Origin of the sequence: Paenibacillus pabuli NBRC 13638 (assembly GCF_001514495.1) — a bacterium.
Taxonomy (GTDB): Bacteria; Bacillota; Bacilli; order Paenibacillales; family Paenibacillaceae; genus Paenibacillus; species Paenibacillus pabuli.
In genome coordinates, this window is sequence record NZ_BCNM01000005.1 from 230,687 (window position 1) to 322,515 (window position 91,829).

At 46.8% G+C, this 91,829-nt stretch carries 89 protein-coding genes, 1 tRNA gene, 1 other RNA gene and 4 pseudogenes (1 of these 95 cut by a window edge); 34 read left to right on the forward strand and 61 right to left on the reverse strand.

The window, feature by feature from the left end; genetic code table 11:
* Window positions 1-236: the end of a thiol peroxidase gene (gene tpx, locus PPA03S_RS09445; RefSeq protein WP_062322122.1), read on the forward strand. The gene continues 283 nt to the left of window position 1, outside the view; 236 of the gene's 519 nt are visible here — the last part of the coding sequence; its start codon lies off the left edge, out of view; the stop codon is at window positions 234-236.
* Window positions 237-309: 73 nt separating this feature from the next.
* Here tpx and PPA03S_RS09450 read toward each other — a convergent pair whose 3' ends face one another.
* The 4 genes from PPA03S_RS09450 to cshA all read right to left on the reverse strand — a co-directional run bounded on the left by PPA03S_RS09450 (window position 310) and on the right by cshA (window position 3,739).
* Window positions 310-702, reverse strand: coding sequence for a DUF1499 domain-containing protein (locus PPA03S_RS09450; protein WP_024629239.1), 393 nt, complete (start codon window positions 700-702; stop codon window positions 310-312).
* A gap of 186 nt (window positions 703-888) precedes the next feature.
* A non-coding RNA gene (gene ssrS / locus PPA03S_RS09455) (6S RNA) lies at window positions 889-1,080 on the reverse strand.
* Window positions 1,081-1,131: 51 nt separating this feature from the next.
* Window positions 1,132-1,968, reverse strand: a complete 837-nt coding sequence (locus tag PPA03S_RS09460; protein WP_062322124.1) for a YesL family protein — start codon at window positions 1,966-1,968, stop codon at window positions 1,132-1,134.
* A 184-nt stretch (window positions 1,969-2,152) separates the two neighbouring features.
* A complete protein-coding gene (gene cshA, locus PPA03S_RS09465) occupies window positions 2,153-3,739 on the reverse strand; it encodes a degradosome RNA helicase CshA (RefSeq protein ID WP_062322126.1) in 1,587 nt (528 codons plus the stop codon).
* Between the two features lie 312 nt (window positions 3,740-4,051).
* On the opposite strand from cshA, the gene PPA03S_RS09470 reads away from it, so the two are divergent.
* The 4 genes from PPA03S_RS09470 to PPA03S_RS09485 all read left to right on the forward strand — a co-directional run bounded on the left by PPA03S_RS09470 (window position 4,052) and on the right by PPA03S_RS09485 (window position 8,164).
* Complete coding sequence (locus PPA03S_RS09470; RefSeq protein WP_411835393.1) at window positions 4,052-4,864, forward strand: YitT family protein; 813 nt, start codon at window positions 4,052-4,054, stop codon at window positions 4,862-4,864.
* Between the two features lie 175 nt (window positions 4,865-5,039).
* Window positions 5,040-5,228, forward strand: coding sequence for a hypothetical protein (locus tag PPA03S_RS09475; protein WP_029880762.1), 189 nt, complete (start codon window positions 5,040-5,042; stop codon window positions 5,226-5,228).
* 162 nt (window positions 5,229-5,390) lie between these two features.
* Window positions 5,391-6,572, forward strand: a complete 1,182-nt coding sequence (locus PPA03S_RS09480; protein ID WP_062322129.1) for a putative glycoside hydrolase — start codon at window positions 5,391-5,393, stop codon at window positions 6,570-6,572.
* 227 nt (window positions 6,573-6,799) lie between these two features.
* Entirely contained in the window at window positions 6,800-8,164 is a 1,365-nt protein-coding gene (locus PPA03S_RS09485) for an MATE family efflux transporter (RefSeq protein ID WP_062322301.1), read from the forward strand.
* A 62-nt stretch (window positions 8,165-8,226) separates the two neighbouring features.
* On the opposite strand, the gene pfkA is transcribed toward PPA03S_RS09485, so the two are convergent.
* Window positions 8,227-9,198 carry a 6-phosphofructokinase gene (gene pfkA, locus PPA03S_RS09490; RefSeq protein WP_062322131.1) on the reverse strand — a complete coding sequence of 324 codons (972 nt, stop codon included), beginning with the start codon at window positions 9,196-9,198 and terminating at the stop codon, window positions 8,227-8,229.
* A gap of 54 nt (window positions 9,199-9,252) precedes the next feature.
* Window positions 9,253-10,332, reverse strand: a complete 1,080-nt coding sequence (locus tag PPA03S_RS09495) for a tetraprenyl-beta-curcumene synthase family protein (RefSeq protein ID WP_174532119.1) — start codon at window positions 10,330-10,332, stop codon at window positions 9,253-9,255.
* 179 nt (window positions 10,333-10,511) lie between these two features.
* Here PPA03S_RS09495 and PPA03S_RS09500 point away from each other — a divergent pair, with 179 nt between their 5' ends.
* Both PPA03S_RS09500 and PPA03S_RS09505 read left to right on the forward strand, forming a co-directional pair.
* A complete protein-coding gene (locus tag PPA03S_RS09500) occupies window positions 10,512-11,852 on the forward strand; it encodes a polysaccharide biosynthesis protein (RefSeq protein ID WP_062322133.1) in 1,341 nt (446 codons plus the stop codon).
* 33 nt (window positions 11,853-11,885) lie between these two features.
* Window positions 11,886-13,055 (forward strand): MFS transporter, encoded by a 1,170-nt coding sequence (locus PPA03S_RS09505; protein ID WP_062322135.1) that lies wholly within the window; start codon window positions 11,886-11,888, stop codon window positions 13,053-13,055.
* A 137-nt stretch (window positions 13,056-13,192) separates the two neighbouring features.
* Here the strand turns inward: PPA03S_RS09505 and PPA03S_RS09510 are convergent, their stop codons facing one another.
* Complete coding sequence (locus PPA03S_RS09510; RefSeq protein WP_017689394.1) at window positions 13,193-13,390, reverse strand: cold shock domain-containing protein; 198 nt, start codon at window positions 13,388-13,390, stop codon at window positions 13,193-13,195.
* Window positions 13,391-13,554: 164 nt separating this feature from the next.
* Between PPA03S_RS09510 and PPA03S_RS09515 the strand changes: the two genes are divergently transcribed.
* The 5 genes from PPA03S_RS09515 to PPA03S_RS09535 all read left to right on the forward strand — a co-directional run bounded on the left by PPA03S_RS09515 (window position 13,555) and on the right by PPA03S_RS09535 (window position 17,646).
* A complete protein-coding gene (locus PPA03S_RS09515; RefSeq protein ID WP_017689395.1) occupies window positions 13,555-13,788 on the forward strand; it encodes a hypothetical protein in 234 nt (77 codons plus the stop codon).
* A 3-nt stretch (window positions 13,789-13,791) separates the two neighbouring features.
* Window positions 13,792-13,977 carry a hypothetical protein gene (locus PPA03S_RS09520; RefSeq protein ID WP_062322137.1) on the forward strand — a complete coding sequence of 62 codons (186 nt, stop codon included), beginning with the start codon at window positions 13,792-13,794 and terminating at the stop codon, window positions 13,975-13,977.
* A gap of 200 nt (window positions 13,978-14,177) precedes the next feature.
* Window positions 14,178-15,968: an oligoendopeptidase F gene (gene pepF, locus PPA03S_RS09525; protein WP_062322139.1), complete on the forward strand. Its 1,791-nt coding sequence runs from the start codon at window positions 14,178-14,180 to the stop codon at window positions 15,966-15,968.
* Window positions 15,969-16,104: 136 nt separating this feature from the next.
* A complete protein-coding gene (locus PPA03S_RS09530; protein WP_062322140.1) occupies window positions 16,105-16,488 on the forward strand; it encodes a LapA family protein in 384 nt (127 codons plus the stop codon).
* 117 nt (window positions 16,489-16,605) lie between these two features.
* Window positions 16,606-17,646 carry a M42 family metallopeptidase gene (locus PPA03S_RS09535; protein WP_062322142.1) on the forward strand — a complete coding sequence of 347 codons (1,041 nt, stop codon included), beginning with the start codon at window positions 16,606-16,608 and terminating at the stop codon, window positions 17,644-17,646.
* Window positions 17,647-17,721: 75 nt separating this feature from the next.
* On the opposite strand, the gene PPA03S_RS09540 is transcribed toward PPA03S_RS09535, so the two are convergent.
* From PPA03S_RS09540 to PPA03S_RS09580, 9 genes are all read right to left on the reverse strand, one after another.
* Window positions 17,722-18,660 carry a hypothetical protein gene (locus PPA03S_RS09540; RefSeq protein ID WP_062322144.1) on the reverse strand — a complete coding sequence of 313 codons (939 nt, stop codon included), beginning with the start codon at window positions 18,658-18,660 and terminating at the stop codon, window positions 17,722-17,724.
* Window positions 18,661-18,823: 163 nt separating this feature from the next.
* Entirely contained in the window at window positions 18,824-20,761 is a 1,938-nt protein-coding gene (locus tag PPA03S_RS09545) for an ABC-F family ATP-binding cassette domain-containing protein (RefSeq protein WP_062322146.1), read from the reverse strand.
* 62 nt (window positions 20,762-20,823) lie between these two features.
* Window positions 20,824-21,402, reverse strand: coding sequence for a TetR/AcrR family transcriptional regulator (locus PPA03S_RS09550; protein ID WP_062322148.1), 579 nt, complete (start codon window positions 21,400-21,402; stop codon window positions 20,824-20,826).
* 13 nt (window positions 21,403-21,415) lie between these two features.
* Window positions 21,416-22,225 carry a DUF92 domain-containing protein gene (locus tag PPA03S_RS09555; RefSeq protein ID WP_062322150.1) on the reverse strand — a complete coding sequence of 270 codons (810 nt, stop codon included), beginning with the start codon at window positions 22,223-22,225 and terminating at the stop codon, window positions 21,416-21,418.
* Between the two features lie 237 nt (window positions 22,226-22,462).
* Window positions 22,463-23,200: an ABC transporter permease gene (locus PPA03S_RS09560; RefSeq protein WP_411835394.1), complete on the reverse strand. Its 738-nt coding sequence runs from the start codon at window positions 23,198-23,200 to the stop codon at window positions 22,463-22,465.
* Between the two features lie 53 nt (window positions 23,201-23,253).
* Window positions 23,254-24,030: an ABC transporter ATP-binding protein gene (locus tag PPA03S_RS09565; protein ID WP_062322154.1), complete on the reverse strand. Its 777-nt coding sequence runs from the start codon at window positions 24,028-24,030 to the stop codon at window positions 23,254-23,256.
* A gap of 27 nt (window positions 24,031-24,057) precedes the next feature.
* Complete coding sequence (locus tag PPA03S_RS09570) at window positions 24,058-25,038, reverse strand: ABC transporter substrate-binding protein (protein ID WP_167666006.1); 981 nt, start codon at window positions 25,036-25,038, stop codon at window positions 24,058-24,060.
* A gap of 86 nt (window positions 25,039-25,124) precedes the next feature.
* On the reverse strand, window positions 25,125-26,573 hold the full coding sequence (locus PPA03S_RS09575) for an aryl-sulfate sulfotransferase (protein ID WP_062322157.1): 1,449 nt from the start codon (window positions 26,571-26,573) through the stop codon (window positions 25,125-25,127).
* A gap of 52 nt (window positions 26,574-26,625) precedes the next feature.
* Window positions 26,626-27,183: a MarR family winged helix-turn-helix transcriptional regulator gene (locus PPA03S_RS09580; protein WP_062322159.1), complete on the reverse strand. Its 558-nt coding sequence runs from the start codon at window positions 27,181-27,183 to the stop codon at window positions 26,626-26,628.
* A gap of 320 nt (window positions 27,184-27,503) precedes the next feature.
* Here PPA03S_RS09580 and PPA03S_RS09585 point away from each other — a divergent pair, with 320 nt between their 5' ends.
* Window positions 27,504-27,911, forward strand: coding sequence for a hypothetical protein (locus tag PPA03S_RS09585; RefSeq protein WP_062322162.1), 408 nt, complete (start codon window positions 27,504-27,506; stop codon window positions 27,909-27,911).
* Window positions 27,912-28,022: 111 nt separating this feature from the next.
* On the opposite strand, the gene PPA03S_RS09590 is transcribed toward PPA03S_RS09585, so the two are convergent.
* The 6 genes from PPA03S_RS09590 to hemE all read right to left on the reverse strand — a co-directional run bounded on the left by PPA03S_RS09590 (window position 28,023) and on the right by hemE (window position 34,564).
* Complete coding sequence (locus PPA03S_RS09590) at window positions 28,023-28,655, reverse strand: fumarylacetoacetate hydrolase family protein (RefSeq protein WP_062322163.1); 633 nt, start codon at window positions 28,653-28,655, stop codon at window positions 28,023-28,025.
* 102 nt (window positions 28,656-28,757) lie between these two features.
* Window positions 28,758-29,510 (reverse strand): glycerophosphodiester phosphodiesterase, encoded by a 753-nt coding sequence (locus PPA03S_RS09595; protein ID WP_062322165.1) that lies wholly within the window; start codon window positions 29,508-29,510, stop codon window positions 28,758-28,760.
* Between the two features lie 25 nt (window positions 29,511-29,535).
* Window positions 29,536-30,948, reverse strand: a complete 1,413-nt coding sequence (locus PPA03S_RS09600; RefSeq protein WP_062322168.1) for a CapA family protein — start codon at window positions 30,946-30,948, stop codon at window positions 29,536-29,538.
* A 184-nt stretch (window positions 30,949-31,132) separates the two neighbouring features.
* Window positions 31,133-32,557 (reverse strand): protoporphyrinogen oxidase, encoded by a 1,425-nt coding sequence (gene hemY, locus PPA03S_RS09605; RefSeq protein ID WP_062322170.1) that lies wholly within the window; start codon window positions 32,555-32,557, stop codon window positions 31,133-31,135.
* Window positions 32,557-33,507, reverse strand: coding sequence for a ferrochelatase (gene hemH, locus PPA03S_RS09610; protein WP_062322172.1), 951 nt, complete (start codon window positions 33,505-33,507; stop codon window positions 32,557-32,559). Before hemH ends, hemY begins: the two co-directional genes overlap by 1 nt.
* The gene (gene hemE, locus PPA03S_RS09615; protein WP_062322174.1) at window positions 33,500-34,564 is read right to left on the reverse strand and encodes a uroporphyrinogen decarboxylase; all 1,065 of its coding nucleotides are present in this window, start codon (window positions 34,562-34,564) and stop codon (window positions 33,500-33,502) included. Before hemE ends, hemH begins: the two co-directional genes overlap by 8 nt.
* A gap of 204 nt (window positions 34,565-34,768) precedes the next feature.
* On the opposite strand from hemE, the gene PPA03S_RS09620 reads away from it, so the two are divergent.
* Window positions 34,769-35,980, forward strand: coding sequence for an MFS transporter (locus tag PPA03S_RS09620; protein ID WP_062322176.1), 1,212 nt, complete (start codon window positions 34,769-34,771; stop codon window positions 35,978-35,980).
* Between the two features lie 114 nt (window positions 35,981-36,094).
* On the opposite strand, the gene PPA03S_RS09625 is transcribed toward PPA03S_RS09620, so the two are convergent.
* Window positions 36,095-37,291 (reverse strand): cytochrome P450, encoded by a 1,197-nt coding sequence (locus tag PPA03S_RS09625; RefSeq protein ID WP_062322178.1) that lies wholly within the window; start codon window positions 37,289-37,291, stop codon window positions 36,095-36,097.
* A 508-nt stretch (window positions 37,292-37,799) separates the two neighbouring features.
* Here PPA03S_RS09625 and PPA03S_RS09630 point away from each other — a divergent pair.
* Window positions 37,800-39,011, forward strand: a complete 1,212-nt coding sequence (locus tag PPA03S_RS09630) for an asparaginase (RefSeq protein ID WP_062322180.1) — start codon at window positions 37,800-37,802, stop codon at window positions 39,009-39,011.
* A 234-nt stretch (window positions 39,012-39,245) separates the two neighbouring features.
* Here the strand turns inward: PPA03S_RS09630 and PPA03S_RS09635 are convergent, their stop codons facing one another.
* Window positions 39,246-39,878, reverse strand: coding sequence for an O-methyltransferase (locus PPA03S_RS09635; protein ID WP_062322182.1), 633 nt, complete (start codon window positions 39,876-39,878; stop codon window positions 39,246-39,248).
* A 242-nt stretch (window positions 39,879-40,120) separates the two neighbouring features.
* Between PPA03S_RS09635 and PPA03S_RS09640 the strand changes: the two genes are divergently transcribed.
* The 4 genes from PPA03S_RS09640 (at window position 40,121) to PPA03S_RS09655 (ending at window position 44,889) form a co-directional block, all read left to right on the forward strand.
* Window positions 40,121-41,272 (forward strand): THUMP domain-containing class I SAM-dependent RNA methyltransferase, encoded by a 1,152-nt coding sequence (locus PPA03S_RS09640; RefSeq protein ID WP_062322184.1) that lies wholly within the window; start codon window positions 40,121-40,123, stop codon window positions 41,270-41,272.
* 214 nt (window positions 41,273-41,486) lie between these two features.
* Complete coding sequence (locus PPA03S_RS09645; RefSeq protein ID WP_062322186.1) at window positions 41,487-43,484, forward strand: LTA synthase family protein; 1,998 nt, start codon at window positions 41,487-41,489, stop codon at window positions 43,482-43,484.
* A gap of 86 nt (window positions 43,485-43,570) precedes the next feature.
* Entirely contained in the window at window positions 43,571-43,996 is a 426-nt protein-coding gene (locus PPA03S_RS09650; protein WP_062322305.1) for a cytidine deaminase, read from the forward strand.
* 158 nt (window positions 43,997-44,154) lie between these two features.
* A complete protein-coding gene (locus tag PPA03S_RS09655; RefSeq protein ID WP_062322188.1) occupies window positions 44,155-44,889 on the forward strand; it encodes a DsbA family oxidoreductase in 735 nt (244 codons plus the stop codon).
* A 99-nt stretch (window positions 44,890-44,988) separates the two neighbouring features.
* Here PPA03S_RS09655 and PPA03S_RS09660 read toward each other — a convergent pair whose 3' ends face one another.
* Both PPA03S_RS09660 and PPA03S_RS09665 read right to left on the reverse strand, forming a co-directional pair.
* Complete coding sequence (locus PPA03S_RS09660) at window positions 44,989-45,819, reverse strand: aldo/keto reductase (protein ID WP_062322189.1); 831 nt, start codon at window positions 45,817-45,819, stop codon at window positions 44,989-44,991.
* A gap of 173 nt (window positions 45,820-45,992) precedes the next feature.
* On the reverse strand, window positions 45,993-46,274 hold the full coding sequence (locus tag PPA03S_RS09665; protein ID WP_062322192.1) for a hypothetical protein: 282 nt from the start codon (window positions 46,272-46,274) through the stop codon (window positions 45,993-45,995).
* 202 nt (window positions 46,275-46,476) lie between these two features.
* Here PPA03S_RS09665 and PPA03S_RS09670 point away from each other — a divergent pair, with 202 nt between their 5' ends.
* Window positions 46,477-46,875 carry a hypothetical protein gene (locus PPA03S_RS09670; protein WP_062322193.1) on the forward strand — a complete coding sequence of 133 codons (399 nt, stop codon included), beginning with the start codon at window positions 46,477-46,479 and terminating at the stop codon, window positions 46,873-46,875.
* Between the two features lie 93 nt (window positions 46,876-46,968).
* Here PPA03S_RS09670 and PPA03S_RS09675 read toward each other — a convergent pair whose 3' ends face one another.
* The 10 genes and pseudogenes from PPA03S_RS09675 to PPA03S_RS09720 all read right to left on the reverse strand — a co-directional run.
* Window positions 46,969-47,190, reverse strand: coding sequence for a YuzB family protein (locus PPA03S_RS09675; RefSeq protein WP_024629198.1), 222 nt, complete (start codon window positions 47,188-47,190; stop codon window positions 46,969-46,971).
* A 21-nt stretch (window positions 47,191-47,211) separates the two neighbouring features.
* Window positions 47,212-47,514: a hypothetical protein gene (locus PPA03S_RS09680; protein ID WP_062322195.1), complete on the reverse strand. Its 303-nt coding sequence runs from the start codon at window positions 47,512-47,514 to the stop codon at window positions 47,212-47,214.
* Between the two features lie 142 nt (window positions 47,515-47,656).
* Window positions 47,657-47,914, reverse strand: a complete 258-nt coding sequence (locus tag PPA03S_RS09685) for a hypothetical protein (RefSeq protein WP_062322197.1) — start codon at window positions 47,912-47,914, stop codon at window positions 47,657-47,659.
* A 226-nt stretch (window positions 47,915-48,140) separates the two neighbouring features.
* Window positions 48,141-49,355, reverse strand: a complete 1,215-nt coding sequence (locus PPA03S_RS09690) for a M14 family metallopeptidase (protein ID WP_411835392.1) — start codon at window positions 49,353-49,355, stop codon at window positions 48,141-48,143.
* A 193-nt stretch (window positions 49,356-49,548) separates the two neighbouring features.
* Window positions 49,549-50,358, reverse strand: a complete 810-nt coding sequence (racE, locus tag PPA03S_RS09695; RefSeq protein WP_062322309.1) for a glutamate racemase — start codon at window positions 50,356-50,358, stop codon at window positions 49,549-49,551.
* A 222-nt stretch (window positions 50,359-50,580) separates the two neighbouring features.
* Window positions 50,581-50,967 (reverse strand): YtxH domain-containing protein, encoded by a 387-nt coding sequence (locus PPA03S_RS09700; protein ID WP_062322199.1) that lies wholly within the window; start codon window positions 50,965-50,967, stop codon window positions 50,581-50,583.
* A 184-nt stretch (window positions 50,968-51,151) separates the two neighbouring features.
* Window positions 51,152-52,066, reverse strand: a complete 915-nt coding sequence (locus PPA03S_RS09705) for a DUF4261 domain-containing protein (RefSeq protein WP_062322201.1) — start codon at window positions 52,064-52,066, stop codon at window positions 51,152-51,154.
* An 11-nt stretch (window positions 52,067-52,077) separates the two neighbouring features.
* Window positions 52,078-52,539, reverse strand: a complete 462-nt coding sequence (locus tag PPA03S_RS09710; protein ID WP_062322311.1) for a DUF86 domain-containing protein — start codon at window positions 52,537-52,539, stop codon at window positions 52,078-52,080.
* A 173-nt stretch (window positions 52,540-52,712) separates the two neighbouring features.
* Complete coding sequence (locus PPA03S_RS09715; RefSeq protein WP_062322203.1) at window positions 52,713-53,000, reverse strand: Dabb family protein; 288 nt, start codon at window positions 52,998-53,000, stop codon at window positions 52,713-52,715.
* Between the two features lie 284 nt (window positions 53,001-53,284).
* Window positions 53,285-53,623, reverse strand: a pseudogene (locus PPA03S_RS09720) (phage holin family protein); the annotation flags it as partial.
* A gap of 492 nt (window positions 53,624-54,115) precedes the next feature.
* Between PPA03S_RS09720 and PPA03S_RS09725 the strand changes: the two are divergent.
* Entirely contained in the window at window positions 54,116-54,712 is a 597-nt protein-coding gene (locus PPA03S_RS09725) for a helix-turn-helix domain-containing protein (RefSeq protein WP_056695369.1), read from the forward strand.
* A 371-nt stretch (window positions 54,713-55,083) separates the two neighbouring features.
* On the opposite strand, the gene PPA03S_RS09730 is transcribed toward PPA03S_RS09725, so the two are convergent.
* Entirely contained in the window at window positions 55,084-56,238 is a 1,155-nt protein-coding gene (locus PPA03S_RS09730) for a sn-glycerol-1-phosphate dehydrogenase (RefSeq protein ID WP_062322205.1), read from the reverse strand.
* Between the two features lie 158 nt (window positions 56,239-56,396).
* Here PPA03S_RS09730 and PPA03S_RS09735 point away from each other — a divergent pair, with 158 nt between their 5' ends.
* Window positions 56,397-56,603 (forward strand): hypothetical protein, encoded by a 207-nt coding sequence (locus PPA03S_RS09735; protein ID WP_062322207.1) that lies wholly within the window; start codon window positions 56,397-56,399, stop codon window positions 56,601-56,603.
* A 113-nt stretch (window positions 56,604-56,716) separates the two neighbouring features.
* On the opposite strand, the gene PPA03S_RS09740 is transcribed toward PPA03S_RS09735, so the two are convergent.
* A complete protein-coding gene (locus PPA03S_RS09740; RefSeq protein WP_062322209.1) occupies window positions 56,717-57,256 on the reverse strand; it encodes a PadR family transcriptional regulator in 540 nt (179 codons plus the stop codon).
* Window positions 57,253-58,095 carry a sialate O-acetylesterase gene (locus tag PPA03S_RS09745; RefSeq protein ID WP_062322211.1) on the reverse strand — a complete coding sequence of 281 codons (843 nt, stop codon included), beginning with the start codon at window positions 58,093-58,095 and terminating at the stop codon, window positions 57,253-57,255. The genes PPA03S_RS09740 and PPA03S_RS09745 overlap by 4 nt, the downstream gene beginning before the upstream one ends.
* A gap of 493 nt (window positions 58,096-58,588) precedes the next feature.
* On the opposite strand from PPA03S_RS09745, the gene PPA03S_RS09750 reads away from it, so the two are divergent.
* Window positions 58,589-59,416, forward strand: a complete 828-nt coding sequence (locus PPA03S_RS09750; RefSeq protein ID WP_062322313.1) for a DJ-1/PfpI family protein — start codon at window positions 58,589-58,591, stop codon at window positions 59,414-59,416.
* A gap of 200 nt (window positions 59,417-59,616) precedes the next feature.
* Here the strand turns inward: PPA03S_RS09750 and PPA03S_RS09755 are convergent.
* Window positions 59,617-59,700: transfer RNA gene (locus tag PPA03S_RS09755), tRNA-Leu, on the reverse strand.
* 232 nt (window positions 59,701-59,932) lie between these two features.
* Between PPA03S_RS09755 and PPA03S_RS09760 the strand changes: the two genes are divergently transcribed.
* The 4 genes from PPA03S_RS09760 (at window position 59,933) to PPA03S_RS09775 (ending at window position 63,171) form a co-directional block, all read left to right on the forward strand.
* On the forward strand, window positions 59,933-61,117 hold the full coding sequence (locus tag PPA03S_RS09760; protein WP_062322213.1) for an adenosylhomocysteinase: 1,185 nt from the start codon (window positions 59,933-59,935) through the stop codon (window positions 61,115-61,117).
* 37 nt (window positions 61,118-61,154) lie between these two features.
* The gene (locus PPA03S_RS09765; RefSeq protein WP_062322215.1) at window positions 61,155-62,147 is read left to right on the forward strand and encodes a Gfo/Idh/MocA family protein; all 993 of its coding nucleotides are present in this window, start codon (window positions 61,155-61,157) and stop codon (window positions 62,145-62,147) included.
* A 65-nt stretch (window positions 62,148-62,212) separates the two neighbouring features.
* The gene (locus tag PPA03S_RS09770; RefSeq protein ID WP_062322217.1) at window positions 62,213-62,608 is read left to right on the forward strand and encodes a DoxX family protein; all 396 of its coding nucleotides are present in this window, start codon (window positions 62,213-62,215) and stop codon (window positions 62,606-62,608) included.
* 203 nt (window positions 62,609-62,811) lie between these two features.
* On the forward strand, window positions 62,812-63,171 hold the full coding sequence (locus PPA03S_RS09775; protein WP_062322219.1) for a winged helix-turn-helix transcriptional regulator: 360 nt from the start codon (window positions 62,812-62,814) through the stop codon (window positions 63,169-63,171).
* 78 nt (window positions 63,172-63,249) lie between these two features.
* Here the strand turns inward: PPA03S_RS09775 and PPA03S_RS09780 are convergent, their stop codons facing one another.
* The 5 genes from PPA03S_RS09780 to PPA03S_RS09800 form a co-directional block, all read right to left on the reverse strand.
* Entirely contained in the window at window positions 63,250-64,866 is a 1,617-nt protein-coding gene (locus PPA03S_RS09780) for a sensor domain-containing diguanylate cyclase (protein ID WP_062322315.1), read from the reverse strand.
* Between the two features lie 190 nt (window positions 64,867-65,056).
* Entirely contained in the window at window positions 65,057-65,800 is a 744-nt protein-coding gene (locus PPA03S_RS09785; protein ID WP_062322221.1) for a spermidine synthase, read from the reverse strand.
* Window positions 65,801-65,818: 18 nt separating this feature from the next.
* Window positions 65,819-66,721: a LysR family transcriptional regulator gene (locus tag PPA03S_RS09790; RefSeq protein ID WP_062322223.1), complete on the reverse strand. Its 903-nt coding sequence runs from the start codon at window positions 66,719-66,721 to the stop codon at window positions 65,819-65,821.
* Window positions 66,722-66,871: 150 nt separating this feature from the next.
* Entirely contained in the window at window positions 66,872-67,609 is a 738-nt protein-coding gene (locus tag PPA03S_RS09795; protein ID WP_062322225.1) for an SDR family oxidoreductase, read from the reverse strand.
* 24 nt (window positions 67,610-67,633) lie between these two features.
* Window positions 67,634-67,909, reverse strand: coding sequence for an Atu4866 domain-containing protein (locus tag PPA03S_RS09800; RefSeq protein ID WP_174532122.1), 276 nt, complete (start codon window positions 67,907-67,909; stop codon window positions 67,634-67,636).
* A gap of 166 nt (window positions 67,910-68,075) precedes the next feature.
* Between PPA03S_RS09800 and PPA03S_RS09805 the strand changes: the two genes are divergently transcribed.
* The gene (locus PPA03S_RS09805) at window positions 68,076-69,008 is read left to right on the forward strand and encodes an AraC family transcriptional regulator (RefSeq protein WP_062322227.1); all 933 of its coding nucleotides are present in this window, start codon (window positions 68,076-68,078) and stop codon (window positions 69,006-69,008) included.
* A 66-nt stretch (window positions 69,009-69,074) separates the two neighbouring features.
* Here PPA03S_RS09805 and PPA03S_RS09810 read toward each other — a convergent pair whose 3' ends face one another.
* A complete protein-coding gene (locus PPA03S_RS09810; protein ID WP_245683560.1) occupies window positions 69,075-69,509 on the reverse strand; it encodes a MerR family transcriptional regulator in 435 nt (144 codons plus the stop codon).
* A 174-nt stretch (window positions 69,510-69,683) separates the two neighbouring features.
* Between PPA03S_RS09810 and PPA03S_RS09815 the strand changes: the two genes are divergently transcribed.
* The 3 genes and pseudogenes from PPA03S_RS09815 to PPA03S_RS09825 form a co-directional block, all read left to right on the forward strand.
* Window positions 69,684-70,553: an SDR family NAD(P)-dependent oxidoreductase gene (locus PPA03S_RS09815; protein ID WP_062322230.1), complete on the forward strand. Its 870-nt coding sequence runs from the start codon at window positions 69,684-69,686 to the stop codon at window positions 70,551-70,553.
* A 110-nt stretch (window positions 70,554-70,663) separates the two neighbouring features.
* Window positions 70,664-71,827 (forward strand): oxalate decarboxylase family bicupin, encoded by a 1,164-nt coding sequence (locus PPA03S_RS09820; protein ID WP_062322232.1) that lies wholly within the window; start codon window positions 70,664-70,666, stop codon window positions 71,825-71,827.
* Window positions 71,828-71,841: 14 nt separating this feature from the next.
* Window positions 71,842-72,629 (forward strand): annotated as a pseudogene (locus tag PPA03S_RS09825) (MDR/zinc-dependent alcohol dehydrogenase-like family protein); the annotation flags it as partial.
* 60 nt (window positions 72,630-72,689) lie between these two features.
* On the opposite strand, the gene PPA03S_RS09830 reads toward PPA03S_RS09825, so the two are convergent.
* The 13 genes from PPA03S_RS09830 to PPA03S_RS09890 form a co-directional block, all read right to left on the reverse strand.
* Window positions 72,690-73,472 (reverse strand): class I SAM-dependent methyltransferase, encoded by a 783-nt coding sequence (locus tag PPA03S_RS09830; protein WP_062322234.1) that lies wholly within the window; start codon window positions 73,470-73,472, stop codon window positions 72,690-72,692.
* 237 nt (window positions 73,473-73,709) lie between these two features.
* On the reverse strand, window positions 73,710-75,704 hold the full coding sequence (locus PPA03S_RS09835; protein ID WP_062322236.1) for a PTS fructose transporter subunit IIABC: 1,995 nt from the start codon (window positions 75,702-75,704) through the stop codon (window positions 73,710-73,712).
* A 136-nt stretch (window positions 75,705-75,840) separates the two neighbouring features.
* Window positions 75,841-76,752, reverse strand: coding sequence for a 1-phosphofructokinase (gene pfkB / locus PPA03S_RS09840; RefSeq protein ID WP_062322239.1), 912 nt, complete (start codon window positions 76,750-76,752; stop codon window positions 75,841-75,843).
* 2 nt (window positions 76,753-76,754) lie between these two features.
* A complete protein-coding gene (locus PPA03S_RS09845) occupies window positions 76,755-77,501 on the reverse strand; it encodes a DeoR/GlpR family DNA-binding transcription regulator (protein ID WP_062322240.1) in 747 nt (248 codons plus the stop codon).
* Window positions 77,502-77,887: 386 nt separating this feature from the next.
* Window positions 77,888-78,373 (reverse strand): hypothetical protein, encoded by a 486-nt coding sequence (locus tag PPA03S_RS09850; RefSeq protein ID WP_062322242.1) that lies wholly within the window; start codon window positions 78,371-78,373, stop codon window positions 77,888-77,890.
* A 177-nt stretch (window positions 78,374-78,550) separates the two neighbouring features.
* A complete protein-coding gene (locus PPA03S_RS09855) occupies window positions 78,551-79,978 on the reverse strand; it encodes a flavin-containing monooxygenase (RefSeq protein WP_062322244.1) in 1,428 nt (475 codons plus the stop codon).
* Between the two features lie 459 nt (window positions 79,979-80,437).
* Window positions 80,438-80,674: a DUF896 domain-containing protein gene (locus tag PPA03S_RS09860; protein ID WP_062322246.1), complete on the reverse strand. Its 237-nt coding sequence runs from the start codon at window positions 80,672-80,674 to the stop codon at window positions 80,438-80,440.
* 95 nt (window positions 80,675-80,769) lie between these two features.
* Window positions 80,770-83,607 carry a beta strand repeat-containing protein gene (locus PPA03S_RS33855; protein ID WP_281189038.1) on the reverse strand — a complete coding sequence of 946 codons (2,838 nt, stop codon included), beginning with the start codon at window positions 83,605-83,607 and terminating at the stop codon, window positions 80,770-80,772.
* A gap of 182 nt (window positions 83,608-83,789) precedes the next feature.
* The gene (locus tag PPA03S_RS09870; protein WP_062322248.1) at window positions 83,790-84,743 is read right to left on the reverse strand and encodes an SDR family NAD(P)-dependent oxidoreductase; all 954 of its coding nucleotides are present in this window, start codon (window positions 84,741-84,743) and stop codon (window positions 83,790-83,792) included.
* A gap of 120 nt (window positions 84,744-84,863) precedes the next feature.
* Complete coding sequence (locus PPA03S_RS09875) at window positions 84,864-85,385, reverse strand: TetR/AcrR family transcriptional regulator (protein ID WP_062322250.1); 522 nt, start codon at window positions 85,383-85,385, stop codon at window positions 84,864-84,866.
* Between the two features lie 235 nt (window positions 85,386-85,620).
* Entirely contained in the window at window positions 85,621-86,400 is a 780-nt protein-coding gene (locus PPA03S_RS09880; protein WP_157284045.1) for a hypothetical protein, read from the reverse strand.
* A 33-nt stretch (window positions 86,401-86,433) separates the two neighbouring features.
* Entirely contained in the window at window positions 86,434-87,414 is a 981-nt protein-coding gene (locus PPA03S_RS09885; RefSeq protein WP_062322254.1) for an ABC transporter substrate-binding protein, read from the reverse strand.
* 108 nt (window positions 87,415-87,522) lie between these two features.
* Window positions 87,523-89,130 (reverse strand): AraC family transcriptional regulator, encoded by a 1,608-nt coding sequence (locus PPA03S_RS09890; RefSeq protein WP_062322256.1) that lies wholly within the window; start codon window positions 89,128-89,130, stop codon window positions 87,523-87,525.
* Between the two features lie 534 nt (window positions 89,131-89,664).
* Here PPA03S_RS09890 and PPA03S_RS09895 point away from each other — a divergent pair.
* The 3 genes from PPA03S_RS09895 to PPA03S_RS09905 all read left to right on the forward strand — a co-directional run bounded on the left by PPA03S_RS09895 (window position 89,665) and on the right by PPA03S_RS09905 (window position 91,146).
* On the forward strand, window positions 89,665-90,084 hold the full coding sequence (locus PPA03S_RS09895) for a MarR family winged helix-turn-helix transcriptional regulator (RefSeq protein ID WP_062322258.1): 420 nt from the start codon (window positions 89,665-89,667) through the stop codon (window positions 90,082-90,084).
* A gap of 27 nt (window positions 90,085-90,111) precedes the next feature.
* Complete coding sequence (locus PPA03S_RS09900) at window positions 90,112-90,762, forward strand: nitroreductase family protein (RefSeq protein WP_062322260.1); 651 nt, start codon at window positions 90,112-90,114, stop codon at window positions 90,760-90,762.
* Between the two features lie 87 nt (window positions 90,763-90,849).
* A complete protein-coding gene (locus PPA03S_RS09905) occupies window positions 90,850-91,146 on the forward strand; it encodes a putative quinol monooxygenase (protein ID WP_062322262.1) in 297 nt (98 codons plus the stop codon).
* A gap of 144 nt (window positions 91,147-91,290) precedes the next feature.
* On the opposite strand, the pseudogene PPA03S_RS34350 reads toward PPA03S_RS09905, so the two are convergent.
* A pseudogene (locus PPA03S_RS34350) lies at window positions 91,291-91,335 on the reverse strand (hypothetical protein); the annotation flags it as partial.
* A 22-nt stretch (window positions 91,336-91,357) separates the two neighbouring features.
* Window positions 91,358-91,741, reverse strand: a pseudogene (locus tag PPA03S_RS09910) (FAD-binding oxidoreductase); the annotation flags it as partial.
* Between the last annotated feature and the right edge of the window lie 88 nt (window positions 91,742-91,829).

Genomic DNA, 91,829 nt, shown 5'->3' on the forward strand with positions numbered 1-91,829 from the left:
CACAAGCACGTTGGTGCGGAGCAGCTGGAGTTGATCGCGTGGTGACCCTTTCCGATTACAAAACACGTTCATTCGGTGAAGACTATGGTGTTCTGATTAAAGAATTCCAATTGGACATGCGATCCATCTTTGTGCTTGATACCGAAGACCGAATTACATATGTGGAATATCTGCCTGAAATGACAGACTCCCCTAACTTCGAGCAAGCTATTGCTGCTGTCAAAGCTTTGCTGTAGAAGGTAACCTACGTTCAGAACAAAAGCGAGGAAGGCTCACCTTCTCTCGCTTTTTGTTATTCAGCCATCTATTTCAATCATTGGACTTATACTTACTCAGCTTCTTATCCAGTACGGAGAACAAATTCATGATGGTTCGATAATTGGAACCCAGGTCTCCGAGTGAACCACGTGAAGCCGAATACATATCGACCGCACTACGCACAGGACTAACCGATATAATAGAAACCGTAATATCCATCGTCCGTCCAAAGGTAGTCCGCTTCTCCAGTATAACTTCTCCCACAGAAGGCACTTCATGCAACACTTTATAACCCGGAATTTTTTTGAGTGTCGAAGACACTTCTTCCCAGGCTCTGTCTTTGGATAAGTTATAATACCGCGTTTTTAATTTGGGATCCTTGGCTCGATCGCTGGTTCCCTCCATGCTGCGGATGATACCGACGAGCGTTCTCTTTAAGGTCAAGACCCTTCCTCCTTTTGAATGTAACCGTTCCATTTATGTAATCTAGTGTAACATTGTTCTTGTAGTAACAAAAGGGTATGCAGCACTTTTAACAAAAATACAGGCAAACTCGACACCAAATCCAACAAAAAAGCACCCCGACATTCCTGGATAAGAGGAAAGAGTCAGGGTGCTGTACATGATAAATAGGAACCCGCCTATGCCGTCCGGCTACATTGTCTTATGAACCTGCTTAGCAGGTGGGTGGCCGCAAAAATGTTTTTTGAAGTCCCCATGTCATATAGACAGGGCGTTTCAGCAACATTCTGTATTGATCTCCCGAAGACATCATCATTGGTTCAAAACAACGAATAACCGAAACGTACATCGCAGGATGTACAATTATTATATCCCTAACTGTGTAAAAAGTAAATGGTGCCAGCTCATGTTTTATTTGTGAAGATTATCGTGTTTTTCGTCAGAAGATCTCGGTTCAGCTGATTCAACCGTTTCAATCGTCTCGACAGAGCCATCCGCCTGTTCAGCAGCTTTTGCAGCTTCCTCTTCTTCCTTCTTCAGTTGCATCTTCTCCATCTGCTCCTGCATCTTGTTAAACGTTGCATAGAAGTTGAAGAAAGCAAACCAGGCTATGATACTAATAATGAAGAAAACGAACAAGACCGGATAACGAAAACCAATGTAGAACAAAAGCCCGCTTCCCAGCAATGTGGAAAACACACGGAATGGTCTGATCAGCGTCAACAGAACCGCATTTTTGATAATCATTCCGATGGACATATGATAATGCACAACCATTGAGAAAAAATTAAAGAGTGAAACAAACAGCAGCAGCAGCAGAACCAGCATAATAATTCCAACCAGCTGCATATTACGGAATTGTGTCATATAGACGGTATAATCCAGATACATGATGGCGAACAGCAGGGTGTAGAAAATGCCCCCAATTAAACTTTGTTTGTAATTCTCTTTGTACCCTACAAAAAAAGTACGGAAGATTGGTACGTCCGTATCCCCCATATTCCATTTACGCACAACCGTAAATAAGGCCGATGTGGCCGGGAATAGTGTAAGCGGTGCCACAATGGCTATAGCCCAGTTCATTTGCAGTGATTCATTGGCGAGGTTCTGCTGCATCACGAGCAGCTTCATAATCAAGAAAAACAAGAACGGAGACGAACAAATAGCCCACAACAAATTGGTTGCGGCCAGTCTCGTAATCCACTCTGTAAGCCGGTAGATCCCACCCATAGCTCCTTTAAATTCCAAACATTTCTCCTCCTCCGCAGCCTTGCGTCTAACCTGAAGTCTAATAATATTAATATACCTTATTATAGATAGGAAAAGCCAGCCCTTCCCGAAAAGAGATCAAACTCGATCCTTCCATGCGCTAATTGCATATAAAAAAATGGAGCGGTCACCCGCCCCATTTTTCCCAATTCAACCTTGTATATTATTCGAAAGAAGAATCTTTGGCAGGACGACGTCCTTCATTGTTACTTGGACGCGGTTTGCGGTCACGGTTGTAACCACCTTCTCTGCTTCCACTTCCACTGCCGCTGCTGTTACGATCACGGTTGTAGCCGCCACGTCCGCCGCCACTGCTGTTGCGATCACGGTTATAACCACCGCCGCCGCTACCGCTGCTGCGGTTTCCGCTGTAACCCGATGGTTTACGTCCGCCAGAGCGAACATCCGGTTTACGACGCTTCGCACGAATCGGATCTTCAGGAGTCAGATCAACTTGAGCATCTTTTTTGTCACCTGTCAGGAGCTTCAGCGCAGCCGACAAGAGTTGAACAGAATCATATTGTTCAAGCATCTGAATCGCGATACCTTTGTATTCATTCAGTTCGCCAGATTGTACGATTTCGAGCAGACGCTCAGCTGTCAAACGTTGTTTGCCTTCAACTGCTTCTGCCATTGTTGGCAGTGGTTTACGTGGAATACGGTGACGCGTTACACGCTCGATAAAGTGCAGGTGGTCGATCTCACGCGGTGTAACGAAAGACCATGCAGCACCCTCTTTACCCGCACGACCTGTACGACCGATACGGTGAACATAGCTCTCCGGATCTTGTGGAAGGTCAAAGTTCACAACATGAGTTACGCCGGATACGTCGAGACCACGTGCAGCTACGTCTGTAGCAACGAGCACATCAATACTGCCATCACGGAACTTACGCATTACAGTGTCACGTTGGTTTTGGGACAAGTCACCATGAAGTCCGTCAGCGGAGTATCCACGTTTTTGCAGCGCTTCAGCCAACTCGTCAACACGACGTTTGGTACGTCCGAATACAATCGCCAGTTCAGGGGATTCCATATCCAGCAAACGGCTGAGTGCTTCGAATTTTTGACGCTCAGGCACTTCGATATAAGCTTGGTCAATCAAAGGTGCACTAACTTGTTTAGGGATTACGGATACGTGCTCAGGGTTGTTCAAGAATTGTTGAGCCAATTTTTGAATGTTAGGAGGCATTGTTGCTGAGAACAGCATCGTTTGACGCTCGTCCGGAACTTGTTTCAGGATAGACTGAATATCCTCCATGAAACCCATGTCGAGCATTTCATCTGCTTCATCCAATACAACAGTTTGTACATCATCAAGTTTGATTGTTTTACGGTTGATATGGTCCAGGAGACGTCCTGGTGTACCAATGATGATCTGTGGTTTTCTTTTCAGGGCACGGATTTGGCGAACGATATCTTGTCCTCCGTAAATTGGCAGGGAGCGCAAACCTTTGAAGCGGGTAAGTTTTTCGATTTCTTCGGCAACTTGGATCGCTAGTTCACGCGTAGGTGCCATAATGAGGGCGCGGATTTTTTCATCGCTTTTGGAGATTTTGCTGATCAATGGAATACCAAATGCAGCAGTTTTACCAGTACCTGTTTGAGCTTGACCGATCAAGTCTCTGCCTTCAAGAGCAAGAGGGATTGATTTGGATTGAATCGGAGTTGCCTCTTCAAAACCAAGTTCGGTGATGGCTTGCAGCACCAGTGGTTCAAGATTGAAGTCTGTGAAATTTAAATTTGTCAAAATTATTCATACTCCTTCTATATGGTGGACATGGTGGACAATCCACTTTGTTGTCTGTATTCTTAAGTAGCGTTAATATTTATAGGTTATCCCATCAGGTCGAATTATTTTCATAAACCGTCATAATTCGTGAATGGGTCCCCAACATAAGACTAAAACTACATACATGCGTTTGAAACATTTCAAATTTTATCGTTCCATTTGGAAAAAGTTTCCTACTCAAGAATATCCACAAATCATTATATCACAAAACAAATCAAGATTACCAGCAATCTGGTTTTAAATATAAATGAGGTGATTAAATTGCCCAAAATGATTTGGCACTTTTTAGTGATCGTATTGGGTGCTGCAGCTATTGCCTGCGGCTTCAACTGGTTTTTGGTTCCCCATCAGCTTCTTAGCGGCGGGGTATCTGGTATTTCCATGCTTTTGGGTTACTTCACCAAATTGAATCTTAGTATAATGTATTTTGTTCTTAACATTCCCCTGCTGATTGCAGGTTGGTTTATTCTTGGACGTCGCTTCATTATATTAAGTATCGTTTCGGTAGCAGCCACCTCCTGGTTGATCGCGCTTCTGCCGGTTTTTGTTGTGGCAACCGATCCTCTTTTGAGCTGTGTATTTGGCGGCGTACTTGTGGGGCTTGGCACTGGAGTTTCTTTCAGAGTCGGGGGCTCGACGGGTGGACTCGACATTGTCGGTTCCATTTTCACCCGTAATCGCGACTTTCCGATCGGTACGGTGATGGCTGGCATGAACGGTGCGATTATTATGCTGGCAGGTTATCTGAATAACAACTGGAACATAGCGCTTGCTTCCATGGTCTCGATCTACATCACCGGCAAAGTACTGGATCTGATCCACATCAGCCATGTCAAAGTAACACTGTACATTATTACAAATGAAACGGAAGCGATGTTGAAAAAATTGCTTAGTCGTCCTCGCGGGGTCACCAAAATCAAAACCCAAGGGGCATACACCGACATCGAAAAGGACATGTTAATGACAGTGACTACTCGCTACGAACTCGTTGAAATCAAACGAATTATTAAGGAAACCGATCCGAACGCCTTTGTTAACATTGTGGAAACGGTTGGTGTTATGGGTTCTTTCCGGAGAAGTTGAGGCAGATGTACGGTTAACAATTCAAAACATTGTGGTATAATAACGGTGTACGGCTCCTAAATATGTTGTATAGCAGGATGTGCCCTTCAATTTCACAGAACCATGTGCTTTTCCGATTCGCGCCGAATGACTTACCATTTTGGAATTCGAGTAGGAAAGGGTGATTATTGTGGATATGGAAACGGTAAAACTGTTTGAAATCGTCAACAGATGGTGCCCGGAAATGCTCCCTTTCTTAAAACCGAATGAGCTCGACTCACTGATCGTTCTCCGGGATGGGCTGGGCATCCTGGAACAGGGAGACGCAATGGAAATCATTCAGTACAGTATTTGTGAGCATCAAAATGAGATTTACATTCAATAATTTTTTTCAGATTGGTCACGCCGCTTCTTGGGAGGTTATCCTCATCAGGAAGCGGTTTTCATTTTTTCCATGTGTGTTTCATTACTTGATTAATATGGTTAAAAGCCCAGAGGCTTTATTGTATAATTCAAACATGGAATGCACATAAGGGAGTGAAAATGAATGAACATGTTATGGGCTTTACTGGCTATGGCCTGGGGAAGCTTTGGTGCTGTACCCGTCACAGCCGATCAGGGGACTCAACCCTTTCAATCAATAACAAACAGTTTCAGCACCGCCATCATTCAATCTCAAAAAGATCAGGTCGTTATCGATGCAGATAACCCGCCTGCCAAAATCGACCCACAACCCGACGCACCTGTTGTCAAAGGCATTTATGTAACGGCCTACAGCGCGGGTGGTGCCCGCATGACACAATTGCTTGATCTATTGGATGATACCGAACTCAATTCCATGGTCGTTGATATTAAGGACGATCTCGGATACATAACCTATCCCACTGAAAACAAAACACTGCAGCATATGGGCAAATCCCAACCCTTTATTCGCGATATTGATGCGTTGATGAAGCGTCTGCAAAAACATGAGGTTTACCCCATCGCCCGTGTTGTCGTCTTCAAGGATACGATTCTGGCCAAGAAAAATCCGGAGCTCTCTTTCCGCAATAAGGACGGTTCCATATGGGCCAACGGCAAGGGAGACAGCTTCGTTAATCCATACAGCAAGGAAGTCTGGGATTACAATATCGAGATTGCCAAGGAAGCTGCAAAGCTGGGATTTAAGGAAATTCAGTTCGACTATGTTCGTTTTCCGGAAGGATTTGAAACACGAGCAGACGCGCTGAAGTACACCAGATCTGACAAGTCCCGGGTGGATATCGTAGCTGAATTCGTACAGTATGCACGCAAGGAACTTGCTCCGCTTGGTGTTCGGGTCTCCGTGGATATTTTCGGTTATGCAGCCTCTGTGCCCGCAGCAGAAGGCATTGGACAGGATTTTGTTAAAATATCCGAAAACGTGGATGTCATCTCGCCAATGGTTTATCCAAGTCATTACTCGACCGGATGGTATGGTGTGAAAGACCCAGATAAAGACCCGTACACCACCATTAAAGGCTCGATGGAAGACACGCACAAGAAACTGGACCCAACCAAGGAACTTAAACCCGTTATTCGCCCGTGGATTCAGGACTTTACCGCCAGTTGGCTGGGCAGCGGACATTATATCAAATACGGCAAAAAACAGGTGGAGGACCAAATTCGTGCAATGAAAGACATGGATGTGGATGAGTATTTGCTCTGGAATGCCTCCAACCGATATACACCAGATGTAAACTATAAATAATGCACTCTTCTTCTTATTTCATCCCACGACCTCGTTCCGTCTGAGACGGAGCGAGGTTTTTAATATGGCCTACTGTCTTCATTGCCTCCATTTAACCATCCGATTAACCATCCGAACTGTATGATCCTTCCCTATTCAAATCGGGCAAAATCCACTACAATAAAAAGCTGTCCGTATATGACAGTTTAGTGATAACTCTTATAGATAGCGAGGCACCGCCAGTGAACATGACCACCACAAGCTTTTCTCAGAAAGTAAAACAATTCCTGATTATATTTCTGCCCATCTTCACCACACAAATCGCGCTTTCTGCTATGTCTTTTTTCGATACCAATATGTCAGGCAAATTCTCCCCTGCTGATCTCGCAGGTGTTGCCATCGGCACAAGTCTGTGGATGCCGGTGCAGACGGGTCTTAGTGGTATTCTGATCGGAATCACCCCTGTCGTCTCCCATCTGCTTGGTTCGAAGCGCAACGACAAGATTGGGACCAGCGTTATACAGGCGTTATACCTCGGTGTTGCGGTAGGTATCGTCGTCCTAGCAGCAGGAGCTCTGCTGCTTAAACCCATTCTGAACGGAATGCCTCTGGAACCACGGGTTGGCCAAGTCGCTTTTTACTTCCTTTGTGCACTGGCTTTTGGGGTTATCCCCCTGTTCGGCTACACGGTGCTTCGCAGCTTTATGGATGCATTGGGACAGACGCGGATTACCATGATGATCACGTTGGTCTCGCTGCCAGTAAACATCTTCCTGAACTATTTGCTCATCTTCGGACGCTGGGGCTTCCCCCAACTCGGAGGTGTCGGAGCAGGTGTCGCTACAGTAAGTACATATTGGCTTATTTTTCTCATCAGCCTCTTTTTCGTACACCGGATTGAACCCTTTGCCAAGTATGGCATCTTTCGGCAAATGCCCAAAATTTCATTGACCAAATGGAAAGAGCTGCTCAAGATCGGCGTCCCCATTGGTTTCGCTACTTTTTTTGAAACCTCCATCTTTGCAGCCGTCACCTTATTAATGAGCCGGTTTGACACCACTACGATTGCAGCCCACCAGGCGGCCCTGAATTTCGCCTCTACGCTGTATATGCTGCCTGTGAGTATATGTATGGCCCTCACGATCCTTGTGGGCTATGAGGCCGGTGCAGGTCGTGTGAGAGATGCCAGGCAGTACAGTCTCCTGGGCATCGGAAGTGCCATCGGGCTGTCTCTGTTAACCGCTGTGGTATTACTGGTATTCGGGGAACAAATTGCGGGGGTATATTCCAATGATCGCGAGGTTATTGCATTGACCCAGCATTTCCTGATTTACGCCATCTTCTTCCAAATCTCTGATGCAATTGCTACCCCGACACAGGGTGCACTTCGGGGTTATAAGGACGTGAATCCAGCCCTGATCATCACGTTTGTGTCATATTGGATCATCGGGTTGCCGGTTGGTTATATCACGGCCACGTATACTTCACTTGGAGCCTTCGGGTACTGGGTCGGCTTGATCACCGGTCTGGCTGTTGGAGCAACGGCTCTTCTCTGGAGACTGTTCCTTGTACAGCAGAAAGCCTCGGTACATCCGGCTGAACATAAACGATGAAAATAACAAAGAGCACAGCCCTTGGCAAGAAGGGACTGTGCTCTTTTGGTTACGATTTTATACTATTGGGATAAACGTTGTGCAAGCTCATACGTTTCCATATCAAAATCTTTTTTCGTGTTAACCACTTTATCGATATCAGTCAGGGTCAATTCACCCTTGATAATACCACAACCTTTGTCCGTCTCACCCGCAATCAGACTTCGAACGGCGAAGTCTCCCAGACGGCTGGCGAGGTTACGGTCAAACGGAGTTGGTGTTCCACCCCGCTGAATGTGACCAAGTACAGTTACTCGCGGCTCATACGTAGGGCAACGCTCCATCAGTTCTTTTGCTACATCCTCGCCTTTGCCCACGCCTTCAGCAACGATGATGATACTGTGACGTTTACCATGTGCAAAGTTGGCTTTCATGCGGTCTGCCACTTCGTCCATGTCAAACGGAACTTCCGGTACAAGAATCGTCTCCGCGCCCGATGCAAGCCCTGCATGCAATGCGATATCCCCGCAGTGACGGCCCATAACTTCAACAATGGAAGAACGTTCGTGTGAAGACATGGTATCACGCAATTTGTTAACCGCATCTACCACTACGCTTACTGCCGTATCGAAACCGATGGTGTGATCGGTGAAAGAAACGTCATTATCAATCGTTCCTGGAAGGCCCATCGTGTTGATGCCCAGTTTGCTCAGTTTGTTGGCGCCGTTGTAAGAACCGTCCCCACCAATAACAACCAGACCATCAATGCCGCGTGCACGCAGAATGTCTGCACCTTTTTGCTGACCTTCAGCGGTATAGAACTCTTTGCAACGTGCAGACTGCAGAACGGTTCCCCCGCGTTGGATAATATCCCCTACACTTCGTAGATCCATCGGGAAAATATCGTTATTCAAAAGACCCTGGTAGCCACGTTGAATACCGTATACTTCGAGACCGTGGAAAAGTCCGCTGCGAACAACCGCACGAACAGCCGCGTTCATCCCCTGCGAATCACCACCGCTCGTTAAAACTGCGATTTTCTTTACTGCTGTCATGATGTTTCTTCCTCCTCTAGTTTCACTTCAGGCTCCCACCACAATACACCTGACTTACATATGCTTTCGAATCCAGCGGCTGAAGATAAAGAAAAATACTCTTGTCATTGGACTATTTTTCATCAGACGCTTGGAAACGATGCGAACTTCCTGCTGTTCGCTGACTTTGGGATCAGACAGGTAAATGGCAAGCAATCCTTCAATAATCATCCGGTGGAACGAACTTCCCGGAATCTTCTGCACATCACTGCGGGCCATCTCCACAATAAAAGCAATTCGGTCCAGCATGGTCTCTACATTCTCATAATAATTGCAGAAGTTGAGATCTCCCCCGATCCGATCCTCATCCTGATCAATTAAGTAATCGAGCATAATGTGCAATGCACATACATGTGGAAAATAGGCTGTATGGATTGAAGCCGCCTCTTCTTCCGTCAGATGCCCGTCACTTGCAGCCAGAAACAGCATGAATACGCCCAGCGTAGAGCCCGTAGCGGCAGCAAATTCGTTCCAGCGGAACTGAGGTGTACGATGACGATGCTCCGACCACCATTCGAGCAATGCCGTCTCCCTCAGTTCCGGCTTGATGTGCTTATATACCTGCAGGTCCGTGTATAGGCCTGCCAGATCCTGAATTTGAGGCTTGGCGGATGCATAGCCAGGCAGCTGACGAGTCAGTTCCTGACATGTAGTCACCAGATTCCGCAGGTATCCACCGTCATCTTGCTCCTCACGGAGCGCATAATAATTGACAGGCGTTGCCTCGGGATCTACCGCATCAAGCATAGATTGATGGAGAAGCCGAAAATCATTCGGGTCCATCGATGTACTTCGATCACACAGATTGTCCAAATAATCACTAATAGTCTGATATGAAACGATCAGCGGAATCAGAATGTGCCTGTTCGGCAAATCAGGTAAAGCATATACGGTTCCACCTTCACAGTGAAATTGCTTGTCCCGGAGACTGGCAAGTGCCTGATTGCGTAATTCCTCATTCGGAATTTTCTCGGCCTGGGCACGCCATCCATTCAGTTCCTTTCGCGTTTCCGGAATGGTGTACTTGTACACCCCTCTCATCAATGCCAGCGGTCCTCGCGGATATTGATGACGATTTCGATTTGATTGGCTCAAAATAAATGTGCCTCCACTTGGTTGAATACGTATTAGAGCGATTTTTAACCAATCTCATTATAATATGATCCCCCTAATTGTACAAATGATCTACCTCATAATCCGCACAAAAAATCGCATCCCCAGCTGCGGCTTTATGATATACTAGGCATATTTCATCCATCAAAGGAGTCGTTGACATGTCGTCAAGTGAATCACTTTCGTGGAGACGGTTATTTTCTTTTTTTGTGCCACTTGGCATTTCCGCCTCTCTCGTCACCATTTCTCACGTTATCATTAACAGCACGCTCGCCCGTTCCGCTCATCCGGAGACGGTAATTGCCAGTTACGCGATCGCTGGCAGCCTGCTGACTCTCACGGAACGCCCCTCCACCCTCTTGCGCCAGACCTGTTCGGCGCTGGTCCGGGATCGTCTTTCCTTTCAAGCCCTCACCTTTGTGACCAAAATATTTCTGGCCTGTGTGCTTCTGATCGGTTTTCTCATCGTTTACTCTCCAGTTGGTACAGGTGTTTTCAAATATTTGTTTGGTGTAAGTCCCGATCTGTTATCCAAAGTGATCGACGTTTACGAGATTCTGATGTACGTCAGTATTTTTTCGGTCATTCGCAACATTTACCAAGGTATCATTATAACGAATAATCGGACAAAATGGCTGACCATCGGCATGATATTCCGCCTTGCCGGCATGTACGGCCTATCCCTGTATTTCATATATACAGACCGTATTGACAGCGGACGTGTAGGCGCTATCATCTTTGCTGTCGGCATGATGATTGAGGCATTGGTCAGTTTTCTCGAAGGAAACAGTATCAAGCGCAAGATGCCAGCCAAGCTTCAGGATCACCCTGTTGAACATAAGGGAGACGTGTTTCGCTTTTATAAACCCCTGCTATTATCCAGTTTTGTCGCTTTGTTTATCGGGCCCGTCATTAATATCGTTCTTGGCAAAACAACGGGGATTGCTTTGGCCATTTCGTCATTCGCCGTGGCAAGCAGCCTGATGCAGCTGATGCTAAGCTTTTTTACATACATCCACCAGATCGTGCTGAATTTCTATCTGATTGATGCCAAACTCGTTAAGAAGTTTGCACTGGTAACGGGGTTCATCCCCTTTGCTATGACCGTATCGATTGCCTACACGCCACTCGGTCCGTGGGTTCTGGAAAATGTAATGAGCGTTCAGGGCAATCTGCTGCAGCAAAGCTTGTGGACACTGCGTGCTTTTGTACTGTTTCCGCTAATTTCACCTTTTCTCGACTTCAGCAACGGCCTGATTCTGCTGCGCGGACAGACCAAAACGATGTTTCGTTCCCAGACGGCCAATGCGATCTGTACCGTTATCGTGTTGCTTATACTGGTCAGCATTTTCCCGGCGTGGAATGGGATGATCGGAGCAGTGGCTCAGTCCCTCGGCCTGCTCGCCGAGCTTGTCATTGTCTGGCTTGTCATCCGGCGTACACAGAAGGAGCCTACGATGTCTGTACACTCATCCGGAAAATCAACTTCCCTCAAAGGATAAAATTAAACATTATCAAGAATGGAGCCTGTCATCATGAAATCAAGACACACCGCCCGGCCGGATCAAACTTGGCTGCGGGCACTCATGTTCACCATCTTCGGTTCCACCGTACTGGTGGTATCGTATTTCCAGCTTTATTTCAGTCATCTGGGATTCAGCCGGGCCGAGATCGGTTATCTGTACGGAATTGGTCCTCTCATTTCCGTATTTTCTAATATGTTCTGGAGCATGGCCAGCGACCGATTCAAAACTGTACGCAAAGTCATGATTATCCTGCTTGCCGGGCAGCTGATAACCGGGGTGATGCTCGCCAATGCCACAACGTTTGGTCAGGTGTTTGTACTGGTGACCCTGTTTTACTTTTTCTACTATCCGGTGTACCCACTATCCGATACGATGGCGATTACTACAGCGAACAAGTACGGCCGCAACTTTACTTCGATTCGGGTCTTCGGCTCCATCGGATACGCTTTCTTTGCATTAAGCATCGGCTATTTTCTTGGCTCTTTTGGTCCGGGATGGACCATGTGGGTCTGCATTGGTTTAGCTGCAACGACACTCCTGATCGGCTTTCAGTTAAAGGAGCAACCATCAAACAGCAGTAGTAAAATGGATCTTTCGGGGCTATGGGCGATTCTGAAGCGCAGGGATGTGCTCACCTTTTTTGGCTGCGTCTTTTTGCTTGCATTGGGGCATCGGATGAACGAGGCCTTTCTTACCCTAACGCTTAAGGAGCTGGGGGCCAGTGAAGGACTAATCGGTTGGTCACTTCTTATCTCTTCCGTAAGTGAAATTCCGGTATTTCTGCTGCTCAGCAAATACGGCAATCGCTACAAGGAACTCCCCTTACTCACTATGGCTGCCCTTATGTATACGATTCGATTATCGCTGATGTCCATCTCGGATACGCCTGCTGCCGTGGTTGCCATTCAGACGATGCACAGCGTGACATTCGGCATTTTCTACGTCACGGCAGTACGCTATATTACCCGCTTAGTTCCAGATGACTATCGCGCTACCGGAATGGCCTTATTCACCATTGTATGGTCCAGCGTTTCAGGTTTGCTCGGCGGAACGCTGGGGGGATTGTTGCTGGAACACGCAGGAAGACAAACGTTCTATCTCACTGCGATGGCCTTCTGTCTGGCTGCCCTTGTCGGATTTTCCATGAAGCTATGGCCTGGCGTGATGAATCGAAATTAATCGATTGACAAAATGAACAAACCTAGAACTGAAGCAATCAAAAAAAGCACAGCCTCCCATGTGGGGACTGTGCTTGGGTTCTTATATTCAGCTAGAAGCCAATCATTTATAAGAAATCCGTTTGACCGGAAATATTCTTACAATTTGTTTACGTTAGCTGCTTGAGGACCACGGTTTCCATCAGTGATTTCGAATTCTACCGCTTGACCTTCTTCCAATGTTTTAAAGCCGTCGCCTTGGATTGCGGAGAAATGTACGAATACGTCCTCGCCGCCTTCAACTGAAATAAAGCCATAGCCTTTTTCTGCGTTAAACCATTTAACTGTACCTTTCAAATGAACAACCTCCTAAAAATATCGCCATCTATGGCGAATATCCATATTATACTGTATGAATTTCTACTTTGCAATTTAATCTTTTCATTAAAAGCCGAAAAAATTTGCTTTGAATCGTAGGGTACGGTATCATTTTACCAAAACCGTTAGTTTGGAGACTACCTATGATAAAAAAACATGAAATATACAAAACAGACAAGTGGAATATGATGACCGTTGAAGTACAAGGCAAATATCTTGTGCTTCGTGAAATTTCCGAAGAATGGGGCGAGGAATGCCACACCTTCCTCAGCCGACCTGCATTGATGCACTGGGCTGAACGCCGCTTCCCAAAAGCTGATTTCGAGAACCGTGAGGACGAATGGCGTCAACTGATGGCTGCCTTCAAAGGGGTTTAATCGATGCAGCTTGATTCAAGCAATGTCGTCATCTTCATCATTCTCGCCTTCTGCTTGGGAATTGCATTAATTTTGGGACGCAACTCCATCCCTGATCGTCTGAGACGGGGCATGGCTCTGACCGCCACCCTGCTGATTTGTTTTGCTTTTTTCCTGATTGTTTACTTCCTGTACAACATGGGAGCCTAGTGTCACCAAATATTTCAGTGCGTCTCCGGTCATACTATACGGGATTATTCGTATAGTGAGGAGGAAGGCCTTTGAAATACCGCAAATCAATGTTCATTTTGCTGGTACTTAGTCTGATTCCTTCGTCTCTCTCCGCACAAGCAAGTGGGACGAAGGCAGCTTCATCTATATATTCATCCAATCATCAAAGGAGGATTCCCATGAGTCAATTATTGAAACGTTCCGAGGTACCAACTGAACAAACCTGGAAATTGGAAGATTTGTTTGCTGATCAGAAAGCATGGGATCAGGAATATGAAGAAGTATCGTCTTTGACCAAGAAAGCCTCCGAATTTCAAGGTAAATTGAATAAACCTGAGGCACTTAAGAGCTGCTTCGAACTCGAAGATGAGATCAGCCTCAAAACCGAACGCCTCTTTGTGTACGCAAGGATGCATCAAGATGAAGACACAGCGAACCCTACATATCAAAACCTGTCCCAAAAAGCACAAAAGTTAAGTGTGCGGGTCGGTGAAGCCCTTTCCTATGTCACACCTGAGATTCTGTCCCTTCCCGATGACCAGTTGGATGCTCTTATTTCTAACGAGAAACTCTCTGCCTACAAATTCACCCTGGAAGAGATGAAGCGGGAAAAGGCCCATGTATTGAGCCAGGCGGAAGAAGCGCTGCTTGCACAGGTGGGCAATCTGTCCCAGGCTCCACAGACCATCTTTAGCATGTTGAACAATGCTGATCTCAAGTTCCCTAAAATTAAGGATGAAGCGGGTAACGAAGTGGAGCTAACCCACGGCAGCTATATTCAATTTCTTGAAAACCCGAATCGTGAAGTCCGTGAACGTGCCTTCAAAGCAGTATACGAAACATATGCCAAACAGAAGAATACGATTGCTGCTTCCCTGAACGCCAATGTAACCAAAAACATGTTCTATGCCAATGTTCGGAAATACCCTTCCGTCATGGAAATGTCCCTCTACGGTGATAACATTCCGAAGGATGTCTATACCAATCTTGTCGACACCATTCACGAGAGCCTTCCGCTGTTACATCGCTATATGGACCTGCGCAAAAAGTTGCTAGGTGTAGACCAATTGCATATGTATGACCTTTTCGCCCCTCTGGTGGATGAATATAAAATGGATATCACCTACGAAGAAGCGAAACAAATGGTTAAAGATGGCTTGAAGCCGCTTGGCAAGGATTACGCAGATGCACTGCAAGCAGGTTATGATGACCGCTGGATTGATGTATACGAAAACGAAAATAAACGTTCAGGCGCATACAGCTGGGGTGCCTATGGCACACATCCTTACGTCTTGCTAAATCACAAAGACAACCTGAACAGCATGTTTACACTGGCTCATGAAATGGGCCACGCCCTGCATTCCCACTATTCGGACACTACGCTTCCATATCGTGATGCACAATATACCATTTTCCTGGCAGAAGTGGCATCCACAACGAACGAAGCTTTGCTGATGGATTATCTGCTCAACAAATCCACAGATCCGAAGGAAAAACTGTACCTGCTCACCTATTATGCAGATCAGTTCCGTACAACCGTATTCCGTCAAACCATGTTTGCAGAATTCGAAAAAATCATTCATGAGCGCGCTGAACAAGGCGAGGCCCTGACACCACAGCTGCTTTCCGAAATTTATTATGACCTTAATGTCAAATACCATGGGGACAGCATGGTTGTAGACAAAGATATCGAGATGGAATGGGCACGTATCCCCCACTTCTATAACAGCTTTTACGTGTACAAATATGCGACCGGCTTCTCGGCAGCGACCAGTTTCTCCAAACAGATTCTGGAAGAAGGGCAGCCTGCTGTGGACCGTTATCTTGGATTCCTCAAGAGCGGTGGCAGTGACTACTCCATCAACATCCTGAAAAAAGCAGGAGTGGATATGTCGACGCCAGAGCCAATTCGCGAAGCAATGAGCGTATTCAAGGAACTGATCGAACAAATGGAACAATTAACCAAATAAGGTTGCTTTTCCGTCCATGTGACCTGAATCCCTTGCCCCAATGGGCAAGGGATTTTATAATCAAGCAAGATGCAAGCCCTTTGAATTAGGGTAATTGCATACATCGTCGTGAATTGTTCTACAAGGAGGCACCACCATGAAAATGCAATGGGCACTCATTGCGGGTCTCGTTTTTGCACTGCTTACTGGAATCTTTGCTGTTATTAATGTAGATTCCGTGCAAGTTAACCTGCTATTCAACACGGTTCAAATCCCATTAATCCTACTGATTCTGGGCTGTACCCTAATCGGTGGAATCATTGTAGGGTCTTATGGAATCTTCCGCCAATATCGACTGCAACGCGAGAACAAGCAACTGAAACTGCGTGTATCCGAGTTGGAAAGCTCCACAACAAGCAGCGCTTCGCTGGACTCTTTTAAAACGATGGATTCGTTCGGAAACACCGAATCGGATAGCATTTCTGCAGAGTCGGACTCCATTCAAAGTCAACGCAAAGGTAACCCGAAGGGTACGTTGTAAGCAATTAGAGGCAGCCTGCTGGTTATCAGGAATGGAGTTTGTGCATTCCGCCAGACAGGCTTATTCTTTTATAAACATCTTTCTACACACTCATATTAACGAGGAGGAAACTTCGACATGAATATTAACATTGATGAATCTTATGTCTTGTCTTTTCTAAAAAAATTATTGGATACGCCAAGCCCAAGTGGGTACACTCACCATATTATCGAGATGATCCACAAGGAAGCTGAATCATTGAATATCGATTGTGAATTGAACAACAAAGGAGGAGCCGTACTCACTTTGCCCGGACAGGACTCTTCCAGAACCATCGGACTCAGTGCACATGTGGATACGCTGGGAGCCATGGTGCGTTCCATAACGTCATACGGTACATTAAAGCTGACTTCCGTTGGTGGATTTACGATGAACAGTATTGAGAATGAGTATTGCAGCATCCACACACGCGATGGAAAGACCTATACAGGCACCATCCTCTCTCTACACCCTTCTGTACACGTCTATCCAGATGCACGCACGTTTGAGCGTAGTGAGAACCATATGGAGGTCCGCATTGATGAAGTGGTTACTTCCAAGGAAGATGTTTTGAAACTGGGGATCTCTCCCGGGGACTTTATTTCCTTCGATGCGCGTGCGGTCATTACGCCCAGCGGATATATCAAATCGCGTCACCTTGATGATAAAGCCAGTGTAGCAGCCCTGTTCGGTATTCTGGAATCTGCACATCGAGAAGGCTGGAAACCACTACATAACGTTTCGCTGCTCATCTCGAACTATGAAGAAGTAGGGCACGGCGCCTCTTATATTCCTGCAGAAATCAGCGAAATGATCGCTGTAGACATGGGCGCTATGGGTGATGACCTCAGCTGTAAAGAAACGGATGTCTCCATCTGTGCCAAAGACTCCTCAGGTCCGTATGACTATAATATGACGAGTCGCCTGATTGAATTGGCGCAAAAAGCTAATTTGGATTATGTGGTTGATATTTATCCCCAATACGGTTCCGATGGCAGCGCAGCATTACGTGGAGGAAATAACATTCGCGCAGCGTTGATTGGTCCGGGCGTTCATGCTTCCCATTCTATGGAGCGTACGCATAAAGATGCAGTCTTGAATACAGCCAGACTGCTTGCTGCATATATTACGACCAAGTAATTTTGTATGCGCAAAAAGAAGGACACAATCAGCACCGTTAAGGGACGCTCGTTGTGTCCTTCTTATTTGAACATATTAATCCGCTCGTTCAACATATTCTCGATACCTGCGTTCCAAAAGTTCCAATTGTGCTTGGTGTTCACGCATTCCATTTTTCAATACCTGCAGCGTCTTTCGAACCATACTCAGTCCATCTTTCACCTGCATTTCAGCTTTGCGAATTTTGTCCTGAACCATCCAGTCCACAAAGAGATTGTCGAAGAAGTAGTCCGCAAATGACAGCAGTCCTCCAAGATGTAATTCCGTGTGTATCGCCATCTTCACATCCTCCAGCTCCTTCTGAAATCGGCGCAGGCGTTTTCCCGCATCTATAATAGCGACCTGGGCATCATCCATTCGACTGCGCTTCATATGGGTGGAGATCATCCCGCCGCCCATCATATCATATATCCCCCAATTCCCCGCAGAAGACAACGCCTTTTCAGCACGTTCAAGTGCAAGGAGAAGATATTCGCCTTCCCTGTCTGCTTCATTCAGCTCCTGAAGCTCACCTGAGAGATGCTCCCGATCCTCAGCCATTTGCTGTAATTCTGCATCTTTCTCCAGCAGATCATTTTCCTTTTTGCCCCATAATACCTGATAATCACTCTGCCAAAACTCATATTGTCGTTGTCCTTCCACTTCTTGTTGCACCTGCAAGCGTTGCTCCTGGATATCCTTTAACATCTGGCAAGCCGTATCATATTCTGCCTTACTCTCCATCAACTCCAGTTCTTCTTTTTCCAGACGCTCCTCCTTCTTGCCAATCAAATGATAAAAGAACGCGGATAAGCTCATACTGTTCAGTCGTTCCACATCGTTTTGTTCCTTTTGGAGATGCTCCAGACGCTGCTGTACTTTCGCTTTCCATTCAACTTCCTCCTGATTCAGCTTTTCCAGCCGATCATTCCATTTCTCGTATATTCTCCCCTTTTCCTTGAGGATCGCCAACTGTTCATTCAATTCTCTATACATCAATGCGGGATTCTCCCCTTTCCATGGAATTCTGTGTAATCCTTTACTTCATACAACGTAATGAATATGGCTAACGTTTCATATAAAGTCACAAAAAAAACGCCCTACTCCCAAAAAGCGACTACAAGTCACTTTTTGAAGAGAGGACGATTCATTAGGCAAGTTATGACTTGCTTTTCTCAATCTGTTCAGCGAGCTCATTCAACACGGTCCAGCGTTCCATCAGTTCGTCCAGATGGCGCTCCGCTTCAGCCTGCTCTGCCATTAACTCCTGCAGACGGGCAGAATCGCTGAATGATTCTTCCATCTCTTTGTTAATTCGGGCGAGATTCGCTTCGGCTTTCTCAATATTCTCATCGATCTGATCATATTCACGCTGTTCCTTGAAGCTGAACTTCAGCTTCGGTTTGGCTGCAGACGCAGCAGGCTTGCTCTCCTCCGCTGCCGGCTTCGCCTTGGCCGCCGCCGTACCCGCATCACTCTCCGCAGAAGATCCCGGTGCATTCTTCAGCATCCATTCCGCGTACTCGCTGTAGTCGCCAACATGCACACGTACAACACCGTTACCTTCAAAAGACAGCACTTTATCCACGGTCCGATCAAGGAAGTAACGGTCATGGGATACGACAAACACCACCCCTGGAAAATCATCCAGATAGTCTTCGAGCACAGCGAGTGTCTGAATGTCCAAGTCATTCGTCGGCTCATCCAGCAGAAGGACATTGGGGGCTGCCATCAATACGCGCAGCAGGTACAGACGACGCTTTTCTCCACCAGACAGACGGGAGATTGGCGTCCACTGTGATGCAGGGGTGAACAGGAAACGTTCCAGCATCTGTGCTGCCGTAATGAGAGAACCATCAGCTGTTTTCACATTCTCGGCCACTTCCTTGATGTACTCAATGACCCGCAGAGATTCATTCATCTCCTGGTGTTCCTGTGTGAAGTAACCCAGGTTAACCGTAGGACCTACAACTACCTCCCCTGAATCCGGTTCAAGCTTCCCGGAGATCATCTGCAGCAAGGTCGATTTACCACTGCCGTTTGGACCCACGATGCCTACGCGGTCACCAGGTACCGCAATGTAACTCAGATCTTCAATCAGTTTACGACCATCAGCCGATTTGGACAGATGTTCGATCTCCAGTATTTTTTTGCCCAAACGAGTGGAACCCACGGATACCTCCAATGAACCTGAGCGATTGGGTCCCTGTTGGTCCTTCAACTGTTCGAAGCGATCAATTCTGGCTTTTTGCTTCGTCGTCCGCGCTTTTGCACCGCGACGAATCCATGCAAGCTCTGTACGCAGCAGGTTTTGCCGCTTTTGTTCCGATGCGGATTCACGTTCCTCCCGTTCAGCCTTCAATTCTAGAAAGCGGGTATAGTTAGCCTCATATCGGAATAAACGGCCATGATCCAGCTCCAGCATTACATTGGCTACACGATCCAGGAAATAACGATCATGCGTAATCATGAGCAGGGCACCGCGCCGTTTTTGCAAATATTGTTCCAGCCAAACCACGGAATCATTATCGATATGGTTCGTAGGTTCATCCAGAATGAGCAGCTCGCAAGGGTGAATGAGCGCAGAGGCAAGCGCTACCCGTTTACGTTGTCCGCCAGACAACGTGCCCATCAAGGCATCGAATTGACGGATGCCCAATTTGGACAGAATGCTTTTCGCTTCACTCTCCATCTGCCAAACCTGAAGCTGCTCCATCTGCTGATTCAAACGCAACAATCGCTCCTCCAGAGCAGGATCGGAAGGGTTGAGCTCTAACAGCTCCATCGTTTCCGTATATTCACGCACCGTTTTCATCTCCGGGCTGTCGCCCTCGAATACTTGCTGCAGTACGGTATTATCCGGGTTAAACTGCGGATTCTGTGCCAGGAACTGTATGCGTACATCATTCCCAATCGAGATCTGTCCTTCATCCGCTGGCTCCATGCCTGCAATAACGCGCAAAAATGTGGACTTCCCGGTACCGTTCACACCAACGACACCAATCTTGTCCTGGTCGCCCATGCCGAATGAGGCATCTTTAAACAATATTTTCTCACCATAACTTTTCGCAACTTGCTCTACCGTCATTATGTTCATTGCTCGTTACCTACTTCTCTGTAAAATGAAATTCAATTTCAAGCTTCACTTGCTACCTCAGGTTATACTTGCAAAAAAGAACGGCATCCGTCTAAAAACAAAGCTGCTGCAAAAGCAATTCGTTTGTTCAGATCTTCCTCATTAAACTCCGGATTTAGCATGATATCCATCTTCAGCCGGTCGAGAATTCCGATGTAAGCTTCCGCCAGAAGCACAGGCTCAGGTACACTTGCGCTTTGCAGAACCTCACAGACCATACTCATATATTCATTCATAAATGCTTTCATGAATTTCATCAGATCTGGATCATTATTCGGGGCCATAAAAAACAGCTTGGTATGATTGCGACGCTCATAATAATACGTCAGATGAGTCTTGGCGATCGCGGCAAGCTTGTCTCCTGTATTTTCATGTGATTTCAGAGCATAGTCAAGCCTGCTGATAAAACTGTTGCAGTCTCGCATGGATACCGCGACAAATAATTGTTCCTTGCTTTTAAAATATAAATAAATGGTGCCTTTTGCGATGCCCGCTTCATCAGCAATATCGGACATTTTCGTTTCATAGAATCCTTTTGAACCGAAAATACCGTAAGCGGCATCCAAAATAGCCTCCGATTTGTCTCCGTGCACAGTGCTCAAATGCACTCCCTCCCTACAACGCCAAAATGATACCCAGACCGATTGCCAAACATCCACCGATAACCGAACTGAGAACGTTCACCAAGTCATTACTCATCCAAGTCCAGCCACGTGAACGGACCGTTGGATGTCCACAATGTTCGCTTACTTCAACCTCGCGCCCGCACACCGTACAACGATACATATACTGAACCGTCGCACCCAGATACGAATCGGCAAAAGCTCCGGCCAATCCCCCGACAAGACCGAGACATGCCCAGCTGACCAGCCCCATCCCCTCTATCCCTGAAACCCAAGAAAAGAAGGATGCCCCTACACCAATTAAAGCTCCGCCAATAGCGGCAGCCAGTGTTCCAAGCAGCGAGACCCCTCCAGAAGTACCGGGGGTCAGGACCTTCCACGTTACAACAGAGCGCGGCGGCTTGCGGCTGAGACTCCCCCATTCGGTAGCCCAAGTATCCGATGTAACGGTAGCCATGACACCAATAAATGCATACAGCCAGGCCGGGTGTGGTAAGACCCAGTTGCCAAGACACAGAAACATGCCGATTCCACCGTTAGCCATAACTTGCCCAGCATCCCGATTGCCTGTCTTGGCATACGATTTCTCAAGCTCTTGTTTGCGATCCTTGCGAAATTTGGAGAAGAGCGTTGAGGTAATAAAAAACAACAGCAGTGTTCCAAACCAAAACAGGTTGCCCGCTCCGTAATATATCGTTCCCATTATGATCGCTGCCAGACAGCCAGACAGGGTTAGCGACTTTTTCGCATAGGCAGCACCCGCCACAATAAAAGCGCATACGGCGCCAATTATCCAGTCCATAAGTTCTCCTCCATGGGGCAGTATATATGGCCCACATGACGTTTTATTGTATTTTTGAAATTTAATTATACCACGGTTTGATCCCAATGCCGAAACTCCTGCATTCAGCAAACAAAAAACCTGATTCGGCAACGTGAAAAGCTGCCAAATCAGGTTTATATTGAATCTTCAAGTTAGGATCCATCAGCATGCATCATACCATGTGACCCCAGGTATTTATTACGGTTACTTTCCAGTTCAGACCCGTTTTGCACTGCTAATTACAGCGTAACGATGGAGTACTCTGCGACCAAACCAGTTAAACAGCCGATCCGTGAGAAATCCCATAAATCCCAGAGAAATCAGGCCGACGAAAATCCAATCCGTCCGAAAGAATAACCGGGAATTCCAGATCAGATAACCTACCCCTTCATTCGAAGCAATCATCTCTGCACCGATGATAGCCATATAGGACGTACCCATTGCCAATCGCACACCAGTGAAGATGTAAGGGGTCGTTGCCGGAACAATTACATGCAGCAAAATCTGCCATTCGTTTGCCCCCATACTGCGCGCTGAACGGATCTTGTCTTCTTCAATGGAGAGCACACCTGTCAGGGTGTTCAGCACAACAATGAAGAATGTGGCATACATGATGAGCGCAATCTTCGACTGTTCTCCGATGCCGAACCAGACCAGAAATAAAGTAATAAACGCAATCGGCGGGATAAAACGGATAAAATTAAGGAAAGGTTCTACGAACAACCGGATCATATGCACCTTGCCGACGATGAGTCCTACCGGAATGGCGATCACGCTTCCGAGTACCCATCCCGCTAGAACACGAGTGAAGCTGATTCCGATATATTGCATCAGCGTACCGTCAGCAATCAATTCTCGAGCTCCCTGGACCGTATCCCAAGGACCCGGGATTACATCAGGTCCATAGAGAATGGCGCCGAGCTGCCAGATCAGAACAACCGTTACCCACAGCATCGGGATGGACAACCATTTTTTCTCCAACCATCGCATCTTGCAATTCACCTCAGTTATTCTTCAAAATGGCTTTGAATTTGATTGTAAAGGCTGTTGAACTCTGATGAAGCAATATTCCTTGGGTAAGGAAGCGTGTTATGGTACAGATCCGTTATATTGGACGATGGCCCTACCGACATGATGCCGATCCGCTCACCCAGTAACAATGCTTCCTGAATATCATGCGTGACAAAAATAATGGTCTTGTGGGTTTCCTGCCAAATGTTCACCAGTTCTTTTTGCATCGTCCGCCTTGTCATCGCATCCAGCGCTCCGAAAGGTTCATCCATGAGCAAAATGGCTGAATCATTCGCGAGTACGCGGGCCAATTGAACCCGCTGCTTCATGCCGCCCGACAGTTCCTTCGGAAATTTGGCCTCATGGCCACCCAGTCCAACAAGCTGGATATACCGGTCCGAAATCGTACGTCGCTGAGACTTCGGCATTTTGGACATTCGAAGCCCAAATTCAACATTCTCCCTGACGCTAAGCCACGGGAAGAGGGAAGAATCCGCCTGCTGGAACACCATTGCCCGATCCTTGCCGGGCCTGTCGATCTCCTTGTTATCCACCTTGAGCTGTCCGCCCGACTTGGAAATAAAGCCTGCAATCATGTTCAAAAGTGTGGACTTGCCGCAGCCGCTGGGACCAAGGAGGATAAAAAATTCTCCGCCCTTGATGACCAGATCGACATCCTTGATAATATAGTGCACATCCCCACGGGATTGGGCATTGTACGATTTGCGAAGCTGTTCTATACGAATGGTATGCTGATCTGCAGGTAAGGACATAAGGATACCTCCAATCCATTGGGTAAGTTATTGCGTATAAGTCACTTTATCCGAAAGCACCTGCTTGAGCGGTCCCAAATTAAGTTTGTTATCCAGATCAAAATCCTGTTCAATGATTCCGTTCTCTACCATATATTTCTTCTGCCCTGCCAAGCTGTCATAGGCTGCCTGTGTGAATCCAACTTCCCAAGGATTGATGGGCAAATCCTTCAAGGTAGCCTCCTTTGGCTGCTTGGTTTCCTTATACATTAAGTCCGCAACCTCTTCGGGATGCGCCTGAGCGTACGCCGAAGCCTCATCCAGTCCTGCCAGGAACGCACTCACCGTTTCCGGGTTTGCCTGAATGAATTCATTGCTTGCCACAAGCCCCATACCAAGGCGTACAGGCGTCTGGGACATATCGGTAAGCTGATGCACCCCTTCAAGCGTATCGAATTTATCAGTCAAAGCAGACCCGATCACCCATGTGGCGTCCAATTCTCCCTGTTTCAATGCGATATAGGACTCATCAAAAGCTCCCTGCCCTACCTGGGTCACATCACTCAGCACCAGTCCCTGATCTTTCAGATATTCATCCCACAGATAAGGAATAAATGTACCTCGGATGAAGCTCACTTTCTTGCCTTTCAAATCCGCTCCGCTCTGAATGTCATCCTTGGCATACAGCTTCCAGGCAGCCGCTGCTTCATCGGTAGCCTGACCTGCGGAAGCAATGATGGAATATTCCCCTTTGGCCAATGCGTTCAATACAGGAAAATCTGCGCCATAGGCAATGTCCACCTGCTTGATAAATAACGCATTTACTCCTTCAGCCGGTGAGCCGAACGTAATACTCTCTGCATCAATGCCACGGCTTGCAAAGAATCCTTTGGCGATCGCGATCCTGAACGTTGGATTGGTACTTGTATCTGCGATTCGAATTTTTACGTTTTCGGCATCTTTGCCTGTGGCACCTTTGGCTTCGGATACCGTTCCGTCTGAAGAACAACCGGATAAAATCAATATCATGGACAAGAGCGTTAATAATGCACCAGTTAGGATGGCCGGTTTTCTCACAATATGCACCCCATTCGTCTATTCATTGTTTGTTGCTCTTAGCTGCCCTGCTTGCCTTCATCTGACGTGGCTACACAGGCAGCACCTTCAACAAACGGCAATGTTACCTCGACGTTCACTACGGATACAGAGCCTTTGGGAGCTGCTCCCGGCACCCTGTAGATCGAAACATCAATGGCTTCAATCGCAACTTCCTGCGGCTTCTCCAGCTGTGGCACCCAGTGATAAGGCACGCGATACGAACGATAGACCATATTGGTATTCCGTCGGTCCTTATAAGGGGAAACATATTCCCAAACCAGCTCATGCTCGGATGTAACTTCGAACAATCGGCCGTTGGAGCCCTCGGTAATCAGCGTGTTTCCGTTAGGCAAGCGCTGGGCCGAACTGATGTATGGGCTGTAAAACTTATAGGAATCCGTAGGGACCGAAAAGCCTGCTTCCGCCGATGTATACTGCCATACTATTTCCAAGGTCACCGGGTTAATCTCAAGCACACGGGAATGATCGCGCACCGCATGCTTCAAGCCGTAGGGAGAAGCCGGATTTGGAAGACCGTAACCTGCCCAGCCTCCATTGTCGAATACCAACAGATTCCCTTCTCCGGGCAAACCCTGAGGAATAATATGTGCATGATGCTGGCCTATGATCGTTCCAATATGCTTCGCCTCAGGCAAAGAATAATCCGGCCCCAGTTTCCATACAATTTTACCGCTCTGTCTATCCGTAATTGCGATAATATTCGCTTCTCTGGCATCCCAGATCACATTATCGGGATGGAACCGCTCGTCTCCATTTTCATAGAAATGGTTTGGACCAACATAAGAAGCTGAATTAATATGTAACCAATCGCCTACCCCACCACCGAGATGTCCAAATGAGCGTGTGTTCGGATCACGGAACAGAACATTACGGGCTGACTCATCAAATCCCAGTTCCTCGAAGTGCTCGTTCGGCAGCCATTCCCATAATACATTTCCTTCCCAATCGACTTCTATAATCGCATCGTCAAGCAATGGCTTATCCGAAATGGACGGGTTGCTCACATTTTTGTGAGCAAGAATCAGCGTCTTCCCGCCCTGTGTCTTAGGTGCAAGCCCGGGAGCGTAATACCCGACCGGATTACCCTCCCGCTGGAAATCATGGTGTTGGCGGGCGTACCATAGCGGTTCATATCCCGGATCTTCGATGTGTTCGTAGCTGTTGTACTTCCATACAATATGGCCTTCCCAATCCACCTGAACCAAATCCACATTATCCTGGATACCGAACTTCGGATCTCTTCGGCCCGTGCTGCCCAATACAAACCCGCCAGGGAAGACTTTGGCCGGGAAGCCCAGCAGCCCTTTCCACAGGTGAACCTCTTTACCATTCATGTCGATCAGCACGACACCTTCTTCGCCTGCCTGATAGACGGTATAACCGCTCCAAGCTTTATCTGGATTATATAGGGTTGCTCCGGTAGGATATATCGTTGAATGTCCCATGAATCATCTCTCCTTAAAGTGGTTTGGCTTCACTATTCGATCTAGCGTTACGTTAATAACTGAGGTAATTGCTCTTTCCGGTATTCTCCTGCTGCTTCTGTTCAGGGGCACTTTTTGGGGATGGATCGTGTTCCTGCCTGCGGTTGTTCTCTGCCAATTCCAGCAGGGTATCCGAGAATCCCTCCAGATTCGCTATTATCTGCTCATAAAATTGGCTTTGCTGCTCCAACTCCTCCTTCGTAAAACCCTCAAACAGAAGCGTGATACATCGAGCACCGATATTACTGTTCCGAGCATACATCTCCCGCCCACTGGCAGTAATGTCCAGCAAAACCGTCCGGCGATCATCTTCCTTGCGTCTGCGAATCGTAAGCCCCTTTTTCTCCAGCTTGTCGGTTAAGGCTGTGATGGCACCTGAAGTGAAATCCAGTTGTTCAGCCAAATCCCCCAATCGCTGTTCTCCCTCACGAATGATTTTGTGCAGAATGAGCATACCGGGCAGGCTTATGCCTTCCACGGATATGCGATCTCGTTCTTTCACAAATCGTCTGACCATTTTGCGAAATAACCAATCTGTCTTCTCCAGCGCTTCCCAATCTCTATCGCTCATTCCTTCCTCCTTATCTGCTGAAATGTCATAACCATACGAAAAAAGGCCCCCGAGGACATTCCATAGTGGAGTAGTCCCGGGAGCCTTTGGTGGTCCAATCAGCTCGGTTCAGTTCAATTATTTCACTGTTCATTTAATGAGTGTTAAATTAATTGAGTTCATCATATAACCTACTAACCCAACCTGTCAAGTGTGTATTACAATATTAATTTACCTCCCCATGTCCATGAGGTTTGGAATAACTTATCCGTTTTTAAGTTTCACTTCAGCTTTCCCGGTTACACTATTCTCAGAATGACACATGAAATGAGGGTATACCAATGAACATGAAACGCGTAATAATTGTAGGAACAGTGATAGTGACCATGTCCTTCGCCGGAACGGCCTGGGGTAAATCGGCCATCTCCCCCATACCGCTAGCCAAATGGTCCATCGTTAATATAGATACCAAGGACGGAAGTGGGGACGAGTTATTAAGCGCTCTTAATCAAGCGTCAGAAGATGACTTGGTTCAGGATCTTTACGTTGGCAAATCACTAAGAACGATTGCGGAAGAGAATGGTGGGGATTTCAACGAGGTCGTGGCTCTACAGGTAAGGCAGCTTAGGGAGCAATTGGATCAGCGTCTGGTAAATGGAAATATTAGCCTCGAGCAGCACGCGGCACAGATGAATGAACTGGAATCGTTGGTAACGGAAAGTGCCAATACAGCCTACAACTTGGTGTAAGATCCGCAATCCCGCATGTCCTCCGGCCGAAATGACGGCATAGCAAAAAGGAGCGTATATCCGCCCCCTCGCCTAATTCATATTCACTGAAAGCAGTTGGAACTATGTTGCTTATTGTGCAGCCCCAATCGTGCATTTACTTAAGGATTCGCCGCCCCAGGCCAGTTCAAGCACATCTCCTGCTACGGTTGGTCCAACGCCTTCTGGTGTCCCTGTAAAGATGACATCTCCAGGCCCCAGGCCGTAATGATGACCTACATAATTTACAATGTCCTGGAGGCTGAAGATCATGTTACGAATGTTCCCCCGTTGGACTTCGACACCATTCTTGGTGAGTGTAAAGTCTTTCTCAAGAAGTGCCTGAGCCCCCGGAAATGTCTGGAATGCCGTAACCGGAGCCGAGTTCCTGAACCCTTTGGCTGCTGTCCACGGATGGCCCTTTTTCTTGATGACCGTCTGTACATCACGTAATGTAAAATCAATGCCAAACGCATACGCATCAACCAATTCATCCACAGCCATACCCGGCTCATAACTTCGGCCGATTAGCACGACCAGTTCAGCCTCATAATGCACTTCGCCCTTTGTCGCAGGCAATTGAAGCCTTTCACCGTTCAAGGGCACAACGGCATGAGAAGGCTTCATAAAGATCATCGGTTCATCTGGAACGGCATTGCCCAACTCTTCTGCATGAAGTTTATAATTTCGTCCTACACAGTATACATTGCGAATGTTTGTCAGCATCGATGTACGACCACCTTTATCGAATTCATTAGCGTATATGGAGCATGTTCATCTTTTTATTATATGGGTGCATATCATATTATCGCTATTCAAAAAATGGAGTTACGGCCGGAAAAATCGGCTGCTCGTCTCCTGAAAAGCCTGTTCCCATTCATCAGGCTTATTCGTACATAACATCAGCTCCGGGTCCATGGCCGCAAGCCGTTTCATGATGGTCTTGTCATCCACTGTCCAGGCCATGACCTGAATGCCTTCATCACGCATCTCGCGCATCAGCGATTTGTCCACATTGGTGTACCCGATGGAGAGAAAACTGCATTTCATTTGTCGCAGCACTGCTGCAAGATCACCTGGCCGTGCATCAATGATCAAGCCTGTTTTGAATTCTGGAGCGAGCTTCTTGACTTCAACCAGAGCCGCAGGTTCAAACGAAGTGATCACCACATCATGCTGCATATGTCTCTTCCTTACCTCATGAATAACTGCTGCCGGAAGACCAGGGTACATGTCTCCTTGCGTTTTCAGTTCGATATTCAAACGAACTTTTCCACAGCAACGATCCAACACTTCACTAAGAGCGGGAACTCGTTCGCCCTGATATGCCTTTCCTTTCCATGATCCCGCATCCAGCTGCTGTATTGCTGACCAGTCCGTCTCCCGAACAAGTCCTTTTCCATTGGTAGTCCGGTCAAAAGTAAAATCATGAATAACCACCGGGACACCATCACGCGACAGCTGTACATCCAGCTCCATCCATTGTACTTCGGGTTGTTCCATGGCAAGCAGAAATGCAGCCATCGTATTTTCTGGTGCAATGGACGAAAATCCACGGTGTGCTACACAAAGGTTGTTCATTCTATCTCCTCCTCAAAAATATATTTTAACTTGGCGAAGCAACCCCGTTCGTATCAAAACGAATACCTGGGGAGAGCTGCGTCATCTGCTCCAGCAGCAGTTTGTTGGCTTCATCCAGCATCGGAATCGCTTGACCCAGTCCGGCCTCATATGGAATAACCTTCATGCTGCATTTGGCATCCGCGCTACAGTTGGCCTGAAATACCGCTGTCTTCCACGTTTCCTCTGTCGTTGATTTTGAGAAAATAAAGTTGCCTGTGCTATATGCAATCCACTTGCCCTTGTAATACTCCACACCTTGCAGAACATGGGGATGCCCGCCAACGACCAAATCGGCCCCGGCATCTACAAATTCATGAGCCAGTCGGGTCTGGTCAGTATTCGGCGTGCTTACCCGCTCCTCTCCCCAGTGTGCAACAACAATGACCAGGTCAGCCTTTTGACGGGCTTCTTGAATGGCCTTGACTGCACCTGTGGAATCGTAAGCTTCCGCAACACCTGCCCGATTTCCATCCGCTTTCCAGCTCGCTTTGGGCACTACCCGACTGAAGCCTAGCAATGCAATCTTCATGCCTTTGCGCTCCAGATAAGCAGCTGAATAAGCCTCATTCTCGTTCATTCCCGCACCCGTATGCGCAATCCCGTATTCCTTGAGATACGCCAGTGTATCGACCAGACCTTCAACGCCTTGATCCAGGATATGATTGTTGGCCAGATTTACCGCATCAAAACCCGCTGAAGCCATTGATGCAAGCGCTTTGGGCGAAGATTTGTACACATAGGTTTTATCAACTGCATCCGTCCCGCCAAGGGTTACAGGCGTTTCTAGGTTGCCGATCGTGAGATCATCGTTCTTGAACAGGCTTCCAAGCTTTGCAAAAGGATAGTCATACCCGTTTTTATCCAACAGTTCGGCAACTTTGCCCGAAAATTGGATATCTCCAACAAAGTTAATGGTTACATCCTTCGCAGAATCCGATGGTTTCGCTGCCCTTGCTTCGGCACTCTCATTCTCTTTGGTGCTGGACGGAGTCGCATTCCCCGCCGGTTTTTTCGTTCCTGAATCCGCTTTCCCGGTAGTCTCAGAACCTCCGGCATCCGGTGTACTCACATCCGACTTATCATCGGAATTTCCGGTTGCCTGTTCGTCAGAACCGCTCGAATCTTCATCGGAAGTATGGTCTGGCTCCGAATTATTCGGATCAGGTGAATGAAGCGGATCTCCGCCTTTGGCATCGTCCTCCTTCACAGGCTCCTGATTCACAGCCGTTTCTTTGACCACCGGGTCTGTCTGCTGTTCCTGCATACCCACTGCATAGTAGATACCGACGAGTCCAATGGCTGCAATCAATACCAGATTAATGATCCAGATCCGGCGTTTGCGAATGCGTTTTTCCTTTTTTTTCTGCACACTTCGTTTTGACCTTGGGGGATACATAGGCAACTCCTCTTCTTCACAGCAATCCTCATCATATTATATCAGGCATATTCTGGATTTCCATGATTCCTTTGAACTGCAAGTATTGAAGAGTATAATTCACTTCCGTTTTTACGCTTTATGGTAGAAAAAAAGCCGTCTTTCCTGTAGAAAAACTCTACGATCGAGACAGCCATGTACTTCATTATTGTGCAATAATCCGCTGTGTCGCTTGAACCGACATCTCCTTCGCCTGTCTAATACAGTCAGGCAACCCAACACCTTCATATCCAGCACCTGCGATGTATACCCCGGGCAATTTGCTGCCCAGTTCCTTCCGGAGTGCTGCAATGTGCTGCAGATGACCTACCGGATACTGCGGCATCGATTTGCGAAGCCGGGTGATTTCCGAGAAGATCGGAACCGCTTCTACACCCATCGTTTCACGCAAGTCTTTGAGCACCAGATCCGTCAGTGCATCATCCGGGAGCTCCACATTTTGTTCGTCTCCCGAACGGCCGACATAGCAACGAAGCAGCACCTTGTCATCCGGGCTGGTGTGCAGCCACTTGGTTGATGTCCATGTACATGCTGTAATATTGCGGCCTTCCTTGCGCGGAACGAGGAAACCTGATCCGTCAAAAACATGTTCGATATCTTTTTTCTCAAAAGCAAGTACCACATTTGCTACCGATACGTAATTGATTGCATCTAGAGCTGCTGTATCCACATGGGGTTGCAGCAGTTCGGAGGCAACATACGTAGGCACGGTAATGACAACATCATCCGCTTCAAGCTGCTCTCCGTCATTCAGTTGAATGCTGTATCTGGCCTGATCCCCAGACAGAACCTCCAGCGATTGTACGGAAGTATTCAGACGCTGATCTACATCCTGCAATTCATGTACAAGGGCGTGAACAAGGCTCTGCAAGCCTTGGCGGAAGTTTAGAAAAGCACTTCTCTTCGTCCCTGTATGAGTCTCTGCCGGTTTGCGGCCTGTCATCATTCCCCGAATCAAACTGCCGTAATCCCGCTCCACTTCCCCGAATTGCGGGAAGGTGGCCTGAAGACTCAATCGCCGCATATCACCTGCATAGATACCTGCAAGCAACGGCTCAGTCAGGTTTTCCAGCACTTCCGCTCCAAGGCGGCGCTCAATCATATAGCCGAGCGACTCATCCTCTGTAGTACGACGGGGAGGGATGACAAAATCCATTAATGCCCGCAGCTTGCCTGCCGGAGATACAAGACCGCTTCTCAGAAATGGTCTCAACTCTGTCGGAATACCGAGAACGAGTCCTGCCGGCATGGGGTGTAACTTGCCACGCTGCATGATGTACGTTTTTTTGGATTCGGGATTCTGACTGACCAGTTCATGGTCTATTTCCAGCTCTTTAGCCAAGTCAATCATCGCCGTTTTGCGGGCAAGGAAAGAATCGGGTCCTTTCTCAATGACGAACCCATCGCGGTGCAGCGTCTCAATCATGCCACCCATGGAAGAACTCTTCTCGACCAAGGTTATTACAGGCTCAATCCCTGCTTCCCGGTAGTGCTTTCGAATATAAAATGCCGCGCTCAGGCCGGTCAGACCTCCGCCAACGACAACAACACGACGTTTAGGGTCTTCCATTACACATCCGATCCTTGCTGCCATTGGCCAATTATGACATCACTTAACGTTTCCATGTAAAGCGGATCGCTATTGAGGGAATCAATACGCATGAGACGCATGTCGATCTCTTTGGCAATCGCTTTGGCTTCAATATCAAGATCATAGAGCACTTCCAGATGATCCGATACGAATCCAATCGGTGCTACAAGCACATCTTCAACCTGTTCACGAGCAAGATCCTGAAGGGTGTCCAGAATATCAGGGCCAAGCCATGGCTCTGCTGTCCGACCTGCACTTTGCCAAGTGAACTGCCAGTTGGTAATCCCTAAACGGGAAGCAATAACTTCCGAAGTCTCCAGCAGCTGCTGCGGATATGGATCACCGATATCCACAATTCGTGCAGGCAAACTATGTGCACTGAACAGTACGCGTACATCCCCGCGTTTGGCTCCAGCTTCCTCGAACTCATCCAATTTGGCACGAACACGGGTGGATAGAGCCTGGATCAATTTCGGGTGCAGATGGTAACTTTCAACGAAAGACATCTGGATACCCAGTTCTTCCGCTTTCTCGCGAGCACGTTTGATGTAGCTGCCCACACTCATCGTGGAGAAATGCGGTGCAAGCACGATACCTATTGCGGTCTGAATCCCATCCTTCGCCATTTGTTCCACGCCATCCTCAATAAACGGATACGCATGCTTTAACCCCTGGTAACAACGGAATTCAACCTCATTGGAACGTTCATCCCTGTTTAACGTCTCCTGAAGGGCCTTAACCTGATTATCCGTGTTTTCTCGAAGAGGGAATACGCCCCCTACAATCGCCTCATATCGGTCAGTCAGTTCTTTCAATTGTTCCGGCTCAGGCGGACGCCCTCTCCGGATATGTGTGTAATACGCTTCAATACTTTCCATATTCTCAGGTGTGCCATACGACATCACCAGTACACCTACCGTATTAGTCATTAGTAACCGTCACCCCTGTCTTCAATGCTTCAGCAGAATATTCATGAATATACGCCGTAAGCTCTCTTAACTTATCCAGTGATGCTTCAGGAAATAGCCCATGCCCCAGATTGAAAATATAACCTGGCTCCTTGATGCCTTCATCAATAATTACTTTGGCTTGCTGCTTGATCAGATCCATCGGTGCAGTCAGCACATAAGGGTCCAAATTGCCTTGCACAGCAAACTTTCCACCCAGTCTTTTACGTCCCTCGGAAATCGATACTCTCCAATCCAGCCCAATCACATCGGCTTGCAGATCATGCAAGGTTGGCAGCAATTCACCAGAAGCTACACCCGGAAAATAAATTTTCGGTACATTCAAATCCGATAATTCGGTAAAGATACGAGTAATCGTCGGCAACACATACGTTCTAAAGTCGTTTGGCGAAAGCGCCCCTACCCAGCTGTCGAACAGTTGAAATGCCTTGCCACCGTTCGCAATGTGTGCACGGACATATGTAATCACCATATCGCCCAGTTTTTGCATCAATTTATGCCACACTTCCGGTTCACTGTACATCATCGTTTTGGTCCGTATGTACCCTTTGGATGGTCGGCCTTCAATCAAATAACTGGCAATCGTAAAAGGAGCACCAGCAAACGTGATCAGCGGAACATCCAGCTCCTTGTCCAGAATTCGGATCGTCTCCAGAATATGAGACAGATCTCCTTCAACATCAATGGGACGCAAACGTTCCACATCTGCCGCTGTGCGGATTGGATTGTCTATCACCGGTCCAATATTTTTAACAATATCAAAATCTATACCGAGAGAAGCAACCGGATTCATAATATCGGAATACAAAATAGCCGCATCCACACCGAGTTTACGAACCGGCATGAGTGTAACTTCAGCTGCTAGCTCAGGTTGACGGCAAATTTCGAGCAAAGAATATTTTTCCTTAACCTTGCGATATTCGGGATCATAACGCCCAGCCTGACGCATGTACCACACAGGAACACGGTCCACCTGCTGTTTGAAGCTGGCTTGAATCAGACGATCATTATAGCTCATGTAAGAAGCCTCCAATAGTTTTTGGACTCATAATTAACATTATGCCCTTTTTGAAGAGCGGTAACAACCACGTGTCGATCTGTTCCGATGACAATACTATGACATTCCTTACATCCCCTCATCCATATGCAAATTATGTTATAATGAAAGAATCGATTTTTTTTCAAACGTTGCAGAAACGATCGGAAAGGAAGTGAAAGCACTTTGAAAACGTGGAAAGTTAACCTCATTGTGCTTTGGTTTGGACAATTTCTGGTCAATTCGGGCATGACCATGATAACTCCATTTTTGTCCCTTTATCTTGCCAAGGATCTGGGCGTGGTTGGTGAGCATGAGATTGGCATTTGGGCGGGATTTATATTTGCTGCCAACTTCCTCACCTCATTTTTATTCCAGCCCTTATGGGGCAAATTGTCCGACAAATACGGTCGAAAAATTATGTTGCTGCGTTCCGGATTCGGGATGGCGATCGTTATCGCCCTGATGGGTTTTGCACAGAACCCGTGGCAGCTTCTATTATTACGACTGCTCAACGGTACCATCTCCGGTTTCAATCCGGCAGCCGTTGCGCTGATCTCAGGAACAACACCAAAGGATCGAATGGGTTTCGCCATGGGGATCAGCCAGTCGGGCCAGGTGGCCGGTACGATTCTGGGTCCGCTAATCGGCGGTTTGCTTGCTGACGCAGTAGGCTTCCGACCGATCTTCTATATTACTGGCGGACTGATCTTTGCAGCTTCGATGCTGGCCATGTTCCTCGTGAGAGAGAAGTTTGACCGCAAGGAAGCGGCCAAACTGCCGGAACAATCCGTATTGTCCGGTCTCAAGGAGCTGAACAAGTCACCGCAATTGCCTGCATTGTTTGCTGTAACATTCCTGCTGCAATTTGCCATGATCAGCCCGATGTCTCTCTTGCCGCTTTATGTACAAAAATTACATGGTTCAGACGTCAATGTGGCCTTCTGGGCAGGATTGGTTGGTGCAGTCACGGGACTATCCAATATGGCCATGTCCCCAGTTCTAGGGAAGCTCAGTGACAGGATAGGTTCACACAAGGTACTTACGTTCTCGCTTATAGGAACAGGGCTCATGCTTATCCCTCAAGCATTCGTGCAGACGGTATGGCAGCTCATTATCGTCCGCTTCATGATGGGTGTGTTCATGGGTGGCCTGCTTCCGAGTGTCAACGCGCTCATTCGCTCCTATACGCCAGATAGCATGATTAGCCGGGCATTCAGTTTTAATACGAGCACACTCGCGCTCGGCAACATGCTTGGAGCCGTCATCGGCGGCTTTATGGCAGGGTTCATCGGCATTGAAGGGTTGTTCATTGTCTCTGGTGGACTGCTGCTGCTTAACATGGTGTGGGTGAGGCTCAAACTGTACAAAAAGCCCCCTCTGCTCAGAGAATCCTGACGTTTCGATTCAAATAACATTTGTTCTTATGAAAAAGCCGCTCTCAACGCCAATTAGGCATGAAAGCGGCTTTTGGCATTTATTTTCTCCAACCTCAACATGAATTTTATTGAGTCAGTGGCTTGTGAATTGAATCGGGTACTCTTTGACACCAAATACAAAGGCACTCTGAATGGGCTGCAAAATAGTTTCCGGCACAAGCTGAATGTCTTTCATTTGCCGTAGCATCGTCTGAAGCACAACCCTTGCCTCGAGCCTTGCAAGCGGCGCACCTAGACAAAAGTGAATTCCAAATCCAAAACCCATATGTCTGTTCGGCTTGCGGTCAGGCACAAACGTCTCTGCCTGATCGAATTGAGCGCTATCCCGGTTGGCCGATCCTACCCAGGAAATCACCTGTTCTCCCGCCTGAATCGTTTGTCCGTTCAATTCCACATTTTCTTTGGCAACCCGCCCTATAGCCACAATGGGTGGATAATAACGCAGCGTTTCCTCTACCGCAGTGGGGATAAGTTCAGGATGTTCTCGCAGCTGATGCTGAAGTTCAGGCTGCTCTGACAGAATACGCACGGCATTGGTAATCAGGTTGGTTGTGGTTTCATTCCCGGCAGCAAGTAACAAGATGCAAAATCCGACCACTTCCTCTGCGGTCAGCTTCTCCCCTTCAATCTCCGCAGCAAGCAGCAAAGAGATCAGATCATCCTCAGGTTGCTGGCGTCTTTCTTCCATAATGGCCGTGAAATAGCTCGCCAGCTCCTGCTGGTTCCGTTTCTTTTCTTCCATCAATTCCTGGAAAGCTTCATCACTGTCATTCCGCGCACCCTTTACGAGTGCATCTGACCAGTCTTTGAATTTCTGGCGATCGGTGGCAGGGACTCCAATCAATTCGGCAATTACGATAACCGGAAGTGGAGTAGCCAGATCATCGATAAGCCGCATACGACCTTCTGATAAATGCGGTATCAATAACTCATCAACGATTTCCTGAATACGCGGAGCCAATGCTTCAATTGCTTTTGGTGTAAAAGCCTGATTGACCAGATCCCGCAGTTGCTTGTGCTTCGGCGGGTCTGTAGTAAGCATGCTGGCGTTTGCGCGATCACGTTCAGAAGAGAACAATTTGGGGTTCTTTAACACATATTGCACATCTTCATAACGGAAAACATCCCAGCATTCCCGATGGTTGTCATAGCGGACTGGAGTATTATCACGAAGTTCAGCGTACACCTGGAAGGGCAATAATCGCTGCTCCACCGCCTCCAGCTCCCGAATCGGAATGTAATTGGCATACTTTCTGGGTGCTCGGTTCATCGTTTCTCCTCCAATCAGTAATATATATTTATTTACATATTGAAATCACCCTATATTATAGACTTAATGTGATGTGCATACAAATATTTGGCAATAATTGAGCCTCTTTTCCTAGAACGTATTACAAAAATCGTCAAGGCTTGCTAACTTACACCCCTGATATCCGTTGTGGATAAGATCACTTCCGCTATTGAAGATCCTGCAACACTTTTCCCAAAAATATTTCTATACTCTATCAGGACAAAAGACTCATATGTTATAAAATATGACGCAAAAAGTCCATTTTATATCATTTCACATTGTACATTCTCTCTTTTGCCTCTTTATATTTATCCATAAAACCTTATAAACACACGTTATACTCTACATTTCTATTAATGTAACCGATTACCCTAGCTATATCTACAATTGTCATATTAATTAACATGTAATACAATCAATTTGAATTCATATACATATCATCCTCAAAAAACATCACACGAAACTAACCTGAAGGAGAGTGCTATTCATGAAAAAAACTTCAAATCTTCGTCCTTGGGCTGTATGGAGCACAGCCGCGTTGACGGCTCTGACCATCTCCCTGTCCCCAATCGGAACCTTTGCGGCTCAGGCGGCTACGGTAGAAGTGAACGGTACAACCAGTGCAGTTCAGACCGCATCATCCACTCCGGCTCGTAATACGACCATCCCTGCTCTATCGGATTCATACAAACAATCGGCTCTGCCTAATGTTCTGGTCATTGGAACGGGTGGTACGATTGCAGGTCAATCCGAGGATGCTACCAGCTTCCAGAACTATAAGGCCGGTACGCTCCCCATTGGAGAAATGGTTGATGCCTTACCGGACAAACAGAAGATTGCAGATGTTAGCACACTCCAATTCGGAAATTCAGGTTCAGGCTCCTATACCATGGCTGATCTCTATGACTTATCTCAGACGGTAGACAAGGCTCTGGCTCAGTATGACAGCGTAGTGGTTACCACCGGTACAGATACCATGGAGGAGATCGCCTACTTCCTCGACATGACCGTACAAAGTGATAAACCCGTTGTCATTACAGGGTCCATGCGCCCTTGGACGGTTATTGGCTCGGATGCCCAAGCCAATCTGTACAATGCCATTAAACTCGCAGGCAGCGGTCGTACCACATCATTCGGTACAGTGCTGATGTTGAATGATACCATTCAACTGGCACGCGGCGTGACCAAAACGAATGATTATCGAACGGACACGTTCGAAACACCAATGCTCGGTGCAGTCGGATATATCGATGAAGAGAACATTCGAATTTACCGCGCCCCTGCACGTGCCTTGAAGCCTGAAGGTACAGCGAAACCGGCATTTGATCTGAGCAAAATCACAAAAGCAGATCTCGCTAAAGTGGAAATAGCGATCTCCTATCAGGAAGCTGGCGGTGAAGCCATTGAAGGGTTTGTGAGAGGCGGTGCCAAAGGAATCGTTACCTCAGGTACCGGAGCAGGCGGGATCTCCAGAGCGATGGGACAAGCACGAACCAAAGCTGCCGAAGATGGCGTCATCTTCGTAACGACCACTCGGACTGGTTCAGGCAGTGTCTACGGTGGAGGAAAGGGAGTTATCGCGGGCGACAACCTCAGCCCTCAGCAAGCACGCATTTTGTTGATGCTCGGACTGTCTTTCAGTGATGATTTTGATACAATCAAAAAATGGTTTGAGACTTACGGAACGCCGGAAGTTTAAGAAGGCTTCATCCCTGAATATATTGCAAAAAACAAGAGACGACCTCCCTCGTATCCAGGGTCTGGTCGTCTCTTGTTTTTGTCTGACGCCCCTCATTTCCTGCGTGCAAGATCCAGGAGGCAACATGGGCATCGTTTCATTTATATACCGTTCATTTCATTGGATCGATCACAGAGACAGACACCCTTTTTTAATATCGGTTCATCCGGGTTTTTGCCTTGTGAGCTGATATTTTTATTTCACCCAGGCCAGAGCCAGACCATCATAGTCCGGCAGCATCGTTGTAACGAGCCTTGGGTCACTCGCCATCTGCTCGTTGAAACGTCGAACCGCGAGGACTGCCGGCCCCTGCTTGTCCGGATTCAGCGTACGTCCACGCAGGAAACAGTTATCTCCCACGATGACCGCCCCCGGCCGCGCGAGCTTAATGGCATAATCGAGATAAACGGGGTAATTTTCCTTGTCTGCATCGATGAAGAAGAAATCGAAGGTCCTTCCTTCCTCGGCCAATTGTTCCAGACTGTCCGCTGCGGGGCCAATTCGATATTCGACCTTATCCCCGAAGCCCCCTTCCTCCAGATGACCACGAGCCATCACTGCGTATTCCTCTTTCAATTCCAGCGAAGTCAAGGTTCCCCCTTCACTCAAACCGCGAGCAAGACAGATACCGCTGTATCCGCCCAGCACGCCGATTTCGAGTATCGCCTCCGCTTTGGATGTCTTTGCCAGAAAAGTAAGCAAGCGGCCATAGGCCGCTGCAACCGAAACTTCCGGCATGCCGTTCGATCGGATGGCTTCCTTTACCTTTAACAAGAGATCATCCTCTTGAAATAATTGATTTACATATTCATCAGGGGTCAGATTCACCGCTAAAATCCTCCTTGGACACTTGGACTGCTTTCCATATGGATGCCAATGTTCTATAATAAATGTTTGTTGTCAAACACAGGCGGTTTTGACTGCTGCATCACCTCTAAAGATGAATGCATAAGCTCACCGCATTTCTCATTGTAAGTTTTTTCACGGAAAGCGGCAAGGCCGCACCGTCACTATACAGCTGAGAGAAGGACATTCCTTCTCCCGCTTGAAATGGAGTTGAAATGAATCACATGGCTCAATTGCAACTGATTGCAACCTCGGCGATGGGACTCGAGGCTGTTGTCGCCCGGGAACTGAAGCAACTGGGGTATGAGGATGTTACGATCGACAATGGCCGGGTTTTCTTCACTGGAGATTATATTGATATTTGCCGGTGTAATCTGTGGCTGAGAAGTTCCGATCGCGTATTGGTCAAAATGGGTGAATTCCCGGCGACAACTTTCGATGAATTGTTTGAAGGCACCAAAGCATTACCTTGGGAGGAATGGATTCCAGCCGATGGCGAATTCCCGGTTGAAGGTCGCTCCCAGAAATCCCAGCTAAGCAGCGTGCCCGCATCACAGGGAATCGTGAAAAAAGCGATCGTAGAGAAACTGAAACTGACTCACCACACCGAGTGGTTCCCGGAAGACGGGGCTCGTTATGTCATTGAAGTTATTCTGCTGAACGACCGGGCTCTGCTTACGTTGGATACCACTGGACCGGGTCTGCACAAACGAGGTTATCGTAAACTGGTAACAGAAGCTCCCCTCAAAGAAACGCTAGCTGCGGCGCTGATTCAGCTCAGTCGCTGGAATGTATCCCGCCCCTTCTATGATCCATGTTGTGGATCAGGTACAATGCTCATTGAAGCCGCCATGATCGGCTGGAACATTGCACCAGGACTGCGTCGTTCCTTCAACTCCGAGAACTGGGATATCATCCCAGAAGAGCTTTGGGAGAAAGCCCGCGAGGAAGCATTCGATGCGGTTCGCGACGATATTCCATTGCAAATTGCAGGCAGTGACATTGATCCGGAAGCCATTGAGGTAGCACAGGCAGCAATCAAGAGTGCCGGCTTCGCCAAAGATATCGAAGTAAGTGTACTGCCTGCTCATCGTGCAAGACCACAAGGTGAATATGGTGTTATCATTACCAATCCGCCGTACGGCGAACGCTTGAGCGAAGAGAAAGAAGTCCAGAAGCTGATCCGTTCATTAGGACGCAGTTACCTTGAAATGCCGACATGGTCCTTTTTTGCCATCACTTCGACCAAGTCCTTCGAAGATGCTTTCGGCCGCAAGGCTGACAAGCGTCGCAAGCTGTTCAATGGACGCATTGAGACCCAATACTATCAGTATCTGGGCCCACTGCCTCCACGGAATCAACCACAACAACAATAATAATAACCTTGTAATACTAGAGCGCTCCAGCCTTCCATGGCCGTGGCGCTTTTTTGTATATGTTCCGGTAGACATATGATTAATCTGGATGATGCTTCTTGCGTATGAAGTTTTTCTCCCTTGGGCATAGTTGAAAAGCCATGACACCGCGCTATAATGGATGGAGCCCTATTTTACATTCCGTTAACAAAACCAATCACCTGGGGGGAAACATATGCTTGTCAATAAGCCAACACGCAGCTTTACGCCGCGCGGGCTTCTGAATCATCCATTTACGTTATATCTAATTTTCCTTGTACTCATGCTCCTTAAATTAATGTGGCTCCATCACAATCTGCATGCCTACAACATCACCATGGGGTTTCTGGACAAAGTGATCGCCATCGGCTCGCTGCTGCTTCTGTCCTTCTGGACCTGGTGGCTGCCTCGTCGAGGGATGATCATATCGCTCGTCATGCTCAATCTGCTGCTCACTGCACTGATTTATGCCGATATGGTTTATTATCGCTACTTTCAGGATTTTCTGACGATTCCAGTGCTAATGCAAGCCAGACAGGTCGACGCATTGGGAGAAAGTATCGCTACGCTCATCTATGCCAGTGATCTGTGGTTCTTTGTCGATTGGCTGGTGATTATCCCATATGCCGTGATCCTGCTGTTTAGCAGACGCAACCGTCGTAGAGATTACAGCGCCTATTCGAACGGGTTGAACTCTTACTCATCAAACTCCCGCAAAACTACCATGCGTCGTCGACTCACCGCAGGCAGCATTGCTCTGGTGCTGGGTCTGGGGCTCGCGGTAGGTCCAATTTATTTTTATAGTAAAACCTGGGCAAAAGGGTTGTTTGATAACAACTGGTGGAACGTGTCCATGTACAATGTTACCGGACTTCTTGCTTTTCATGGCTATGATCTGTACAACTATGCCAAAGACCAGCTGGGCTCCGGACCAGAGGTTGATCCTGCCGATCTGGAGCAGGCTAAAGCTTATTTTGCGAGCAGACAGCAGGCTGGTCCACTGACGGATGCAATGTTTGGCAAATATAAAGACAGCAATGTGATCATTGTCCAAGGTGAGGCCTTCATGAATTTCATGATTGGTCAGAGTATTGGCGGTCAGGAAATTACACCTCATTTTAACGAGCTGATGAAGGAAAGCCAGTACTACAGTCACTTTTATCACCAGACAGGTCAGGGGCGAACATCGGATGCCGACTTTGGGGCCAATATATCATTACATCCACTGTCGGTTGGATCCGCGTTTGTCCGTTACGCAGACCACAGCTACGATTCCCTGCCTTCTATCTTGAAGGATCAGGGCTACAGTACGAATGTATTTCATGCTTATGAGAGCGGATTTTGGAATCGCTATACGATGTATCAGAATATGAAGTATGACAAGTTTTACAGTAAAAATGATTTTGAACAGGATGACCCGCTTGGCTGGTCCTTGTCCGACGAGTCCTTTTTCCGGCAATCGGTTGAGAAAATGAGCAGCGAGGTTACGGAGCCGTTCTATTCATTCCTCATCACGCTTAGCAGCCATCATCCGTACGCGTTACCCCAAGATAAACAGCAGCTGGATGTCGGGGAATTCAAAGGAACGATGTTTGGAAACTACCTGCAATCCGTTCATTACGTGGATTCTGCGCTCGGCAGCATGGTAGAAGATTTGAAAAATCGGGGATTATGGGACAAAACGATCTTCATGTTCTACGGAGACCACGATAATTCCATTAAGGAACAGCCCCAATACGAGAAATTTCTTGGACGCTCGCTGAACGATCTGGATATGGAGCAAATCATGAATGAGGTGCCCTTGTTGGTACATCTACCCGATGGAGCCAAAGCGGGAACGATTGATGAACCTGCCGGCCAGCTGGATGTTACACCTTCGGTGCTGCATCTGCTGGGCATCTCTGATCAATCCTATTACCATATGGGCAACGATGTATATGACGGTTCCTCCCGCATAGTCGTATTGCGCAGTGGTGCATTCACGGATGGCTCCCTGTTCTATATCCCTTCGGACGATTACCTGTATGAAAGCGGCTCCTGTTATGATCTTTCTACACGTGCCAAAACGGATATTAATGCTTGCCGATCAGGTCATAAGGAAGCAACAAACCGATTGCATGTGTCGGATACGGTCAATACGTTTGACCTGATTTCACGTTTTCGCGAGGAGCACGCGTCTGAACCTGTTTCCTGACAGATAGTGAACGGTACGAACAGAGCTGTATATTATTTTTCAAAAGATAACCAAACCATACAATGAAATGGAGCTAATGAATGACCATGGCATCACTTACTGATCCATTCAATATCGAACAAAAGCTGTTCGAAGAAGCAGCTAACTTTGTCAAACATCGCTACCCCCAAGGCTGGGGCGGCGCAGCTGCCGTTTATACCGAAGCGGGTTCACTGTTAATCAGTGTAGCACCAGAGGTGATTAATGACGCCACGAACCTATGTATGGAGACAGGAGCTTATCTGGAAGCTCATAAGTTAAACGAACGGGTTACGCACTCGATCTGTGTAGCCCGAGATGATGAGAACTCGGAATTCAAGGTTCTTACCCCTTGTGGTGTATGCCAGGAGCGATTGTTTTTCTGGGGAGAAGACGTGAAGGCTGCCGTATACGATCCTGACGGGGCTTTAATTTACAAGAGATTGGACGAAATTCAACCTTACCATTGGACCAAGGCATACCGGGATAAGTAAGAAGCTCAACCTACAAGTGTTGAGGCTGCAATCCATTGCATGCTTCAACACTTCTTTTTTTGGAAGCTGGCAATGATCACAGCCTTGCGCATAATAGAAAGTCGCTATATAATTGTAACTGCAATGGTTTCATTTATAGATGATGGAGGTTTAATTAAATGAATATTGAAATATGGTCCGACTTTATGTGTCCTTTCTGTTATATTGGCAAACGTCGTCTGGAAAATGTATTGGCACAATTTCCACACCGCGATGAAGTGAATTTGCAGTTCAAAAGTTTTGAACTCGATCCAAATGCCGAACTGAACAGCGGCAAAACCAACGCGGAATATCTGGCTGCCAAATACAATATGAGTGTAGAACAGGCACGCGGCATGAATGCCCAAATGAATGCCAATGCTCGTACAGCCGGACTGGAATACAACATTGATGTAATGATCCCTACCAACTCCTTCTCTGCTCACCGATTGACCCATTGGGCTGAAACACAGGGCAAAATGCTTGAGCTGAGCGAACGACTATTTCAAGCGATCTTCATTGAAGGCAAACATGTCGGCAATACCGATGTACTGATCGAGCTGGCTGAAGAAGTGGGTCTGGATCGTAATGCAGCAGCAGAAGTGTTGTCGAGCAATCAATTCGCAGAACAGGTTCGAGCGGATCAAGCGGAAGGCGAACAGTTAGGCATCCGGGGTGTACCGTTCTTCGTATTTGATCGCAAGTTCGCTGTATCTGGCGCTCAACCGGATGAGGTATTCCTTGACGCGATCCAGAAAGCTTGGGACGAGCGCTCTCCGTTCACCATGGTTGAGTCCCGCTCAGCTAACACAGATACCAGCGGTGTATGCACCGAAGACGGCTGCGAAGTGCCACAACCGGATTCATCCAAATAAAAAAAAAGCAGCAGGATTAAGGGGCTTCCCTTGATCCTGCTGCTTTTTTTTTACTTTTCCCTTTTAAATCCATCCACATTTTGGAATTGAGCTGCACGCTCAATCCCAAAACAGCTGATCCGGATGTGGCCCCGTCCGTTTATCCGAATCCAGCGCATCAATCAATTTCAGCTCATCGGGAGTCAATTCAAAATCAAAAATGTCTGCATTCTCCCGAATCCGCTCTGGTGTAACCGACTTCGGAATCGTCACAATCTGGTTCTGGATATCCCAGCGCAGAATAACCTGTGCCGGAGTTTTCCCGTATTTCTGAGCCAGACTTTTCAAAGTCGATTCCTTGTTCAGCTTACCTCTCATAATGGGGCTCCAAGCCTCCAGCTGAATGCCCTGCTCCCCGCAGAAATCCTGCAACTCCTGTTGAATCAGCCCCGGATGCAGTTCTACCTGATTGACCGCAGGAACCGTCCCACCTTCATCTATGATATCGCGCAGATGGTGCACTTCGAAATTACTTACACCAATGGCGCGTACGCTCCCTTCACTGTATAGACGTTCAAATGCTCTCCACGTCTCTTTATACTGGTCTCTGCCAGGCCAGTGAATTAAGTATAGATCAATCACGTTCAGTCCAAGTGCCTTCTGACTGGCCTCAAATGCTCTCAAGGTCGAATCAAAGCCTTGATCCTCGTTCCACAGCTTGGTTGTCACAAACAGCTCATTACGGGCAATACCACTGCTCGCAATGGCTTGTCCCACTTCCTCTTCATTTCCGTAAATAGAAGCGGTATCGATGCTCCGATACCCAACTTCCAATGCAGTCTCTACCGCTTGCTGTACTTCTTTGCCCTTTGCTCGATAGGTTCCAAATCCCAGCCATGGCATCGTCACGCCGTTGTTCAGAATCGTACAATCCGTAATATGTTTTGTCATTCTGTACCTCCTGTGTGAAATTTGCCCGCTCTTGGTCTATTAACCTTCTCACAGAATTTCAAGCGGTACATGACATTACATACGGCGAACCCGCTTCGAGGGACCTATTCAAAAAAAGACAAGAATAACCCGCACAGCAAAGCTGCTCTGCGGGTTCGATGTGACAGGAACAACTATTGATCCCCTTGCCCATTCTGACTCTGGATTGAGTTCAATCTTCTCTTCTCCTCAATGAACATCTCTTCTGCCAGCTCAACACCCTGACCTCCAAGCGAACGTTCAGCTTGAAGCATGGCCTGTTCGGTATGCGCCAAACGACGTTCTGCCTGTTCAATCGTCTGTTCTGTTGGATGTGACATTGCCTGAGAAACGGCAAAATGAAGTTTGTTCACTGCATTCTGCGCCTGGGATACGGTTGTATCGGCTTGCAAACTGGAATCATAACGCTTCGGCATGAGTATTCCTCCTTGGGATCATGTTCCTGCTACCCCCTTAGGATGGTTGACAGCAGCCATCCTTATTCTTCTTTTCCCGAAACAATGACGGATTGCTCCGATGTCCCCCTGTAAGGTGATGATGAATAGGAATGATGTGTATAACCTTTACCGGTCTAACTGCGTTTATTTGATAAGTACCTTTTCACAAGGAGATGTGTGTATGAAGAACTATTTGATTCTTTCCATTCTGTTACCTTTATTGCTATTTAGCAGCGGCTGTACACCTTCGACGTATGAAATAACGGGATATACAGGCTCAGCAATTAATGACGAGATTCCAGTTCCCATGAATGCAAAGCAACTGAGTATAACAACATATTCAGACAATCCAAACATGAAAACAGGCATTAAATATGAATTGAAACATCTCGGAGGAGAACAGGGGTTATATGTACCATCAGATTATTTTGAGAAGTTATCTGCGGCAGGGTGGGTTGAGTTAGAAGAAGAGCGAATGGGGCATGTTCATTTTTTGAAAAAAAGCGATACGGTCATTGCCATCGAGATTCGTGAGGATACCTTTGAGATTGTTGAAATGATGCCGGACTTCACCTTTTAATCTTTTGTCATTCCTAATCACAACTAAAAAAAGAGAGGCCGAGGCCTCTCTTTTCCCACCACGGACAAGTTTGCCCACTGCAAATTCATACCATTACTTCACGAATTTAGCTACTTTTGCAAGCACTTCTTCTTCTGACGGAGCACTGATATACCGGCCGTTGATGAAGACAAAAGCACGCTTCGCACAAGGACCGCAATAGGATTTGCAACCAATCTTGATCTCCGTATCCGGAGCCATTTTCTCCAACTTGGCCACAATCGATTTTAGTCTGATATGATTACATTTTTCGCATACACGGATATCGTTAGCCATGAGTTCCCCTTCTTCGCTCCCTTAGTGGTCGCCGTTGTTGCCTTTGGATGGGTTCGTAATAACGAATCCTTCTTCAGGGAAGTATAGATAATCAATTTTAACGCCATCCAGCAAAGGCTGGTCATTTTCCAGTATAACGTCAATCTCTTTATCCGTAGATACAACCGTATCATTTTCTTTAGGTGTATCGATATCGAGTCCGTAGTGGGCATGATCTCCGTGCGCATGCGTAATCACAACGCGCAGTAATTTGCCTTCGTTCTCAGGCTTGTCCAATTCAAGTTTCAATACTTTCGCGGCATTACGTGTAATTTTGCAGTTCATTCCATTCATCTCCTATATCGTAATTGCTGGTTCCAACAATTTCAGCATTTCTAAACTCCAGCATCTATTGTAAAGAAAGTTACTGCGCTTCGCAATAACATTGATGCAAAATCAATGTTATTACCACCCATGTTGTATCAGTTCAAGACGACGCACCCGCTGTAAGTACCGGATATTTGCGCTCTGCACGACTCACAAACCAGTTCATCAAGAGCAGCGTCACACCAATATCATCTATAGGCATAAACGGCATGACGTCAGGCAGTACCCAGTAAAGCAGCGCCGGGATGATAAACAGCAGCTTCTCGCCCAAAGGAATTTGCGGAGCCCGTAACAGTCGGGGCAGCCGCTTGAATACTTGTGTCCATCGTTTGAACGACAGCAGTCTTCTCCACTTCATATGAACCCCTCCGTATTATTATTGCATCATAATGGATCGATACACATTATTTATACCCATCATTACCCGATTCAGATTGATCAGGAACCTATGCTGCAAGTATTGATAAAAAAACGAACGCCAGTAACAGCGCCCGTTCCTGTTATACGAGTGGACCCGCAGTAAGTTTCATCTCTACTCATCCAGATCATGTCAAACACAGCTCAGCAATATTCTGAGACCCTTGTTATTGTTCTCCTTCTGATAACAGCTCAGCCAGCAACATACCGACCTCCACACAGATGTCATCGAATTGATCAACGGGAAGTGGATTAACACCTAACCCTACTTCTACGGTGAAGCCCGGCTTTCGAAAATTCTGTATAAACCAATCCTTGTATCCGGCATCGCTGCCTCCAAGCTTGACTGCCTTATACCCTGATGCCCTTGCCAACCGTCGTGACAGTGGTGCACTCTCCTTGGGCTCCAAATCTCGGTAGTTCCAATAGATCTCCTGTCCCTGACTATGTAGTGAAACGACAGCGTCAAAGTTATGCTGTTCTGTCCACTGTGCCAGAGCCAACGCCTCCGGTTCCGATAATGGGGATGTCCCTGCGTAATCTCTTGGCCCCGGTGATGTTATCCCTCTTCTTGCCGCTTCTTCCTCCCAATGCGCCGGAAACTGATCGTTCAGGTCTACTCCCCGTATATTGGCCTTCCAATGGGTAAAATGAGAGCGCCCGCTATTCCATTCCAGCAACTCCTCTGCATGGGGATGCTCGTTAACCACACCCTCCTGGACCAGCTCAACTCCATCCGGGTTCACCATAGGTACTGCCCACAGCGTTGTTTCTTTCATCCAACGTTCTGTATCCAATCGATGCCAGGGCGTATGTGTGCTGTATGCTATCGCATACTCTTCAATGAACCGCATCAGCACCGCTGTCGTAAGCCATTCATTGGCATGGACAGAAGCGTTGACATGAATATGTCTGGGACCTTGACCCATACGTAAATAAGGCAATGTCTTCCCCATGACACTGGTGCCAATCGAACCTGTAGCAATAAAAGAATAATTCTTTTCCAGCAGTCCAATATCACGGCACATTTCACGGTAACCATACTCCCCATGCATTTTCACAATAGTTTTTCCATCAGAGTCCGGAATATGAATACATCGCCCGCACCAATCCGATACGTTCGCAATTTCAGGGTTGGCTTCGCGCAATTCTTTTTCATTCAACCCAAAACGCTTTGCAATCCTGGCTGCCTTCTCCCCGGGCTGCACGGCATACCTGCGCCCCGTTCCCGGTGTAATACGCAGCATCTGTCCTGTCAGCAAATAGGGCTGGGACGCGGCTTCCGGGTTGAGAGCAGCCAGTAATTCCGTGGTCATATGGTGTGCCGCCGCAATACGCGACAAGGTATCTCCCTGATGAACAATAATCCATTGCAGTTCCATGTTGTTCTCCTTCCCCTGTAGGAAACGATGTAATCTCCTGTCCTTTTCTTACATGCGTGCTTACTGTATATCATATGTATGCGGATCTGATTGTCCAACATGTGACATGAGTCGCGTGAATCGCTAACATTAAAAAATCCCGGAACGTTAAGGTTCCGGGATAACCAATAATAAATTAAATGAAAGAACGAAACTACGATAATTGCGTAACCTGCCATACAACTGGCGTTTTGGAGATTTGCTCTCCAAGCCACTGGCGGGTAATATTCTGGAACATGCGTGGGTCTCCTGTACAAAAAAACTGATGAACCGGCGTTTCATCCCCGCTGGCCAGCTTTCGTTTATCATACAAAATCGTACTGATTTCCCTTGCCGTTTCATCTGCCGAACTAATCAGCTTCACTTCCTGTCCCATAACCTCCTGAATGGTATCCATGAGAAAAGGATAGTGCGTACACCCCAGAATGAGACAATCAATCGGCTGCTGTTTGATCTGGTCCAACGATTGTTCCACCGTATTTGTCGTTTGCTCGGAGCGGAATTCGCCTTGCTCCACCAACGGCACTAGTGCCGGACAAGCCTGACTGACTACATCAATGTAAGGAGACAATTGTTTGAGTGCAGACGTATACGCACCACTTCCAATCGTTCCCACGGTGCCAATGACACCGATTCGTCCTGTACGTGTGGCTGTGATGGCTGCTCGTGCTCCTGGATGAATAACACCGATGACAGGCACATTCACCTTGGCTCGAATATAGTCGAGCGCTGCCGCTGTAGCCGTATTACAGGCGATAACAATAACCTTAGGATCGAACTGGATCAAAAAATCAACGATTTGTTCCGTAAATTGTTTAACTTGTTCGGACGAACGGGGTCCGTACGGTGTCCGGGCAGTATCTCCAAAATAGATGATCTTTTCCCGCGGGAGTTGACGCATTACTTCCTTGGCGACGGTTAATCCCCCAACACCGGAGTCTAATATAGCGATTGCTTGCTGCACGAACACACCGCTTCCTTCTTCATTGAATTGGTTCTGATAACGATTGGTTTCCAGAGCTTTCTTCCTACCGTATGAACTTTCCGGCAAAAAGGTACCTACATCTTACCCGATTTCATGACAGGGTTCAAACAAAACTGCCTTGCAAGCAGTTTCACACGACTACGCACAACAAAGCAGGCTCCCCTCCAGATGGAGGAAAGCCTGCTCGCTTCAAGCTTTGCTTTAGATGTTATCTTTGGAATCATCCACAGGAAGCTTTGCGATAACTTCAATACCCGTCTCATTCGATGCATCTGAATTAATGGAAGAATCGGTATCACTAATGACCGCAGATACACGTACTTCTTTCCCTTCAGCGCAATTACGCCAGGATTGAATATCCTGGATAACGACATCTGCCGTCTCTTTTACTTTGGATACGATCTGTGAGCTTTGTTCGCCCACCTTGCTGGCCAGCTCCTGACCCTTCTCACTCACCTGGCGTGCACCTTCCGAAATGTCCTGACGCAGTTCACGTCCGGATTTTGGCGCCAGCAGCAGAGCTGTCACCGAACCTACAACTGAACCGATTAATGCTCCCCACAACAAACTTTTGTTTGAATCCTTCACGTCACATCTCTCCCTTTACCTTAAATGAAGTACCGAATAACCAAGCAACACCCTGTTGCTCGTCATCCGGGCAAATGCCTACTCTGTTGATGCAGTATAAGCAGCAAGGGCTTGACCTGACACTCCGGGCAGCAAAAAAATTCTAGGCTCCTTATCCGCAACTTCTGACGACAGCACAATAACCCTAGGTCTGCCGGGCCTGCTCAAGAGGAGCAGCGGTATGTTCATCTCCCGGGTCCAGATCAATCACATATCGTCCTGGTGCAATCAAGGCAGCCTGATGCTCACAACGCCAGCGACGTCCGCCGGAAGATCCCAACGTCTGTCCATCTTGCAAGACATCTCCCTGGTCAAATATGTAATAGGCAGCACCCAATAATGTCTGGGCTACCGTATCTGGATCAAGCCCAATGAAGTGACACTGCACATCAGGCACACCAAGCGCTGACAAACCGACCGTATCCATAACCAGCTGACGTTGTTCCTCAGTACCGCCCGCCTGATACATACGCACATTCATTGCAGCATAGAGATGTTCCTCTCGCTCCTGTGACTGTACATAAGCTTCAGGTTCTACCAATTTGTCACTGCCGTACCAGTATAACGCCTCACAGGGCAGCACTTCCATGACCGCCTGAATTGTTTTTTGGAATAACTCAAGCCGCTGTTTGCGAGGCATGGCAGCTGTGAACATATCGTGAAGCCGGATGGAATATCGGATCTTATCCATAGCTTGTCCTGCTTCAGGCCAATGCCAGGCTTGCTGCAAAGCCCCTCCAAAACGGGCACGATCAGCAATTTCAGTTACAGGCAGCATGCAAGTCTGTGCAGGAATATCCCCTTCCTGAAAAGAAACCTTGTGGTTCAAATGGTAAAAAACCAACATTTCAGCAGTGTGATCTGCGTTTCCTTGTTTCACGTCAAGCCGAACTTGTCCGGTATTACGTATTAAAGCCTCCTGCAAACGTGCACGGTCTACTTCGGGGCGTTCCTGAAATAACAGTTCAATCATATATACCGGATGAAATCCGGAAGGTGTTTCATTCGTTTCATTCGTTTCATTATTTCCTTCTTGATCTTCTTTCCGTTCGTTCGTCATGCTGCTTCCCCTCATTCCTTGCTCTGTCCCTCGGCCTGTGCAGTTTGGAAAGGCCCGAGTTCTTTTTCCACATAGGTACTAACCTGTTTGGAAAAATGTTCAAGCACGTCAGGCAAGTCACTGCTCAGCGGGTGCAGTTCAGCACGCTCCCAGTTGTAATAGTCCTGTACCAGCGGCTTGCGCAACAATACGAGGCGACTAAGCACCTCATAGGTTGCATCATCAAAAACCTTCTCTTCATGGTTAATCTGAATAATGTCGTCATAACTGCTCGCATCACGCATGATAAAGCCGTCAATGAGATAACTTCCCACATCGGTAACAATCTCGATTGCCAGATGAAGACAACGCTCCTGAACCATACCCAGCATGAGACTGCCATCCCAAGCTTTCGACACGCTGCGAAGGCCCTCGACCACATCCGGAATGGCAGACAGCCGACGGGCAATTTGTTCCCTGTTTACATAATACAATGTGTTCACGTCCCGTTCACTGAATTATCGGTTCCGCTTTCCTCTTCGCTTAAGCCAAATTAACATCACAGGACAAGCGATCAGAAACACGATAAAAATATATAAAAATTCCATAACGTCTCTTAAATCGCTCATGCAGAGTCCCCTTTAACCGAAATAGTATGAGTAACAGATTAGATTTCGTAGTCCACCGCAACCGATTGTTCTCTAACTTCGTTCATATATTGAATAACTTCCTGATGTAGTGGATGAACCTGGTATGCCTGGAGATCCTCCAGAGATGCAAATTCCGCCGTAAGTGAAATGTCGAAAGATCTCTCCGAACGAAGCACGTCCACACCTACTTCAAGCGAAATAAGAACCTCAATTTTCCCTTGCAGATTGCGAAGAACGTTGGCTGCCGCTTCAATATTTTCAGGCGAACGATCTTTCATTTTAAACAGAACAATATGTTTAATCATCAGACAAGCACCTCATTTAGTATAATTAATTGGTAGGAGTGAATTTTCTTGTATCCAAAATATATCATAACGTCCTCTATTACGAAAGGATACCTGGAAACGTTCTCTTCAACGATAATTTAATCCGTGCTCCTTTTATTCGCCCCGGGTTTCTCCTGAAGCTTGCCATTCCCCTGTCCAATGGGGTCCGACCGCTCTCCCTTATCTGCACCGGCCGCTTGTTCTTGCATCTCCTTATTCTTCACATCCGGCTGTGGTTGGGGCCATTCCCGATCAGATAAATCTTCCTGTTTTTTAAGCACTTCTATAGCCTGTCTGAGCTTGTTTGGCAACGGAAGCCCAATGCGGGCATAATTTTCGGTGATGGATATAAGCTCATTGACGAGATAGAAATAGATGGCTCCCCCTTTAATAATGTCAGTCCCCATCAGCATGTCAATTCGGTGGGCAAGCAGAATAACCGTCAGCATCAGACCTTTGCGCGCAAGCCCCCAAAATCCGATATTGCTATTCAATCCGTCCCCCGATCTTACTGCGGCCGCGAAACCTGTAATATAATCCACAGCCATTGCAACTGCCAGCAGGCTAAGCAACTGATCCCATCCACCAAAAGCAAATGTCATGATTGCCCCTGAAATGGCAGCAAAGGTACTTACCGATGGATTCACATTACTCACCTCTTCCTCTCATTTGTCTCCATACAAGATATGCAATAGTAAGAGATTTTGACAGGACGTATATCGAATTGAACTCGTGGATTTCTAATTTCAGATTTGTGCACATTGTAATATTATTCCATTAGCAAAAATCAATTTTTTATGGGTAAAACAGGGAAATAAACCGCATGATATCAACAAAAATCACAGAAAAGTACTATAGACCTACTACTAGGCCATTAGACTTAATTTATGTTTGTTCATTATCTATTTGATCCCTTAAATTTAGTGAAACATTGTAATCTAGGAATATACTAGGATGTGAATTGCGTCTAGTCTAGTTCATAATTCCTCCTTTGCAGCGGATTCGCGCACCAGCTTGTTTTAATCAGGTACACCCGGCACTTGAAAGTACCCCCGTACTTATTGTAGTATTTGGTTAAAAAAATCGGAGGAAATATGCCTAATCAACCAGAACAACATTCCATCCAGGCGTGGTCTCTGATCAACCGTAAATATTTGGGGAAAGGCGTCCGTGTCAAACGATTCCGAAAACCGACACGCTGTCAAATCCGTAACCGTGTTCTTCTTGCCGTGCTGATGGCCAATGATATCAAGTTGTCCCAGCTCGCTGAAGACCTATCCATCTCTTCACGCAGTGTCAGTGCGTGGGTGTATGAAGGACGGATACCCGGCAGTACCAATTTGGACAAGGCATGTCAACTGCTTGGCTACCCGCGCCACATTCTTTTCAATGAAGAAGTGGTTCGTCAAAGCCCCGTCATTTGTCAGCCCGAGCCTTCCCGTTTCATGAAGCGTACGGTGACCCGTTCTCCGGTTAGCAACCGTATTCTGACAGGCTTGTGTATGGTCCATGATTTGTCGGTGACAGATGTCAGCCACTGGATCGGGGTTCACCCCGGCACTTTCCGCAAATGGCTGCATCAGGGAACGCTGCCTTCCGCTGCGTTTCAGGAACAAGCGGAGCAATTTTTCCGCATCCCGAAAACTATTTTGTTCGCAGATGTCATCTTGAAAGATCGCCACAATAACTAACCAAATAAGCGAACAACCAAAAGGCTCTGTCCATTCCCTAGGGAAAGACAGAGCCTTTCTAACATGCATCATCTTTATGAGATATTTGTACGAACAAGTTGTTTAAATACTCTGCCAGCAAACGATAAAAAACCTCTTCCCCAAAAGGAAAAGGCTGAAAAAATCCTCTATTTTAGCTTTGCCCCGATCCACGGAGTGCCTTATAAAATAAGGGACTAGACTAGGCATCACCATATGCTACTTAAACCCTAGCATCATAAACCCAGCTCTCTGAACAAAACTAAACGTGTCTTATACATTATACATATCCAACCATAATTTGTACGTACAACCAAAGGCGAACTGTGGAATTGGTCCTTATCATTTCAACTTTATTTTAAACCCACCCGAAGGACCTCATTGATGTATTTCAATCCTGTATACCGATCGCGAAGCAAATGGGCTGTGGTCCAAGCATGCTCAACCATCTCTGCTGTTAAACCTAGTTGTTCTGTTGTTGTAGGGCCTCCTACGTGACCCAGCCATGCGGTAAGCTGAGACGCATCTGGCAGATGATTGTAAATGCGGAAAGCGGGCTCGTCGGATGTTTGTGCGAGATCTTTGTATTTTATGGTAAGCAGGGAACATGCCACGCCCACTTTGGCACCATGCAGAACGGGTCGGTGACCCGCTTCCATCAGATCCATCTCCCATCGATGGGATAGATGATGTTCACCGCCGGATGCAGGACGAGAATGATCTATGATGAGCATGGAAATGCCTGAAGCGATCAGCGCATCCATCAATTCAGTCACCCCGTCAGCCCGTCCTTCGGCGATCTCCTGCACATGATCAACACAGTTCCTTAACGCTTCTTCCGTCATGCGATAAGCAACGGGGCAGAACGGTTCACCGCCAAGATCCCTGGAAACCATCCAGTCTGCAAGTGAAGTATATTTACCAAGCATGTCTCCAAATCCGGCAGCATTCATCTCTTGTGGTGCTTGCTCCAATATATTAATATCGGCAAAAATGGCTTCAGGGGGTACCGCCTGGATCGTCTGCTTGACGCCGCTTACAATAAGAGGTGCACCTGCGGAGGTAAATCCGTCGACCGAAGCCGCTGTTGGTACAGACAGAAACGGCTTGTTCATTTTGGAGCAAACGAATCGCACCAGATCATGAATGGTTCCTGAACCCACAGCAATAAGGGTTTGGCTTTCCTGTTTCACACCAAGCAGGACTTGCACAATCGCCGCCTCGTCAGCAATAACGTCCCCCTCTTTGTTCCCTGGCATGGAGATCTCATCCACATGAACACCCGCTTCCCGAATGTTCTTTACCACTTCGTAACCCGCTGCCGGGCCTGTATATTTGTCGTATACAATCGTCGCATGTCTGTACCCTTGCTCCGCCAAATAGCCAGGTAACTTCTGAATAGCCCCACGTTCCAAATAAACCAGCATTTGCACCAAACGGTGTTCATGCCCACAAGTACACTTCTGCGCCTCTTCGTTCCATACGGCAATTCGCTCGTTCATATTCATTCGCCTCAACCTCCCTTACGAAATGTTATGCATAATAATACGGATAAAACCACAAAATGAAAAAAGGAAGTAAACTGTGAGTATTTTCCTGATCACACTTTACCTCCTGTTTCAAACATTTGCAAACCCTAAACTCATATTCCCAAGCAGGTGAACCTATGAAATTAGCCAAAGAAACAGGGATTTCTCTCGGATTTCTCGCAGGAACGACGCTGGGAAGCGGCATCGCTTTTTTATTCCGTTTTCAGGCATATGAAGTCATGGCCAGTGTTGGGATTTTTGGTATTGTCGGATCGATTGCGGGCCTATGTGTGCAGCAATTCATATTCAATAAACCAAACAAAAAAGCTCGCGAATTGCCTTGAGAGCAATTTCGCGAGCTTTTTTCTCTTCGTTGGACTAAGAGGACCCGAACAACCACGGAGGTTAGTGCACACTCCTCAAAAGCTTGAGATGACACCCTATTAGCTGATTTTTATTATGCATTATGTCCTTCTATCTCTGCTCTCAATTGTTCAAACCACGCTAAGTTGACCAAGTGATGGGAACGGGAATTTTCGTTCATGCGGCGGTAGTAATTGATTGTCCCGGGAAGTTCTTGTGTGTCAGACAGGTACTCATCAAGAAGGGCGATCCGGGTTTTCGTCTGGTCTATCTGCGATTGAATCAGTTCCTGCAATTTCTTTTTGTCGTATTCATCGGCAAAGAGCAGCGCCCCATAACATTGCAGGTTCACATATTCCGATTTGGTGCCGTATTTGACCATTAATTCTTCGAATTCTGCCATTCCCGATTCGGTGATTTTAAAGTTCCGAATTTCGCGCCCACCGGTTGAAGGCTTCTGCTGAATCTGTTCTATCCAACCCTTTTCTTCGAGCTGCTGCAGATTGTAATAAAACGAGCCTTTAGTGAAGTTTACAATGTATTTGTAATGGCGCTTTTCCATTAAGGAAAGAAGTTCATAGCCGTGAGCGCCGGGATTTTGGATGAGCAGGCCAAGGATGAGCAAAGGAATCAAGGCTGCATCACCTTCGCCATCTGCGACTCGAATTCTGCGTACGTGATTTTACCTGAAGCCAAATCCATGCTATGAAGGTAAATCTGTTCTGTTTTCGAATAGTCACGCTCCACTTTCAGCGATTGCTCCTCTCCATGGATCGGTTCCATGACATGACACCTTTTCGAAAAAGCCTCGAAATAGCGGTAGCCGAATTTACGTTGCGAAACCGCGTCTAAATGAATGCCATCTGGATTCGCCGTCAAATCTGCCGCTGTGACAAAATAACAATTTTGCTGTTCGTTAGCGAAGTGCTGCAATTGTTCATTGACCTGTCGATACTCTGTCGCTTGCTGTCCAAAACCGGTCTTCCCCAAGAAATCACCAAGTCCACCAATGATCAATGGCACCTCATCAAGATGCAATTCATTCCTTAGAGTCTCGATAATAAGCGTCAATTTGTCGTAATAGGTTTCATGTAGCGAACGATAACTGTCGCTTTCACCTTGGTGCCAAAGGATTCCGCTGATTTGACTGGACCGCAGGGCGTAGCGGGCTTCGGATAACGCATGCTGAAACAGGATGCCTTCCGGATGCCAGTCATTCAAAGAACTACCTCCTTCCGCACAAGGAATCAAACCAATTTCTTCCTCAGGATTGGCTTTCGACCAGGCATCGGCAAAGGATGCCGCCAAGCTCACACCGGAAACCGGACGGTCGTAATTAATTGGCTCTGTCATCATCTGCCACTGCCCATTGCGCAGCATTTTTATTTTTTCATTATAGATAGGATCGACGTCCTGCAATAATCCACGGCCCGCCATATTAGACTGACCTAACATTAAAAATGACTTTATCATTCTATCTTCATTCCTTTACATCACTATTATAGTCTAATTAGACTAAAAATATTATATAGTCTGATTAGACTATGGTCAACTGCATTACACAATAGAGCACCAATTTCATCTAACAACATTTTAAAAAACGTACTATAGCAAACAAATAAACTCTCCCCCCAGAATTGACAGGGGAGCGACAACGAACGGCCCTCCCCTATTTTGTGATGAATTATTTATTGTTTTGTGACTTTTTTACAACGTCGTTTGAGATACTCGTTTGTTATGATTCTTCTTGCGGACAGCGCGGCAAATAAGTTCAGTGAGGGCTCGTTCTACGCAAAAATGGATAAAGGAGGATGACACAGGCTTGGAACACAGCAGTTTCTTGTTTTTCATGGCTAGCGTCATGGCGGCGGGGCTGCTAAAAAAGAACTCCAAAAAAAATCGCTTAAAGCAAAGGGATTCAATTCCGTTTTTTGCCTTAAGCTATACGAGAGGAACAGGGATAAAGATGAAAAAAATATTGGGATTGCTCATGCCTTTTGCACTGGTTCTTTGTCTAGTTGCTCCTGCAGCAAGTGCGAAAATAAAAGAAAATAATGATACATTCAAAGACAAAAGTACGCATGTTCAAATCGTATTATTCGATGGTTTCGATTTAATGGACGCTTTAGCGCCATACGAAGTATTCGCTGCTGCCGGAATGTACTCCAAAGGAGCAATTACTGTAGAATTGGTATCCGCAGAAGGCAAACGTTCTGTACCGAGTGGTCTGAACGGACCTGCACTCGAAGCGCAAACCGTATTAGACCCGAAGCGCCCGGGAATTATTTTGGTCCCTGGCGCTTCGGGCAAGCCCGCTGGAGATTCGGAAGATGCCATTCCGAATATATTAAGGCAAGCCATGAAGACAGGCTTACCGGATATGTTAAAACAAGCTTTTAACAATAAGGAAATTACTGTGGCTACCGTATGTGGAGGTACATTACTGCCTGCAATGAAAGGTTTATTAAAAGATAGACATGCGGTTACCAATCATATGGGCATGTCTGCGTTAGGAGCTCTCGGTGCAATTCCGATTGAGGCAAGAGTCGTTGAAGATAGTCCTCGTTTCGTGAGCGGGGGAGGCGTGACTTCGGGACTTGACGTGGCCTTGTATTTGGTCGACCGTGAATTAGGACCCCAAGTCGCGAATTCCGTAGAAAAGTTGTTTGAGTATGAGAAAAGAGGCACAGTGTGGAAAGCTGAAGGCATTGTGCCCGTCGACTTTAATACGAATGAATCAGCTTCTGAAGAAAAACACCCATCTGCTATTTCAATAAGCACTGTCGAAAAGTGAAAGAACAATCCCAAATAAGCAACAGCAACGGCTTGGATGCGAAAGACCTAGCCAGGCCGCTGTTGCTTTTAATGCTCATTCAAACAAGTGTCATCGCCATCTCCTTGGAATTATGCTGTAAAGCACCTTGCACATCTCAAAATAAAAGAAGCTCCTGAACCGTCACAAGGACAAATTCAAGAGCTGCTTTATAAAAGTGATGCGGTCGAGAGGACTCGAACCTCCACGGGGGTTAGCCCACACGGACCTGAACCGTGCGCGTCTGCCAATTCCGCCACGACCGCATGATATGTATCTTCTCATCATGGATGAAAAGCGTTCCGGTCAAGCATTTGCTTGTTTTACCGTAATTAAGAGTATACATGCTCTATAATATGATTGCAACTATTTTTTTGTAACTTTCAGCTAATAGGACATATGTCCTTTTTTAACGCATTTAAACTCCTTATGGTAGATAAGAAGCTGATCAAGCGTCCTTTTGGATACGCTCTACCTTGCACAGAAAGGGAGTTTTGTATGAATCTCAACTCAACACATGAGAGTATTGAAGAAGGAAAACGCAGCATTCACTGGACGGAGTTGCACATGCCCCTGCTTGGCGAATTAAAATCCCAGTTTGCCAAAGACCTGCCTTTTGCTGGTATAACCATTGGTATCTGTATTCATGTTGAGCCCAAAACTGCCGTTCTATGTCGAACACTTCAGGCAGGAGGAGCCAAGGTTGTGTTGACTGGCAGCCCTGGCACAACCAAAGATGCTGTCGCTGCAGCACTGCAAGAAGAAGGCATCATCGTTTATGGCCAGCGTGCAGACAAGCGCACTCAGCACATGCAAAATATTCATAGCATACTCCGGCATCACCCCCATCTGCTCATGGATAACGGGGCTGATCTGGCGCGCACCCTCATCCAACATTATGATATTAACTCTCTGATTGGGAGTACGGAGGAAACGACGACCGGAGCCAATCTGCTGCGTGAAGAAACAGGCGAGAATATCCCTTTTCCGATCATTGTTATTAATGACAGTCCACTCAAACGAATAATGGAAAATGAACACGGGGTCGGACAGACAATAATTGAAGGCTTCATGCGGACAACTAACCTGATTTTGCCTACCCGACGTTTCGTTATCGTTGGTTATGGAACCTGCGGTCGAGGCATTGCCAAATATTTGCGTAATCTGGGCAGCCAGGTCGTTGTTGTTGATACTGATCCGATCGCGGGCCTGGAAGCAGCTCTGGATGGATTCAGAGTGGCACGATTGGAGGATACATTCGCATTTGCTCAAGTCTACATTACCGTCACCGGCCGTCCCAATGCCATTACAAAGGAACATTTTAGCCAGATGAATGATGGAACGATTCTCGCCAATGCCGGACATTTCTCATGGGAAATGGATCTGGAACACCTCCGTCAGGATGCGAAGCATACGGAACAACTGACAGCAGACATTGAACAGTTTACACTAGCCAACGGACGTCGACTTATGCTACTTACGCAGGGTGAGATGCTGAACCTGGCTGGGGGCAGCGGCAACCCCGCCGAAACGATGGATCTGGGCTTGTCCCTGCAAGCGGCTTCCCTGCTCTATCTGGTGCAGCAACGTCAACATCTTGTACACGGCCCTCAGCCGGTTCCTCAAACTGTTAACAACGCCATTGCCGGACAAATGCTGAAGCATTTGAGCTACACGATTTAATTTTCTGGAAAATCTTGAAATAAAGGGAGAGATTCTCTTGAGTAAAGTCAAGCTATGTTTTATCGGTGCTGGATTCCATGCATCTACGAATATATATCCGTCTGTTGTTGAAGCCGGAGCAGAAATTCAGGCCATCACTACTCGCAGCATTGAGCGGTCCGAAGCAGCCCTTACGCGTTTTGGCAGCAAAGGAAAAGCGTATGACAACGCACAACGGATGTTGCAGAATGAAGACTGTGATGGCATCGTTGTTGTAGCACAACCACATGACCAGACGGCCCTTGTCCTTGAATGTATTCAGGCTGGCAAAAATGTATATGTGGATAAACCTCTCGGATGGAATGCTGCTGAAGCTGCTGTTATAGCCGAAGCTGCCGAGAAGGCAGGTGTGGTCGTCATGGTTGGATTCATGAAACGTTATGCTCCAGTCTACGTGAAGCTCAAGGAACTGATTGATAGCGGATCAATGGGTAAAGCACGTTCTTTCCAAATGAAATTCGCTGTAGACAGCACACCTTTCTGCAAAGATGAGGAACAATTCATCAAGCTTGCTGCCATTCATATGGTCGATCTGATGCGTTTTCTGTTCGGGGAAGCCGTGCAGGTCACAGGCATTACGGTTAAGAACGGAGAACATATTAATCAGAGCATTTCTCTGAAATTCGAGCAGGGTGTGGTTGGCAGTGCGTACTTTGCTGGCATGAGTGCATGGTCACGGGAAAGCGAAAGTGTACTGGTCACCTTTGACGACGGATTTGCCTCTGCGGATGAGATTAATACACTTACCATTCATCATTCTCGTACAGGCGATAGCCTCCCTTGGAAGTCCCTTGAGGAACGAGACACGGTGTATACCCCTTCCGGTTCACCCATGTCAGGCGCTTATCGAGACCTTTATCTGCGTGGTTTCGTAGGTGAGATGGCTCATTTTATGGAATGCTGCAAGAACAAGTCTGTTCCACAATCCAGCGGCAAGGAAAATATCGGAACCATGGCGTTATGTGATACCATTCTAACTTCACTGATCTGACGCTATTACGAATACAATATAAATTCTTCAACCATTTTACGCATCCAGAGAAGAGGAAATCACAGATGCTGGACACCGGATTACTTATCATTCGACTTGTTATTGCTTTTATTATGATGGGTCATGCATGCAAGAAATTGTTTGGCTGGTTTGGTGGAGAGGGATTATCGGGAACAGCCGCGTTTTTTGGAGCAATTGGCCTGAAACCTGCGAGAGTTATGGCAGTCTGCGGAGGGCTTATTGAATTGATCGGCGGATTCCTTTTCGGGGTAGGTCTATGGACTATCGTCGGGGCCATTTTGCTCGTCATCCTGCTGCTCGTTGCTATAGCCAAAGTCCATGCAGGTAAGGGACTTTGGAATATGGACGGTGGATTTGAATACCATCTGGTGATGCTCGGATCATTAATCGGTGTTGCCCTTGCTGGTGCAGGAGCATACTCCTTGGACGCCTTGATATAACTAAACTACTTCTGTCATCAGAACCTCGACGTTTCGCAAAATGAAACCGGGGTTCTTCGTTGTCTTAACATACTTCGATGTAAAGGGGTTTATAATCTGCATGAGAAGTGATATGCTCGTAGATGAACCATACGTACATTTATGGAATGTAGTATTCTATTCGATACCATAACGAACCACCACGAACTGGAGGTGCACCTATAATGAAAAAGATTTCGACAGACGCATGCCCCGCGCCGTATGGCTGTTCTGTAGAGGTGACGCTTAGCGTTATCGGAGGCAAATGGAAAGGCGCCATTCTATATCACTTGTTCTCTGGTTCATTAAGATTTAATGAGATCAGAAAATTATTTCCTGACATCACCCAGCGGATGCTCACTCTCCAACTACGAGAACTGGAGAGCAGCGGAATTGTACACAGGGAAATATATCCACAGGTTCCGCCTAAAGTGGAATACTCCCTTACCCCATTCGGCGAAACCCTTCGTCCCATTATCTACAGCATGCGTGACTGGGGAGAACAGTATACCAATGAGGTTTTGGCCAGATCGCAAGAGGTCTGAGTTAAAGACAAAAGAAGCTATCCCTTCCTCAGACGGGATTAGCTTCTTTTTATTCCGATAGAATATACGTAAAACTCTTTATTTCATAACAGTTTGAATCGTAACGGTACGATTGCGTCCTTCTTCCTTAGCTTGGTATAACGCGTTATCCGCCAAATGGAACAGCTCTGTCGCTGTTGTAGAATGGAGCGGATACTCGGCAACACCTGCTGAAATGGTCACGGTACGATCAATGGGTAATACGCTTTCCTCTACGGATACACGAATATGCTCGGCAATCTGATACGCTGTTTTGGATTCAGTATGTCTCAATAACACTACAAATTCCTCGCCGCCAAACCGGGAACATATATCCTGCGCACGAACCGACAACTTGATAATGCTCGCGATATGCTTCAGAACCTGATCGCCTGCATGATGCCCATACGTATCATTTATGGTTTTGAAACGGTCAATATCCAGCACCACGATGGAAAAAAGAACTTCTTCTTCAATCCATTGCTGAATGACTTCTTCAAACGTTCTTCGATTGGTCATTCCGGTCAATACATCCGTTCTGGCGTCATAGGTAAGCTGATCCGTTTGCTTTCGAAAATTCGCCAAAGCACTTAACACGGTGCGGGTCAACAAGTCAGCTTCCCTGTTCCAATGCGGTTTCATTACCGGCAGGTCCACTTTCCCCCGATTCACCTGGTTAACCAAATCCGCAAGGTAAACAAACGGACTGGCCAGCTTCCGTGCTACGCGGATGACAATAAGCGTCAGGATGATAAACGGGACAGAGGTGTACAACAGCAGCATACGAATATGTTCATTTAACTGATCGTATACGATCTGCGTGGGAGATACCACGACAACTCCCCAATCTGTTGTCGGCACTTTGTAATAACCTGCAAGTGAATCCACTCCAGCCAGATTTTTATATTGTTCTCTCCCCGTCTGGTCGTTTAGCAACTTCTGCACGACCTCGTTTTTGGATATATTTTCACCAATTCGTTGCGTGTCCGGGTGAAATAACAGTGTTCCCTTGGAATCCACAATAAAAAAATAAGAACCATTGCTCGTCTTCAACTGACTGCCAAATGACAGATTCAAGATGTTGTTTTCCTGTAGATAGATGCTCCCACTAATTAAACCGTTGAATTCACCTGATGCACTGAAGATCGGTTCACTCAAAAAAACGACTCTTCGTTTTGAATAAGGTGTACGGTACGCTTCGGATATGTAGGAATCCCTCGATTTAAACGCATTTTTCGCTGCATCAGAAGTTATAGGCTTTCCGAGGCTTTTTGCCAAATAAGGAGACGAACCCCGAATGATTCCTGATGCATCTATCAGAGAAACCGAATTGAAATAATTACTGCTGTTTCGAATCAAATCCAGTGTGGAATCCAGTTTTTTGGAGTCTGCATAGTCTATTTCCGGAAAGTAGTTGGCTGAATACTTCAAACTGGCCTGCATGGATTGAAACAACGAGTCCAGTGTTTGGCTCATTTGCACGGCACTTGAATAATTAAGTGAGAGCGTATTATCAATCAGCGATTGCTTCTGGGATGTATAAGATGAAATAAACATAATGGTCAATGTCATCAAAACGGCAATGGTGACCAATCCACTCAACAGAGCGGTAAGGCTGATTTTTTTGATCTTCCTTACTTTTCTTTTTAATCTGGATGTTTTATTCTCTGCGATCATTATTGCTTCCCCCGGTTTTTCATGAAAAGGCATATTCCTTCTATTTTATACGAAAGTTGTTAAGAAGAAATAAATAGTTTATGAAGTTAAGAAAATTAAATCGGAAGATTGACGATTTGATGACAATTACTCACATGAAATGGTACTTTTTTAGAATAGTACCAGAATCGCTCTTTAATATCCGTTTCAACTAATCCACAATAACATACCCAGCTTCAGGCTGCTGTTCTACAAAACCTGCCATATGACGCGTTTGAGCTAAAACGGGCCTGTCACTCCCGACAAGGATACGATTCTGGACCTCATCCACAGCTTCGGTTGCGGATGGCAGGGCGAATGAACGCGTGTACGTAAATTGCTCCTGTAATGTGGTATGAATGGCATTTACAAGTCTGTCGTTGCCCGCACGCCCGAATACATTTAACAGTACCGCTCCACCAGCCCGCAGCCTTTCTTTCACCATTGCAAAGAAGGTACTGGATGTAAATTGTGAAGGTGTCCCCGCAGCCGTAAAAGCATCCACAATGATATAATCGTATGAACCCGGTGCTTCCTGCTGCAATCGTTCACGACCATCACCAATCAGCACATCACCTCCACTATATCCAAAAAAAGTTCGGCTCAGCTCAACAACTTCCGCATCGAGTTCGGCGACTTTTACTTGACGGTTAGACAGGTAAGTCGATAAGGTTCCAATGCCGTGCCCGATCACAAATACCGATTCATAATCGGGATGATTTCGTTCCATCAGGTGAGCCATCGCTCTTGGATACTCCAGCACCATTCGGGAGGGTTCGTCCAGATCTATGGCACCCTGTACAGCTGCGTTTGAGAACTCCAGCACGCGAAACCGGCCCTTTTCCCCATAAAGCCTGGATGTGTCATATATCGTCAATTCATGCTGCTCGCTCTTGTTTCGGTATAAAACTCGCAATCCCTGTTCTCCCTTCGTTTAAGATTGAATGGCCTCTTGCAGGGCCTCAATATATTCCATGCCCAGATTGGAAAGCGAAGCATTTTTATGGCTGATCCAGCCGACATTAATGGACTCCTCACACTCCAGCGGGACAGGGATAATCTCGTTCCCATTCAGATCAGCACTAAGCACACCTGTGGAGATGGTATATCCGTTCAAACCGATCAGCAGATTAAACAGCGTCGCCCGGTCGTTAACCTGTATGCTTTTGGGATGAGAAAGCGTGCTGAGAATCTCCTCGGAAAAATGAAAGGAGTTATACTCTCCCTGATCAAAGGAGAGGTACGGATAATCCTGAAGCTGTTCAATTGCAACCGACTCCTGCTTCGCGAGCGGATTTTGCACACTTATGAAGATATGCGGCTTGGCGATAAACAAACTGTTAAACACCAGACCCGCATCCTTGAGCAGCTTATTAATGACCTTGGCATTAAATTCGTTCAGATAAAGAATGCCGATCTCACTGCGCAGACTTTTTACATCCTGGATAATCTCATACGTCTTCGTTTCCCGCAAGGCCAGTTCATACTCATCCTGTCCATATTGCTGCACGAGCTTCACAAAGGCATTCACGGCAAAAGCATAGTGCTGTGTGGAGACGGAGAAATGCTGCGGGGAAGGCTTCGCATTCAAGTAACGGTTCTCCAGCAATTCCGCCTGTTCGACCACTTGACGCGCATAACTCAGAAATTCAACGCCTTCCTTGGACAATGTAATTCCTTTATTCGTACGCTCAAAAATAGTAATACGCAGTTCCTGCTCCAGGTCCCGGATGGCATTCGACAGACTGGGCTGGGAGATAAACAGCCGTTTGGCTGCCTCATTCATTGAGCCACGGGTGGCGACCTCAATCACATATTTTAACTGTTGCAGCGTCAAAGCATTATTCCCCTCTCTCTCTGGTGCACTACACTACTTTGATCATTACTATACCATATTGCAACCTGGGCAAGTTTCATTTCAAAATACAAAAAGAAACCCAACCCGAATAAAATGGTTGGGAACATCGTTTAAGTCGATGACCAAGATCTAAGCCATGCTTGCCGTCGGTCGCACTACGATTTCATTGACATCCACCTCAGCTGGCTGGCTGATGGCATACAAGATACTCTGGGCAATAGCCGAAGCCGGAATGGATATGCTTCGATAATCTTTCATTAGCTCACGTGCTTCATCATCAGAGATGGATTCGGCCAGTTCCGATTCAGTCACACCCGGAGAGACGAGGGTTACACGGATATCACCGCCTACTTCCTGCCGCAGACCCTCCGAGATCGCACGAACCGCGTATTTTGTTGCACAATATACCGCTGCGGTAGGTGACACAGCGTAAGCTCCAATGGAGGCAACATTAATAAATTGACCGAACCCCTGCTTTTTCATGACTGGTAACCCAGCTGCAATGCCGTGCAGAACACCACGAATGTTAACATCAATCATCCGGTTCCACTCATCCACTTTTAATGACTCTAAGGGAGATAGCGGCATAACTCCGGCATTGTTTAAAATGACGTCCAGACGTCCAAAACGAGTAAGTGCTAATTCCACGATCGCTTTCATCTCTTCCAGTTGAGTAACATCAAGCGATTGACACTCGACCGACCCACCCTCCGAACGAATAGCGCTTGCCAGTGCTTCCAGACGCTCCGTACGTCTTGCGCCAATGACAACATGCGCACCCTGCTCTGCCAACACACGGGCCGTTGCCTCCCCAATTCCGCTGCTTGCACCGGTAATCATAACGACTTTTCCTTTTACATTAGACATGTTACATTCGCTCCCTCTTGTTTTTTATCGTGTATTCACTCTGTGCAGCACCATGCCTGCATGATATAGAACACCGTCCTTAAAATCACCATCTGCTGTAAAGCCCGTATCATCCACATATTCAATATGGTCTCCATCGACTACGTACTGACCTTGATATGCACTTTGTCTATTCCCCCGCGCTTCATCATATCGACCGTCAGGGAGAAGCTCATGCCTGATGTATCCGTCTTTCGTCACCCACATCCCTACATAGGGATGCTGAAAATCTTGTCTGCCTTCGTTCATATTCCGTTTCATATATCCACCAAGCTCCTTTCTGTTGTCCATAAGATTCAATGGCTTACCCTTATTATGTAGGGGATCCGTCTCTATACGATAGAAGAATCCCACAGTATTCTTGCCTATTTGTCCGACACATTCTAAAATGGTTACACGAGCTACGATGAAAGGAGGATCTGTATTCATGCTTCCTAAAATGGAACCGGATCTAACCATTATTCAGCAGCTGCAGGAATTGGCCCGGTTGATTGAGCGTTTCACCCCCGAAGAGGGGACCTATCCAACGGCAATTCCTTCGCTCTCTTTGATTCGTGCTTCCCAGGTTTCCCAGCCTATTCATGCCGTGCATGAACCCGCACTTTGCATTGTTGCCCAAGGCTCCAAGCTGGTTATTCTCGGACAGGAAAGCTATAGCTATGACCCTTCCCAATATTTAGTTGCTTCCATAAACTTGCCTATTTCAGGGCAGGTTGTACAAGCAACAGCGGATCGGCCCTATTTATGTCTGCGACTTGATTTTAATTCAGAGCAGATTTTCGATCTGATTCAAAATCTTCCTTCCACCCCTATCAAACCTGAATCATCAACGCGAAGGGGATTGTTTGTAAGTTCAACCAAGCCCCCGCTTCTTGAAGCCGTCATTCGTTTGGTTCGACTCATGGATACACCCGAAGATATCCCTGTCCTTGCTCCGCTCATGATTCGTGAGATTCTCTATCGCATGATTCAGGATGAACACGGACATTCCATCCGGCAGTTTGCCGTTCAGAACAGTCACGCACGGCACATCGCACAGGTCATTGAAGTGATTCAATCGGAATACGCCCACCCCCTTCGTATCCAGCAACTCGCTGCCATGATTAACATGAGCACTTCTTCATTGCATTATCATTTCAAAGCGGTTACAGCCATGAGCCCATTGCAATATCAAAAACAAATTCGATTGCAGGAAGCAAGGCGTTTGCTGCTTGCAGGGTCAACCGATGCAGCCGATGCTGCATTCCAGGTTGGTTATGAAAGTCCTTCCCAATTCAGCCGGGAGTACGCCCGTATGTATGGCCTCCCCCCTAAAAGCGATATCAAACGACTTCGCCATACCCTCCATATCGAATGCTAAATACATGCAAAAACCCACGTCAGCCTGACGTGGGTTTTTCAATTTGACGGACACCTAACTCAGGAGTCAGGAGAACACGTTCCTTTTTTCAAACACAGACATCTGGTCATCCCCGATGATCGGACATGCATCCGGGAACATGCTTCGTTTCTCCATCTTCTCATCGATAAAATCGACGATCTGCTGCAATGACGCGATCTGTGCTTCGATCTTCTTCCGATGATTGATCAGCATTTCGCGCTCATCCGGGAAATCATCCAGGTCCGAATCCATCGACATCTGCAGATAAGGCTTCATCTCATCCAGAGACATGCCTGTTTTTTTCAAACACGTAATGAGCTTCATCGTCTGGATATCCTCCGGTCGGTATACCCGATGACGATTAGCCCTTCGTTCAGCCCGGGGCAGAAGTCCAATCTTCTCATAATAACGAATGGTGTCTTCCGATAGACCCGCCTGTTCCGCCGTTTCTTTAATGGAGAACATTACATGATCTCTCATCAGCATAGGCCTCCTTTGCCTTCGTTTATCTCTATCTTACAACCTGGAGTCAGCTCCAAGTCAAGGTTGTTATTAATATACATCGAACGCTTGACTTGGAGTCGACTCCAAATTATAGAATGAGCGCATTAGACAGATGGATTCTGTCAATCCATTCACCCAGGAGGTATTTATATGAATTCGAATCATAAACTTCGTACCGCTTTAATTACAGGTTCAACTTCGGGAATTGGTCTTGAACTAACCCGCACCTTGTTAGCCGAAGGATGGCAAGTCATCGGTCTTAACCGTTCCGCTTTTCCGAAGGAAGATAACGATATACAGAACAGATTGCGCTCCGGTCAGCTCCGCTGGGTTCAGGCTAATCTTACCCAGTACGATAGTTTGAAAAAAGCGCTGAATCAGATTAAATCTGAAACGGATGCCATCGATGTGTTATTTAATAATGCCGGAGGCAGTGGTAACGATCTTCAGTTGTCGGATCAGGGGCATGAGATGCACTTTGAATTACAGACCGTGGTGCCGTATATCATTTATATGGAACTACAGGATCTTCTCCATAAAGACACCCTCAAAACGGTTATTAACACGTCCACGAGCGCGTTTAATATGGTCAAACAGTTTAACCTGGACATTTTGGAACATCCGGCCAAGTTCAAAAAGCTGTTCGGTCCTTATGCCACTTCGAAGCTCGCGCTCTCCTTATGGACACACGAAGTGGCTTCTGGCCCCCGAGCTGAAGGAATTCGGTTGCTAAGTGTGGACCCCGGGGGCAATAACACACTTCGGGGCAATAAACAATCTGGACTGCCTTTTTATATTAAGCCAGTCATGAGAATGTTCTTCCCGCATCCAAGTCACGGGGCTTCGCTGCTTTACAATGCTGCTTTTTCTCAACCCAAACTTCAATCCGGTACATTCCTGATTAAAAATAAGGCCACCAAACTTCGTTTTACAGAGCAAGGACCCGCAATTCTGCGCAGAGTACATGAAATCTATGAACAGCAGTTTCTGCGCCTTGACGCCAAGGTCGCCCCTCTGTGAAGGATCATGTATGTCTTTCCTGTCTCTCATAATAGCCAGGCTCTGCTTCATAATCTCTTCTATACCGAATTGCGTCATAGGATGAAGTGATGAATTGGAGGAGTCTGCATATGAAAAATAGCAGCAATACTAACGGCAAGCCTTTAATTATCCCCCAACCCATTCGAAAGGACGGTGCTGGTGGACCCGATCTGGGGCCCCGTGATGTGATGAGAGACCTACAAAACCCGGATATGCTGGTACCACCGGTAACTGACAACGGGTTATTACCCAACCTGAGAATGTCTTTTTCCGATACACATATGCAGTTGAATCATGGTGGCTGGTCCCGCGAAATTACGGTACGAGATCTGCCCATCGCCACAACGCTTGCTGGTGTGAACATGAGTCTTACACCAGGAGGCGTACGTGAGCTGCACTGGCACCAGCAATCCGAATGGGCTTATATGATCTGGGGAACGGCACGGATTACGTCCGTCGATCCGAGTGGTCGCAATTTTATTGCAGATGTGGGACCAGGAGATCTGTGGTTTTTCCCCAAAGGTCTGCCCCATTCCATTCAAGGACTGGATGATGGGTGTGAGTTCTTGCTTGTATTTGATGACGGGTCGTTCTCCGATCTGAATACACTATCCATCTCCGATTGGTTCGCCCATACACCCAAAGAAGTATTGTCTGTCAATTTCGGCCTACCCGAATCGGCATTCCAATCCATACCTACGGAACAGGTTTATATTTTTCAGGATCAAGTTCCAGATTCCCTCGCAAGCCAGGAAGTACAGTCCCCTTACGGGACCGTTCCGCTCTCCTTCAAACATCGACTGTTAGCCCAAAAACCGATTATTACACCAGGAGGAAGTGTACGCATTGTGGACTCGACGAACTTCCCGATTTCTACAACGGTTGCCGCAGCCCTCGTGGAAATCAAACCTGGAGGCATGCGTGAGCTGCACTGGCATCCCAATGCGGATGAGTGGCAATATTATTTGACTGGGCAAGGACGAATGACGGTTTTTGGAGGGAACGGCATTGCGCGCACTTTCGACTATCGGGCGGGAGATGTTGGATACGTGCCTATAGCCATGGGGCATTACATCGAGAATACAGGCACAGACACCTTATGGTTTTTGGAAATGTTCAGAAGTGACCGCTTTGAAGATATTTCTCTAAATCAATGGATGGCCTTAACCCCGGAAGAACTGGTGCGTGACAACCTGAACGCTTCTCCGGAACTGCTTCATGCCCTGCGTAAAGAGAAATGGCCTGTCGTTTAATTGTATGCACCTCGGTGCTGCCTTTTAACATCTCCTGCGGAGAGTGCTTTTATTGCAATCACGACATGGAAAGCCAGTGCGATAACTCGAACCGCAATCCGGAGATTCATACTGGCGGTTATTTCGGCTTCACAGAACGTTATGGCAATTATCCGGGTGGTCAGGCCGAATTTTTACGTGTTCCCTATGGGAATTTTATGCCATTTGTTATCCCTGAATCGTATGAGCTGGAGGATGAAGCCCTGTTGTTCCTGTCCGATGTTCTGCCTACCGCATACTGGAGTGTTGAAAATGCCGGGGTGAAGCCAGGAGATACCGTAACTGTCGAATGAATGATTCCGAAGTATTTAATTTTGAGGAGTATGACGATATGGGTGAACATATTCGCGAAATAACCCAAGGTGGCGCCGATGTTGTGATCGATTGTGTAGGTATGGACGGCAAAAAATCCACACTGGAAGAAATCGGACAGAAGCTGAAAATTCATGGCGGCAGATTGAGTGCAATCGAAATCGGTATCAAGGCTGTGCGCAAATTCGGAACGATGCAGCTGACGGGTGTATATGGTTCGTCCTATAATATGTTCCCCCTGGGGAATTTGTTTGAACGAAACATTAATCTAAGAATGGGACAAGCCCCTGTCATTCACTATATGCCTGAACTTTTCCGCAAGATCACAGCAGGCGAATTCGATCCTACAGAAATTATCTCCCACCGCATGGCGCTGGAGAACGCCAAGGAAGCTTACCGGATTTTTCACGAACACGAAGACGAATGTACCAAAGTTATACTGAAACCTTAAATTCAAAAAGAGGCAGGTTTACTTCTCAGGAGTAAATCTGCCCTTTGAATTGGATCAGCCTTATCTGGATTTCGCTGCCTGAATTAATATACTCTCTCCCTCAAAACGAAGAAGTCTGCCATGCTCGCTCGTTTCCAGTTTAAAGTATGTTTTGATCTCATCTGATTCGCTTAACATGCTTGCCTCCAGTGCTCTCTTCTCTTCCTCTGACATCCCTGCCCGCTCGCACCATTCCTCGAACAAGAATGGTTTCTCGAAGGAAATCATCGCTTCGATTCGGAATCCTGCCAGCTCAATGATTCGGACCCATTCCGTTTTGCGCAATGCGCGGACATGGCTTGCATCACGGCGCTTCTCTATTTCGTTGTAAAATCGGTCATTCTCATCACGTTCAGGTGCCACGTTGTCAATCAACAGCAATCTGCCTCCCTCCTTCGTTACTCGCAGCGCTTCGGATATAAAAGAGGGTACATCCGGAAAATGATGCGCGGCAATTCGGCAGGTGACAAGATCAAAAGAGCCGTCAGTAAAGGGTAGATGCTCTGCATCGCCCGCCACAAAGTCTACATTCTGGTGCCCATTCCCCCGAATAAAACGTTCCGCCACCTGCAGCATGGCCTCCGTTAAGTCCAATGCCGTTACCTGCTTCACCAGCGGAGCCAGAGCATTGGCTACATGTCCTCCTCCAGTGGCAATATCCAGTACAGCCATATCCGGACTTGCTTGAGACGAAGCAACAAGCAAAGCCAGGTCTTCACCTTTGGCATGACGGGCACTTGTTACATATTTTTGTGCATTTTTGGCAAACTGTTTCTGCACCCCATCCTTAATCACATCAGACATTCTAAATCCTCCTCATTATGAAGTTTAGGTTTAGGTTCAGGCTTAGGTTCAGTTTCATCAGACGGAACATCGTTTCATTAATTATTATGATATTTATCTTACCACAGATCTGTATAAACCAAAATAAAAAGGCATCTTCTCAGTGAATTTCACTCAGAAGATGCCCTGTTTAATTAGATAAAAAATGTGCGTTCGTTTGTTTTGACCTTATTCGCTCAAGGACCAAACACTTATCATTTATTTCACGAGGGTAGGTGATTTTTTCCACAGCCCCAGAATTAAACCCGAGATTACCGAACCGATTGCTACAGCAAGCAGGAAAAGTAATGCGTGATTAGCCAGTGCTGCAACGAAAATTCCACCGTGCGGCGCCGGTACATTAATGCTCCACAATTGAGTCAGTCCACCAGCCACAGCCGATCCCAGAATACAGGATGTCAGTACACGCAGCGGGTCAGCTGCTGCGAATGGAATGGCACCTTCGGTGATAAAGGAAAACCCGAGCACGTAATTCGTCAAACCTGATTTACGTTCTTGCTCCGTAAACTTGGATTTGAAGAACGTTGTAGCCAGTGCAATGGCTAGTGGAGGTACCATACCGCCTGCCATAACCGCTGCCATCCAGGCACCATCGGTATTACCGCTGGATGTGAATACCCCAATCGCAAATGTATAGGCCGCTTTGTTGAACGGTCCACCCATATCGATGGACATCATACCGCCAAGCAGGATGCCGAGCAATACGGCATTTCCAGTACCCAGGTTTCCAAGTGCATCCACAAGCCATGTGTTCAGGGAACCGAAGATTGGATCGAAGACATAGAAACTTATAGCACCAACGATAAGCAATCCGAATACAGGATACAGCAGGATCGGTTTCAAACCATCAATGGCTTTAGGCAATCCTTTAAACAATTTGCGCAGACCGATAACAACATAACCTGCCAGGAAACCAGCAGCCAGACCACCAAGGAAACCAGCGTTTGAATTTACGGCCATCAATCCACCCACCATACCCGGCATCAGTGCTGGACGATCACCAATACTCATTGCGATAAATCCGGCTAGGACAGGAATCAGGAAGTGGAACGCACCGGTTCCGCCACCAATGGTCTGCAACAATTGAACGAGCGGATTATCAGGGCTTGCCAGCTGCTCAAACAAGAAGGAGATCGCGAGCAAAATACCGCCGCCCACAACAAATGGAAGCATGTGAGAGATCCCGTTCATCAAATCTTTATAAATTTTGCTGCCGATGTTCATTTTGCCTTGGCTTTCCCCTTCGACCTTGTCACCGCTGCCACCCTCGCTGCGATAGATGGGAGCATCCCCGTTAACCGCTTTGCGGATCAACTCTTCGGATTTGCGGATACCGTCGCTGACTGGTCTTTGCAGAACCGGTTTGCCGTCAAAACGGGCCATTTCCACATTTTTATCTGCGGCAATAATAACTCCCTTGGCCCGAGCAATTTCAGCAGCAGTCAGAACGTTTTGCGCTCCCTCAGAACCGTTGGTCTCCACTCGAATATTGATACCCATTTCCTGCGCTTTCTTTTTGAGAGCGTCTTCAGCCATAAACGTATGAGCTATCCCTGTTGGACAAGCCGTAACCGCAACGACAAAATCTTCGGATGCTGCATTGCCAACAATAACACCAGGTGTATGCAGGTTCTGACCATCTGTTTTGCCAGAAGCCGATGCTGGATGGTTTCCCTGAGTAGCACTTGCTGCCTTCTCCGCTTCCGCTTTCTCTTGGGCTGCTTTCTTTTCTGCTTCCTCTGCCTGTTTGGCATCAAATAATGCAGCCACTTCTGCCGGCGTATCCGTACTCATCAGCTGAGATATGAAATCGCTATCAATCAACAGCCTGGAAAGAGCCGCAAGCGTGCGCAGATGTGTATTAGCCGCCCCTTCAGGTGCTGCAATCATAAAGAATATATGAGCAGGCTCATCATCAAGCGCTTCAAAATCAAGTCCTTTTTTACTCTTGGCAAATACCACTGTAGGTTCATTCACGGCTGTGGTCTTCGCATGGGGCATCGCAATGCCTCCACCAATTCCTGTGCTGGATTCAGCTTCGCGTTTGTAGATCATTTCCTTAAACAGCACCGGATCATTAATCCGTCCGCTTCTGTTTAGACTTGCAATGAGTTCATCGATAGCCTCTTCTTTCGTTGTGGCCTGCAGGTCCATGATCATCGTATCCTGGATCATCAGATCTGTTATTCTCATGTTGATACACTCCCTTAAGTTCAGTCGGTCTGCATTTACGCAGACCGTTTATCATGACATTACTTACGACCGTTCATATATTCGAATCTACCATTTCCTTTTCAAAGAGTGATCCATGCTATTGATCTAGTAAGGACTACATTTTTGTTATGGAGACTTGGGCATGCAGTTCTTCAATACGTTCCTTTGTTGCCAGATCATCCGAAAAAGCTGTCGCACTCCCTGAAGCAACTCCAGTGCGAAATGCTTCAAGCAAATCTTCGTTCATTACAAATGTTCCAACAAATCCACCGATCATGGAGTCTCCTGCACCAACCGAGTTTTTTACGACGCCTTTTGGTACGTTCGCGTGGTAAACATCCGTTTGGGTAATAAACAGCGCACCTTCTCCTGCCATGGAAATCAGCACATGCTTGGCTCCTGCTTCCAAAAGTTTGCGACCGTACTTCACCAGTTCTTCCTCTGTCTCGATGTTTACTCCGAACAGCTCTGCCAGTTCATGATGGTTCGGCTTCACCAGCAGCGGTTCATATACCAGAGCATCCATTAATGCAGGTCCTGTCGTATCGATTACAAATTCCGCACCCGTGCGCTTGCACACGTTAATGAGACGATCGTAGAAATCTGCTCCAAGTGAAGGCGGTATGCTTCCGGAAAGAATAACGATATCTCCTTTTTGTAATGAAGTCAGCTTGTTCAGCAAGAGTTCAGCTTCCTCTGGACGAATGGATGGGCCCAGCCCGTTAATCTCCGTCTCGTCTCCATGCTTCAGCTTGATGTTAATGCGGGTATCATCAGCAATGGTAATAAAGTCCGTCTGGATCTGATCTTCCTGCAACTTGTCATTAATGAAACGGCCCGTGAACCCTCCGAGGAACCCAAGTGCAGTGTTATCTGCTCCCAACTGATTAAGCACTCTTGATACGTTAATTCCTTTTCCCCCGGGAAGTTTCAGGTCCCGGTTCATGCGATTCAATTCACCTAGCTTCAGATCATCCACTTCCACGATGTAATCGATGGAAGGATTAAGTGTTACGGTATATATCATGGCTATCCCTCAATTATTTTAGTTTTCTGGGCGATTACAGAACGCCAATGTTCCGGCATATGTTCGGTGATCAAGTCTGCCTCCTCCAGGTCAAACAGTTTGGCAAAAGTTATTTCCCCAATCTTGCTGGAATCAGCCAGTACATAAGATCTCCCGGACAACTGATGGGCACGTCTTTTAATCAAGGCTTCCTCTGGATCGGGAGTTGTATACCCCATTTCGGCATCCACCCCATTGGTTCCGATAAAACATTTGTCAAAACGGAAATTATCCATGTTCTGTAATGCAATACTGCCAATCACTGCTTTGGTGTGAATTTTCATCATTCCGCCAAGCAAATAACTGCGAATTCGTTTGCTCACCAGTGCCTCGACATGTGAAAGACCATTGGTCACAACTGTAACGTCCCTTGCTTCAATATAAGGGATCATTGCTAATGTTGTTGTCCCCGCATCCAGATAGATACATTCACCATTGTTAATCTCCTGTGCTGCTAAACGAGCAATGGTTGTTTTTTGTTGAATGTTTTTGAACGTTTTTTCTTCCATACCTGGTTCCGGTGTTTTTTCATTCACCAGAGAAGCTCCACCATGTATACGCTTTAACATCTGTCGACTTTCCAGGTCAATCAAATCACGTCTTATCGTTGATTCAGAGGCTCCAATTACATCGACGAGCTCTTGCAGTTTCACTATCCCTCTTTGTTGTAAGCGCTCTATAATTGCAGCATATCGTTCTTCAGTTAGCATATTCATTCCTCCAACTGCTTCTATAGTACCACATAATCCACAAAAAACAATCATTTTCGTTCAAAATAATTTACAAACCTCCAAAAACGGTCAACAACCGACTTTTTAATCCTTCACTATCCTATCCTATGCATCCAAATCAGTTCAAGCTGAACGGTAGAGCCCCCTGCTTCATCTCCAAAGAGAAGGGCCTTATGATCCAGCAAAAACAAATTGTTTTCATCCCAGGAGCACCCGGCCCAAGGACGATTCTTTTGTTGAAAAAAAAGAAGCAGACCTTCCCTCGTTAACCATTCAGTTAATGAAAAAAACTGCAACGTGCCCTATTGGCGTTCCATTGCAGAATGTATATTCGTTAGCTATTTGGCATCCATTCATACGTTCAATTATAGGAATAGCTCCGCCTTATCCGGCTTAGGTTTTAACCAATTTCCTTCTTCATCGATGAACGCCCCCTTGAAACGCCCCATCTCCAATTGCTCGATTAGCTTGTTCTCATCCATTACCAGAATCTCGGACAATTGCTGCAGATTATAATAGTCGTCCGGATCGTAATCAAGCAGAATAGGAACAGCCGTGTCATACAGTTCCCGGATTAGATTTTCCAATGAATGACGCCCAAGGTTGTCCATGGTTTGAAAGTACTTCAAATTATGAGACACCAGATTGCGGAAAGATTTATTTTCAAGATTCATCCATAGTGTATTACATGCCTGAATACTCATGTAGTTCTGTTCTACATCATAATATTGGATTTCTTCAATCTTCATATACCTTTCCTGAAAAGCCACAATTTTGATCAAAGGTTCGTTTCGTTTACGTGATGCTTTCTTCAGATGGGCTCTAAACCCCTCATAATCCATGATTCTCACAATAATCTATCGCCTGCCTTAAAGCTGTATAATTCGACATTTTACAACATTATGCAAACAACCGTAAATGTACTTCGATAAAAATAAAACCGCACAGCTGATTAACATGCTGTACGGTCATTTATTAAACTTGAAATGAAGGTACCTCTTTCATTCGAGTACCTTGTTTCTTTATTTTCAAGTTCCAACTCCGCTCTTCGTCCAGATTGCGGTAAATTCTTGCTCATTATACTCGAAAAATTGCTGCATAATCTGCTCCCGATCGTCCAGGAACAGTTGATCTGCTACAGCTGAAACCAATTTCGGCACGGCATTACGTGTTCCTGATATCGCTGAAGCGGATAGACCGCAGCTCGCAAGTGCAGAGTAGTTGAAAACAAACAAACCTCGCAACTTATGTTCTCCTTCTTCATCTCGACTGGTCAATGCGAATCCGGGACTAAGATATGGATGTGCGTCCAGCAAATCGTTCCGTTGTTCGACCGGGGCCTTATAACGATCTGCCCAGCGCGCAATGTGCGCTTCAACCATTCGGAGTTCGGGACGAAGAGCCGGATCACTCACCATGCCTGTACTTATGACCAGAAAATCAAAGGAAAAACGCCCCTGCGGTGTAGTCACAACCGGTTTTCCATCTTTCATTTCCACGTCCAGCCAGGGTGCTTGAAGATGTAATTGGAAACCGGACCATGCAGCCGCCCGATTGAAGGTATCATTGGTAGGTGGCTGATTATACTTGAAGAAATGTGAAATGGCCGCGTACTTATCCTCGTCCGAGAGAACATGAAATCGCTCAATCATACCGGATTGTTCCATCTGACGAATTGGATTAACACTTGGCAATTGTTCTCTCCGTACAAATACGTGAGCCTCAGATACTCCAGCCGCAAGTGCATGGTTGGCATTATCGAAGGCAGAAGCCCCACCGCCAAGTATGGCAATTCTTTTACCTTTCAACTGTTCAAAATCGATTATTTCCGACGTGTGTGCATACAGATGTTTGGAAAGCTTCTCTGCAATCAAAGGCGGTACATGCCATTCTCCACCCCCCTGAATGCCAGTAGCCAACACAACCTTGCGAGCCAGCAATGCATTGGATGGAGCCGCTGCACCGGAGATATGCAATCTGTGTATCCCTTGATCCGCAGGTTCAATTAATGTTAATTTCACTTCATTCAACACTGGAAGATTGAGCACTTGCCTATACCAACGCAGATAGTTCATCCATTCACCCCGCGGTATTTTATCAACCTCTGCCCATCCCTCGGAACCCGCTTTCGCTTCCCACCACGAACGGAACGTTAAGGAAGGAATACCCAAATCTATGGAGGTCAGATGCTTCGGTGTACGCAACGTTACCATTCGGGCATACGTTTCCCAAGGCCCCTCCAACCCCGCGGCATTTTCATCAATGACCAGTATGTTGGAGATTCGCTCACGCAAAAATCCAAAAGCAGCTCCCAAACCACTCTGCCCACCACCTACAATAACAACATCATAAATGTGCCCTTCAGCATGTTCTCGCGGACGAATCCAATCTGCTCCACCATACGCCAAAAAAGCGAGATCTTGCGCTACACGTTGGTTCAATGCTTCGAGACTCATTATTCATCAGCCCTTTCAAGATGCACGATGTAATCCAGTAATAATTTTTTTCAGATTGTAGATCAGGTTGGATTGTAAATTAGGTTGCTTTGTTGTATGCTCGTTTCGAATCAAGTGTCATATTTGTGTTAAATATTTAACAATAAGAACATTATCTTCACGTTGACCATGAATTGCGTTAGGTATATTAGCGTTATTATATGAGTTTCTTTTTTCGTTTTGAAGTTGAAGGTAGGTTTATTGTCATCAAACCTAAAAATAACTAACATGCTTGTTAATCTTAACGAAACGTCTCATCTTAAATGGTTGGTGTTTAACAAACGTCCTTCCCCCTCTGTCCATTGGCTCAGCTTAGTTTTTTAAAATGCAAAAAAGACAGAGCAGGGACTAATCCCGTTCTGTCTTAAGAGGGTTAAACGATATGAACATCGTCTCATGAATAAGTCGCAAAAGAGAAATCTACTTGCCTTCCTGTTCACGACGCTGTAATTTCTCATTCGTTAATTTCTCAGGCGTGACATCGTTGCCCAAAGGGTCCACGACGGACATACCCAGCATCGTTGTAAGCACCTGACCTCGAATCGCCTTCAAATACTGTTGTCTGAGCTCATGCTGTTCGGCTTGTTCTGTTCTTGTCAGGCCAGTGCTGCGTTGCTTTCTGCTTAATTCGTTAATGCGTCCCAAAATAGGAATCATGGAATCACCTCGCTTACCATTTGAATGATGAGGAATATCCGTTAATCTAATTGATTCTTATCTCTATGTCAATAGGGTCCTGTCTGTGAAAGTCTTTACGTCAATTCATATACCGACCATACAATTCCATTAGTCGCCCCACTCCCAAGGTTCAGCGTTATTGTTAGACCATTTGCAGCATAGAAAAGGCCAATCACATCCCCTGCATTCAACGTTACATCCGCTGCAAGCGTCACAGAACTACTTCCCAATACTGCTCTCAATGTGAGCAAGGTGACAGCGATATTCAGAACAGGTAATAATCCGCTAACTAAGGTCGTGACCGTTGGTGAAGTTCTCTGGACAAGGAAAGCCGGGTTAACCCCCGCTCCCAGCGACAGTGCGATAGCTGCTGTTGTTGCATAGTTTATCGTGGCTTTAATGGAATATCTTCCAGTTGCGGGTACGGTATAATTGCCTGTCGTGGCATTAAAATTGGCATTTCCGAAATAAGGACTTGTTGTTGTCCAGTTGGTTAACTGGGTGCTTGTTGCTGTCGATAGAGTTGCCAGAAAAGCGGAAAAACCTTGTGATGCAAAATTTGGACCTGTTGCTCCTGTTGCACCCGTTGTACCTGTAAATCCAGTAATCCCAGTGGCTCCTGTTTCTCCCGTGATTCCCGTTGCACCAGTTATGCCGGTAGTACCTGTAGTACCCGTGATCCCGGTTAGACCAGTTGCACCGGTTGCTCCAGTCAATCCAATAGCCCCGGTTTCGCCTGTTGCACCTGTTAGACCCGTGGGGCCGGTAGGACCCGTTAAACCGGTAATGCCTGTCGTACCCGTTGCTCCGGTTTCACCTGTTATTCCTGTTACACCTGTTATACCCGTAGCTCCAGTAATTCCAGTTGTCCCCGTGGCTCCCGTAATACCGGTTACACCGGTGCTTCCTGTAAATCCAGTTACTCCCGCTTCACCTGTTGAACCGGTTACTCCAGTCAATCCAGTAGCCCCGGTCTCGCCTGTTATTCCTGTTACGCCTGTGGCTCCGGTGATTCCCGTTGTGCCAGTGACCCCGGTTGTACCAGTAATGCCTGTCGTACCCATTGTCCCCGTGGTTCCCGTAAATCCAGTAACTCCCGTTTCACCTGTTGCACCAGTTACTCCAGTCAAACCAATAGCTCCAGTCCCGCCTGTTGCACCTGTTACGCCCATGGCTCCGGTAATGCCCGTAACCCCCGTTGTACCTGTTGCTCCGGTGGTGCCAGTAACCCCGGTTGTACCGGTAACACCTGTCTCCCCTGTCGCACCTGTTATACCCGTAGCTCCGGTGATTCCAGTCGGGCCCGTAGCCCCCGTAATACCGGTTATGCCGGTAACTCCCGTTTCACCTGTTGCACCGGTTACTCCAGTCAATCCAGTAGCCCCGATCTCGCCTGTTGCACCTGTTACGCCCGTGGCTCCGGTAGGACCGGTATCCCCCGTTGTTCCTGTTATACCCGTGGCTCCGGTTTCTCCCGTGGTTCCCGTTGCACCAGTGATTCCAATTATGCCCGTAGCACCCGTAGTTCCTGTAAATCCAGTAACTCCCGGTTCGCCTGTTGCACCAGTTGCTCCAGTCAATCCAGTAGCTCCGGTTTCTCCTGTTATCCCTGTTAAACCAGTGACTCCGGTAGGACCCGTTGTTCCTGTTGCTCCAGTGGTGCCAGTGATCCCGGTTGTACCGGTAACGCCTGTCGCACCCATTATACCCGTTGAACCAGTAATTCCAGTTGTCCCCGTGGCTCCGGTAGGACCGGTTATGCCGGTGGTTCCCGTGAACCCGGTAACTCCCGTTGCACCGGTTGTTCCAGTCAATCCGGTAGCTCCTGTTATCCCTGTAAAACCAGTGGCTCCGGTAAGACCTGTATCCCCCATTGTTCCTGTTGCACCAGTGGTGCCAGTGACCCCGGTTGTACCTGTAACACCTGTCGTTCCTGTCGCACCCGTTCCGGTGATTCCAGTCGGGCCCGTGGCTCCCGTAATACCGGTTATGCCGGAGCTTCCTGTAAATCCAGTAACTCCCGTAACTCCTGTTGCACCGGTTGCTCCAATCAATCCAGTAGCTCCAGTCTCGCCTGTTATCCCTGTTACGCCCGTGGAACCGGTAGAACCCGTAACCCCCGTTGCACCTGTTATACCCGTAGCTCCTGTAATTCCAGTTGTGCCCGTGGCTCCGGTAGGACCGGTTATGCCGGTGGTTCCTGTGAATCCGGCAACTCCCGTTTCGCCTGTTACACCAGTTGCTCCAGTCAATCCAGTAGCCCCGGTCTCGCCTGTAATTCCTGTTACGCCTGTGGTTCCTGTAACTCCCGTTGTACCAGTGACTCCCGCAGCACCCGTGGCCCCTGCCGTTCCTGTAGCACCAGTAATTCCAGTTGTTCCGGTAACGCCTACCGCTCCAGTTATACCGGTTTCACCTGTTATGCCTGTCGCACCAGTTGGACCAGTTATTCCTGTAATACCTGTTGCCCCGGTTGCTCCTAAGCCACCTGGATCACCAGTCATTCCTGTCACACCCGTTATGCCTGTGAATCCAGTTGAACCGGTAATACCAGCTGTCCCTGTTGCTCCAGTAGCCCCCGTACGGCCAGTTAACCCCATAATATTGGTTATTCCAATAAGTCCTGTCGGCCCCCTTGCTCCTGTGTTACCTTTTTTGCCTTCTATTCCAGTCGCCCCAGTTAGACCTGTAACTCCAGTAGCTCCGGTAACTCCAGTTCCCCCACGAAATCCTCTACATCCCCTTGGTCCACGAAAAAGAAGACATCGGGATGTATGCTTTTTTTTCTTTACAAGTACCCTTCTCTTCTTTGATTTGCGTTTAGCTTTTCGGGTAAGATGAGTTTTCTTGGGCTTCCGTGTACTTGTACTGATTGAGGAAATTTTGCGCTCTTTTTTAGACACATAGCTCACAAGAAAATCCCCCTCCTTGTACACCATATACGTTTTCCGTATTTTCATTAGTACACACTATGCCCCGGACAGGTTTTGTGCGCGCCCATTAAAATAGCAGATAACTGCACTACTTTGAGTCATGCAATTTATGCATAATAGGATTTATTGATTAATCAATTACAATCGGGCAAATCATGATGCTATCTCTTCTGTAATTCCAGGATGGTCCGTGTAATTCCGTCCTCAAACGACGTCGCCTCAATCGGACCGATGCTTCTCTCATACTTCTTTTTGCTTAACACCAGAGGATCTCGTGTCAAATATAACATCTCCACAATTTCTCTCATTACCGGTTCACCCAGCCCGATCAACGACAGCCCGATTCTCCCTAAAGCCAAAACTGGTTTGGATATACCCGCTGCCTTTTGCGCAATTCGTACAAGTTCTTTGCCTGATATCGTTCCCGAGCCAGGAATGTTCCAGTTCTGCCCATAAGCGTGGTCCTTCCCTGCTAATTCTACTACCATAACAGCTGCATCGGGCAAATAGATATATTCTCGTGGTGTCTTCATATTTCCGATAAAAAAAGCCATCTTTCCTTTCGCTATCGCTTCAAGAGTAGATCCCAAATAGGAAGCCTGATTGGCCGTTGGCCCATAATAATCCGGTAATCGAACAATCATTACTTGAGCCTTAGTCCACTTGTTAGCAAATAACATCTGCTCATAGGCCAGTCGGGTTTTCCCTTTTCGAGTATGGGGTTGCTTCGGATGCTCCTCCGTTACCTCTTTCATTTGTGCTCTGCCATAGGGATAAATCCCGTCAATTACCACGATCTTCAGTCCCAATTGTTCGGCTGCCTGCATAACAGATTCACCCAGCGGAATCAATCTGCTCTCCATTTCGTGATACGGTACATTCGCACAATGAAACATCATATCCGCTTCTTGAGCAGCGGCAACGATATCTTCCGGTTGAAAAGCATTACCAACAGCAATCTGAAGATGATTCGGTAATCCCAGCTCTTCTGCAAGTTGCTCCAGCTTTGGAAGCGAACGACCAAAGGCGATCGTTGGAATCCCCTTTTTAACCAGTTCTTCTGTAATTGCAGCACCTGTACCACCTGTCGCTCCAATAACGATTGCCTTTTTCATCTCATATCAACCTCTTTCATATCCATATGGTTATTGATCAATTACTAACTGAGTATGACTATAGCGCACATTTAGTGATTGATCAATAACTAAAATAAAAAAAGGGCCAAACCTCCCTTTCTATCTGTCTTTAAGCTCTGGCATATCAAGCGCAGTCGATACATTACATAACATGCCTATTGCCAGAAATATCATCGTTCTTTGCGTTGGATTGGCAATGCCTGCAGCTGTGAAAGCTTCCAGTACCATGGTTCTTACATCACTAATGCCTTTTTGCATGGCCTGACGAATAACTTCTTCCCGGATCGTTTGCGCCTGCATCTGAAGCAAGAGTTCATTCTTGTGAGATTCCAGAATCTTATCGTAGGCTTCAATGAGATCATTCTCCAACTGATCTGGTGTCGCCTTCTCCACTACACTTCGAAACGATTCAATCACCCGAGTCCACGAGACCTCAAGTGCAGTTAATAATAGCGCTTCTTTGGTTTTGAAAAAACGAAATATATACGGTTGTGAGATCTGTGCCTTCTCAGCCACTTGGGCTGTCGTTGCACGATAATAGCCAATTTCCGCGAAGACCTCAATCGCTGCAGAGATAATATCATTTCGCCGGTTAGCCGACGCTGCTGTATCCTTAGCCATGATAATCCGTCCTCCAATAGTTAGTGATTAATTGATCAATAGCTTGAAGTATAACGAATACTATCCCTCAATGCAAAGGTATCGCGACCCTGTACAAAGCCAACAAACCCGCAGACCCTGGCTCAAGCCGCTGCAGGTTGTGTAGCTTGTCGATCTTAGATTCTATCCACTGAAAACCGAAGAGAACATGGATTGTCTGAAACAGATTCGTACCATGCGGTACAAGAGTGTCTGTTTACTGCTGGAGAAGTTTGCGCAATCGGGATTCCGAATCCAGCTTCGGACAACTGTTACAATATGCATGTGCGTGACTGCCGCTCCCAACCTGATATGCCAAACAACAATATCGGCGTATCAAGAACGGCGGTCCCTGCCACCCGGAATGTTCGAAGCGCTGTAGCTCATTGGCAAATGTACATGCATTATCGTTTTGCCGATCCAGCCAGAGGCTTTGATCTGCTTGAATCTTTGCAAGCCGTTCATCTGTCTTCCATATGCTCTGATCATTGATCATACGTGCATACAATTGTTGCACATTATGTGCAACCAGAGACCACATGACCTTATCGTTCGCTCCTGTACCGACGGCTACCGCTCGCAGGACAGGTTCCAGATGTAGCAGCACTCTTTTCTTGAGCAAGCCACTCTCTGACGTGCGCTGAACAGGATCTTCAGCCTCCAGAGAGGTTCTCTCCAGCCGAGTCTCATATCGCATGCCACCTGCTCCATTCAATTCAAACCGCACATCATCGTCTGCAATGCTAAGTATAGTATCGTATAGACTGAATGCTGAGATTACGGACATAACGAATACGGAGTAACGTTTGGCAAAAAGTGTACCGACGGCTGCACTTCCTTTGCCGCCCAATTGTAACCCTTGCTGCATAGCCTGTTCACCCATTATCAAGTTTCGTTTCTCTTCATTCAGCAGATCCTTTACACGGAAAGGATACTTGGAATCATCGCAAGTCGCTCGAATCGTCGTCACAAAAAATTGCTGTAATGCTTCCGACATCTCTAAATAGTCATGTCTTGGATAACGTCTCATCTATTGAATCATGTCTTCAACTTCGTTGATAATCTCGCTTCGCCCAATCGCTCCCCAGCCCTTAAACAACCAGAACGAATCTGTCGTATAGACCTGATCTGCACCAACAGCTGGTACTCCCTTCCAGAGTGAGCTTGCGTTGATGCTGTTTAAATACTCATCGGCATTCGGGTCAATCTCCAGAACTACGAAATTAGCATCCACCTCTGCAATTTTCTCCATGGACAGGTCCTCACGTTGTTCGGCAGGTGTCACAGCCGTTGGCACAAATCCAAGATCATGATACAAAAGTGTGTTGGTTGGATGTCCTTTTGCCGCGTAAATTTGCAAGGTCTTCTCTCTTACACGCAGATAAGCCAGCTTTTTTTGATCCAGTTGTTCGATCTTCGCTTTTAGTTGCTTCGCCTGCTGCTCTACCTCGGCTATCTTTTCTTTTGCCAGATCCACTTTGTTGTACATCCCGGCAATGGTCAACAGATCCTGTGTCCAATACGTTGTATCATCAGCATAATCCAGCCATTCGGTACCAAGTACAATCGTCGGAGCGATTTTCTCCAACTGATCATACGTACTCTCCGCAGTTCGACTCTCAATAACGATGACATCCGGATCAATCTGAAGGATAGCCTCCAGGTTAGGACTATCTGCCGACCCTACCGTTGGAACGCCGGCAAGCTGATCTGCAAGGTAAGGCAAATAATCTCCTCCGTAACGAACTTCTACATTAACGCCTGCTGGTTTCTCACCAATCGTCAACATGTGATCGATGTAAGCAGCAGATAATACCACCATACGCTCTATCTTTTGCGGTACAACCGCTGTTCCTTTAAGATGCTCAATCGTTTGCGTACCACTCTCTTCCACAGGTGTAACCTGTTCCGGAGGCGTTACTTCCGTTATTTCTGATGCCTTGCCACATGCCGTCAGAACGAGCACAAGCAGGGCCAACAGTATCATCGTTGCTGCTCTCTGTCTTACCATTTGTAGTAAATCCCCTCTACTATTTAATAATAATAATCATTATCACTATAGTAGGGAAAAGCGAACAGGCTTACCATGGACTATTCCACTCTCTTCTCTTGCACAAAATCACCGTAAGGTAAGCCCAAGTTGCTCTGCCACATATCGCATGGCCCACATGCGTCCAGTTGGACCCAGCGTTTTGAAGAAAATATCTCCTGCATTATATACATGGCCTTCTTGAACAGCCTTTAATGCCAACCATTCACTGGATTGCTGCAATTGCCTCAGTTGAGCACGTGCCTCTTCTGTGGGATCAACCATTACAAACACATGATCCGCGTCGTATAACTGCAAATCGCGAACTTTACTCTCCACAGCCCACTGTTGTTCCGGAAAATCACGAGGCAAATAAAATCCCAGATCATCATACAACAGGGCCCCTGTCTGGTTATTCAATCCATACATTCGGTAGAAATGAGAAGTCACCCGGATGAACATGGCACTCTGTTTCCCCCACCTCGATTGAATGCGCCCTCGAAGAACCCGGCTCAGTTCAGCATGCTGTTCAATCCACTGTACAGCCTGTTCGGTGCGGCCCATAATGTCCGCCATATACAGAAGCCTCTCGCCAAAATGGTTGGTGTGCTCCAGCATGGTGGTAGGCGCGATACGATGCAAGGAGTCATTTGGCTCCAAACGATCACTTGTAATGATCAGGTCCGGTTGGACTCGCCTCAAACCATCATAGTTCTGATTGAAGCTATCCAGGATAAGTCCCTGATGACTGTGTGCTTGAAGCGCAGGTATGGCAACATGACGAGCCACCCTCTGACCATAGGATAAAGCGGATACTGGCCTCAAACCGAGCGTTATCACATAATCGTCCAACCCGTAATACAAGGTGGCAATGCGATTCACTTTATTTTTCATATACAACGTTGGGGCGATTCCTTCGTTTTTCTTGAAGACTCTGCTGAAATAGTGCTCGTCCTTATAACCCACTTGCTCTGCAATTTCCTTGATTTTATCTGAAGAAAATAACAGCTGCTTGGCCTTCGCCATACGTAGTTTCAGTATATATTCAATCGGGGTCATATTTAATTGCCGTTTGAATGTTCTTATAAAATGATTCACACTAAGCCCTGCCATGCGGGCCATCTGATCAATTCGAATGTCTTCCATATACTGATGCGTCATATATTCAAGTGCCAGATCCATCCCTGCTACAGCTGGAGTTGCTTCTTTCAGGTGCATCATTAATTGAATCAACAACTGATGCAAAAGATGTTTCCTGCGCGTCTTTTCCAGACTCGTGATGGAGTGCTTTCCACTCACCAGGGTATCCATCATCTCCTGAATATCACGTGTATTGGAAGGAATAGGAATATTAAGTTTGCCCGTCACAGGGAGATCAAATGCCTCGGTATGCCAAACATTCCGACGCCGGGTAAGTGTAACACATGAAAATAAAATGATCTGATATCGGACAGGTGCTTCCATATCCGTCTGAAACTCCACATGCATTCCTGGCTTCAACAAAAACCACTCGTCTTGAGACACCGTATGTAAAACGTTATCCATAGACAAAGATCCCTTGCCAGCGATGACCCTGCAAATGGCGAACCTTTTCCAGATCCGACGCTGAACAGCCCCCGGATTGCTAGAGTAATGGCAGACGTGGACAGCAGAGAAATGTAGTTGCTCCAGTCGTTTGATCCAATCATTTTCCTCCATGCTCACGTCCCCTCCCTGGTCTGATCCGATTCTCTGATGAACTGATTACACTCTATTTTTTAGCTCCCAATAGTAAATTCTTTATACGATCCAACTGCAACTCCACAGAGCAAGGCCAGAATGGCTTTGTACAAAATCATATAATACGCCACTGCTGTTATGAACTGCCTGTTCTTTTCGCTCATTATGTACATTTCATTTAATTATAAATTAGTTGATAATAATTCTCAATAAGATAAATAATCAATATATTAACTTCTCCTCCTTGACACCCTATACGGACTGCAATGTACATGTAGCGGGATAATAGCGCCAGCATCAGCAACATTTTCTACCCTGTTGCAAAATCAAAACAGCCGTGATATATTAATTGAGCCATCAATAATTGATGCATCAAATATTGATACGTCAATGATTAATTTAGCAGATATTACTGATACTGACTAAGGTAATGGCACTGTATAATGGCAACTTTATGTATGTTATTCACATAAGCCGTTGTTCATGGTCGAGATTCACGCGGGAGGTCAAGTCATGACACGTGTTTTTTCCAAGGAAGAGCAGATCATCAATCTGCTTAACGGGCTGGGCAACAAGATCAGCCCCAAGTTCGAACGCTGTACGGGCATCAGCTCATCTCGCTTTGAGATTTTGCATGAGTTGGATCAGGTTGACGAGATTAATCAGTCCATGCTGCAGAAGATCATTAATATCGACAGTGCGGCGATCACTCGCCATCTGAAGCAGCTTGAAGCCGACTCGATGGTCACCAGACGTAAAAATCCGGAAGACAACCGCGTTACCTTTGTTCGCCTTACGGACGAAGGACGGAAGCAAATCGAAGGCTACAAAGCTGAGAAGACCAATTTTATCAATCAGATTTTGCAGGATTTCAGTGAAGACGAGGTTCAAGCGCTCGCTGATTTCCTGGAACGTATGCAGAACAATTTCTAAACCCATATATAAGGAGAGAACCATAACATGAGTACATTCCAAAGCACTTTTCAAAAGACAAATGATTTTAACGAAATTACCTACGGCCGCCGGTCTGTAAAACTATACGACCCTGAAGTGAAAATCAGCCGGGAAGAAATGACAGAAATTTTGGCAGAAGCTTCTCGTGCTCCATCCTCCATCAATTTGCAACCTTGGCGTTTTCTCGTTGTAGATACGGCTGAAGGCAAAGAAAAGCTTGCTCCTCTCGCCCGATTCAATCAGAATCAAGTTTTGACTTCTGCCGCAGTAATTGGCGTATTTATTGATATGAACAATGCCGAGTATATTGAAGAGATTTTTGGTAAAGCTGTAGAGCTCGGTTATATGCCAGCAGAAGTTAGGGATATGCAGCTCAAAACAGTATTGCCTTATTACGAAAATATGCCCGCTTCCGCTCTTCGCGATGTAAATCTGATTGACGCAGGTCTGGCTTCCATGCAATTGATGCTCGCTGCACGTGCTCACGGTTATGATACTAACCCAATCGGTGGTTATGAGAAAGATCAAATTGCTGAAGCCTTCGGCATGGATAAAGATCGTTACCAACCCGTTATGTTGATCTCTATCGGTAAATCGGCCAAAGAAGGTCATCCTTCCTACCGTCTGCCTGTTGAGACAATTACGACTTGGGCATAATAGTAGGCCGTGTTACACATGTTCCAGCACAATTTACGTTCAGAAACACGAACAACATGCTAAATACACTAATGGAGGTTGAATATTATGATTATCATTCACGCTCACTTGCAAGTTAAACCAGATCAGGAACAGGCTTTTTTGGAAGCAACGAAAGTGCTGATTCCTGCAACACGCAATGAAGAAGGCAATATCAGCTATGATCTCGCCAAAAGTACAGAACGCGAACATCATTACACGATGATTGAATTGTGGAAAGACGAGGCTGCTACAGCTTCCCACAACACAAGTGCACATTTCCAGACTTTCGTACAGCAAGCAGCAGCATTCATGGCCGCTCCAATGAACGTTGAAGTATTCGCTGGAGAAGCGGTTAAACGCTAAAATACGAGCCCGTACATGAATTAAGCAGAGCCACATATTCGTCGGCTTACAAACCAAAGCCGCTTCTCGTCACATTGACGGGTGAGCGGCTTTGGTTATTTATTTATATATCATGTAGAAGAAATAAAAGGCATGTCATTGCAGCTATCTACGAGCCGGAGTAATACTTTGAGGATTGTTGAACACATTTCTCGGGTCATATTTGGCTTAAGGGAGCGATGAAACCTTGGCGTGCAAGTGTATTGGCAATTCTGCCTACGCTATTGCCTGTGCCTACAACGACTGTTCCATTTTTTTTATCGAGCTTGATCGTGTTCATGTCACTTACATCAATAACGATCCCGCCATTGACCTGTGAAAGATTGACTTCCAGCGAATGCCTCCCGCTTCTGGGCCGAATGGGAACCTCATTTTCACGAGCCCATTTGATGGCGTTTGCCACGTCTCTTGTTTTTTGTGCAAATACAAATACTTTAGGAAATTTGTCCGTATGAGGATCCCAATTTTTGCGTGCTGCATCATACCCTGGATCTCCTTTGAAGATAACTCGCCCGGTGAGCTTCGTTTTTGATTTCAATACATCCAACTTCCTCATGAACTAATGGCTGTACACAGCAATTCAACTAAGGCACCTTATACTGTATGAAGGACATTCGCGGAGGGAATGGGCTAATGCTTGAAAT

Coding starts and splice junctions, on each gene's coding strand:
- PPA03S_RS09470 (WP_411835393.1), top strand. CDS start 4,052: ATGATTTGGCACTTTTTAGTGATCGTATTGGGTGCTGCAGCTATTGCC.
- PPA03S_RS09475 (WP_029880762.1), top strand. CDS start 5,040: ATGGAAACGGTAAAACTGTTTGAAATCGTCAACAGATGGTGCCCGGAA.
- PPA03S_RS09480 (WP_062322129.1), top strand. CDS start 5,391: ATGAACATGTTATGGGCTTTACTGGCTATGGCCTGGGGAAGCTTTGGT.
- PPA03S_RS09485 (WP_062322301.1), top strand. CDS start 6,800: ATGACCACCACAAGCTTTTCTCAGAAAGTAAAACAATTCCTGATTATA.
- pfkA (WP_062322131.1), bottom strand. CDS start 9,198: ATGACAGCAGTAAAGAAAATCGCAGTTTTAACGAGCGGTGGTGATTCG.
- PPA03S_RS09500 (WP_062322133.1), top strand. CDS start 10,512: ATGTCGTCAAGTGAATCACTTTCGTGGAGACGGTTATTTTCTTTTTTT.
- PPA03S_RS09505 (WP_062322135.1), top strand. CDS start 11,886: ATGAAATCAAGACACACCGCCCGGCCGGATCAAACTTGGCTGCGGGCA.
- PPA03S_RS09515 (WP_017689395.1), top strand. CDS start 13,555: ATGATAAAAAAACATGAAATATACAAAACAGACAAGTGGAATATGATG.
- PPA03S_RS09520 (WP_062322137.1), top strand. CDS start 13,792: ATGCAGCTTGATTCAAGCAATGTCGTCATCTTCATCATTCTCGCCTTC.
- pepF (WP_062322139.1), top strand. CDS start 14,178: ATGAGTCAATTATTGAAACGTTCCGAGGTACCAACTGAACAAACCTGG.
- PPA03S_RS09530 (WP_062322140.1), top strand. CDS start 16,105: ATGAAAATGCAATGGGCACTCATTGCGGGTCTCGTTTTTGCACTGCTT.
- PPA03S_RS09535 (WP_062322142.1), top strand. CDS start 16,606: ATGAATATTAACATTGATGAATCTTATGTCTTGTCTTTTCTAAAAAAA.
- PPA03S_RS09540 (WP_062322144.1), bottom strand. CDS start 18,660: ATGTATAGAGAATTGAATGAACAGTTGGCGATCCTCAAGGAAAAGGGG.
- PPA03S_RS09545 (WP_062322146.1), bottom strand. CDS start 20,761: ATGAACATAATGACGGTAGAGCAAGTTGCGAAAAGTTATGGTGAGAAA.
- PPA03S_RS09555 (WP_062322150.1), bottom strand. CDS start 22,225: ATGGACTGGATAATTGGCGCCGTATGCGCTTTTATTGTGGCGGGTGCT.
- PPA03S_RS09560 (WP_411835394.1), bottom strand. CDS start 23,200: ATGCTGTGGGTAACGGTTGTTCTGATCTGGCAGCTCGGCGCCATTCTC.
- PPA03S_RS09565 (WP_062322154.1), bottom strand. CDS start 24,030: ATGTCCTTACCTGCAGATCAGCATACCATTCGTATAGAACAGCTTCGC.
- PPA03S_RS09570 (WP_167666006.1), bottom strand. CDS start 25,038: ATGATATTGATTTTATCCGGTTGTTCTTCAGACGGAACGGTATCCGAA.
- PPA03S_RS09575 (WP_062322157.1), bottom strand. CDS start 26,573: ATGGGACATTCAACGATATATCCTACCGGAGCAACCCTATATAATCCA.
- PPA03S_RS09580 (WP_062322159.1), bottom strand. CDS start 27,183: ATGAGCGATAGAGATTGGGAAGCGCTGGAGAAGACAGATTGGTTATTT.
- PPA03S_RS09585 (WP_062322162.1), top strand. CDS start 27,504: ATGAACATGAAACGCGTAATAATTGTAGGAACAGTGATAGTGACCATG.
- PPA03S_RS09590 (WP_062322163.1), bottom strand. CDS start 28,655: ATGCTGACAAACATTCGCAATGTATACTGTGTAGGACGAAATTATAAA.
- PPA03S_RS09595 (WP_062322165.1), bottom strand. CDS start 29,510: ATGAACAACCTTTGTGTAGCACACCGTGGATTTTCGTCCATTGCACCA.
- PPA03S_RS09600 (WP_062322168.1), bottom strand. CDS start 30,948: ATGTATCCCCCAAGGTCAAAACGAAGTGTGCAGAAAAAAAAGGAAAAA.
- hemY (WP_062322170.1), bottom strand. CDS start 32,557: ATGGAAGACCCTAAACGTCGTGTTGTTGTCGTTGGCGGAGGTCTGACC.
- hemH (WP_062322172.1), bottom strand. CDS start 33,507: ATGACTAATACGGTAGGTGTACTGGTGATGTCGTATGGCACACCTGAG.
- hemE (WP_062322174.1), bottom strand. CDS start 34,564: ATGAGCTATAATGATCGTCTGATTCAAGCCAGCTTCAAACAGCAGGTG.
- PPA03S_RS09625 (WP_062322178.1), bottom strand. CDS start 37,291: ATGAACCGAGCACCCAGAAAGTATGCCAATTACATTCCGATTCGGGAG.
- PPA03S_RS09630 (WP_062322180.1), top strand. CDS start 37,800: ATGAAAAAAACTTCAAATCTTCGTCCTTGGGCTGTATGGAGCACAGCC.
- PPA03S_RS09640 (WP_062322184.1), top strand. CDS start 40,121: ATGGCTCAATTGCAACTGATTGCAACCTCGGCGATGGGACTCGAGGCT.
- PPA03S_RS09645 (WP_062322186.1), top strand. CDS start 41,487: ATGCTTGTCAATAAGCCAACACGCAGCTTTACGCCGCGCGGGCTTCTG.
- PPA03S_RS09650 (WP_062322305.1), top strand. CDS start 43,571: ATGGCATCACTTACTGATCCATTCAATATCGAACAAAAGCTGTTCGAA.
- PPA03S_RS09655 (WP_062322188.1), top strand. CDS start 44,155: ATGAATATTGAAATATGGTCCGACTTTATGTGTCCTTTCTGTTATATT.
- PPA03S_RS09660 (WP_062322189.1), bottom strand. CDS start 45,819: ATGACAAAACATATTACGGATTGTACGATTCTGAACAACGGCGTGACG.
- PPA03S_RS09665 (WP_062322192.1), bottom strand. CDS start 46,274: ATGCCGAAGCGTTATGATTCCAGTTTGCAAGCCGATACAACCGTATCC.
- PPA03S_RS09670 (WP_062322193.1), top strand. CDS start 46,477: ATGAAGAACTATTTGATTCTTTCCATTCTGTTACCTTTATTGCTATTT.
- PPA03S_RS09675 (WP_024629198.1), bottom strand. CDS start 47,190: ATGGCTAACGATATCCGTGTATGCGAAAAATGTAATCATATCAGACTA.
- PPA03S_RS09680 (WP_062322195.1), bottom strand. CDS start 47,514: ATGAACTGCAAAATTACACGTAATGCCGCGAAAGTATTGAAACTTGAA.
- PPA03S_RS09685 (WP_062322197.1), bottom strand. CDS start 47,914: ATGAAGTGGAGAAGACTGCTGTCGTTCAAACGATGGACACAAGTATTC.
- PPA03S_RS09690 (WP_411835392.1), bottom strand. CDS start 49,355: ATGGAACTGCAATGGATTATTGTTCATCAGGGAGATACCTTGTCGCGT.
- PPA03S_RS09705 (WP_062322201.1), bottom strand. CDS start 52,066: ATGACGAACGAACGGAAAGAAGATCAAGAAGGAAATAATGAAACGAAT.
- PPA03S_RS09715 (WP_062322203.1), bottom strand. CDS start 53,000: ATGATTAAACATATTGTTCTGTTTAAAATGAAAGATCGTTCGCCTGAA.
- PPA03S_RS09725 (WP_056695369.1), top strand. CDS start 54,116: ATGCCTAATCAACCAGAACAACATTCCATCCAGGCGTGGTCTCTGATC.
- PPA03S_RS09730 (WP_062322205.1), bottom strand. CDS start 56,238: ATGAATATGAACGAGCGAATTGCCGTATGGAACGAAGAGGCGCAGAAG.
- PPA03S_RS09735 (WP_062322207.1), top strand. CDS start 56,397: ATGAAATTAGCCAAAGAAACAGGGATTTCTCTCGGATTTCTCGCAGGA.
- PPA03S_RS09745 (WP_062322211.1), bottom strand. CDS start 58,095: ATGATAAAGTCATTTTTAATGTTAGGTCAGTCTAATATGGCGGGCCGT.
- PPA03S_RS09750 (WP_062322313.1), top strand. CDS start 58,589: ATGAAAAAAATATTGGGATTGCTCATGCCTTTTGCACTGGTTCTTTGT.
- PPA03S_RS09760 (WP_062322213.1), top strand. CDS start 59,933: ATGAATCTCAACTCAACACATGAGAGTATTGAAGAAGGAAAACGCAGC.
- PPA03S_RS09770 (WP_062322217.1), top strand. CDS start 62,213: ATGCTGGACACCGGATTACTTATCATTCGACTTGTTATTGCTTTTATT.
- PPA03S_RS09775 (WP_062322219.1), top strand. CDS start 62,812: ATGAAAAAGATTTCGACAGACGCATGCCCCGCGCCGTATGGCTGTTCT.
- PPA03S_RS09780 (WP_062322315.1), bottom strand. CDS start 64,866: ATGATCGCAGAGAATAAAACATCCAGATTAAAAAGAAAAGTAAGGAAG.
- PPA03S_RS09795 (WP_062322225.1), bottom strand. CDS start 67,609: ATGTCTAATGTAAAAGGAAAAGTCGTTATGATTACCGGTGCAAGCAGC.
- PPA03S_RS09800 (WP_174532122.1), bottom strand. CDS start 67,909: ATGAAACGGAATATGAACGAAGGCAGACAAGATTTTCAGCATCCCTAT.
- PPA03S_RS09805 (WP_062322227.1), top strand. CDS start 68,076: ATGCTTCCTAAAATGGAACCGGATCTAACCATTATTCAGCAGCTGCAG.
- PPA03S_RS09810 (WP_245683560.1), bottom strand. CDS start 69,509: ATGAGAGATCATGTAATGTTCTCCATTAAAGAAACGGCGGAACAGGCG.
- PPA03S_RS09815 (WP_062322230.1), top strand. CDS start 69,684: ATGAATTCGAATCATAAACTTCGTACCGCTTTAATTACAGGTTCAACT.
- PPA03S_RS09820 (WP_062322232.1), top strand. CDS start 70,664: ATGAAAAATAGCAGCAATACTAACGGCAAGCCTTTAATTATCCCCCAA.
- PPA03S_RS09830 (WP_062322234.1), bottom strand. CDS start 73,472: ATGTCTGATGTGATTAAGGATGGGGTGCAGAAACAGTTTGCCAAAAAT.
- PPA03S_RS09835 (WP_062322236.1), bottom strand. CDS start 75,704: ATGAGAATAACAGATCTGATGATCCAGGATACGATGATCATGGACCTG.
- pfkB (WP_062322239.1), bottom strand. CDS start 76,752: ATGATATATACCGTAACACTTAATCCTTCCATCGATTACATCGTGGAA.
- PPA03S_RS09845 (WP_062322240.1), bottom strand. CDS start 77,501: ATGCTAACTGAAGAACGATATGCTGCAATTATAGAGCGCTTACAACAA.
- PPA03S_RS09855 (WP_062322244.1), bottom strand. CDS start 79,978: ATGAGTCTCGAAGCATTGAACCAACGTGTAGCGCAAGATCTCGCTTTT.
- PPA03S_RS09860 (WP_062322246.1), bottom strand. CDS start 80,674: ATGATTCCTATTTTGGGACGCATTAACGAATTAAGCAGAAAGCAACGC.
- PPA03S_RS09870 (WP_062322248.1), bottom strand. CDS start 84,743: ATGAAAAAGGCAATCGTTATTGGAGCGACAGGTGGTACAGGTGCTGCA.
- PPA03S_RS09875 (WP_062322250.1), bottom strand. CDS start 85,385: ATGGCTAAGGATACAGCAGCGTCGGCTAACCGGCGAAATGATATTATC.
- PPA03S_RS09880 (WP_157284045.1), bottom strand. CDS start 86,400: ATGTCGGAAGCATTACAGCAATTTTTTGTGACGACGATTCGAGCGACT.
- PPA03S_RS09885 (WP_062322254.1), bottom strand. CDS start 87,414: ATGGTAAGACAGAGAGCAGCAACGATGATACTGTTGGCCCTGCTTGTG.
- PPA03S_RS09890 (WP_062322256.1), bottom strand. CDS start 89,130: ATGGAGGAAAATGATTGGATCAAACGACTGGAGCAACTACATTTCTCT.
- PPA03S_RS09895 (WP_062322258.1), top strand. CDS start 89,665: ATGACACGTGTTTTTTCCAAGGAAGAGCAGATCATCAATCTGCTTAAC.
- PPA03S_RS09900 (WP_062322260.1), top strand. CDS start 90,112: ATGAGTACATTCCAAAGCACTTTTCAAAAGACAAATGATTTTAACGAA.
- PPA03S_RS09905 (WP_062322262.1), top strand. CDS start 90,850: ATGATTATCATTCACGCTCACTTGCAAGTTAAACCAGATCAGGAACAG.